The following is a 115,343-nucleotide window of genomic DNA, read 5'->3' as shown; positions in this document are numbered from 1 at the left end:
ACTGCCCGGCTTTCTGTCCAGTCGTTCTTTTCAGGCTAATGAAGAGCAGACGGATATAGAGATCTATGGCCCTAAAGGTATTAAGAACTTTGTTATGTCCAGTCTTCGAGTTTCTGGTTCTCGTTTACCTTATCGAATTGATTTTCATGAATTTGATGAAAATAGTTTGGGCAAGATTTTAGAAACGGACAAGTTTACTGTTTATGCAGATAAGCTGGATCATACGATTTTTTGCGTTGGCTATCGGATAATGCAGAAAGATTTGGAAGGCACGCTGGATGCAGATAAGCTACGAGCAGCGGGGGTTCCCTTTGGCCCTCTCTTTGGCAAAGTCAAGAACGGTCAAGACATCGTCCTAGAAGATGGTACAAAGATTATCGCAGCAGACTATATCTCAGCCCCTCGTCCTGGGAAAACAATTACTATTTTAGGGGACACAAGGAAAACAGATTCTAGTGTACGCTTAGCTGTGGCGGCAGATGTTCTTGTACATGAAGCTACCTATGGTAAGGGAGATGAAAAGATGGCCCGTAAGCATGGGCATTCTACCAATATGCAGGCAGCTGAAGTAGCCAAAGAAGCTGGAGTTAAACGACTTCTTCTCAATCACGTCAGTGCTCGGTTCTTGTCGAAAGATATCAGCGTTATGCGACAAGATGCTAGTACAGTTTTTGAAAATGTTCATGTGGTTAAGGACTTGGAAGAAGTTGAAATTTAAGGATATTAAAGGGACTTTTAATACAAGAAAAAATTACAATATTGACAAAGAGGCGGGAGATTTTCCTGTCTTCTTTATGTTATAATGTAAAAAAAAGGAGAAAGAATGAGAACAATCATCATCACAGGAGCTAGTGGAGGGCTAGCACAGGAAATGGTTAAACTTTTATCTAAGGATAAATTGATTTTGGTAGGACGTAGCAAGGAAAAGCTTGAAAAACTATATGGAGAAAAAGAGAATCTTGACTTAGTGGAACTGGATATTACAGATAGCTCAGCTTTGGAGAGATTTGCTGAGCAGATTGATAGTCAGTACGGCCACGTTGATGTTCTAGTCAATAACGCTGGCTATGGGATTTTTGAGGAATTTGACAAAATCAGCTCCAGTGATATTGAGGCCATGTTTGAGGTCAATACCTTTGCCCTGATGAATCTGTCTCGTATCTTTGGAGCCCGAATGAAGCAGGCAGGTCAAGGACATATCATCAATATCGTCAGCATGGCTGGTCTCATTGCAAGTAGTAAGTCCAGCCTTTACTCTGCGACTAAGTTTGCAGCTATTGGTTTTTCTAATGCCCTTCGCTTGGAACTCCTGCCTTTTGGTGTTTATGTTACGACGGTTAATCCCGGGCCTATCAAAACAGCCTTTTTTGATCTAGCCGATCCTGATGGATCCTATGTTAAAGCAGTTGACAAGTATATCTTGGAGCCTGACTTTGTAGCAGGCAAAATTGTCAGCTCTTTCGGCAAAAAGAAACGGGAAATTAATCTCCCTGAGATTCTCAATCTTGCTCATAAATTTTATACCCTGTTTCCAAGAATAGCTGATAAATTGGCGGTTAAGATGTTTAATTATAAATAAAAGTTAAATTTCAACTTTTTAGAAAAGGAAAATGAAAAAATGGATTTACAAGCTTATAAAAATCATTTAGAAGAGCCTTGGGGTAAAATCTATTATGACATTCTGTTTGATCAGTTGAAGAATGTTGAAGGGCTAAAAGTTCTTGATTTTGGTAGTGGGTTTGGGATTGTGGCCAACCACCTTGCTGAAAAAAATCAGGTCACTGCGCTGGAACCGAATATGGAAATGATTATCCATCGGAAAAGAACGAATTCTTATGAGCAGTTGCAGGGAAGTCTAGAAGTTCTTGAAATTTTTAAAGATGAATCCTTTGACCTTATAATTTGTCATAATGTTTTGGAGTATGTTGAGGATATTGATCCATACCTCATGGCTTTCTCTCGTTTGCTCAAAAAGGGAGGGAAACTGTCGATTGTTAAACATAATTACGTTGGCCGAATTATGCATACAGTAATATTTGAAAATGATATTAAAAAAGCTCGGGAACTCTTGCTTGGAAAAGATTACCTGACGCATAGTATGGGGCAGGCTGTCTATTATGAGATAGCAGATGTCATCAAGCCTTATCCTTTTGAGATTCTAGATTTTCAAGGAATTCGAATTTTTTATGGCTTACAGCCCAATGATGTAAAAACTGATCCAGGATGGCGTGAAAATATGCTAGAGATGGAACTTGCTGTTAATAACCAGTCACCTTATCGCGATATTGCAGCTTTTCAGCATTACTGGCTCGTGAAAAAATAATAGCTTAGATTTTTTGTGTATGAATGAATTTTTTACCTTGTTTGGAGAAAACTAGATGGTGGAAAAAGAAGTTAAAGAGCAAGAGCGATCAGTTAATTATGCCATGCTCAGCCTTTTTCAATATGTAGCGTCTATCTTAGTTATTTTGGTTCACTGTCAACGTCTCTTTCCTAATGAAATTTTGCATTTCACACAAAAGAGTATGTTTGGACGAATGGCTGTGCCTTTTTTTCTCATATCATCTACCTTTATGCTTAAATCTAGTCTAGCTAAAAAGAAGAGTATGAGTACTTACGTAAGTAGGATTTTAAAACAGTATATTTTTTGGAGTATTCTTTATCTTCCATACGCTCTTATTTATTTTTGGTCGCTTCCAGTTGAGAAGTATTATGCCCCATTGGCTTTAATAGCGGGATTTTTATATATTGGACTTTGTTACCAGCTTTGGTATATTCCGGCTTTTTTGCTGGGGCTTTGGATCGTCCATTATTTATATAAAAAAATAGGACCTAAATGGGCGGTAGTTGTATCTTTGTTCCTTTATTTACTTGGCTCTATTGAGACATACTATACTTACTTTGCTAATACTTGGCCAACTCATTTATATGATGTTTATGCACGTATTTTCTTCTCAACCCGTAATGGTCTATTTTACGCGCCAATCTTCATTCTCTTTGGTTATTTGCTTTATGATTATTGGAATAGTGATTTCTTTAAGAAAGATACTGGGAAAAAATTTCTGCTGGCTTCAACTTTACTTGCTCTAGATGGTTGGTTAGTTTTTGTCAATCAGGGAATCGATAAAAATTTCTTTCTAGCCTTACTTCCTTTCTCACTTTTTCTGGTCAATGGTGTTTTAAGGACAAGGATTGGAAGGAAATGGAATCTATACCATCTTAAGGAATTAAGTGTACTCTATTTCTTTTTACATCCGATTTTTATAGAAATTTCCTTTTATCTTTTGAAAGAGACAAATTTTTCTAAATGGCATAAGGGTCAAATTGTATTTGTACTTACTATAGTTTTGACTCATTTGACTTCAGAAATTATTTTAAAATTACGTAAGTCAGTATTTGCAAGACAGAAAAACGGAAATAAGACTGTCTGAATGAGATAAGGAATAAAAATCGTTGGAGGTCTTATCATGTTTGAACGTTTACAGCAGCAGTTAGCTTTTACTAATGAGCTGGAAAAGCTGAAAGCTACTCATCGCAACAACAGGACCTTGGATGCCTATCGTTTTGAGAATTCTGCAGAGCATAGTTGGCAGGGTGCGCTCATGGCACTATTTTTTCGAGAGTATATTCCTGAAGAAGTTAATCTGGAAAAGGTCATGTCTATGTTATTGATTCATGATTTGGGAGAAATATATGCTGGCGATACCTTTGTCTTTGACGACGTGGGCAAGAGTGATTCTTACGATAGAGAGTTGGAGTCCTTGAAAATCAGTTTAGACAAGTTGCCGTCAGATCAGCAGGATTTCTTTTTAGGAATTTGGCAGGAGTTTGAAACCGGCATTAGCATAGAGGCTAAATATGCCCGAGTGCTGGATGCTCTGGTTCCCTTGCTCAACCACTTGGAAGTGGCTCAGCCTCATGACAATCCTTATGGCCTGACCAAATCGCAGGTCATCGCTAAGAAATCCTTTATCCAAGAGACCTCTGAAACTCTTTGGAAATTGGCTCAGGAAGTTATTGACCAAAGCGTTGCCAAGGGGCTTTACCTAGATGAGTGAGTTTGAGAGTCTTGCTCGTAGATAAGAAGTTTGAGACTGGTTGAACCAGTCTTTTCATGTTATAATATTCAGACAAGATTGAACGGAGAAAGTGTTTCACTTATCATGATTAGCTCAAAATACGACTGGCAGTTTGCCACTAATGTTACAGATGAAAATTTTTTAAAAAAGGCTAAGAAAGCTGGATTAGACCCCTCCGCTGCTAGTCTCCTTTACCAAAGAGGTGTGCAGACTGAAGAGGCCTTACAGGAATTTTTGGAGCCTAGTTTAGACCAGCTTCACGACCCTTATGCCCTGCATGATATGGAGCGGGCAGTGGAGCGCATTCGCGCAGCGATTGAGAATTATGAGCAGATTTTGATCTATGGCGATTACGATGCTGATGGGATGACCTCGGCATCTATTGTCAAGGAAGCCTTGGAGCAGCTGGGAGCTGAGTGTCAGGTCTACCTGCCCAATCGCTTTACGGATGGCTATGGGCCTAATAGCAGTGTTTACAAGTATTTTATTGAAAATCAAGGCATTTCGCTCATTATTACAGTAGATAATGGAGTGGCTGGTCTTGAAGCTATCGAGCTGGCCAAGTCTCTGGGCGCGGATGTTATTGTGACAGATCACCACTCTATGCCTGAGGAGTTGCCAAACGCCTATGCGATTGTCCATCCGGAGCATAGCGGAGCGGATTACCCTTTCAAGCATTTAGCTGGTTGTGGGGTGGCTTTTAAGCTGGCAACAGCCTTGCTGGAAGAAGTCCAAGTCGAACTTTTGGACTTAGTAGCCATTGGCACCATTGCCGATATGGTCAGTCTGACAGGGGAGAATCGGATTTTGGTCAAATATGGTCTCTCCGTCCTCAAAAATACCCAGCGAGTAGGACTTCAGGAACTCTTCAAAATCGCTGGCATTCAGCCTGACGAACTGGATGAAGAAACGGTTGGCTTCCAGCTTGCTCCCCGACTCAACGCCTTGGGAAGGCTGGATGATCCAAATCCAGCAGTTGAGCTTTTGACTGGCTTTGATGACGAAGAAGCTCGTGATATTGCTCTCATGATCAACCAGAAAAATGACGAGCGCAAGGAAATCGTCCAGCAGATTTATGAAGAAGCACAAACCATGCTGGAGCCTAAGAAACCAGTACAGGTGCTTGCTAAGGAAGGCTGGAACCCTGGTGTGCTAGGAATTGTCGCTGGGCGCTTGCTGGAAGAGCTGCACCAGCCAGTCATAGTGCTTAATATCGAGGATGGTATCGCTAAGGGCAGCGCCCGCAGTATTGAAGCGGTCAATATTTTTGAGGCCTTGGACAGTCACCGTGATCTTTTTGTAGCCTTTGGCGGGCACGCTGGAGCGGCTGGAATGACTCTTGAAGCAGACAAACTAGCAGAGCTATCTGATATCCTGACAGCCTACATTTTAGACAATGATTTGGATTTGACTGGCAAAACAGCCCTGTATTTAGATGAGGAGCTGCATCTGCCAGAACTGACCCTTGACACACTCAAAAGCTTTGAGAGACTGGCGCCTTTTGGTATGGACAATAAGAAGCCGCTTTTTTACCTCAAGGACTTTAAAGTGGATAATGCTCGGACTATGGGGGCTGGCAATAGCCATCTCAAGCTGAAAATTTCTCAGCAAGATGCTGCTTTTGAAGTAGTAGCTTTTGGTCAAGGAAACCTGGCGACAGAGTTTGCCCAGACCAAGAATCTGGAACTAGCTGTCAGCCTCTCTGTCAATAAATGGAATGGACAGACCAGTCTCCAGCTCATGCTGGTAGATGCCCGTGTAGATGGTGTTCAGCTTTTCAATATCCGCGGAAAAAATGTGACGCTACCTGACAAAGTTCCTGTCTTGCGTTTCACAGAGGAATTGCCAGATTTGACAAATAGCAGAGCAGTTGTCGTTTATGATCTGCCTGATGATTTGCAGGTCTTGAAGGAGATTCTTCAGTCTCAGGATTTTGAAGCGATTTACTTTAAGAATGAGATTGCCAAACCATACTACCTGACAGGTTATGGTTCTCGTGAGCAGTTTGCCAAACTCTACAAAACAATCTATCAGTTCCCCGAGTTTGATGTTCGCTATAAACTCAAGGATCTGGTAGCTTATCTGAAAATTGACCAGATTCTCTTGGTCAAAATGATTCAGATTTTTGAAGAGTTGGGCTTTGTCATCATCACGGAAGGCGTCATGACGGTCAATAAGGAAGCTGAAAAGAAAGAAATTGACAGCAGTCACATTTATCAAGACCTTAAGCGCCTAGTAAAAGAACAAGAACTCATGGCTCTGGGCACTGTGCAGGAGATTTATGATTATTTGATGGAGAAATAAAAGTTAACAAATAATATTTCAAGCACATTTAAATAAAAAAATGGTATAATAGAGAGTAAAAATTTTTTATATAGAAAGAACATTATGAATTTAAAAGACTATATTGCAACAATTGAGAATTATCCAAAAGAAGGTGTTACCTTCCGTGATATCAGCCCATTGATGGCAGACGGGAATGCATACAGCTATGCTGTTCGTGAGATTGTCCAATATGCTACGGATAAGAAGATTGATATGGTTGTTGGACCTGAAGCACGTGGCTTCATCGTGGGCTGTCCAGTTGCTTTTGAGTTAGGAATCGGCTTTGCTCCAGTCCGCAAGCCTGGCAAACTTCCTCGCGAGGTTATCTCAGCTGACTATGAAAAAGAGTATGGTGTAGATACTTTGACCATGCATGCAGATGCTATCAAGCCAGGTCAGCGTGTATTGATTGTTGATGATTTATTGGCAACAGGTGGAACTGTTAAGGCAACTATTGAAATGATTGAACGTCTTGGTGGTATCGTTGCAGGATGTGCCTTCCTTATTGAATTGGATGAATTAAAAGGCCGTGAAGTTATTGGCGAATATGACTATAAAGTATTGATGCATTATTAATACATAGTTTCAAGCTATACCTAGGTAAAGATAAAATATAATTGAAAACTATATCTCCTTTCAGTATAATAAATATATTAGAGATAGGAGATATTTTCATGCCAATTAAGATTGATAAAAAATTACCAGCTGTTGAAATTTTAAGTTCTGAGAATATCTTTGTCATGGATGACGATAGGGCGGACCATCAAGATATCCGCCCTCTGAATATTCTGGTACTCAATCTCATGCCTCAGAAAATGGTGACGGAGACTCAGATACTTCGTCATTTGGCTAATACTCCGTTGCAGTTGACTATTGACTTCCTCTATATGAGCTCGCACCAATCTAAAACTACACGTGCAGAGCACATGGAGACTTTCTATAAGACTTTTGATGAGATTAAAAATCGCTATTTTGATGGCTTGATTATCACTGGGGCACCAGTAGAGCATCTGCCTTTTGAAGCGGTGGATTACTGGGAAGAGTTCCAGCAGGTGATTGAATGGTCCAAGAGCCATGTTTTTTCGACTCTGCATATTTGCTGGGGAGCTCAGGCTGGACTTTACGCCCGCTATGGCGTTGACAAGTACCAGATGTCGCGCAAATTATCAGGTGTCTATAGCCAGTCTGCTGACAGCAACAATCTGCTTTTCCGGGGCTTTGACGATGAGTTTTATGCGCCTCATTCCCGCCATACTGAAGTTCTGAAGGAAGATATTGTCAATCTGACCAATCTGGAGATTCTCTCATATGGAGAAGATACGGGTCTCTCTGTGTTGGCTAGCCGAGACTTGCGAGAGGTGTATAGTTTTGGTCACATGGAATACGACCGTGATACTCTATCCAGAGAGTATTTCCGAGACTTGAAGGCAGGGAAGAATCCACACATTCCAGAGAATTATTTTAAAAACGATGATGTCCATGAGACACCAGCCTTACGTTGGAGTTCAGCCGCGGCTTTATTTTTCAATAATTGGATTAACTATGCAGTGTATCAAGAAACGCCATTTGATTGGGAGAATCCAGAAAATGACGCTTCCTATTTTGCTTATTTATAAGAGGGACTATGACTTATTTATCAGCCTTTCAACAAGGCAATTTAGTATTACCAAGTGCCTTGTACTTTCATTTTCAAGAGATCTTCTCGTCTAGTGAAGATTTCCTTGTTTGGCAATTCTTTTATTTGCAGAATACAACAGCACTGGAAGAGATAGAGCCGAGCCAGATTGCTGAGAGCATTGGCAAAACGGTGTCTGAGGTCAATCGCATTATGTCTCATTTGACCGAACAAGGCTTATTGCAGTATAAAACCATTGAATTAAATGGAGAGATTGAAGCGATTTTTGATGCCTCTCCAGCCTTGGAAAAGTTAGATGAACTGCTGGGAGCTAATGCTAGTCAACAGCCAACAACAAAAGTATCTCAAAATGTTTTAAAAGATTTAGTTGAAACCTTTCAACAGGAATTAGGTCGCCTTTTGACTCCTTTTGAGATTGAGGATTTGACTAAAACTATTCAGGAAGATAAAACAAATCCTGACTTAGTAAAAGCTGCTCTTCGAGAAGCAGTTTTCAATGGGAAGGCTAACTGGAAGTATATCCAAGCAATTTTACGAAATTGGAGACGAGAAGGTATTACGACTTTAGCACAAGTTGAAGCCAAAAGAGAGGAACGTGAAGCATTTAATCCACAGAATGTTACGGTTTCAGATGATTTCCTTAGAGCAATGGATTTGTGGAAGGACTGACTTTATTAGATATACAGCGGCCTGTTAGATATGACAGGCCCTTGGTTTTATAAAAAAGGAGAAAAGTATGACGTATCAATTGCCAAAAGTCTGGTCTGCTGCGGACAGCGACCAAGGAAAATTTTCAGGTATTAATCAACCTTCTGCAGGTGCACGCTTTGAGCAGACGCTTCCTGTTGGTAAAGAACCTTTTCAGCTTTATTCGCTTGGGACTCCTAATGGGGTCAAGGTGACGATTATGCTTGAGGAACTTCTGGCAGCAGGTGTGACAGAGGCTGGCTATGACCTTTATAAGATCAGCATCATGGAGGGCGACCAATTTGGCTCAGATTTTGTGAAAATCAATCCCAACTCTAAGATTCCGGCCTTATTGGATCAGTCAGCTGATAAGCCGATTCCTGTCTTTGAATCGGCGAATATCCTTCTCTATCTAGCAGAGAAGTTCGGAAAGTTGATTCCGTCAGATTTGGCTGCTCGGACTGAGGTGCTCAACTGGCTCTTCTGGCAGACGGGTGCTGCGCCATTCTTGGGAGGCGGATTTGGTCATTTCTTTAACTATGCTCCAGAAAAGCTAGAATATCCTATCAATCGCTTTACCATGGAAGCCAAGCGACAGCTGGATCTATTGGATAAAGAATTGGCCAAGAAAGCTTATATTGCAGGGGATGACTACAGTATTGCTGATATTGCTATCTGGTCTTGGTATGGGCAGTTGGTGCAGGATAAGCTTTATCCAGGCGCTGCTGAGTTCTTGGATGCTACATCCTACAAACATCTATCTGATTGGGCGGAGAAAATTGCAGCTCGTCCAGCAGTTCAGCGTGGTTTAGCTGCTGAGTATCAAGAAATCAAATAATTTGTAAGGGATAGAAAAAGCTCTTCATAAAGCAGTGAGACAAAGTCAGCTTATTAACAAGCTGATTTTTTCATTGCTTTTTTTATACCCTTAAAAATGATATACTAAGTAAAAGAATGTTTAGAAAAGAGTGTGCAATGCAAAAAAAGATGATTTCCCAACGTTTGGAGCGAGTAGCTTCCTTTGTGCCAGATAAGGCTAAGCTTCTGGATGTGGGGAGCGATCATGCCTACCTGCCGATCTACCTGGTTCAGCAGGGACGGATAGAAAAGGCTCTGGCCGGTGAAGTGGTGGAAGGACCTTTTCAGTCTGCCCAGAAAAATGTGGCAGAGCATGGACTGACGGAGCAGATTGAGGTTCGCTTGGCAAATGGCCTAGCTGCTTTTGAAGCGGAAGATCAGATTGATACTATCGTTATCGCTGGTATGGGTGGTCGCTTGATTTCGGAGATTTTGGAAAATGGCAGAGCTAAGCTTGGGTCTATTTCCCGCTTGATTTTGCAGCCCAATAACCGAGAGGATGAGCTTCGTAGTTGGCTGGTATCTAACGGCTTTCACTTGCTGGCTGAGGATATCTTAGAAGAAGCTGGTAAGTTTTACGAAATCCTGGTAGCAGGAGCTGGCCAGCAAACTTTGACAGAGCAAGAAAAGCGTTTTGGTCCTTTTCTGATGAAGGAACAGTCACCTGCTTTTCAGCTAAGATGGCAGAAAGAACTGAAAAAACTCAAAGAAGTACTGGCTCGTATCCCAGAAAAAAATGAGCTAGAACGCTCTGCTATGTCCAAAAAAATCGAAAGTATCAAGGAGGTGCTTCATGTTAGCAAGTGAAATTATTGCCCGTTATGAAGCCTATTGCCCGCAGGAATTGTCCATGGAGGGCGACATATCAGGCCTGCAAATCGGAACTTTGGATAAAGAAGTAGCCAAGGTTCTAGTAGCGCTGGATATTCGTGAGCAGACGGTGGCGGAGGCTATCGAAGCAAGTGCTGGACTGATTATTGTTAAGCATGCTCCTATCTTTCGCCCGCTTAAGGACCTAGTGGCGGATAAGGCACAAAATCAAATCATTTTAGACCTCATCAAGCATGATATTGCTGTCTATGTCAGTCATACCAATATTGATGTTGTGGAGGACGGACTTAATGACTGGTTCTGCCAGCTATTGGATATTGAGGAGACAAGTTTTCTTAGTCAGACGGGGCCAGATTACGGTATTGGCCGCGTAGGGAAGATTGCTCCTCAGACCTTTGGGGAATTTGCGGCTAAGGTCAAGGCAACTTTTGGACTAGATAGTTTGCGTCTGGTTACTTATGATGAAACAGATTTCGAACGCGTGATTGAGCGTGTAGCTATTTGTGGTGGTAGCGGTCAGTCCTTTTATCCAGAGGCTATTGCCAAGGGAGCGCAAGTCTACATTACTGGTGATATTTACTATCATACAGCTCAGGAAATACTGACAGAAGGTCTTTTGGCACTGGATCCTGGACATCATATCGAGGTTCTTTTTACTGAAAAATTAAAAGAAAAGCTTGATACTTGGAAGGTAGAAGAAGGATGGGAGATTGAGATTCTGGCTAGTCAGGCTTCGACCAATCCTTTCCGGCATATTTGAGAGGGAGCGACATGAAAAAAGTAGCAGTGATTGGAGCGGGGATCGTCGGATCAACAGCAGCTTACTATCTGTCCAAATCCCCGGATGTGGAAGTGACTGTCTTTGATGACGGCAAGGGGCAGGCAACCAAGGCAGCCGCAGGCATTATCAGTCCTTGGTTTTCCAAGCGTCGCAACAAGGCTTGGTACAGGATGGCGCGTCTGGGCGCTGATTTTTATCAAGATTTAATTGCGGATTTGAAATCTGCGGGTATCCAGACAGATTTTTACCAACAAACAGGTGTTTATCTGCTGAAAAAGGACGAGAGCAAGCTGCAGGAGCTTTATGATTTGGCTACTAATCGTCGACAAGAGTCGCCCTTAATAGGGGAGTTGAGTTTTCTCAGCCGTCAGGAAGCCCAGGAGAAATTTCCAGACTTGCAAGGCTTTGAGCGGCTTCTCTATGCTTCTGGCGGTGCCCGTGTTGAGGGAGCACTCTTGACGGAGACGCTTCTGAAAGCTAGCAAGGCAGAGTTGGTTGAGAAAAAGGTAAGATTGACAGTAGATGCAGAGCAACTTCTGGTGGATGGCCGTAGATTTGACTGTGTTATCTTGGCTGTGGGGGCATGGCTGGGAGAAATCTTGCAGCCACTGGGCTATAAGACAGATGTTAGGCCGCAAAAGGGACAGCTACGTGATTTTAAGCTGGCTGAAAAGACGGATGACTACCCTGTGGTTATGCCTGAGGGCGAGCTGGATATCATTCCCTTTCTGGCGGGCAAGGTTAGTGTAGGGGCCAGTCATGAAAATGATCAGGGCTTTGATTTGACAGTTGATAAGACGGTATTGAATCAGTTGCAGCAAGAAGCGGAAACTTACTTGCCGAGGTTGGCTACTGCAGAGATTCTAGGCGAGCGCGTGGGAACACGGGCTTATACCAGCGACTTTGCGCCTTTCTTTGGAGCTGTTCCAAACTTGTCGCATGTTTACGCTGCCAGCGGATTGGGCTCTTCTGGTCTGACAACTGGCCCTCTCATCGGACGCCAATTGGCTCAGATGGCTCTAGGAGAAGCGGTGCTGTTGAATCCAGAAGACTATCCTATCGAGCGGTATGTGAAGAAGGTTTGATATGACAGAAACTATTTTGAATTGGGTCAATGTTTGTGTGAAAAAAGATGATGAAATTTTACTGCTTAATCGCCAGCATGATAACTTTAAAGGGTGGATACAACCAGGCGGAAAGGTGGAGTTTCCAGAATCTTTTTTCGAAGCTGCAAGGCGCGAATTAAAAGAAGAAACGGGGCTGACTGCTCTAAACTTGGAATTGAAGGGGATTTCAGGATTCACTAATCCAAGTAAAAAAGAACGGTATGTGTATTATGATTTTCTTTGTACTGCATTTGAAGGGCAAGTTAGGGGAAACGATCATGAAGGGGAGCCCAAATGGTGGAAGATTTCGGAACTTGACCAGATAGATATGCAGAATGACATACGTGAACGTTTGCCCCTCTACTGGCGGAAAGGATCTTTTGAGCGGATTCATTACTGGAATGAGGAAGAACACTGTATCGGGGAAACCAAGACGATTTTGTATGGTTGATTTTAGAGGATAAGGAGAAATTATGGACTGGTTACGATCGCAACCAGTTCTGATGCAGGCGTTTTTGGCTGGTCTTTTCACATGGGGATGTACCATTCTAGGCTCGGCTATCGTGTTTTTCTTTAAATATATTAGTAGGAAGTTACTGGATATTATGATGGGCTTTGCGGCAGGAGTCATGATTGCGGCATCCTTTTGGTCACTTTTAGCACCGTCTATCGAGTATGCGCAAAGCTCTTATGGTAAGCTTTCTTGGTTCCCAGCTGCAATAGGTTTTTTAGCAGGTGGTTTCTTTCTACGTCTGATTGATGCGGTTGTGCCTCACTTGCATCTGAGTAAGGATATTTCAGAGGCAGAAAGTGTTCCTGAACATAGCCAGAAGAAGCTGTCCAAGACTGCTCTGCTCTTTTTAGCTATTACCATTCATAATTTTCCAGAAGGTTTGGCAGTCGGAGTAGCCTTTGGTGCTTTATCTGCCAACCCTAGTCTAGAGGCCTTTGTCGTCGCGAATGGCCTAGCTTTGGGAATTGGCCTGCAAAACGTCCTAGAAGGAGCGGCTTTGTCCATTCCAATTCGGACGGACGGTAAGTCTCGTCTTAAAGCTTTTTACTGGGGGTTCTATGTCCGCTATTGTAGAGCCAATCGGGGTAGTACTAGGTGCAGTAGCTGTCATGGCTATGACGACTATTCTACCCTATGCCCTATCTTTTGCTACGGGTGCTATGATTTTCGTGGTGGTAGAGGAGCTGATACCGGATTCGCAGACCAATGGCAATACTGATGTGGCGACTTTAGGTCTCATGGTGGGCTTTGTTCTTATGATGATTTTAGATGTTGCTTTAGGATAAAGGACTTTAGAGTTTCTGAGTTGTTAGATTCAGAGACTTTTTGCTTGGAAACAGTTAATATCTTAAAAAGTGACATTCGCTTGTAAAAATGGTAGAATAAAAGCAATATATAACAGAGAGGAAACACATATGAAAGGTATTATTCTTGCAGGTGGATCTGGGACTCGCTTATACCCATTGACACGTGCGGCATCTAAACAACTTATGCCAATTTACGATAAGCCAATGATCTATTATCCATTATCGACACTGATGTTGGCTGGAATTAAAGATATCTTGATTATCTCAACTCCAACTGATCTTCCTCGATTTGAGGATCTTCTGGGCGATGGCTCTGAATTTGGTATTAAGCTCTCTTATGCAGAGCAGCCTAGTCCCGATGGATTGGCTCAAGCTTTTATCATTGGTGCTGATTTCATCGGAGATGATCGAGTAGCGCTGATTCTTGGTGATAATATTTACCATGGACCCGGTTTAAGTAAGATGCTTCAGAAAGCAGCTGCTAAAGAAAAAGGGGCAACTGTTTTTGGCTACCATGTTAAGGATCCAGAACGTTTTGGTGTTGTAGAATTTGATGAGAATATGAATGCTATCTCCATCGAAGAAAAACCAGAACAGCCACGCTCTAACTATGCAGTGACAGGACTCTATTTCTATGATAACGATGTTGTAGAAATTGCCAAGAACATCAAACCGAGTCCTCGCGGAGAATTGGAAATTACAGATGTTAACAAGGCTTACTTGGATCGTGGTGATTTGTCTGTAGAGCTTATGGGACGTGGTTTTGCTTGGTTAGATACAGGAACTCACGAAAGTCTCTTAGAGGCAGCTCAATATATCGAAACAGTTCAGCGTATGCAGAACGTTCAGGTGGCAAATCTGGAAGAAATTGCCTATCGTATGGGCTATATCACTAAAGAGCAAGTGCATGAGCTGGCGCAACCATTGAAAAAGAATGAATATGGCCACTATCTTTTGCGCTTGATTGGAGAAGAATAAGAAGATGACGGAACAATTTTTTGATAAGGAATTAGCAGCGCGTGAGGTTCCTGGAATCCCTGGAATGCTGGAGTTTGATATCCCTGTTCGCGGGGACAACCGAGGCTGGTTTAAGGAGAATTTCCAGAAGGAAAAAATGCTGCCACTAGGCTTTCCTGAAAGCTTTTTTGCAGAAGGAAAACTGCAAAATAATGTCAGCTTTTCTCGTAAAAATGTCCTGCGGGGTCTTCATGCTGAACCATGGGATAAGTACATCTCTGTTGCAGATGACGGTAAGGTGCTAGGTTCTTGGGTCGACCTGCGTGAAGGTGAGACTTTTGGAAATACCTATCAGACAGTGATCGATGCCAGTAAGGGTATTTTTGTGCCACGTGGTGTAGCCAACGGCTTCCAAGTCCTTTCTGACACGGTTTCTTATAGCTATCTAGTGAATGACTATTGGGCTTTGGAACTCAAACCGAAGTATGCCTTTGTCAACTATGCAGACCCAGCTCTGGGAATCCAGTGGGAAAATTTAGAAGCAGCAGAAGTCTCAGAAGCAGACAAGAACCATCCATTACTTAAGGATGTAAAACCTTTGAGAAAAGAAGATTTGTAAAAAAGAATTCTTTTCTGATTCATTAATTGATACTAAAATATATGATTTAGCTCAGCTCCTATCCGAGCGAAGCGAGTGGAAGAATTGATTGCCTAAGTGATATAAAGTATATAATAGAATGTCTATCTTGTTACATGAAAGGCAATCATAAAAATATTAAGGAATAGAAATGACTGAATACAAAAAAATTATCGTGACTGGTGGAGCTGGTTTTATCGGTTCTAACTTTGTCCACTATGTTTATAATAACTTTCCAGATGTCCATGTGACAGTGCTGGACAAGCTGACCTACGCTGGTAATCGTGCCAATATTGAAGAGATTTTAGGCGACCGTGTTGAGTTGGTTGTTGGAGATATTGCTGATGCAGCCTTGGTAGATAAGCTGGCTTCTGAAGCTGATGCTATCGTTCACTATGCGGCAGAAAGCCACAATGATAACTCGCTCAATGACCCGAGTCCATTTATCCACACCAACTTCATCGGAACTTACACACTTTTGGAAGCCGCTCGTAAGTACGACATTCGTTTCCACCATGTATCGACTGACGAAGTCTATGGTGACCTGCCTCTGCGTGAAGATTTGCCAGGTCATGGAGAAGGACCAGGTGAGAAATTTACAGCTGAAACTAAGTACAATCCAAGCTCGCCTTACTCATCAACCAAGGCAGCTTCAGACTTGATTGTCAAAGCTTGGGTGCGTTCATTTGGTGTCAAAGCGACTATTTCGAACTGTTCAAACAACTATGGTCCTTACCAGCATATCGAGAAGTTCATTCCGCGCCAAATTACTAATATCTTGAGCGGTATCAAGCCAAAACTCTATGGTGAAGGAAAAAACGTTCGTGACTGGATTCATACCAATGACCATTCATCAGGCGTTTGGACAATTCTGACCAAAGGACAAATTGGTGAAACTTACTTGATCGGTGCTGATGGTGAGAAGAATAACAAGGAAGTACTGGAGCTCATCCTTAAGGAAATGGGGAAGCCAGCTGATGCTTATGACCATGTGACAGATCGTGCTGGTCACGACCTCCGCTATGCCATTGATGCTAGCAAGCTCCGTAATGAGCTAGGATGGAAGCCAGAGTTTACTAACTTTGAAGCAGGTCTCAAAGAGACAATCAAGTGGTACACAGACAACCAAGACTGGTGGAAATCTGAAAAAGAAGCAGTAGAAGCTAATTATGCTAAAACACAAGAGGTCATTAAATAATTTTAAACAATTTAATGATTCTTAAAGGAGCAGTTATATCATGAAACATAAAATTTTAGTAACAGGTGGGGCTGGTTATATTGGTACTCACACAGTGGTCGAACTTATTAAAGCTGGCCATGAGATAGTTGTTGTGGATAATTTTAGTAACAGTAGCAAAAAGAGTCTAGAGGCTGTCGAAAAAATCGTTGGACAGACCATTACTTTTTATGAAGTGGACATTTGTGATAAAGAAGCTTTATTAAAAGTTTTTAAGGACTTTAAACCTACTGGAGTGATTCATTTTGCTGGTTTAAAAGCAGTAGGAGAATCTAGCCAAATTCCTCTAACCTATTACGAAAATAATGTTGCAGGTACCTTAACTCTTTTGAGAGTGATGGAAGAAGTAAATTGTAAAAACATTATTTTCAGTTCTTCAGCAACAGTTTATGGGGATCCGCTTACGGTTCCAATTTTAGAAGATTTCCCTGTTTCAGTTACTAATCCATATGGTCGTACGAAATTAATGCTTGAAGAAATTCTGACGGATATTTACAAATCAGATTCTACTTGGAATATTGTATTACTTCGTTATTTCAACCCAATTGGTGCTCATGAAAGTGGTGATTTGGGAGAAAACCCAAATGGAATTCCTAATAATTTACTTCCATATGTAACTCAAGTTGCTGTTGGAAGACTAGAACAAGTACAGGTGTTTGGCAATGATTATCCAACTGTAGACGGTACAGGTGTTCGAGATTATATTCACGTGGTTGATCTAGCTAAGGGTCATGTTGCTGCTTTGAAAAAATTTGATGGCAAGCAAGGTTTGAATATATATAACTTAGGGACTGGTAAAGGCTATTCGGTTTTAGAAATCATTCATAGTATGGAAAAAGCAGTTGGTAAACCAATTCCTTATAAGATTGTTGAACGCAGACCTGGTGATGTTGCGACTTCGTATGCTAATCCTGCTAAAGCTAAAGCAGAACTTGGTTGGGCAGCTCAATTTGATATCTCAAGGATGTGCCAAGATGCTTGGCGCTGGCAGAGCAAACATCCAAATGGATTTGACGATTAGATATTATTGGAATTTAGAAATTTTAGATAAGCCTAGCACAAATATGTGATAGGCTTTTTATAATAGTTAAACATTTCAGATCTTACTCAGTATAATGAATATGATCTCTTTCACGAACATTATATTTAACTTATCTTGACTATAGCATAAGGATATGTTTTCTTTATTATTCTATGAATTCTCTCCTACTTGCACGGAAATAGTAGAAATAAGAGCTTGGTTATAGTATAATGGGTCTATATGTCTTTTAAGGAGAATGAAAATAAGTGAGATCTTCGGATTTATTAATTATTATACCTGCTTACAATGAGGAAGGTTCAATTGAAAATGTTGTAAATAATATAATTACCAACTATCCTCAGTATGATTATGTAATTATCAATGATGGTTCTAAAGATAAGACATCATCTATTTGCCATCAGAAAAATTTTAATATTGTTGATTTGCCGGTTAACTTGGGTCTTGCTGGTGCTTTTCAAACAGGGCTAAGATATGCTTATGAAAACGGATATAAAAAAGCAGTTCAGTTTGACGCTGACGGTCAGCACTTAGCAGAATACATTCGAGTTTTGGAAGAAAAAGCGGATGAGGGATTTGAATTGGTAATTGGGTCACGTTTTGTGACTGAAAAGAGAGATTCCTCACTTCGTATGTTAGGTAATACCTTGATTAGTGCAGCAATAAAATTAACGACTGGAAAAACGATAAATGATCCAACTTCAGGGATGAGATTATTTACAGAAGGTTTAATAAAAGAGTTTGCCCTAAATGTTAACTACGGTCCAGAGCCTGATACAGTATCATATCTGTTGAACAATGGTGTAAAAGTTGCAGAAGTTCAAGTTCTTATGCAGGAACGACAAGCAGGAGAAAGCTATTTAACTTTGTCTCGTTCTATAAAATATATGGTTCACATGTTTGTTTCAATTTTAATTATTCAAAACTTTAGGAAAAGAGGATAAAAATGACAATTTGGTTTCAATTTGTATTGATCGTAGTGTCTATTTCAACATGCCTATTTATTCTGCAAAATATTAGAAAATCTCAAGTACAGATTAATGACGCAATTTTTTGGGTATTTTTCTCTATAATATTATTGATTTTTAGTCTATTCCCAAGTTTGGCGGAAACAATTGCTGCTGCTTTAGGAATTGCGTCCGCTGTTAATTTTATCTTTCTTTTTATGATTTTTCTTTTGTTAGTGAATCAATTTCAATTAACTGTTCGTTTATCAAAATTAGATACGAAGTTCAAAAATTTAGTGCAGATTCTTGCATTGAAAGGCATTAAGAACGATGATAGAAAATAGGACTACCAAGAAAAAAATTTACTTTTGGAACTTACTAGGTAATCTTGCAGCAGCAGCAGTTTCTGTAGTTTATTTATTAATTGTGACTCGCTTACAGCCTGCTGAAGTTGCAGATCATTATAGTCTAGCTACCTCAGTTGGCAATTTATGGGTAATTATTGGTCTTTTTCAAGTCAGAAATTATCAGTCTACCGATATAAATCAGACTCACAGCTTTACAGCCTATTTCTCGACTCGTTTATTGACAATCTCTTTCATGTTATTGACAATAGTCCCTTATCTTCTAATGATTGATTACGATCTATCTGTTTTATCGTTGGCTATTGTAATTTTGTTAATTCTTTATCGAGTGTCTGATGCATTATCCGATGTTTTCCAAGGGTTATTTCAGCAGGTTGATCGACTTGATATAGCTGGCAAATCAATGTTTTATCGATATGGACTAAGTGTTATAATATTGTTTGCTTCCTTACTTATAACGAAGTCTATCATTTTAGCCTTATCCCTTGTAGCGCTTTTTAATTTCTTTTTTGTTCTTGTTTATGACTATTCTCATTCTTTAAAAATCACAACAATTAATTGGTCTTCCATATTTTCTAAAGATAATTTCCTTGAGTGTAGGAAAATTTTAGAATTATGTTTGCCACTATTTTTTTATGGTTTCCTTTTAACTCAGATTTTTAATGAACCTAGATTAGTTATTGCTTCTGAGATGAAAAAAGGTATTTTAGCTGAAGGCTTGCAACGTGATTACAATATTTTATTTATGCCAGTCTTTTTTATGAATTTGTGCTTTATGGTTATCAGGCCCTTGATTACTGACTTAGCCAAGCTTTGGTCAATCAAGGAATTTAAAATATTTGATCAAATTTTACTAAAAGTTCTTTTGGTATTATTGGGTGGGGGTTTACTTATCACGGCTCTAGCCTATTTATGTGGTATTCCTGTTCTAGAAATGGTATTTGGAGTTGATTTATCAAATTATACCCTAACTTTAACCTTGCTTGTGTTTTCAGGAATCCTATATGCTATTGCTACATTTTTTGAGAATATATTAACAATATTTAGAAAACATTTTTATCTAGCTATTGTATATATTGCTATGTTTGCAATTTCAAAACTTATTACTATCGGACAAGTTCAGAGTCAAGGTTTATTAGGTGCGGCAATTAGTTTTTTTATTGTCATGCTTACTTATGTTACCGGGAATGGGTTAATGTATCTGTTTGCTAGATATAGAAAGAGAATGAAAAATGAATAGAGATATTATTTTTGTCACTCATCATCTTGGAGGCCTTGGTGGTGTACAAAGAGTTGTAGATCAACTGGCTGAAAGTTTTGCAACTGACGGAAATAGAGTGACTGTATTTGGTTGTGGTGTTCAAGCAGGCGAGAGCTATCAGAAAACAACAAAAAACTATGAAGAAGTATTGTTATATTCTCAAGACATCTTCTTTCAAAAACCTTGGATTTTTTTTCAAGAAAAATTTATTAATAAAAAATTAGAAAAGAGTTTGATTCAAGTCTTAGATAGGGCCAAAGATCCTATTGTTATTCTTGCTAATCCAATTGTTTATTTATTGATGGAGAAAGTGATAAAATCCTACTCAAATAAGGCTATATTCATTGGACAAATGCATAGTTCTGCTGATTTTGTTTTTGATTCAAAGGGGCTTTACTATGTATACCCTTATATAATTAAAAATAAATATCCTAAACTCGATAAGATACTTTTTTTATCAACTGCCTATTCAAAACAGATTAGCGAAGCTTATCAGATTCCTATTAAAAAAATGGGAGCAATTGCAAATCCTTTGCCTCGCTATATAAAAGATTCAAATAGTGAGATTAATTTTGATAAATCTATTATTTCCTTTGTTGGACGCTTGGACCCAGTTAAGCAAATTGATCATATTATTTTAGCTTTTTCTAAAATTCAACAAAATTTTCCTAATGTCACTTTAGAAATTTACGGCGAGGGGATTGAGAGACAAAAGTTAGAAGCTTTAATCAAATCACTTTCTCTAGAAGAGTTTGTCAAACTGAAAGGGAGAACGAGTAAAGTTTTAGAAGTTTATCAAAAATCATACTTTACCGTGTTAACTTCAAAATCTGAGGCTTTTGGTATGGCTGTAGTTGAATCTTTTATTGCAGGGGCTCCTGCAATAACCTATAATTGTAGTCAAGGAGTTGAGGAGATTCAATCAGCAACTCCAGAACTATTAGTAAACAATTCTATTGAAGAGTTAGCTGATAAAATGAAATTTTATCTACAAAATCCTCATCAATTAGAAGAACTTGCCCTTAAGGGAAGGGAACATATTATCGATTCTTATTCAGAGGATATAATTTTAAATCAATGGTATCAGCTGTTTGAAGAACTAGACAAGGAAAAATAGAAAGTGATGGAAAAAAGAACATCTAAATTTTCACATTCTTTTCTTAAAGAACTGTATGAAAAGAAATATTATTTAATTACTATTTGGGTAACATTGATTATAACTTATGTATACTTAGATGGACATTTAGCATTTCTTCCAAAGAAAACTTTTCTATTACTGGGGCTTTCTTTAAGTGCTCTATTATTTATAAAGGGGAAAGTGTATAACAAGGTTTTCTCGATTATAATGCTGACAGGATCTTTCTTTTGTTTTTTTACTCCTGTAATGGATTCGCCAGACGAGAATTTTCATTATTCAAGAGCCTTGTACATTAGTGAGGGGCATCTTTATTTACCTAGCAATAAACAGGATTTATTAGTTTCATCAGATATTTCTGATGTCGAAAAATTTTTCAAAAAACCTTTAGTGAATACTGATTTAGGAAGAAAAGAAGTATCTTCAAAAAAAGTTCAGTATAATAATTTAGCTAATACAAATGGTTATTCCTTTGTCAGTTATATACCACAAACTTTTGGGATATTGATAGCCAAGGTATTCCATTTAAGTATTTCCGCATCCATTTTACTTGGTAGGTTTTTTAATCTATTAGCCTTTGCTCTCCTATGTAGATTAGCTGTTAAAAAATCAGGTCCGCGCCAACAAATCTTTGGTATATTAGCAATAGTACCAATCAATATATATATTGCTGCTTCCTTTAATCAGGATGCAGTGGCAAACGGTCTTATATTTTTAGCAATCGGCCTGTTTTATTCCTTCTTAGATAAGGATAAAGTTAGCTATAAAGATTTATTTATTTATTTCTTATTATCTGTATTAATAGCCTTGTCTAAATTACCGTATGTGTTATTAATTGGCTTGCTTTTATTCATTCCTAAAGGAAAGATGTCTCGTAAGAAGTATTTAACGGTAGTATTATTGATAGGAACGGCAGCCTTGTGTAGTTTACTTTGGTTAAAAATAACCAGCGGATTTAACTTAAATATTGTGAATGTGAATCCTCAAATAAATCCAATCGAAAAAATAAAATATACAATTGAAAATCTGCCTGAGTTTGTTCGAATGATGGTAAAAGAAGGGGTAAACTTTATTCCTTTTAAACTCCAGTCTCTCTTTACTTTTGGTTGGCTTGCGTATGATGTAAAAGCTTTTATTTGGCTCTATTTAGTTTTCATAAGTATCGTGATTTTAATTTCTCCGAAAGCACCTAAAATGTATAATATCAGTAAACTGGGTGTTTGGTTAGTTTCATTAGGTATTATCTTTGGAATTCTAATGACTGCGTATTTAATGTGGGGAGAAATAACGGATATGTCTATTAAAGGAATACAAGGAAGGTACTTCTCAGGTGTCATTGTATTACTTGCACTAACTCTAAATATTTCTGCTCAGCTAGTGATTCAAGACAACAATCTTTCTATAAAAGAATGTAAAAAAGAAAAGGTTGAAGATTCTTTATTCTTTGTAGCAACATTATTTATAATGGTGACTCTTCTAACCACAATCGTTCAATATTATATCTAATAAGAGAGTATAAATATAAAAAACTTTTGCTTGAGAGTAAAAGTTTTTTTAATCTCTAAAATTAATAAATATACAATAATATTTTTTTAAATAATAAATTTTTAGTATAATAAAGAGGAAGTAGTTAATATGTCAAAGAAAACGATTAGGCATATTATACATTTTTGTCTTATACTTATAACTTTCTTAAGCTTCTCTAGCATAGCGGCTGATGAGCAAGATCAGTTATATAACAATGGTCAAGTATACTATTCTTCGCACGTTCAAGATATAGGATGGCAAGATCCTGTTACGGGCGGTCAGATAAGTGGAACTGTTGGCCAAGCAAGGCAAATCGAAGCAATAAAAATTTCTTTACCAAATAATGAATCGGGATCTATTCATTATTCCACCCATATTCAGGACATCGGATGGCAGGAAGAAGTTTCGGACGGTCAAATAAGTGGAACTGTTGGTCAGGCTAAACAAGTTGAGGCATTAAAAATGCATCTAACAGGGATAGTTGCTGATAGGTATGATATATATTACCGAGTCCATGTTGAAGAATATGGTTGGCTCGATTGGGCTAAGAATGGGGAAAATGCTGGAACAGAAGATTTGGTAAAGCAAGTTGAAGCTTATGAAGTGAGACTAGTTACTAAAAATTCTCCTGCCCCAGGCAATACTCAAAGACCTTTTATTAAAAAAGTTTTCAAGCCTAATTATAGCTATAATTCTTATAATGCATATCCGGTTGGTCAGTGTACTTGGGGAGCAAAAGCTTTAGCACCTTGGGCAAGTAATTTTTGGGGGAATGGTGGTCAATGGGCTGCAAACGCAAGACGGGATGGTTTTCGTGTTGGGACCATGCCTCAAGTTGGTGCAATTGCCTGTTGGACAGACAGTGGTTATGGACATGTTGCAGTTGTTACTCATGTCCAGTCTCAAACTAGAATTCAAGTTAAAGAATCAAATTATGGTGGTAACCAATTTATTGCTAATTTTCGTGGTTGGTTCAATCCAACGATAGGTTTTGGAAGGATTAGTTATATCTATCCTGACTAATAGACAGGAAAGCTTTACTAATTATAAATGTGATAGCTGATAATTAATATAAATAAGAGTTGAATTCTAAAAAACAAATAGAATTCAATTCTTATTTTTATTATTTCCACACATTTTAATTAAATAGATGCAAATACTTTTTACAATGAGTAAAGTTACCTTGATATTATAATTTGACTTTTTAATAGTGAGACTATACAATAGAACAATAAAGGAGTGACTATGACCATTTCAGTAATTGTTCCTTGTTACAACGAGGAAGAAAGCCTTCCGCTTTTCTATGCGGAAATGGAAAAAATAAAACCAAGACTTCGTGATAACATAGAGTATATTTTCGTCAATGATGGTTCTCAAGACAAAACCTTGGAAGTTTTACACGAACTAAATATGATGGATCCCAATGCTCATTTTATTTCATTTTCTAGGAACTTTGGGAAAGAGGCGGCTTTATATGCTGGTCTTCAGCATGCAAGAGGAGAGCTTGTAACGGTCATGGATGTGGATTTACAGGACCCACCAGAACTTTTAGTTGAAATGAAAACCATGTTGGATGAACAAAAAGATTTGGACTGCGTGGGTACACGTCGAACGAGTCGAGAAGGGGAACCGCCTATTAGGAGTTTCTTTGCCAATCTTTTTTATAAGCTGATTAACAAAATTAGCCAGGTAGAAATGGTGGATGGTGCGCGTGATTTCCGTCTCATGCGTCGACCGATGGTAGATGCTATTTTAGAGGTTTCTGAATACAATCGTTTCTCTAAAGGGATTTTTGCTTGGGTAGGTTTTAAAACAGAGTATTTAGAATATAAAAATGTTGAGCGAGTGGCGGGAAAGACATCTTGGAATTTCTGGCAACTTTTTAACTATTCTTTAGAAGGGATTGTCAACTTTTCAGAAGCGCCCTTACACATTGCTTTCTTGGGAGGCTTGCTTTCCTGGATTCTTGCCTTTCTTTTAGTTGTCTTTATCATTGTAAGGACTCTGGTATTTGGTGATCCTACATCAGGTTGGCCGTCACTCATGACAGTTATCCTCTTTATTGGTGGGTTTCAGTTACTAACCATTGGAATTTTGGGGAAATATATTGGCAAAGTCTTTACAGAAACTAAAAAACGGCCTGTCTACATCATTAAAGAGAAGAGTAGATAAGCAGATTTTTTCTGCTTTTTTTGTTATAATATTTTCATTGAATGTTTACGACAGGAGAAGAATAACACATGATTTTAATCACAGGTTCAAATGGTCAGCTTGGAACAGAACTTCGTCATCTTTTAGATGAGCGTAATGAGGATTATGTTGCAGTTGATGTTGCCGAAATGGATATTACAAATGCTGAAATAGTTGAAAAGGTCTTTGCAGAAGTTAAACCAACCTTAGTTTATCACTGTGCGGCTTATACAGCAGTTGATGCAGCAGAGGATGAAGGAAAAGAGCTTAATTATGCTATCAATGTGACTGGAACAGAAAATGTAGCAAAAGCGGCTGAAGCACACGGAGCGACATTAGTTTATATTTCTACGGACTATGTCTTTGATGGCCAAAAGCCTGTCGGTGAAGAATGGGAAGTAGATGATCAACCAGATCCTAAAACAGAATACGGCCGTACCAAGCGTATGGGAGAAGAGTTGGTAGAGAAGTATTCTAGTCGTTTCTACATTATTCGTACAGCTTGGGTCTTTGGTAATTATGGTAAAAACTTTGTCTTTACTATGCAAAACTTAGCTAAGACTCACCCGACTTTGACAGTTGTTAACGACCAGCATGGGCGTCCTACTTGGACTCGTACCTTAGCTGAATTCATGACTCATCTGGCTGAAAACCAAAAGGAATTCGGTTATTACCATCTGTCTAATGATGCCACAGAAGACACTACTTGGTATGACTTTGCAGTTGAGATTCTCAAGGATACAGACGTAGAAGTGAAACCAGTGGATTCAAGTCAATTCCCTGCTAAAGCAAAACGTCCACTCAACTCAACTATGAGTTTGGCCAAGGCAAAAGCTACTGGTTTTGTTATTCCAAGCTGGCAAGATGCTCTGAAAGAATTCTATAAACAAGAGAAAAAATAAAAAGAAGAGGCTGAAACAAATGTTTTAGTCTTTTTTTATAATGCTTAAAGAAAGCCTGGAATTTATCAAATGATGATCCTCTAATCAATAGAATCTCTTACGGTTCTTCTATTTTTTTGGGTCTAAGCTCACATAAAAGTCGATAAAATGGTATAATAGATTGGATTGCAATAAATTTGAATCGGAGAAGAATATGCAACATGTCTTTATTATTGGAAGCCGAGGCCTTCCTGCAAAATACGGGGGCTTTGAAACCTTTGTAGAAAAATTAGTTGAACATCAAGTATCTTCTCAGTTGCAATATCATGTTGCCTGTTTGTCTGAGCATGAGACAGGACAGCATACCATGTATAAAGGTGTTGATTGTTTTAGTATTAAAGCGCCTAAATTAGGTCCAGCTAGAGTGATTGCTTATGACATGATGGCTATTCGCTATGCTTTAAAAATGATCAAAGAACAAAAAATTGAGTCGCCTGTTTTCTACATCTTAGGAAATACGATTGGTGCCTTTATTGCACCTTTTGCCAAAATGATTCATAAAGCAGGCGGGACATTTTTTATCAATCCAGACGGTCTTGAGTGGAAACGTGCTAAGTGGACTAAGCCTGTTCAAAGCTACCTTAAATACTCTGAGAAGTTGATGACTAAACATGCAGATTTGGTTATATGCGATAATCAAGGTATTGAATCCTACATCCAGAATGCCTATCCATGGTCTAAGACGACTTTTATTGCTTATGGTACAGATCTTAAGCTTTCTAGCTTGACTGATCACGATGAGCAAGTTCGGGATTTCTTTGGAAAATGGCAGAGCAAAGAAGATGACTACTATCTGATTGTTGGTCGCTTTGTTCCAGAGAATAACTATGAAACTATTATTCGTGAATTTATGTCTTCTGATACCAAGCGAGATTTAGTCATCATTTGTAATCATGAGGGTAATTCCTATTTGGATGAATTGCGACAGAAAACTGCCTTTGACCAAGATGAGAGAATTAAGTTTGTTGGGACAGTCTATGACCAGGAACTATTGAAATATATTCGCAACCATGCTTTTGCTTATCTTCATGGTCATGAAGTCGGTGGGACCAATCCAGGCTTACTTGAGGCTCTGGCTCAGACAGATCTCAACTTAGTTTTAGGTGTAGATTTTAATCGACAAGTAGCTAGAGAAACGGCTCTTTATTGGAAAAAGGAAAAGAATAGCTTAGCTGCTTTGATAAATCAAGTGGACAGCCAAAATGACTTTTCTGATTTTGGCCAAACAGCTAAGCAAAACATGAAACATAATTATACTTGGGAAAAGATTGTCGGTGAATATGAGGAGTTATTCTTATCATGAAAGTAAATATCTTGTTGTCCACCTACAATGGTGAGCAATTCCTAAAAGAGCAGGTTGAAAGTATCCAGCAACAGACCTATCAAAATTGGCAGCTTTTTATTCGAGATGATGGGTCATCGGATGGAACTGTTGCGGTTATTCAAGGATTGGTAGCTCAGGATCCTCGTATTCATTTTATCAATGAATATCAGATTGAAAATCTGGGAGTCATAAAAAGTTTTCATACTCTCTTAAAATATGAGAAAGCAGACTTTTATTGCTTTAGTGATCAAGATGATGTTTGGCTACCTGATAAGATTGCGCTTCAAGTGGCAGAAGCTGAGAAATACCCTCAGGATAAGCCATTATTGCTTTATACAGATTTAAAAGTAGTGGATGAAAACCTGGCTGTTCAGCACGAAAGTATGATTCGTACTCAGTCTGATCATGCAAATACAGAACTAGTACAAGAGTTGACAGAAAATACTGTAACAGGCGGAGTAGCCATGATCAATCATGCCTTGGCTGAGTTATGGACGGGGCAAGAAGCCCATGAGCTTCTCATGCATGATTGGTACTTAGGTTTGCTGGCTTCCGCTTTTGGAAAACTTGTCTATATTGATAAGCCAACCGAGCTTTATCGTCAGCATAGTAGTAACGTTTTGGGGGCACGTACTCTTAGAAAAAGGGTGAAAAACTGGGTTCGGCCCCATGTGCTTTTTGCTAAGTATTGGCACCTTATCAAGGCTAGTCAAGAGCAAGCAAAAAATTTATTAGATCTGTCTTTGAGCCCTGAAAATAAAGAATTAATTGAAAACTTTGTGACTATCATGGACGTGCCGTTTAGGGAACGCTTAGCACGTATACGCAAATATGGCTACCGTAAGAATCGTGCTTTTCACACTTGTGTTTTTACAACCTTGATATTGACAAAGTTTGCATATAGAGGTAAAAAATAATGTTTGACGTTTTTAGTCAGAAAAATCGAATTTTATTACGAGAGTTAATTAAAACGGACTTTAAATTACGCTATCAAGGATCAGCAATAGGCTATCTTTGGTCTATTTTGAAGCCCTTGATGACCTTTAGTATTATGTATATCGTCTTCATCCGTTTCCTACGTTTAGGTGGAGATGTTCCTCATTTTCCGGTTGCTTTGTTATTAGCCAACGTTATTTGGGGATTTTTCTCAGAAGCTACTTCTATGGGGATGGTATCGGTTGTTAGTCGGGGCGATCTTTTGCGTAAGCTAAATTTTTCAAAGCATATTATTGTCTTGTCAGCTATTTCAGGCGCAGCCATTAATTTCGCTATCAATTTAGTCGTTGTCTTGATTTTCTCACTCTTTAATGGAGTGACCTTCAGCTGGTCGGCTTTGATGGTGATCCCTCTCTTCCTTGAGTTGTTTTTGATGGCAACTGGTTGTGCTCTGATTTTATCAACTTTCTTTGTCCGCTTCCGTGATTTATCACAAATCTGGGAAGTAGTCCTACAAGCTGGCTTATATGCGACACCAATTATTTATCCTATTACATTTATTGCGGACCGCAACCCATGGGCAGCCAAATTGGTTATGATGAATCCTCTGGCTCAGATTATCCAAGACATGCGTTATTTCTTGATTGATAAGGCCAATACACCTGTCTGGCTTTTGGTTGAAAATAAGTTTTTGGTTCTTGTTCCTTATGTATTGCCAATTCTTATTTTCCTAGCTGGTTTTGCTTACTTTAACAAACATGCTAAGAAATTTGCGGAGATTCTCTAATGACAGATAAACAAATTGCAGTAAAAGTAGACCATGTCAGCAAGTACTTTAAGTTACCAACTGAGGCAACTAACAGTCTTCGTACTGCTATGGTCAATCGCTTTAAAGGAATTAAAGGCTATAAAGAACAGCACGTTCTTAATGATATTTCTTTTGAAGTAGAAAAAGGAGACTTTTTTGGAATCTTGGGTCGAAATGGTTCAGGGAAGTCTACTCTCTTAAAAATTATTTCTGAAATCTACGTTCCTGAAAAAGGTTCTGTCACAATCGATGGAAAGTTAGTTTCTTTCATTGAGCTAGGAGTCGGTTTTAACCCTGAACTGACAGGTCGTGAAAATGTCTACATGAATGGTGCCATGCTGGGCTTCTCAACAGCTGAAATTAACGCTATGTATGATGATATTGTGGATTTTGCTGAGTTGCATGAGTTCATGAATCAAAAACTTAAGAATTACTCTTCGGGAATGCAGGTTCGTCTTGCTTTCTCAGTTGCCATTAAGGCACAAGGTGATATCTTGATTTTGGATGAGGTTCTTGCAGTAGGAGATGAGGCATTTCAGCGTAAATGTAATGATTACTTCCAAGAACGGAAGAAATCAGGAAAAACGACCATTCTTGTTACCCATGATATGGGAGCTGTCAAGAAGTATTGCAATAAGGCTGTTTTGATTGAAAATGGCTTGGTTAAGGCAATCGGTAGTCCAGAAAATGTAGCTAACCAATATAGTTTTGATAATACAGCACCTTTGCAACATGGAGAAGAAGCGACTGGAGATGGACAAGCTTCTTCGGATGAACAAGTTTTGGTTGAAAACTTTCAATTACAGTTGTTAAGTTCGAATAAGTTACGCCCACAAGATCCAATTCAGTTCCAGATTGACTTTGATGTTCGAGAGGATATTCAAACTTATATTGCTCTTTCTTTAACAGATATCGATCGGAACATTTGGATTTATAATGACAATTCGATGAACCAATTAATGACTGGTGCTGGTCACAAAAGAGTTCATTACACTTGTTCACTTCCAACAGTGAATGATTTGAAAATGAAATTGGAGGTAACAGTCCGAGATGCCGAGGGGCAAATGTTGGCCTTCTCAGATGCTACTCAAACTCCACTCATTTTCATCAATCGAGATGATATAGATTTGGATGATAAGTCTGCTATGGATTCAGCAAGTGGCTTAATCCAGCGCAATGGAACATGGTCAATAACGGACTAGACTGAGGGAGATATGGAAACGACGCCTTTTGTTTCGATTATTTGTACTGTTTTTAACAAAGAACCGTGGTTGAAAAAGACTATTGATAGTTTTTTAGCTCAGAAAACGAGTTTTCCCTTTGAAATTATTTTGGTGGATGATGCCTCAAGTGATGGATCTCGCCGAATAATACAAGACTATCAAGCAAATTTTCCTGATTTGATTCGTGCCTTTTATCATGATGAAAATCAAGGAATTGCCAAAACATGGGTTACTATCTGTAAAGAGGCACGAGGGAACTTCATTGCTCGATGTGATGGTGATGACTTCTGGCTGGATTCTCTAAAGCTTCAAAAGCAAGTAGACTTATTGGAGAGTAAGCCTGACTGTAAATGGTCTAATACAGATTTTGATATCTATGATGAAAAGGGAGACTTTGTTTCCAAAGCAGGCTTTGCTAACAAAACAATCCCACTTGCGGATACTTATGAAAAAATGTTGGCCACCCGAGGGTTTACCATGGCATCTACCTGGTTAGTTGATAGGGACCTAATGCTAGAAGTAAATCAAGAGTTGGATTTAACTACATCAGATGACACCTTTAATCTGCAAATGGAGCTCTTCCAACGAACTTCTTTAGCTTTCCTAGGCGAAGCGACGGTTGCGTATACAATTAACCAAGGGTCAGATTCACGACCTTGTGATTTTAGAAAATTAGAACGTCGTTTTCAAAAGTTGTTAGAAACACAACTAGAGTATCTTGATAAATATCCCAACGCAGATTTTAAAGAGATGACTAAGATTCTTCTTGAACGAAATAATACTTACGAAATTCGTCTATCCAAGCCTATGGATTCTCTGTCTCATATTGGGATGGAGTCTGTTACAGTTTATTTTGGGGATGGTGAAAATGCTTATTCAGAAGAGCGCACTTTTGCCAAACTACTTCAAAAAGAAGACAGCTTAACATTTGAAATTCCTAAAGGAACGTCTGTTATTCGTGTAGATCTTTCGGAACGTCCAAGTTACTATTCTGAAGTAGAATTGAGAGGGCCTGATGGGAATGCATCATCACCTATCTATACGAACGGTGTTATTGCTGACGGCTTGTATTTCTTTAACGAACCTGATCCTCAGTTGATCTATGAAGTTGAAGAAGAAGCAATCTATCAATTGAGCTATAAGATGATTTCTGTGGATGATGCCTCTGCTCCCGATTATATTGGAAAAGTATTTGCGGCTGAAATGTTGGATAGTAGTAATAAGGTTAAAGAGCTTGAAGCTGAATTAGAGGCTACGAAAAAAGCTTACAAGACTGTTATCAATTCAAGACGTTGGACAATCCCAACGAAAATCTTGAAATTCTTAAGAATAAGGAAATAAAATGGAACGATTACTTTTATATGTTCACTTTAATAAGTTCAATCAGATTAGTGAACATGTACTTTATCAGCTTGAAAAAATGCGTCCCCTCTTTAGGAAGGTGATTTTCATTTCAAACAGCAAGATAAGTCAAGATCAGGAAGATGAACTGAAGAAAGAACTAGTTGATGAAGTTCTTTTGAGAAAGAACATCGGTTTTGATTTTGCTGCTTGGCGAGATGGAATGAAAAAGGTCGGCTTTGAAGAATTAAAAAGCTATGATTCAGTCACTTTAATGAATGACACATGCTTTGGACCTCTGTGGGATTTAGAGTCTCTTTACCAGGATTTTGAAAGTGATAGAAACGTTGATTTCTGGGGAATGACGAATTATCGTAAAGACAAAGATTTTAACGAGCATATCCAAAGTTATTATCTATCTTTTAAGCAAAATGTAGTCAATTCGGAAGCCTTTCAACCATTCTGGCAAAACATTCAGGATTTTACAGAAGTTCAAGATGTCATAGATCATTATGAAACCCAGGTTACAACTAATTTAGTGAAGGCAGGTTTTCACTATCAGACCGTTTTTAATACAATCCAGGCTGATGCTTCAGGTATGCTCTATCCGGATTTTTCTTACTATAATCCCACCTCTATCCTAAAAAATAGAGTGCCGTTTATCAAAGTAAAAACAATAGCAGCAAATGAAGGATTAACACCTTATATTTTAAACGACATTGAAAATACAACGGACTATCCTGTTGATTTAATTGTCAAACATATGTCTCGTATTGATTTGCCTGACTATCCTTACTTGCTTGGAAGGAAAATTTTAGATTTGTCTCTTCCAATTTCTATACCTGACAAGAAAATAGCTGTCCACCTTCATGTTTTTTATGTAGATTTACTAGCTGAATTCCTTCATGCATTTGAATCTTTCCATTTCTCTTATGACTTATTCATTACAACAGATAGCGAAAAGAAAAAGAACGAGATACTTGACATTTTAGAGGGAAAACAAGCAAAAGCAGAAGTCTTGGTAACAGGAAATGTTGGGCGAGATGTTCTTCCTATGCTTAAATTAAAGAGACATCTATCTCAGTATGACTATATTGGACATTTTCATACAAAAAAATCTAAAGAAGCTGATTATTGGGCGGGAGAAAGTTGGCGTAAAGAGCTAATTAACATGCTTGTTCATCCAGCAGATCAGATAGTTAGTCAATTAGGACAAGATGATCGCTTAGGGCTAGTCATAGCTGACATTCCTAGCTTCTTCCGCTTTAACAGGATTGTAGTCGCCTGGAATGAAGCCCTGATTTCTCCTGAGATGAATAAACTGTGGGAGCGCATGAATTGTCAAAAAGAAGTTGACTTTAAGCAAATGAATACCTTTGTCATGAGCTATGGAACCTTCGTTTGGTTTAAATATGACGCATTGTCTCCTTTATTTGATTTAAACTTGACGGAGGAGGATGTTCCGAGTGAGCCACTTCCACAAAATTCCATTCTTCATGCGATAGAAAGACTTTTGGTTTATATTGCTTGGGACAAGCAGTATGACTTTAAGATTTCTTATAATCAACTCGGTCTAACAGCTTTTATCGATAACAAGCAACTAAATAATCGAGAAGATTTACAGCCTCATACCTTTGTAGATTTTAACCAGATTGGTGGAATCAAGGGGGCTATGAAATACATCTTTATTGGACCTGCAAGAGCTATCAAATACATCTTAAAACGATTGTTAGGGAAGGGCAAGTCATGAAAAAAGCAGTTAAAATAGAACGTTTTTTATTGTTTATCCTGCCTATTTTATTCTTTTTTATCAATTTGTTCTTAATTCAAAGCCAGTTAGTTAGAGAGACTGATCCAACTGCTCCAGTAAGAATTCTAATTAAGCAAGAAAGAATTTTTTACCTCATTGGGTTAGGTGGCATTCCAATTTTACTGTCTTGTTATCGTTTTAAATTTGTATCTCTTATTCGCTTAGCTTATATCTATATTTTGTATTCCTTCTTGTCAAATTTAGTTGAAGATGCTTTAAATATCAATAATGAGAGTTATAAAAGTTGGAATTGGTTTGAGCATGTATTTTCTCAAAGAAATTTCTTTCCAGTTTTATTGTGGTTAGTACCTGCGATAGCTATTTTAACCCTGATCTTTAGAGCCCTAAAGATAGTATCTTTTCGTCTGAACAGGATTCAGTTGTCATCCAATGTTGAATTCCTTGTTCTGTCACAAATTTTACTATCTTTCCTTTTGACAGATAGTAAATTTCCTCAAGCACTTTACCAAACTGAATGGTTTATGGCTTTGAATCATAAATATGGCAGTGAATTGTTTACAGAACACCATTTCTGGCTTGTAACAGTGATAGTAGCAGTATTTTCTCTGCTAGCGACATTTATTTCCTACCATTTCGTAAGAGGTTTAAGTCACTTACTTAAAAATAGAAGTTCCTATTCTTTAGCGGTGGCAACTAGTATGACAGCTGCAGTTGTCTTTAACTATTTGATTCAAATTGGACTTGGCAAGGGGACACCTTTTTTAGAATACTACCAGTTGCCTGGAGCGACTAGTCTTCAGATCGTTATTCTCTTTTTGATCTTCTTGTTCTTATACCTGCTCATTAACCGATATTTTTTGACAACAGTCATCTTGATTGGAGGAATGAGCTTATTTGTAATTGCGAATTCAATCAAGTTTAGCATGCGAGGTGAGCCGGTCTTACCAAGTGATATGATTTGGCTTTCTTCACCAAGTACTTTGCTTAGTTTTGTGGATACCTCTTACATGAATGAAGCATTGAAATGGCTAACTATACTGATTATTGGATTTTTAATTCTTAACTATTTCCTTTTCAAAGGAAAAATGATTCAAAAATTCAGTCGTAGGTTTGTAAGACTAGTTTGTGTTTTCTTGTGTTTGATTGGGATTTTTCAGGTGTTTGCTCAGAAGGAAAATGGTAAGGTCAAAAGAAATATACCTGTCATTACAGTTCTGAATAACTTACAAGATATTACCTGGCTTGGTAATGCAAATAATGCACGCTATCGTTCATTAGCTTACGTCTGGATAAATCAATTGACGACAGAAGTAATGGCTAAACCAGAAGGCTATAAGGCGTCTAAGATAAAAGAAATAGAAGAGAAGTATTCTAAAAAGGCAGAGGAGATCAATCAAGCTCGAACAGACAACTTAAAAGATCATACAGTTATTTATGTATTGAGTGAGAGTTTTGCTGATCCAAGACGCATACAAGGGGTCACTCTGACTGAAAATCCGATTCCGAATATTGAAGAGATCAAAACTAAATCAACTAGTGGACTCATGAGATCTGATGGTTATGGTGGAGGAACAGCTAATATGGAATTCCAGACTTTAACTGGTTTGCCATTTTATAATATTTCTCAAAGTGTTTCGATACTTTACACAGAAGTTTTTCCTAAGATGAATAAGACTCCTGTTATAAGTGACTTATACGAAGGAAAAAATAGGATTGCTCTTCACTTAGCAGGTGCCGCAAACTATTCAAGAAACTATATCTATAATCACTTGAATTATGATCGTTTTATCACCGTAGAAACAAAAGGAATTAGTTATCAAAAAGAAGGAGTTAGTCCTAGCGATGCTTCAACTTATCAAATAGTCTTGGATAATATTAAAGAAGGCGATAATCAATTCTTTTCTGTAATGACGATGCAAAATCATTCTCCTTGGCTTGAAGCGAATCCTGAAACAATGGAAGGAAAAGGAGAGGGGTTTACAGACGAAGAAAATTCAAAGCTAACCTTCTATAGTCGCTTGCTTTTTCAAACTGATGTAGCAACCAAAAACTTTCTTGATCAACTGTCAAAAATCAATAAGAAAATAACAGTTGTCTTTTACGGTGACCATTTACCAGGATTGTATCCAACATCGATTTTTAAGAACCAGGAAGAAAATCAATACCTGACAGATTATTTTGTTTGGAGCAACTACGAAACACCAAAACTGAATTATCCACTAGTTAATTCCAGTGATTTCTCAGCTTTAGTCATGGAGCAAACAAATTCTAAAGTCTCACCATACTATGCATTACAAACCGAAGTATTACATAAGGCGAGTGTAGATAAATCTGATCTGGATGCTGAGGCTCAAGAGATAGCTAACGATATGCGAATGATTGAATACGATATGGTTGCTGGTAAAGGATATTTATCAAAAGACTTTTTCAAAGTCCCTCAATAGTTTATAAAAGTGGTTGAAAGCAATCCTAAAGGTTGTTATTTCACCACTTTTTATTTTGAAAATTTCTTATAAAATAATCATTTTATAGGATGATTTATACTCCCATTTTTTCTCAAAATATGCTAAACTAGTTAGAGGAGGATGAGGATATGATAAAGATTTTTGGACAACTTCGATATCACTGGCAACCAGATCTTTCAATCTTAGTTATTTATTGGTCTTTATCTGTCATTCCAATCTTTATTGGACTGTCTTTGATGTATGAGAGTTCGGATGTTCCTACTTTAGTCTTGTTTTTCCTGTTTTTATTTATGGTTTTACTTGGTGTAGGAGTTCATCGTTATTTTACCATTTATGATAATGGGATTTTACGCATCATAACAGCTAATCCCTTTACGCCATCAAAAATCGACATATCAACCATTCGAAAAGTGGCTGTAACGAAAACATCGATCACACTATATTTTGATGGCAAAGAAAAAGGCCGAACTTTTTGTATGAGAAAGTGGCCTAAAAAGTATTTTGTGAATGATTTAGCTTTAAATAAGCATTTTAAAGGTGAAGTCGAATTAGTTGATAACTTGACACACATTGATTACTTTGAAACCTATTATGCTAATCAGGATAAACACTCTTAATCTTTTTTTAGAGCGAGTGTGGGACAATTTTTGATTGCTTCAAGAACATCATCTGATTCTTCAATATGAGTTTCTAGGAGCTCATCATTGTGGGAAAATTTGACAATACCATTGTCATGGTAATCAAAAAGTTCAGAATAGGTTTGGCAGAGCCCACAAGCAATGCATCGTTCTGGGATGAGTGTTACTTTCATAGTCATATTGTAATAAGATTTTTGAAAAAATTCAAGGAGGAAGTCATGGCAAAAGAACCATGGGAAGAAGATATTTACGATAATGGAGAAAAAGATTTGAAAAGAACAAAAAAATCGAGTGATGTTTTAGCGAATAGAGTACTAACTATTTTAGCGGTTATTTTCTTCATCATGGTCATTGTGATTGTTGCAGGAATGATTTATCTTTCTGTTGGTGGCGGTGGGAAAAAAGCCGCTAAAGAAGGTTTTCTTGATACTAGTGCACCTGCTAGTAGTCAAGTAGCTAGTTCTGCACCTGCTGCAAGCTCTGAAACTAGTTCTGAAAGCACAACAGCTTCATCTGAAGGAACTATTACTGTTCAAGCTGGAGAAGGAGAAGCAGCCATTGCTGCTAGAGCTGGAATTTCTATTGCTGAATTAGAGCGCTTAAACCCTTCTCATATGACAACTGGATCATGGTATGCTAATCCAGGCGATGTTGTTAAAACTCGTTAGGAGGATACTATGAAACAGATTCAAATCGCAATTGATGGTCCAGCTTCCAGTGGGAAGTCCACGGTTGCAAAAATAATTGCTAAAGATTTGGGTTATACTTATCTTGATACAGGGGCTATGTATCGTGCAGCAACTTACCTAGCTTTGCAACATCAGCTGACTGCTGCAGATACAGAAGATATTATTAGACTGTTGGATGACTATTCTGTGAGTTTTGGTCGTTCTGAGTCTGGTCAACAATTAGTTTTTGTTGGGGATGTAGATGTGACTAATCCTATTCGCGAAAATGATGTTACCAATAATGTTTCTTGGGTTTCTGCTATTCCAGAAGTTCGGGAAAAATTAGTATCTCTTCAGCAACAAATTGCAAGTCAAGGTGGTATTGTCATGGATGGTCGTGATATTGGCACGGTCGTGCTACCAGATGCCGAGCTCAAGATTTTCTTAGTAGCTTCAGTTGATGAACGAGCTGAACGTCGCTATAAAGAGAATCTAGAAAGAGGAATTTCGGCAGATCTTGAAGTCTTGAAGAAGGAGATTGCTGACCGAGATTATAAAGATAGTCACCGTAGTGTTTCTCCTTTACGTCCGGCTGAAGACTCCATCACATTTGATACGACAGGAGTAAGTATTTCTGATGTAGTGGCATTTATTGAGGAAAAAGCAAAAAAAATTCTTGACAAGTAATAAGAAACTTGGTATGATAGTAGAGTTGAGAAAAGCAGAAGTGAGAGCTTCTCGCCTTGCGACTAACGTTGTCTGGCTCTACGGATTAAGTTTCAGTAATGAAATACTATCATGTAGTGCGGGCTTGCGTTAGCAAGTCCGCTCTTGTTTTTCTCGAATACTTAACTAAGTTTGGTCTAATTTAGGGATTAAATGCTAGTTGGTTCATCTGACATAAACATTGAATTCTAAAATCTTGACTCAGATTTGGAAGAGTAGAAAAATAAAAAAGAGGTGAAAACTATAGCAAAGCAAGACTTATTCATCAATGATGAAATCCGTGTACGTGAAGTTCGTTTAATTGGTCTTGAAGGTGAGCAATTAGGAATTAAGCCACTTAGTGAAGCGCAAGCACTTGCTGACGATGCTAATGTGGACTTGGTTTTGATTCAACCACAAGCTAAGCCGCCTGTTGCGAAAATTATGGACTATGGGAAGTTCAAATTTGAGTATCAGAAAAAACAAAAGGAACAACGTAAAAAACAAAGCGTTGTAACTGTAAAAGAAGTGCGTCTTAGTCCGACCATTGATAAGGGAGACTTTGATACTAAACTTCGCAATGCACGCAAGTTCCTTGAAAAAGGAAATAAAGTTAAAGTTTCCATTCGCTTCAAAGGGCGGATGATTACCCATAAAGAGATTGGGGCTAAAGTTTTAGCGGAATTTGCTGAAGCAACTCAAGATGTTGCCATTATTGAGCAAAGAGCTAAGATGGATGGACGTCAAATGTTTATGCAGTTAGCACCGCTTCCAGACAAAAAATAATTTTGTCAAAAGTTAAAAAAAGGAGAAATTTATCATGCCAAAACAAAAAACACACCGCGCATCAGCTAAACGTTTCAAACGTACAGGTTCTGGTGGCTTGAAACGTTTCCGTGCTTACACTTCACACCGTTTCCACGGAAAGACTAAGAAACAACGTCGTCATCTTCGTAAAGCATCTATGGTGCATTCAGGAGATTTCAAACGTATCAAAGCAATGCTTACTCGCTTGAAATAAGAGCAAGTTAATCACTGAATTATTCTAGGAAATATTGGAGGAAATAAAACATGGCACGTGTTAAAGGTGGCGTTGTATCGCGCAAACGTCGTAAACGTATTTTAAAATTAGCAAAAGGTTACTATGGAGCAAAACACATCTTGTTCCGTACTGCAAAAGAGCAAGTAATGAACTCTTACTACTATGCATACCGTGACCGTCGTCAGAAAAAACGTGACTTCCGTAAATTGTGGATCACTCGTATCAATGCGGCAGCTCGTTTGAATGGACTTTCATACTCACAATTGATGCATGGTTTGAAATTGGCTGAGATTGAAGTTAACCGTAAAATGTTGGCTGACTTGGCTGTTAACGATGCAGCAGCTTTCACAGCTCTTGCAGATGCAGCTAAAGCAAAACTTGGTAAATAATATCAAATTGGTCCTCAGGGACCTTTTTTCTTTTTAAAATATTAGTATTTAAAAAAACATGACGCTTTATAAAATCGATAAATAGGAACTTAGTCTTGAAAATGTTATAATATACAAAAGGAGGAATTATATTTATGGCTTCAAAAATGTTACACACTTGCTTGCGAGTTGAGAATCTTGAAAAATCAATCGCATTCTATCAAGATGCTTTTGGATTTAAAGAATTACGTCGCAAGGATTTTCCAGATTATGCCTTTACTATTGTCTATCTAGGACTTGATGGTGACGACTATGAATTAGAATTAACTTATAATTATGATCATGGTCCTTATGTTGTAGGGGATGGATTTGCTCACATTGCACTTAGCACACCTGATCTTGAGGCTCTCCATCAAGAACACAGTGCTAAAGGTTATGAGGTTACAGAACCAAAGGGGCTTCCAGGTAATCCACCAAACTATTACTTTGTTAAAGATCCTGATGGCTACAAGGTCGAAGTGATCCGTGAGAAATAAAAGGGATATAGTTTTATATTTCAAAAAATAAAACAACTCCGGCAATATTTTTTGCCGGAGTTATTTTATACATTAAGAACCTTGTCTAGGAAATCTTGCAAACGTGGATGCTGAGGATTATCGAAGATTTGGTCAGGTTTTCCATCTTCAAGGAATTCACCATCTGCTGTAAAGATAACACGATTAGCTACTTGACGTGCAAAGCCCATTTCGTGAGTTACGATAATCATTGTCATACCTTGCTCTGCTAATTCTTTCATAACATTTAGAACGTCACCGACCATTTCTGGGTCAAGAGCAGAAGTAGGCTCATCAAAGAGCATAATATCGGGGTTCATAGCTAAGCCACGAGCGATAGCAACACGTTGCTTTTGACCACCAGAGAGGCTGTTAGGGCTAGCATCGGCCTTGTCAGCTAATCCAACCTTTTCTAGTAATTCCATTCCCAAGGCATCCGCTTCAGCTTGGCTCATACGCTTATGCTGAACAGGAGCGAAGGTGATATTTTCAAGAACAGTCATATGTGGAAATAGGTTGAAGTGTTGGAAAACCATTCCGATATTTTCACGAACTAAGTCTACATTAGTGTTTTTGTCAGTTAGATCAAAACCATCAACAGTGATGGTACCACTAGTAACTTCTTCAAGTAGGTTAAGACTACGAAGAAAAGTTGACTTTCCTGATCCAGAAGGACCGATAATACAAACGACGTCCCCTTCATAAAACTTAGCAGTAATACCTTTAAGGACTTCATTTTCTCCATAGTATTTGTGAAGGTCATTTACATCAATTTTTAATTTTGCCATTATTGGATCCTCTTTTCTAAGCGTTTAGCTAATCTAGTAAGGAAAGTAATAATCAAAAGATATAAAACAGCGAGAATAGCGTACATACGGAAACTTTGATAGTTACGAGCGATGATATTTTTACCAGTTTGGAAGAGTTCTACAAGTCCGATCGCAGATACGATTGTAGTATCTTTAAGTGCAATTACGAATTGGTTGACAAAGTTTGGAAGCATAATTTTAGTTGCTTGTGGTAGGATGATTTTTCTCATAGTCTTAGAATAGGAAATTCCTAAACTCCGGCTTGCTTCCATCTGTCCTGCAGGTACCGCCTGGATACCGCCACGCACAATCTCAGCTATATAGGCACCTGAATTAAGAGAGAGGGCAATGGTACCTGCCACAAAATCGTTAATAGGAGTTTGCTGATTTGTAATTGATTCAATCAAGTTCGGTATACCCCAGAAGATAAAGGCAGCAAGAATCATAAGTGGAACACCACGAATGACGTCGACAAAGATTTCAGAGATCCAACGTAGTGGTTTATAAGGGCTGACACTAAACATTCCAAAGATAATACCAATTACTAAAGCAATAGCAAAGGAAAGAAGTGCTAAAGCGATAGTTACACCAAAACCTTTAAGAAGTTGAGGATAATTATTCTTTAAGAGTCCCAAAATAGTTGATTCATCAACTTCTGATTCAGAAGAATTATCGGCTAGGTATTTTTCAAGAATCTTATCGTAAGTTCCATTCTTTTTCAAGTTAGCTAGTCCATTGTTGAACATTTTGATCAATTCAGGATTGCTACCTTTTTTTACAGCGAAAGCCAATTTACCACTAGGAGTTCCTTTGATAGGTGTTTTAAACTTTTTCCCTTGCTTAATGGCATATCTAATAACAGGTTCATCATCCATGATAGCTGCTACTGAACCAGAATTCAGACTATCATAGAGAGAAGCGCCATCAGAAAATGTCTTAATTTTGTAACCATATTTTTTTTGATTATCTGTTAAGAAAGTTTGAGAGGACGTCCCGTTTTTAACACCGACCGTTTTCCCTTTTAAGTCTTCATAAGAAGAGATGGTGCTGGATTTAGCTACGGCTAAGATTGAGTTTGCTGAATAGTAGGAATCTGAGAAATCGAAAGTCTTTTTTCGTGCATCAGTTACAGTCATTCCCGCAATCATACCATCGGCATGACCGGTTTGTACATCGTTTAGTGCTACATCAAAACCAGGATTTTTAATGGTAATATTGAAGCCCTGATCTTTAGCAATGGCTTTGATCAAGTCCATATCAATACCTGTATATTGATTGTTATTGTCTTGAAAAACGAAAGGTGCGAAAGAGGAATCACTGGAAATAACATATTTTGATTTCACAGGTGTTGCTTTATCTTCCGCATGAACAACACTACTAGCAAAAGTAAGTAGCGCAGAGAATGTTAGTAAAAGTGCTATAATTTTTTGTTTCATACTAGTCTCCTTTTTAGAATATTGTATGATTATATCAGAAATTCGCAAGGATAGCAAATTTTTAATGAGTTGATGTCAGGTTATATAACATAAGATGGTTAGAATTATAGATTTAGAAACATGCCTAATTTATTGATTGTCCTATTCTAGTTATCATTTTCAAGCAATTAACAGTTTTGTTTTTTTAATAAGATTTGTTAGATGATTTTTAAAAATAACTTGCTTGATTTAAGATGAACGTTTTTATGTTTTTAAATGTGATGTGTGACAAGAGACAGATGATGATAATAGAAGCGTAGTAATTCTACCTACACCCAAATCCAGAGAAAATAGGGCAAATATGGTAAAATGATAGAAGCACAATTTAAGGAATAAAAGATGATTAACAGAATTACAGATAATAAATTTGAATTGGTTTCCAAGTACGAGCCTTCAGGAGATCAGCCCCAGGCTATCGAGCAGCTGGTGGATAATATTGAGGGTGGCGAGAAAGCTCAGATTCTCATGGGAGCGACTGGTACTGGTAAGACCTATACCATGAGTCAGGTTATTGCTCAGGTCAACAAGCCGACTCTGGTTATCGCCCATAATAAAACCCTGGCTGGCCAGCTGTATGGTGAGTTCAAGGAGTTCTTCCCCAATAACGCGGTGGAATATTTCGTTTCCTACTATGATTACTACCAGCCTGAGGCCTATGTGCCTTCCAGCGATACTTATATAGAAAAGGATAGCTCGGTCAATGACGAGATTGATAAGCTCCGTCACTCAGCGACATCTGCCCTCTTGGAGCGCAATGATGTGATTGTCGTAGCTTCTGTCTCTTGTATCTATGGTCTGGGTTCGCCCAAGGAATACTCCGACAGCGTGGTAAGTCTGCGTCCTGGACTAGAGATTTCTCGTGACAAGCTGCTTAATGATTTGGTAGATATCCAGTTTGAGCGCAATGATATTGATTTTCAGCGGGGGAAATTCCGTGTTCGAGGTGATGTGGTTGAGATTTTTCCAGCTTCTCGTGATGAGCATGCCTTTCGGGTGGAGTTTTTCGGAGACGAGATTGATCGGATTCGTGAGGTTGAAGCCTTGACCGGTCGAGTTTTGGGTGAGGTGGACCATTTGGCTATCTTCCCAGCCACTCACTTCGTGACCAATGAAGACCACATGGAAGTAGCTATTGCTAAGATTCAGGCCGAGCTGGAGGAGCAACTCGCAATCTTTGAGAAAGAAGGCAAGCTTCTGGAAGCTCAGCGCTTGAAGCAGCGCACAGAGTACGATATCGAAATGCTGCGTGAGATGGGCTATACGAATGGAGTTGAGAACTATTCTCGCCACATGGATGGTCGAAGCGAAGGAGAGCCTCCTTATACCCTTTTGGACTTTTTCCCTGATGACTTCTTGATTATGATTGACGAGAGTCACATGACCATGGGACAGATTCGCGGTATGTACAATGGCGACCGCTCTCGTAAGGAGATGCTGGTTAATTATGGTTTCCGCTTGCCGTCTGCCTTGGACAACCGTCCGCTGCGCCGAGAAGAATTTGAAAGCCATGTTCACCAGATTGTCTATGTATCGGCTACGCCGGGCGACTATGAAAATGAACAGACGGATACTGTTATCGAGCAGATTATCCGGCCGACAGGGCTTCTGGATCCAGAGGTAGAAGTCCGTCCAACAATGGGGCAAATTGATGATCTCTTAGGTGAAATCAATGCCCGTGTTGAAAAGAACGAACGTACCTTTATCACAACCTTGACCAAGAAGATGGCGGAAGATTTGACGGACTACTTCAAGGAAATGGGTGTCAAGGTCAAGTACATGCACTCAGACATCAAGACCTTGGAACGGACTGAGATTATTCGTGATTTGCGTTTGGGTGTCTTTGACGTTCTGGTTGGGATTAACCTGCTGCGCGAGGGAATCGACGTTCCCGAGGTTAGTCTGGTGGCAATCCTTGATGCAGATAAGGAAGGTTTCCTCCGCAACGAGCGTGGTCTGATCCAGACCATCGGCCGGGCAGCCCGCAACAGCGAGGGGCATGTTATCATGTATGCGGACACTATGACCCAGTCCATGCAACGTGCTATTGATGAAACTGCCCGCCGTCGGGCAATCCAGATGGCATATAATGAAGAGCACGGTATTGTACCGCAGACCATCAAGAAAGAAATCCGTGACCTGATAAGCGTGACCAAGGCAGCCCTGCCAGACAAGGAAGAAACTGTCGAAATCGAAAGCTTCAACAAGCAAGAGCGCAAGGACATGATTAAGAAACTGGAAGGACAGATGCAAGAAGCTGCCGGACTCCTCGACTTCGAACTAGCCGCACAAATTCGCGATATGATTCTGGAAATAAAGGCGATGGATTAAAAAATATAGTTAGTGCCAAAGTTGCAAACTAAGCTCTTAATTACTTCTCTAGTCAATGAGTCACTATGTAAAAAATAAGTTAGAGAAGTTTAAGTGGGGGAATTGAAGTGAAAAAGGATCTAATTAAACTAATACTTATTTTCTTTATTTCAATTTTTGTGATAGGCATGATACCGATAGTTCAATTGCTTTGGGCATTTTTGCCGACAAAACTTGTTACGAAAGAGGAAAAGCAGCATATTGAATATGTTGTGAACACAGCTTTTGAAGATAATTTAGGATTGAAGGTTAAGAACATAGAGATTCCAACTTGGGTCAGTCATTTTTCTTATCAATATTATGTAAAAGTTCAATTGACAGAAGGTGTAGACAAAATTTTAACTGATAAGTTAGAAGATAGGACTTATTCCTATTATGCTAATAGTGATGATGAACCATCTTCGATACTAACAAATCTTATCTTTTCTTATGTCTTAGATACAAATTCCCATCCTATGTTGAACACCTTATATTTTGATAAAGAGTCTGTTCTAAAGCCAGTGAAATTTAAGGAGCTGAAAACAGATTTAGATTACGATGTAGCTGATGACCAAAAAGGGTTTTATCGTGATTTGGTTCAAATTAAAAAGGAACTAAAGTATAATCCCAAGACAGAGAAGTATGAAGCATCAGCAGAGAACATAAAGAAATTGAGAAAGGATATGATCCGATTATCAGAAAAGTATGGGGCTCAATTGAATTTGTATCTCAATCTGGAAGGTCGAATTCCTGATGGTGCGACTCTAACTGATTATGTTGATTTTACTACCTTACCCAAAAATGTTTATGTAGTTGTTTGGGGAGAAAATGGGAAATTAGATAGTAATGGTTTTCAGGCGGAATAATCTAGATAGTTTTATTCAAGGAGAAAAACAAATGGTCATCACTATCAAAGCAATGGAAACAGCTGAGGAGATAGAAAGGAAATCCCGAGTTCATTGGCGGACATGGCGTGAAGCTTATGATGAGATTTTGCCTGCGGAATTTCAAGAGCAGATGACTTTGGATAAGTGCCGATTTTATAGTCAAAAGTATCCTGAAAATACCTTGATTGCTTTGGATGATGCTAAAGTGGTCGGCTTTGTTAGCTACGGTGATTTTCGAGATCCAGCTACGATAGCGGGTGAAATTTTCGCCTTGTATGTCTTAAAAGATTATTATGGTAAGGGTGTAGGACAGCAGTTAATGCAGGCTGCTTTTGCTGCCTTGTATGGTTATCAAGAGATTATATTATGGGTTTTAGAAGATAATAAACGTGCCATCGCCTTTTATGAAAAAATGGGTTTTGTTTTTGACGGTGAGGAAAAAGTCATTGACTTAGGAAAAGCCGTGAAAGAAAAACGGATGATTTACTCGAAAAACTCTAACAGTTAGTTTGGACATAATAGATATATTTTAAGGAGCACACATGCGTTATGCACTTTTACTCCGCGGCATCAATGTCGGTGGGAAAAACAAGGTCGTTATGGCTGATTTGAAGAAAGATTTGGCTGGGTTGGGTTTTGAAAACCCGGTTTCCTACATCAATAGTGGCAATCTTTTCTTTGATAGTGAGGAGCAGGAGGAGAGGATTCAGGAGATCTTGTCGGCTTATTTCAGTCAGTCTTACGATTTTCCTTTGCCTTTTGTCCTTGTCAGCTCTGCTATGCTTCAAAAAGAATCAGCTAATCTGCCTGTTTGGTGGCAGGATGAAACAGCCTTTCGGAGAGATGTTCTCTTTTATCTACCGGAGACAGATAGGGAAACTGTTCAAGAACTGGCAGGTAACTGGGCAAATGACAAGGAGCAGCTGCATTTTGGTCAGATAGCTTTCTTTTATAGCAATGCTGACCAAGCAGACTATCTCAAGTCCAACTATCATAAGAAACTGCTCAAGTCTAGTTTCTACAAGCAACTGACTATCCGAAATGGCAAGACTTTCCAGAAGATTGTGGAGTTGGTGAATGCGAAGTAAAACCAAAAAGAAAAATAAAAACAAAAATAAAAACAAAAATAAAAACAAAAGAAAAGTAAAAGTTCAGGGGAACAAGTTTATTCTTTGGTTGGAAAAGCATTGGATAATAGAAGCTCTTTTAGGTTATATATTCTTTATAATGGTTGGTCTTGGCGTGGGATATTTAACATTTGGTAATGAGAGCATTCCTGCTCCGCTTCGTGAGTTTAGTTATATTAGCCCCTTGTATCTAAATTTGTTTCTTTTGATTACTTTCCCATCCTATTCTTGGTTTGGAAGCCTGAGAGGAGAGGAGCCTAACTCGCTGAAAGACGTTTCAGAATTTTTTCTCTATCTAAATGGCCCGATTTTTCTTTTTCATTGTTTTGTAGGGATTAGATTGAAACACGGAAAAGGTTTTTTGCCACCTTTGATCACTTTGGATTCTCGCTATGTCTGGTTTCCGATTGCTACCTATCTAATCTTTTTCTTCATTTCAGCGTTAACGATCTTGATTTTAAAATATAATGAAGAAAAGAGGAAAAAACATGACCAAAGGGAATTTAATTAAATTGTTTTCATTTAAAACACTCTATCTGGCCTTGCTAACCTTCGTCATTCTTCATTTGATTTTGTTAGCTTTTGGCCTATCCTTTACTCCGGTTTTGTGGAATAGTTGGTTTTTTATTCTTTGTTTGACCCTTTTTATTCATCCTTGGATCGTCTTTTTTAGAACAAGGGATTTTCAATGGTACCACCTTATCTTTCAATTGTTCAGTGCATTAGTGGCACTTTATCTTTGGTTTGCAGCATTCTTTGTTTTGTCAATCATTCAAAATCCTGCTATTCCCATCAATATAGACTATCATATACAAGATAAAGAAATCATCATTGTTAGAGGTTTTTTGGTTCATAGTACTTATGAACATCATGAATTGATCAATCCCTTTATCATGAAGTCAGAAGTAAAATACAACGAAGATATGTTTTAATAACTTAGAAAGTGAGTAAATCCATGTCACGTGCCCAAGAAACGATTTTAACTAATATTTGCCTTATAGAAGATCTCGAAAACGGACGTGTGGTTATGCAATACCGCTCTCCTGAACGTAATCACTGGTCTGGCTATGCCTTTCCAGGCGGTCATATCGAGAAGGGCGAGTCTCTCCATGATGCAGTTGTGCGTGAGATTTTAGAGGAAACAGGTTTGACCATTCATCATCCCAAATTGGTCGGGGTAAAGAACTGGCATACGGATGAGGGAATTCGCTATATCGTCTTCTGCTACAAAGCGACTGAATTTTCCGGACAAATTCACTCGACAGAGGAGGGTGAGATTTCTTGGGTAGACAAGGATGCTCTGCCAAAGCTAGACTTAGCCTATGATATGCTGGAACTTCTGCGTATGATGGAGGATGAGGAACTATCGGAATATTACTATCACGAGCGGATAGAAGATGGTTGGCGTAAAAGTATGTACTAAAAAAACTGACTAGGTTAGATCCTAATCAGTCTTTTTTTGTTTACTCCAACAAAAACCCCAAATCCCTCAAAGCAGTCTCAACATAATCCAGATCCTGTTGAGAGTCAGCTTGGATCAGGTGATAGTGAACCCCATCTGTCAGCTCAGATAAGGGACGGAATTGAGATTCTTCGACCTGCTTAAGAAAATGTTGGACATCACGGCGACAGGTCAGCTTCAGGTAAGTCTGTATTTCACCATAAACTGGATGCTCAATCAGAATATTCTGGACTCGACCACCATTATCAACAATGGCTAATAGTTCAGCTTCCATATCTTCTACTCCATGTTTAATCTTGAATAGCCGATGAAAAGTAGGAATGTCGTCAGCTCCTTTATATAGATATCCACGATTAGTGGATAGGATAGGAGCACCATCAGCTCTAAGCAAGGCAATATCTTGAACAATAATCTGCCTGGTAACATGGAAATGCTCAGCCAAAGCTTGACCATTGATAGCAACACTAGATTGTTTTAAAAGTTCTAATAATTTTTCTTTTCTTTGCTTTGTCATAGCTTCATTTTAAGACAAATAAGAATAAGTTGCAAGGCTTATCTAATTTTTTTCAAAGCTTGGAAAATAAAATCGGAAATCAGAAAGTCTACGATACTGTGAATAATAGTACCAAAGCCAACCAAGATAAACAATAAATAGAAAAGATTACCACTTGGATAAGCAGTGGAGCTGTAAAAAATAACGCAGACCACCACTTCCCCTAATGCGTGGATAATGGCCATTACAATATTGAAAATCCACTTCTTAATTGGATTATTTAAGGTTTCGGGAGCTTTCTTCAAGTAGATAGCCCCAAGGGTACCGAATACAATATGAGAGAAAGCACGTAGGACAATTACAAATGGATAACCAGCTATCAAAAAACCATAAGTAGATCCTAAAATGACAATCACAGTCATTAGAGGCGAGATAAACATAGCCAGAAAGATGGCGACGTGGCTCCCCAACGTATAAGAAGCAGGGGGGATGACAATTTTTAAGGGCATAACCATAGGAATGGCAATTGCTAAGGCTGTGAGCAAAGCGGTTATGGTTAAAAATTGATTTTTAGATTTAATTTTCATTATAATCTCCTTTATGTGTATATACAGTAGTATAGTACACTGTTTTATCAAACAAGTCAAGGGGAATTTGAAGCAAGCCTTAGAGAATTAGCCCGAGTTTTTCATTTATAACAAGGAATGGTATAATATAATGGAGAATTTTCATGAAAGAGGATAATCCATGAACGAAATCAACTGTCCCAACTGTGGGGAAGTCTTTACAGTAAATGAAAGTCAGTATGCAGAACTCTTATCACAAGTGAGAACTGCTGAGTTTGATAAGGAACTGCATGATCGGATGAAGCAGGAACTGGCCTTGGCTGAGCAGAAGGCCATGAATGAGCAACAGTCTAAACTAGCTCAAAAAGACCAAGAAATCGCTCAATTGCAGAGTCAAATCCAAAACTTTGATACAGAAAAAGAACTCGCTAGGAAAGAAATAGAGCAGACAAGTCATCAAGCCTTATTGGCCAAGGACAAGGAAGTACAGGCCTTGGAAAACCAATTGGCTACCTTGCGTTTAGAGCATGAAAACCAACTGCAAAAGACCCTTTCTGACTTAGAAAGGGAGCGTGATCAGGTCAAAAACCAGCTCCTCTTGCAAGAAAAGGAAAATGAGTTATCTCTGGCTTCTGTCAAACAGAATTACGAAGCACAGCTCAAGGCAGCTAGTGAACAAGTCGAATTTTATAAGAATTTCAAGGCTCAACAATCCACAAAAGCTATCGGTGAAAGTCTGGAACAGTATGCTGAGAGTGAGTTCAATAAGGTTCGCAGTTTTGCCTTCCCAAATGCTTACTTTGAGAAGGATAATAAGGTCTCTGCTCGTGGTTCTAAGGGGGACTTTATCTTCCGTGAATGTGATGAAAATGGTGTCGAAATCATTTCAATTATGTTTGAGATGAAAAATGAAGCAGACGGGACAGAGAAGAAGCATAAGAATGCCGATTTTTACAAGGAATTGGACAAGGACCGTCGCGAGAAAAACTGCGAATATGCTGTTTTGGTGACCATGTTAGAAGCAGATAACGACTACTTTAACACAGGCATTGTTGACGTCAGCCATGAGTATGAAAAGATGTATGTGGTTCGCCCTCAATTCTTTATTCAGTTGATTGGTCTCCTGCGAAATGCTGCGCTTAATTCTCTAAAATACAAACAAGAACTAGCCTTGGTTCGGGAGCAAAATATCGATATTACGCATTTTGAGGAAGATTTAGATGCCTTTAAGAATGCCTTTGCCAAGAACTACAACTCTGCTTCGACCAACTTTGGCAAAGCTATCGATGAAATCGACAAGGCCATCAAACGGATGGAGGAAGTCAAAAAGTTCCTAACCACATCTGAAAACCAACTTCGCCTTGCCAACAACAAATTAGAAGATGTTTCAGTTAAAAAATTGACCCGAAAAAACCCAACCATGAAAGCGAAGTTTGAAGCATTGAAGGGAGAGTGAGATTACCTTAAAAACAGGAGTTTATATGAAAAAATCTTTGAAATTCTCGGATATTTATATTGCTTATTTACCATTAGTTGTATTTTTTCTTAATCTCCTATATGGTCTTTTAAATATTGAAGGCGTAGGCGATACTGACTCAAGATATAATTTAATCTTTGCTATTTTTGGATTTATTCCAACTATATTCGGTTATGGAATTAGCTTTATAGCCAATCTTATCGTAGGTATATCTTATGTGCGAGGATCAAATAATAAATCAAAACGTATTGGTGCTTTTCTATTGATCGGGAATGTTTTTTTAGCAATTTTTCTAATGTTTTTGCTAAGATTTAAGATGATCGTTTCCTTTGACTTTATAAAAGATCTTGACCTTTGGAGTTTCATTTTTTCATTATTTTTATTTCCGTATTTAGATTGGATTTATCAGAAGGAAGACTATAATCCAAAATTAAGGCGTAAGTTACTTATTATATTTTTGATTGGGATTTTTTCTCCACTTATAGGAAGTAGAATTCAAATCCACTTTAGAAATAATGCTAAAGTTCAACAATTAAAAGAGTTTTATTCTTCTAGGAAAATGAATTATGATGTCGCTCTTAAAAGCGTAGAAATAAAAAGCAACGTTTCAGATATTAGTATTTTTGATGTATCGGATAACGGAATAACTATTCAAGTAGGTGCTAAGTATATTCGTCAAAAATTAACAGAGGTCAGTTTCATTAATGAGAATTATGGTTTTAAAGAATTCTTGAGGCTTTCTGTATCGAGCCAAGAAGCTCAGACGGTTCTGAATGATTTTAAATCAGCTGTAGAAAGTGCAATACAAAAGAAAGGCTATGATTTAGTCGTTATTGATGATAAAGAACAGCCATTAGCTAGCCCTGGTTTTAAAATATCAAGTTCATATAGAATAACTCCATTAATAAAAGAAAAGGCTCTTCAAAATCAAAATTCATTCAGTAAAGAAAAACAAGCTTTTAGAGGATATGCGACTCTTTCTGTTAAAGACTTTATGAAGGAGGGAGCTCTTTCGTTGCATTTAACACTTAGCAAAAGCAACCTATTGGAACTAGATGATATTGATTTTTCAAGCCTTCCGGATGGATATTACAACATAAACGCTGACTACTTTTCGGTTGTTAATGGAAAGTATAAACGGATTGAAAAGGATGATAATTTTGAATATATTTTACCAATTGAGTCGGGGGAACCATTTTACTCTAAGGATTTATATGATATTAAAAAAGTTGATTTAAACAATGAAGAATAGAAGTGAAAGGGAAATTAGAAAGCAATACATGAACGGAATTATCAACTTAAAAAAAGAAGCGGGGATGACCTCGCACGATGCGGTTTTTAAGCTGCGCAAAATTTTAAAAACCAAGAAAATCGGTCATGGAGGAACCTTGGATCCAGATGTGGTAGGTGTTTTGCCTATTGCAGTTGGCAAGGCGACGCGTTTGGTCGAGTTTATGCAGGATGAGGGCAAGGTCTATGAGGGTGAGATAACCCTTGGCTATTCAACAACGACCGAGGATGCTAGTGGTGAGGTGGTTGCAGAAACACCTGTTTTGTCGCCCTTGGATGAAACCATTGTCGATGAAGCGATTGCTAGACTGACTGGGCCTATTACTCAGATCCCTCCTATGTATTCGGCTGTCAAGGTCAATGGTCGCAAGCTCTATGAGTATGCGCGTGCTGGTCAGGAAGTGAAACGTCCAGAACGCCAGGTAACTATTTATCAATTTGAGCGGACAAGTCCGATTTCTTATGAGGGTGAACTTGCACGTTTTACCTTTCGTGTAAAATGCAGTAAGGGTACATATATCCGTACCCTTTCTGTTGATTTAGGAGAGAAGCTTGGTTATGCGGCTCATATGTCACATTTGACACGGACTAGTGCTGCAGGTATGCGACTTGAGGATGCTTTGACCTTGGAACAAATAGCAGAGCGAGTAGCAGAAGAAGATTATTCTTTCCTCCAGCCGCTAGAACTGGGTATCGGGGATTTACTGAAAGTCGAGCTATCAGACGAGCAGGTTGAAGATGTGAGAAATGGCCGTTTTATCAGCTTAGTGTCAGATGAAGCTGAGCTAGCTGGTTTTTATGAAGAAAAGCTGGTAGCTATTTTAGAAAAAAGAAAGGACCAGTTCAAGCCTCGCAAGGTCTTTCTCTGATAATTTATGATAGAATATAAGAATGAAAACAATCCATATTTCAAATGAAAAAGATATCCAACAAACTCAGGATACTGTCTTAGTTTTAGGTTATTTTGATGGTTTACATAGGGGGCACCAAGCCCTTTTTGCTGAGGCACGTCAGATTGCAGCAGAAAAAAAACTGAAGGTTGCTGTGCTTACTTTTCCTGAATCGCCTAAGCTAGCCTTTGTTCGCTATCAACCTGATTTGTTACTTCATCTCAATAGTCCTGAAGAAAGAGAGCAACTACTTGAAGCGCAAGGAGTTGACTACCTTTATTTGATTGACTTTACCAGCTGTTTTGCAGGAAATAAAGCAAAAGATTTTTTTGAAAAGTACGTTAAGAGACTGAAAGCTAGAGCAGTTGTAGCTGGTTTTGACTATCATTTTGGATCAGACAAAAAAGAAGCTAAGGAGCTTAGTCAGTTTTTTGATGGCCAAATTGTTATCGTTTCATCGGTAAATGAAGATGATGAGAAAATCTCTTCTACTAGGATACGTCAAGCCATTAAAGAAGGTCGTGTTGCTGACGCTACAAAATTGCTGGGCTACCCATTATCAACTAGGGGAATTGTAGTCCATGGAAATGCTCGTGGTCGAACTATTGGTTATCCAACAGCTAATTTAGCACCACTTGATCGAGTCTTTTTGCCGGGAGACGGTGTTTATGTCGTCGAAGTTGAACATAATGGTAGACGTTACAAAGGGATGGCTAGCGTTGGAAAGAATGTCACTTTTGAAGGTGATGAACTTCGTTTTGAAGCAAACATTTTTGATTTTTCAAAAGATATTTATGGTGATACGATTAAAATATACTGGCTTGATAAAATTCGGGATATGGTGAAGTTTGATGGAATTGAAAGTTTACTCAATCAGTTAAAATCAGATGAAGTCATTGCACGTGCTTGGAAAGCATAAAAGAAGTATCTGGATATAAAAAGGTCTAGTCAAGCGCTTATATTTTTAGTATAATAGAGGAAGTTATTAAGAAATAAGAAGAGAAGCGCATGATTACATTATTTTTATCACCGAGTTGTACGTCTTGCCGTAAGGCGCGTGCTTGGCTGTTAAACCATGAAGTTCCTTTCGTGGAACATAATATCATGACCAGTCCTCTATCAGCTCAGGAGTTACAACACATCCTATCACTGACAGAAAATGGAACGGACGATATTATCTCAACTCGATCAAAAATTTTTCAAAAGTTAAACTTGGATGTTGAGAGTTTATCTATATCAGAATTAATAAAATTGATTGAGGAAAACCCTTCTTTGTTGCGTCGTCCAATTATTTTGGATGCCAAACGGATGCAGATTGGTTTTAACGAAGATGAAATTCGAGCATTTTTACCTCGCAGTTATCGTCAACAGGAACTTAGAGAAGCTACTTTACGAGCTGAAATTGAATAATATATGAATAAGAACTATAGTTACCCACTAGATCTATCGTGGAGCACTGAAGAGCTTGCTTCAGTGCTTTCTTTTTTGAATGATGTTGAAAAGGCCTATGAGTCAAAAGTCTCTGCTCAGCAGTTACTGGGCTCTTATACTGTCTTTAAGGAAGTTGTTCCCAGCAAGGCTGAAGAGAAAAGAATCGGTCGTGAGTTTGAAGCAGTTAGTGGCTATTCTCTTTATCGTGCGGTTCAAGCAGCTAAAAATACAGAGAAAGGAATGATTTCTCTTGGAAAATAAATTTGCTTTTGCTAAAGATTTGGTATACAAAGCTGGTGCCTATATATTGGAACATATGGAAGAAGGCTTGGAAGTCGAAGAAAAAACTTGTGCAACTGACTTAGTAACTCAGATGGATAAAAATGTTCAGGCTTTATTGGTATCTGAAATCTTGAAACATTACCCTAATGATGCTATTTTCGCTGAAGAAGGTCAACTCAAGGAAGATATAGAAGTTGGCTCAGTCTGGGTGATTGATCCGATTGATGGCACGGCTAATTTCGTGGCACAGGGTTATGACTTTGCAGTGATGGTTGCATACTATGAGAACGGTATTGGACAATTTGGAATTATCTATGACGTTATGAGAGATGAAATGTATCACGGTGGTGGGCAGTTTGATGTCAAATGTAATGACAAAGTCCTGAAACCATTTCGCAATCACCCTTTGAAACGTTTTTTGATCGCTTCAAATGCTGGAATGCTAGAAAGAAATGACTGGGGAGTTGCAGATCTTACAAAGGACTGTCTTGGAGCGCGTGCCTATGGAAGTGCGGCTATTAGCTTCAGCCGTATTCTACAGGGGCGTTTGCTAACCTATATCACCTATCTATATCCTTGGGACTATGCTGCAGCGTCAATTTTAGGGGAAAAGCTGGGCTATCAAGTAATGACTCTTGATGGAGCTAAACCCGATTATAAGACGAGACAAGGAATTATGATGCTTCCTAAAGAAAAAAAATCTGAACTACAAGAATATATCTATCGCAGAGGAGAGAATTAAATGCGGTTTCCGACAGGTTTTGAAGAAAAATACCAGCGACTTTTAGGAAAAGAAGCCGCTTCTTTTTTCTCAACTTTTGATCAAGAGCCTATTTCAGCTTTTCGGACCAATCCTTTGAAAGAAGGGCAAGTTACATTTTCTAATCCTATTTCTGGAACCAAGTGGGGGTATTATGGTAAGGTATCAGGAAAATCACCTGAACACGTAACAGGCCTGATTTATTCACAAGAGCCTGCGGCTCAAATGGTTGCTCAAGTTGCTCATCCTCATGAGGGCATGAGGGTTTTAGATCTAGCTGCGGCACCAGGTGGAAAATCTACTCATTTGCTATCCTATCTAAATAATACAGGCCTATTGGTTTCAAATGAAATCAACAATAAACGCTCTAAGATTTTAGTAGAAAATATCGAACGATTCGGTGCGAAAAATGTCCTTGTCACTAATGAATCAGCGGAGCGCTTGGCAAAAGTATTTTCTTCCTATTTTGACTTAATTGTTTTAGATGCACCATGTTCTGGGGAGGGAATGTTTCGTAAGCAACCCGATGCCATGGATTATTGGTCACTTGACTATCCAGCTCAATGCGCTGCTCTACAAAGAGAAATCTTAGAAGATGCAGTTAAGATGTTGGCGAATGGCGGAGAGCTAGTCTATTCCACTTGTACTTGGGCTCCAGAAGAAAATGAAGAAATTGTGGCTTGGCTACTAGACGAATTTCCTTTGGAATTGGTTGACCTTCCAAAGATTAATGGGATGACTCCTGGAATAGACTATCCAGAAACAGCTCGTATGTATCCCCATCGTTTCAAAGGGGAAGGGCAATTTGTTGCTAAGTTTCGGTTTGTTGGCGAACACAAATTACCAAAGTTGAAGCCTGCTCGATCGAATTTAACCGCCGACCAGAGAAGTCTTTGGCAGATTTTCCAAAAAGAGCATTTGAAAGTAGAGCTAAAAGGTGATTTACAAACTTTTGGTGATCAACTTTATCTATTACCACTTGGTCTTCCTGATTTATCCAAAGTAAAAATAGCTCGTAACGGCCTTCATTTAGGTACCTTTAAGAAGAAGCGCTTTGAGCCAAGCTTTGCTTTAGGATTAGCCTTGCAACCTAGTGAAGTTAGGAATAAACTAGAATTAAGTCAACAAGACTTTGAAGTCTATGTAGGAGGAGAAACTCTTCAAATTAAGGAATCTCTTCCTAATGGTTGGTATCAATTGATTATTCATGGAAATGGATTAGGTTTTGCAAAATTAGCTAATCAAACATTAAAAAACTATTTTCCTAAAGGTCTTCGCTTTAGGTAAAAATCTTTTCAAAAATCTATATATATGATATAGTTGGAAATGAGGAGCAAATGCGAAATTGCAGGCTTTTCTGTCCAAACTAAAAGGAGATATAATTTGAGAACGAGTAAGAAAATAGCTTTAGGGCTGATAACCATTTTTAGTAGTTTTACTTTATCAGCCTGTGCTTCTTGGATTGATCGTGGAGAATCCATGACTGCTGTGGGTTCAACTGCATTACAGCCCTTGGTTGAGGCTGCAGCTGATGAATTTAGCTCCAACAATCTTGGAAAGACAGTAAATGTACAGGGCGGTGGTTCTGGTACTGGCTTGTCCCAGGTTCAATCTGGAGCAGTTGAAATCGGAAATTCAGACGTTTTCGCTGAAGAAAAAGAGGGAATTGATGCTTCGGCTCTTGTTGATCATAAGGTTGCTGTCGCTGGACTAGCAGTAATTGTCAACAAAGAAGTCAACGTTGATAACCTTACAACAGAGCAACTGAAAAAAATCTTTTCAGGTGAATACACTAATTGGAAACAGGTAGGTGGTAAGGACTTAGAAATCTCCATTATCAACAGAGCAGCCAGCTCAGGCTCACGCGCAACCTTTGATAGTGTGATTATGGATGGTACTTCAGCTGTCCAAAGTCAAGAGCAAGATTCAAATGGGATGGTTAAGTCTATTGTTTCCCAAACACCAGGGGCAATTTCTTATCTAGCTTTTGCTTATTTGGATAATTCAGTAAAAACGATTAGTTTGAATGGAAATAAACCGACTACAAAAAATGTAGCTACGAACGCTTGGCCACTATGGTCCTACGAGCATATGTATACACTTGGTAAGCCCAAAGGCCTAGCAAAAGAATTCCTGGATTATATGCTGTCTGATGAAGTCCAAGAAGGCGTTGTTAAGGGAATGGGCTATATTTCCATCAATGATATGAAAGTTAGTAAGGATGCTGACGGAAATGTCACAAAGATAGAAGGAGATAAGAAATGAAACGTGAAGAACTAGCTAAGAAATTGCTATCATCTTCTAAGAATTCTCGTTTGGAGAAGTTTGGTAAGTATCTGACTTTTGCTTGTTTATCTTTGATTGTCATTATCGTTGCCATGATCTTGATCTTCGTTGCTCAAAAAGGTCTTTCTACTTTCTTTGTCAACGGAGTAAATGTCTTTGAGTTCCTCTTTGGCTCAACATGGAATCCTTCCGGCAAGGAATTTGGTGCCTTACCAATGATTTTGGGATCTTTCATCGTGACCATCCTGTCCGCTGTGATTGCAACGCCTTTTGCAATTGGAGCGGCAGTCTTCATGACAGAGGTATCTCCAAAAGGAGCTCGTATCCTGCAACCTGCGATTGAACTGTTAGTTGGTATTCCATCTGTTGTATATGGTTTTATTGGTTTGCAAGTAGTTGTGCCCTTTGTTCGTTCTATTTTTGGTGGAACTGGTTTTGGTATCTTGTCAGGTATCTTCGTTTTATTCGTTATGATTCTGCCGACCGTTACCTTTATGACAACAGACAGCTTACGTGCTGTACCTCGTCACTATCGTGAAGCTAGTTTGGCCATGGGCGCTACTCGCTGGCAGACCATTTGGCGAGTAACCTTGAAAGCAGCACGTCCAGGTATTTTTACAGCTGTAGTCTTTGGGATGGCGCGCGCATTTGGTGAAGCACTTGCCATTCAAATGGTTGTTGGTAACTCTGCTGTAGTCCCAACTTCTTTAACAACACCAGCAGCAACTCTGACATCTGTCTTGACTATGGGAATCGGAAATACCGTAATGGGTACAGTTGATAATAATGTCCTTTGGTCATTGGCTTTGGTTCTCTTGCTTATGAGCTTGGCCTTCAACAGTGTGATTAAATTGATTACGAAAGAAAGGGGTAAGAAAAACTATGCACGCTAAGAAATTAGATAAATTAGCAACGAGCATTCTCTATACCATAGCAGGCATCATTGTGACCATTCTTGCCTCCTTGATTCTTTATATCTTGGTAAGAGGATTGCCACATATCTCATGGTCATTCTTGACCGGCAAATCATCTTCTTATCAAGCTGGTGGTGGTATTGGGATTCAGTTATACAATTCCTTCTTTCTTTTGGTGATTACTCTGATTATCTCTGTTCCTCTTTCTATGGGGGCTGGTGTCTATCTTTCTGAGTACGCTAAAAAAGGTCCTGTGACCAATTTTATCAGAACCTGTATTGAGATTCTGTCTTCTTTGCCATCAGTCGTTGTCGGACTTTTTGGTTATTTAATCTTCGTTGTACAGTTTGAATATGGATTTTCAATCATTTCTGGTGCCCTGGCTTTGACCGTTTTCAATTTACCACAGATGACGCGTAACGTTGAAGATAGCTTGCGCCATGTTCACCATACACAGAGGGAAGCAGGACTAGCTTTAGGGATTTCTCGTTGGGAGACAGTGATTCACGTAGTTATTCCAGAAGCTCTCCCAGGGATTGTGACAGGGATTGTCCTGGCTTCAGGACGTATCTTTGGTGAAGCTGCAGCCTTGATCTATACCGCTGGTCAATCCGCTCCAGCTTTGGATTGGTCCAACTGGAACATCTTTAGTATCACTAGTCCAATCTCTATTTTCCGTCAGGCAGAGACTCTTGCGGTTCATATTTGGAAAGTCAATAGTGAGGGGACCATTCCGGATGCAACAGCTGTATCTGCTGGGTCAGCAGCCGTTCTTTTGATTTTCATATTGATTTTCAACTTTGGTGCTCGCAAGCTCGGTAGCTATTTACATAAGAAACTAACCTCTGCATAAAGGAGAAGAAATGACAGAATATAATTGGAATGAAAAACATATCATTACTTTTCCTCAAGAAAAAGTGGCCTTAGAGACCAAGGATTTACACGTTTACTATGGTAAAAAAGAATCCATAAAGGGCATTGATATGCAGTTTGAAAAAAATAAGATTACCGCTTTAATCGGTCCATCAGGTTCCGGGAAATCAACCTATCTACGAAGCCTTAATCGAATGAATGATACCATCGATATCGCAAGCGTAACAGGAGAAATTCTCTATGAGGGGATTGATGTCAACCGTCCTGAAATTAATGTTTATGAAATGCGGAAACACATTGGCATGGTCTTTCAAAGACCCAATCCTTTTGCTAAGTCCATTTATCGGAACATTACCTTTGCTCACGAGCGGGCAGGGGTTAAGGACAAGAAAGTCTTAGACGAAATTGTAGAAACTTCACTCAAGCAGGCTGCCCTTTGGGATCAGGTCAAGGATGACTTACATAAGTCAGCTCTGACTCTCTCAGGTGGACAGCAGCAACGATTATGTATTGCTCGAGCTATCTCTGTCAAGCCTGATATCTTACTGATGGATGAGCCTGCTTCAGCCTTGGATCCTATCGCGACTATGCAGCTGGAAGAAACTATGTTTGAACTCAAAAATAACTATACCATCATCATTGTGACCCACAATATGCAGCAGGCGGCACGTGCAAGTGACTATACTGGATTTTTCTATTTGGGAGATCTGATTGAATACGACAAGACGACCAATATCTTCCAGAATGCTAAATTGCAATCAACAAATGATTATGTGTCTGGTCATTTCGGATAAGGGAATTCCATGTTGACCATAACAGTGTATAAAAATTAAGGATAGAAAAAATGACAGAACCTATTTTACAAGTCAAGGACTTGTCGGTTTATTACAATAAAAAGAAGGCACTAAATAGTGTCACTTTAGATTTTTTGCCCAATGAAATTACGGCTTTGATTGGACCATCTGGTTCTGGGAAATCAACCCTCTTAAAAGCTATTAATCGTATGGGTGATCTTAATCCAGAGGTGACGACTACAGGAACGGTTCTCTATAATGAACACAACATTTATGGGCCTAGGACTGATACTGTAGAGCTACGAAAAGAAATCGGTATGGTCTTTCAGCAACCAAATCCTTTCCCAATGACTATCTATGAGAATGTGGTCTATGGATTGAGAATTAATGGGGTTAAAGATAAGCATATCTTGGATGAAGCTGTTGAGAGCTCTTTAAAAGGCGCTTCTATCTGGGATGAAGTGAAGGACCGTCTCCATGATTCGGCTATCGGACTCTCTGGTGGGCAGCAGCAGCGTGTCTGCGTAGCACGGGTACTTGCTACAAGCCCTAAAATCATTCTTCTAGATGAGCCAACTTCGGCCTTAGATCCCATTTCAGCAGGGAAAATTGAAGAAACCCTTTACGGTTTGAAAGATCAGTATACCATGCTCTTGGTTACAAGATCTATGCAACAGGCTTCACGGATTTCAGACAAAACAGCCTTTTTCCTAGGTGGAGATTTGATAGAGTTTAATTCGACCAAGCAAATATTCCTAGAACCTGCTCATAAAGAGACAGAAGATTATATTACTGGTAAATTTGGATAAGAAGAAAGGATAAAGACAGGTATGCTTCGAGTACAATTTGAAGAAGATTTAGAGAAATTGCATAATCAATTTTATGCGATGGGAAATGAAGTGCTTTCGCAAATCAATCGGACGGTTCGTGCTTTTGTAACACATGATCGAGATATGGCTAAGGAAGTTATCGAGGAAGACGCTGAAGTCAATGAATACGAAGTGAAATTGGAAAAGAAATCTTTAGAGATCATCGCTTTGCAACAACCAGTTTCACAGGACTTACGGACAGTTATCACCGTACTAAAAGCAAGCTCAGACTTGGAAAGAATGGGTGATCATGCTGTATCTATTGCTAAGGCAACCATTCGCATGAAAGGTGAAATTCGCATTCAGTCTGTCGAGGAAGAAATCAAGAAAATGGGACGTGATGTGAAAAACTTTGTTGAATCAGCCTTGGATCTTTATCTGAATGGAAGTGTAGATCAAGCTTATGAAGTGGCGGCAATGGACGAAAAAATTAATCATTATTTTGAAAGTATTCAGGAATTAGCGACAGAAGAAATTCGCAAGAATCCTGAATCCATCGTAACTGGTCGTGATTATTTCCAAGTAATCAATTATTTGGAACGTATTGGCGACTACGCAAAGAACATTTGCGAATGGGTTGTCTACTTCGAAACAGGTAAAATTGTTGAAATGTAATGTTATAAAAGATGCGATTTATGTCGCGTCTTTTTTTATATATGAAGCTATATAAGAGGTCTGTTTTTCATTGGATCTTAAGCTTGACTATGATACACTAGTAGAATATACGAAAGGCAATATTTTCATAGCAAAGAATTTAGGAGACGAAAATGAAGAAAAAAATTTTAGTTATTATCAGTATCTTGTTTATTTCTCTTTTAGCTGGCTTTGTTTATATGACTCAATTTTACAGCACAACAGGTTTAGACCGAAAGGAAGAAAAAATCATTAAACATGGTTTTCGTTTATTAGAAGAACAGATTGGGATCTACATCAAAGAAAACTACTCAGGAATTTCTAAAATAGAATTCTCTCCGATTTTCATCCAAGGTGGTAAGGACAATCCTCCATTCACAGCGGACGTTCTGCCAGTAATTTATGATGAAGAAGGAAATAGAGCTGTTTTAGGAGGACAAATAGGGAAAACTGGTTATCCTTCTTATGGAATACTCTCAGGATTACTTTTAAATTTTGACCATAATGATAATGAAATTATTGAATTAGAAGATTCCGGAAAGGGTTTAGGAGTTGAAATAGATGTAAGTAATGCTAAAACTTTACCGGAAGAAGCGAAATTAACACCTCCAATTAAAGGAACAGACGATAACATTGATGCTTTGGTAAAAGATGGTCAGTTGAAAAATGTCATCAAAAGTGATGGTGGAAGTCCTAAAGCAAAAATAAATTATAACCTTGAAATTGAAAGAGGAGAATATTGGAAATATAAATAGGCTTTGAAAAGAAAAACGATACTGTTATTCTTAATATCACTACCCAGAGGAAAAAAGTTATGAAGAAAAAAATTTTTACGACACTTGCTCTTATTTTAGTCTTGATATCAGGAGGTATCTTTGTATACAACAAACTAACAAAACCTAACTTTGGTCCTAAAACAACCAAGCTCTATCAACACGGATTTCAACTTCTTGAAGAACAAATTGGAACCTACATCAAAGAACACTATAAAGGTATTGAGAGGATTGAATTTTCTCCTATATATGTTACTGGGGATGACGGGTCTTCCATGTTGAATGCCTATGTACGTCCGACTTTATATGATAAATACGGGAATAAAGCAACTCTAGGTACACAAATAAAAAATTATGCTCCAAATAGTTTTGGTATTGTTACTGACTTAATCGTTGATTTTGACTGGGATGGTAACGAGGTAATTGAATTATTTGATTCAGATGACGAGAGAATTGATGTTTCGAATGCAAAGAAATTACCTAAAGAAGCTAAACTAAGAGATGCAGAAAGTATAGATATAAATATTGAGCTATTATTAAAAGAAGGTCAATTAAAAGAGGTCGTAAAGGATGAAAAAGGCAGTCCAGAAGCTGAAATATTATATAATGTAGAGTTACGGAAAGGTGACGCAGAACTCGAAAAAGAAAAAAGAAAAACCTAATGTTTTGAGTTTCTCGTGAATTACAAAGACAGGTCATCCTTGTCTTTTTCTTTGCTTTAAAATATGGTAAAATGGTTTCAAAAAGTATTTAATGAACAGGATTTCCTGTATCTTAGATGAGGAGAAAAACATGCAAGCAGTTGCACACTTTATTGACACTTTTGTTCCTGAACACTACGATCTATTTCTAGATCTCAATCGTACAGATAAGACCTTTTCAGGCAAGGTGACTATTATTGGGGAAGCTAAGTCAAGTAAGATTTCCCTGCACCAAAAGGACCTAGTAATTGAAACTGTCGAAGTAGCTGGTAAAACACGTCCTTTTACAGTTGACAATGCGAACGAAGCTCTTTACATCGAGTTAGATGCCACAGGTCAAGTTGAAGTAACGGTGACTTATACTGGTAAGATCACGGATAATATGACTGGTATTTACCCATCTTACTACACAGTGGATGGTGTAAAAAAAGAAATCATTTCTACTCAATTTGAGAGTCACTTTGCTCGTGAAGCTTTTCCGAGCGTGGATGAGCCAGAAGCTAAGGCAACCTTTGACTTGGCTTTGAAGTTTGACCAGTCAGAAGGCGAGTTGGCTCTATCCAATATGCCAGAAATTGACATTGAAAATCGTAAAGCAACTGGTATTTGGAAGTTTGAAAGAACTCCACGTATGTCATCTTATCTACTAGCTTTCGCTGCAGGTGATATGCAAGGAGTAACTTCTAAGACTAAAAATGGAACTTTAGTCGGTGTCTATGCAACAAAGGCACATCCAGCTAGTAATTTAGAGTTTGCTTTGGACATTGCTGTTCGTTCCATTGAGTTTTATGAGGATTATTATGGCGTTAAATATCCTATCCCACAGTCTCTTCATGTAGCTTTGCCTGACTTCTCATCTGGTGCTATGGAAAACTGGGGTCTGGTTACTTATCGCGAGATTTACCTCTTGGTTGATGAAAACTCTACGGTCTCCAGTCGCCAAGATGTAGCTCTTGTTGTTGCTCATGAGTTGGCCCACCAATGGTTCGGAAACCTTGTCACTATGAAGTGGTGGGATGACCTTTGGCTTAATGAAAGCTTTGCTAATATGATGGAATATGTCTGCGTCAATGCTATTGAGCCGACTTGGAATATCTTTGAGAATTTCCAAACAACCGGAGTTCCACTTGCTTTAAAACGAGATGCAACAGACGGGGTTCAGTCTGTCCATGTAGAGGTGAATCATCCAGACGAAATTAACACCTTATTTGACCCAGCAATCGTATACGCCAAAGGAAGCCGTCTCATGCATATGCTTCGCCGCTGGTTGGGTGATGAGGCCTTTGCCAAAGGTTTGAACGCCTACTTTGCTAAACACCAGTATGGAAATACAATCGGACGGGATCTTTGGAATGCACTTGGAGATGCTTCTGGTCGTGATGTGGCAGCCTTTATGGACTCTTGGTTGGAGCAACCTGGCTATCCTGTTTTAACAGCCCGTGTAGAAAATGACACTTTGAGGTTGACTCAGAAGCAATTCTTTATCGGTGAACATGAAGATAAGAAGCGGACTTGGGTTCTGCCATTAAATAGTAATTGGAATGGTTTGCCTGATACACTGGAAACTGAAACACTTGAAATTCCAAACTATTCTGCTTTGGCAGCTCAGAACCAAGGAGCTTTGCGCTTCAATACAGAAAACACAGCCCACTATATCACAGATTATCAAGGTGTCTTGTTAGACCAGATTCTAGATACGATTACTGAGTTAGACAGCACCAGCAAGCTCCAAGTGGTGCAGGAACGCCGTCTCTTAGCAGAAGCTGGCCACATTTCATTTGCTGAATTAGTTCCAGTAATCGAGAAATTGACAGAAGAGAGCTCTTACTTGGTTGTTTCTGGGGTTAAAGCTGTTCTGAGTGGTTTGAAAATCTTTGTTGAAGAAGGTAGCGAGAGTGAAAAAGCTTATAATGACTTGGTTATCAAACTTAGCCGATTCAACTTTGATCGCCTAGGCTTTGAAGCTAAAGATGGAGAAAGAGATGAGGATGAATTAGTCCGTCAAATCGTTATTGGAAACTTGATTGCTGCCAATGATGAAAAAGCGACTCAAGAAGCTGACCGCATCTTTGAAGCTCATCAAGATGATCTGGAAAAACTTCCTGCAGCTATCCGTTTGCACATCCTGATTAACCAAATCAAACATCATGAGAGCAAGGAACTGACGGAGCAATATTTGAAGAATTATGTATCGACAGTTGATGGAAGTTTCAAGAGACAATTGGCTTCAGCTTTGGCTTACACTAATGATAGGGAAACGCTTGATCAAATTTTAGAATCTTTAAAGAATAAAGATATTGTTAAGCCTCAAGATTTAGCTATGAGCTGGTATTTCCCTTTACTCAACCACGATTTTACTCAAGCTACTGTTTGGACTTGGGCTCGTGAGAATTGGGACTGGATCAAGGCGGCCTTGGGAGGTGATATGAGCTTTGATAAGTTTGTCATCTATCCAGCTAATGCCTTTAAGACAGCAGACAGGCTCGCTGAATACAAAGCGTTCTTCGAACCTCAATTATCAGATATGGCTATCAGTCGTAATATCAGCATGGGTATCAAAGAAATTGCAGCTCGTGTTGACTTAATTACACGAGAAAAAGAAGCAGTAGAAAAGGCTTTGAAAGCAAGTAAGCAATAGATAAAAAACAGCGGATCTTGTAATCTGCTGTTTTTTTGGAAGTCAGTATAAAGTGTCCATCCTGAAAATCATGTTATAATAGCAATGTCAAAGAAATTTTACCTGGAATTGTATAGGATGTTAAAGAATTTCGTCTAGCCAATTCGTGAAGAAAAGAATAATATAAAGAGGAAATGCAGATGTTAGGAAAACAATTAAAATTACATAGAGAACAAAAGGGCTATAGTCAGAATCAAATCGCAGAATATCTGGGCACGACTCGTCAAACTATCTCAAATTGGGAAAATGATAAAACAATTATAGATAGTCATAGTTTGATTCGCTTAGCTGATTTTTATCAGATCTCTTTAGATGAGTTATGTGGACGAAAAAAGATTCCTGTTTACAAGAATTCAAAGATCAAGTCTATGATTTTAGCTAATGCTTGTACACTTTGGACCTGCTTCACTTCCGCTCATCTCTAAATCAATTGTTTTCCGACTAGCTTTTCAATTCTATTGATTCTAGGAGGACAATGATGTCTTACGTTTATTTAACTCTTGCTATTGTATCTGAAATAGCTGCCACAAGTCTGTTAAAACTGTCGCAAGGTTTTTCAAAAATGCTTTTTGGGATTCTTGCTTTAGTTTTCTATGGCTTGTGTTTTTTCTTTTTATCCTTGTCTTTGAAAGGCATACAACTAAATCTAGTGTATGCTATTTGGTCGGGTGTTGGTTTGGTTGGGACAACAGTGCTATCTATTTTGCTTTTTCATGAAAAAGTAACGTTCGCAAGCCTCTTGGGAATTGCTTTGGTTATTGTGGGGCTTGTTATATTAAACTTATCGCAAAAGATTCACTAATGAGGTAGTATGTTATGGGTGACAATTATTTTAAAAATAAAAAGGTCGTTATTATTGGTGCTAGTGGTAATTTGGGACAAGCCTATACACAAGCTTTTTTTCAAGCTGGTGCTCATTTATTTCTTTTAGGTCGCAATATGAATAAATTAGCTGCTTTTTCTGAGGATATTGCTTCCAACATTCCGATTTGCTCGATAGATATAACAAATGAAACTTCTATTAAAGTTGCAGTGTCTGAAGTTCAAAAGTGGTCGGATAATATAGATATTGTTATTAATGCAACAGGATTTGATGTACGAAAATCTTTATTATCTCACTCTGAGGAGGAAATCAATCAGACTATGACGATTAACCTAATAGGGGCTATTCTTGTCAGCAAACATTTTTTACCTTTGTTAAAAAATCAAAAAGGAGCAACCATTGTGCATTCAGGAGGTTTTGCAGATGGTAGGCTGGCCTTTCCCTATTATAGTGTAGATGTGGCGAGCCGCGCCGGACTTTTTTCTTTTATCGAATCAATGAATCGAGAATTAAAACAGGAGAAGAAAAAGATGCATCTAACTTATTTTTGCCCCAATGCAGCAGATACGCCATCAGAAAAGCCTTATCATCCAGTTTGGAGAGAGATGGGGATCTCTATATCAAGTACAAATCAAGTAATCCAAGCTTTACTTAAAGGTATAAAATCTCGTAAAAGAGTGATTTTGATGGGACAAGGTACAAAGATTTTTACAACATTGAACCTGCTATCCCCAGCAATAGCGGATTATCTTTTACTGAGACGATACGGTCGTATTTTAAAAAAATATTTTGGATAAATTTTCTATTATTTTTCTAAGAATTTTCTCATCTTTTAGTATTCTTTAAGAAAAAATTTAGGCCTCTTTAAGAAAAAATAATTAAGATGTATGTATCCTAAAGAAAGGATGTGGTGAATTCATGAAGTAAAACTTCTTTACTTTATCACAGAAACTTAAAACAGAAAGAAGGAAAAACTTAGAATGAATAAAGAGAAAATGATTGTTGTAGAAAAAAGCACCAAGTGGTGGCTATCGGTAGTAGCGACAGGTTCTTTAGTAGTCGGCTTGATTGGTGGCTATACATTCGGTTCTTTGACGCAAAAAGCAACAAATCAGCAGTCGACCGTTCAAACATCGAAAACGCAGCAAAATAATCAAGACGGCAATAATATGCAAGGCCCTGGTGGACAACCACCTCAAATGAATGGTCAAGAAGGACAAGGCGGACCTGGTGGTAACGGAGGACCTGGAGGGCCAGGAGGACAGGCACCGCAAGGAAATAATAATCAAGAAGGCGGTAGCAATTCTAAGAAGAAGCCAGCCAATGCAGATGGAAGTACAAAGGATAAGGAAAGCAATTCTAATCAAAATAATGAAGAAAACGCTACAAAATCTTAATCCATTTGTTAAAGTCATGATATAATAATTAAAGAATTATACTAAGATCCAAAAAAATGGGACAAAAATTCTTTATTTTACATAATCTTAGATGAAGCAGATCAGTATCTTATAGCAGGAGGAGAACAAGATGATTAAGATTTTACTAGTAGAAGACGACTTAGGGTTGTCGAATTCTGTATTCGATTTCTTAGATGACTTTGCGGATGTCATGCAGGTTTTTGATGGTGAAGAAGGCCTCTATGAAGCCGAAAGCGGTGTTTATGATTTAATTCTACTTGATCTGATGCTCCCTGAGAAAGATGGCTTTCAAGTTTTAAAAGACTTGCGTGAAAAAGGAGTCTCAACTCCTGTTCTCATCATGACTGCTAAAGAAAGTTTGGATGATAAAGGGCATGGTTTTGAATTGGGTGCAGATGACTATCTAACCAAGCCGTTTTATTTAGAAGAATTAAAGATGCGGATCCAAGCCTTACTCAAGCGTTCAGGAAAATTTAATGAAAATACCTTATCATATGGTGATGTAACAGTAAACCTCTCTACCAATACCACGTTGGTGAATGGAAAAGAAGTAGAATTACTGGGGAAAGAATTTGATTTATTAGTTTATTTCCTACAGAACCAAAACGTAATTCTACCTAAAACTCAGATTTTTGATCGACTCTGGGGCTTTGACAGTGATACTACCATTTCTGTCGTTGAAGTCTATGTCTCAAAAATTCGGAAAAAATTGAAAGGAACGACTTTTGCGAACAATATGCAAACCCTTCGCAGTGTCGGTTACATTTTGAAGAATGCTGAATAAACTTAGACGAACTTTTTATGCGGATGATTTTTCATATTTCATTCGCTATTTTGGTGTATTCACACTGATTTTCTCGGCCATGACTCTTTTAATCATTCAGATTATGCGCTCAGGGCTCTATACAACCGTTGACGATAATTTAAAAAGTTTAAGTCAGAATCCCAGATCTGTTCTCCACCTTGCTTTGGCTCGTGCAGCCAATATGCAACCGACGATTGATGAAGGTCAGTCATCTGATGATGTATCTGGACCACAAGACGCACCAGACCCTGGACCAATGGATAATCTGAAGGTGAATTCGAACACTGAAGCAGTCTTGTTTGATGAAGACTTGAAACCATTGACTACTGCAGATCATTTTCTTAGTTTAAAAAAGATTTCAATCAAGAAAAAGGATGTAGGTAAAATTATTCAGACTACTTTGAAAAACAACTATGGACAAGAAGAACTGTATCGTATGTTGGTTTTTGAAATTAATCCAAGCGAATTCTTATCTGGGAATCTTTTGAACAAAGTAAAATATGCAGCAGTTTTGATTAATGTCAATCAATTGGAGCAAACCAGTCAGAATCATGAACAAATCATTGTCATTGTTATGATTAGTTTCTGGTTAATTTCAATTATTGCCAGTATTTATTTGGCTCGGGTCAGTGTGAAGCCTCTAATAGACAGTATGCAGAAGCAAAAATCTTTTGTTGAAAACGCCAGCCATGAGTTGCGTACTCCTTTAGCTGTTTTGCAGAACCGTTTGGAAACTCTTTTCCGAAAACCGGAAGCTACGATTATGGAATCTAGTGAAAATATTGCCTCCAGTCTGGAAGAAGTTCGGAATATGCGGATGCTCACAACTAATCTATTGAATCTTGCAAGAAGAGATGATGGCATTAAAGCTGAAATTGCTGATGTTGAACCAGAATTTTTCACTACAACATTTGCCAACTACGAAATCATTGCGGATGAAAATGAGAAAGTATTTATCTACGAAAATCATATCGACCACAACATCAAGACAGATAGAACGCTTCTAAAACAGCTGATGACTATTCTCTTTGATAATGCTGTGAAATATACAGAAGAAGATGGGGTTATTAAGTTTATAGTATGGTCAAAAGACCGTTCTCTTTACTTACGAGTGTCTGATAACGGACCTGGAATCAATAATGAAGACAAAAAGAAAATTTTTGATCGTTTTTATAGGGTTGATAAAGCCAGAACAAGACAAAAGGGTGGTTTTGGTCTAGGTCTATCCCTTGCAAAACAAATTGCCGATGCTCTAAAGGGTACAATTACTGTTAAAGATAATAGACCGAAAGGTACCATTTTTGAGATCAAAATTTCCATCAAATCAGAAAGTAAGAAAAAATCAACTAAGCTAATAGGAAATAAATGATATGAAAATATTGATTTACGGTGCTGGTACTATTGGAATGACATATGGCTGGCTACTTAGTCAAGGACATGAAGTTGAGTTTTTTGTAAAAGAGAGAGATTTATCCCACTATCAAAAAGGAATTTCTCTCTTAATCAAAGATTTGAGGAGACACGATAAAACCTACCAGCTTCATCATTTTGCTCCAAAATTGGTTACTAGTATAGTAAATCATTATGATTTGATTTTGCTGACGGTAAACAGTAGCCAAATTAAACAAGCTGCTAAAGAACTTTCAACATTTCAAGGAAAGACTCGTATCCTGATTATGCAGAATAATTGGGATACCACTGAAAAGATATTTCCTTATCTTGATAGAGAATCTTATTCGCTCGCTTTTCCTTCATCAGTTGGAGGTGGTAGAAAACATGGAAAAGTTAAAGCAATAATTTTTCAGGCTCCTACTCTAATTGATGAAGATGAGTATCATGATTTGAATTGTGGAATATTTGAAAAATGTCACTTAAGTATTAAAAGTATGCCAGATTTAGCGAATTGGTTGAAAATCCACTGCCTTCAAGAAGCAGTTATGGCGGGTGCGATAGCAGAATCTGGGAGTTTTGGCGCTGTTTTGGAAGATTCGCAAGTAATCAAAAAGATGATTCTTGCATGGCGAGAAGGAATTCTCTTGTGCGAAAAATATGGTATTTCTAAGAAAGCTTATAAACCAACCAAGTATTTGTTTTTGCCACTTTGTTTATTAATTCCAGTGGTGAAACTATTTTTGAAGCAGCCACTCACTCAAGAAATGATAAGAGGGCATCTTGCCTCTGGTTATCAAGAGTGGGCAGATCAATATAGAGAAATATTAGAAACGGGAAAAATGAATCATTTTCCCATGCATATTTGGCAATCTTATCAGCCTTTTATAGAGAATTATAAACAATAAAAATCAGCTCAAAGAGCTGATTTTTAATTTTTAATAGACCAAACGCTAACAGATTGTTCTTCAACAGGGAACTCTCCCCAGCCTTCTTCATCGATAGTGACAATTGTTTGGAAATTACCAAGGTAGTCCGAACACTCGTGCCCTGACCAATCTTGTCCAAAATACATCCGTTTTGAAGTAGCAGTAGCATTTGAAATTAAAACAGCAATTGGCTGACCACCATCTTGACCAGCCCTTGTCCATCCGATACAATTTGGGTCATCAAAATAGTCGGTCTCTTCACCATAAGCTAGGTTTAGACGAAGGTCTAATAGTTTGTCGATTTCTTCTTGGAAATCTTGCTGAGCAAATTCACCACTTATGCCATAGTAGTCTCCGTAGAAAATACATGGGAGGCCAGACTCTCGAAGTAGAATAAGAGCATATGCTGCCGGTTTAAACCATTCTTCAACAGTAGATTCAAGAGCTTGACCACGCTGAGTATCATGATTTTCTACAAATGTCACAGCTGATTCTGGGTGATTTTTTACTAAAGTATGATCAAAAATAGTACGCAAGTCATATTCTTCACCCTTTTGACTTGCTTCAAAAAGATTAGTATGCAATTTAACATCGACAAGATCGAAGCGATAGTCAATATTTTCTAAGTAGTCATTATTAGCAGCTTCATCATTATTCCAAAACTCTCCGAAAACATAGAAATCATCACCATATTCTTGCAAAATATCTCGAATAAAGTTGGCCATAAAGAAGGAATCTATATGCTTAACTGCATCCAAGCGGAAACCCTGTATACCTGTAGTTTCGATAAACCATCTAGCCCAATCGTATAGGTTTTTAATAACATCTGGGTGTTTGAAGTCCAGATCGGCGTACATTAGATAGTCATAGTTTCCGTTTTCGCTGTCTACCAGCTCGTCATTCGCCCAACCTTTATTGTCACCTTGAATTAAATAAATTCCAGACCGACGACTTTTTGCATCAAAGTCAGTTCCAGTAAAATGGTACCAATGCCATTCAAAGTCATTATATTGCTTGTTTCTTCCTGGAAAAGTAAAGTGAGTCCATCCTTTAATCATAAAGGGCTCAGAAATAGCAGTAGTACGGTCATTTGGATCTACTTCAATAACCGTAAATGTTTCAGTTCCGTCGGCTGCAGCCTTATGATTTAAAACGACATCAGCAATTGGATCGATTCCATTGTCTTTTAGTGTTTGGATCGCTTGAAGATATTCTTCTTTTAATCCATACTTAGTCCGAACAGTTCCTTTTTGATCAAACTCTCCTAAATCAAATAAGTCGTAAATACCATAGCCGACATCATTCGAGCCAGTTGCTTTAAAAGCCGGAGGCATCCATATTTTTTTAATACCTTTGGCCGCCAAATTTGGTGCATCCATTGCTAATCGATTCCAATGCTGGCCATCATCTGGAAGATACCATTCAAAATACTGCATTAAAGTTTGGTTTTTCATATTAAGTTCCTTATTTAATCAATTCTTCTGACTCATAGAATGTATTCATGTCAGATTTACCGCTATTTTATCAAAAATAGAAGGAGGACGCAAAAGTTTGCGTCACTGTTTTTTGAACCTTATCTCAAATACTGTACAATTATGATCGTTTAGAATTGGCAAAATCGCTTCCTAATGAATTAAGGCGCAAAAAAAGCTCCGAAGAGCTCATTTTGTATGCAGTTAGTTGATTAACCAAGTTTTGCTGCAAGACGTGCTTTATCACGGCTAGCTTTATTCTTGTGGATCAAACCTTTAGTTTCTGCTTTATCGATAGCTGAGCTAGCAGCGCGGTAAAGTTCTTCAGTTGGGTTTGCTTCAAAAGCTTTAATTGCAGTACGCATAGCTGATTTTTGAGCTGAGTTTTTTTCGTTGTGTTTAACGTTCAATTCAGCGCGTTTGATAGCTGATTTAATGTTTGCCAAGTTTTTCACCTCCAATGTATACTAACTATCTAATTATATATGAAAAGTTCGCATTTGACAAGCCTTAATTATTCTTTTAAAAAAATATCACTTGATTTCAATCGATTATAGTTATTTCTTTAAGTAAATCTCATCTATTTCATGGTTATGAGCTTTATGAAGGATTAATTCAGCGCGATTGCGAGTTGGCTCAATATAATCTTTTAAGTTAACTAAATTAATAGATTTCCATATGTTGCGAGCCATTTTCATAACATCTTCAACTGGTTCTTGGGTGAAGCGATGGTAGTAGTTCTTTGAATCCTGTCTAGCCAAGTCCAATAATTTACCAAAACGATCAAGATACCATTTCTCGATATTCTCAACCTCAGCGTCTACATAAATAGAAAAATCAAAGAAATCTGTTATATAGAGACGTTCATTTTGAGGATTTTGAAAAACATTAATCCCTTCAACAATGACGAAATCAGCAACTTGGATTGTCTGTGTCTGATTTGGAACAATATCATAGATTTCATGAGAGTAGACAGGAACCTGATAAGTTTGTCCGTTTTTTAGGTGATCTAAGAAATTTAGAAGAAGTTCCATGTTATAACTTTCAGGGAAGCCTTTTCTATTTAAAAGGTCATGTTTCTGTAAGATTGAGTTCGGATATAAAAAACCGTCTGTTGTTACGAGTTCAACTTTTGCATTCTCAAAAGTTCTAGAAAGTAAAATTTGGAGAAGGCGGCTTGTTGTCGACTTTCCAACAGCTACGCTTCCAGAAACACCAATGATAAAAGGTTGTTTTTTTAAGTTTTTTTGCAGAAAAATTCCCTTTGAAAAAGCAAGATCTTCTTTGGCTCTCTTATAAATTTGAATCAGATTAGTTAATGGTAAATAGATATCCATAACATCTTGCAAACTAATTTCATCATTAAAACTTTTTATTGAATTTAATTCTTCTTCAGTTAATGGCGGTGTTGTTTTTCTATGTAATTGTTGCCATCTTTCTCGGCTAATTCTATCGAAATGAAGGAATTCGTTTGTCATATTTTTTCTCCTATCAACTTGATTAGTATACCATATTGTTAAAAAAATTGTAGAAAATATTGTAAACGGTTTACATTTTAGGTAAAATTGTGATAAAATTAATTTATGTCAAAGATGTATTTTGCAGAAAATCCGGATGCTAAGCACGATATCCATAAATTACAACTGAATTTATTAGGTCAACCAATGACCTTCCTTACGGATGCTGGCGTCTTTAGCAAGAAGATGATCGATTATGGTAGTCAGGTCCTCCTGTCTACCATAGATTTTTCTATAGGGGATACTATTTTGGATCTGGGCTGTGGTTATGGTCCATTAGGTTTAACATTAGTAAAGTCGCAAGCTGTGAAAGCTACCTTAGTGGATATTAATCTGCGTGCTTTGGATTTAGCCCGAAAAAACGCCGAACTTAATGGGGTTTCAGCGGAAATCTTTCAATCTAATATCTATGATCAAGTAACTGGAGTTTTTGACCATATAATTAGTAATCCTCCTATTAGAGCTGGGAAGCAAGTAGTTCATCAAGTTATTGCAGGTAGCCTTGAGCATTTGACGCTAGGTGGTGACCTAACTATCGTCATACAGAAGAAGCAGGGGGCGCCAAGCGCTAAAGCCAAAATGGAAGAAGTTTTTGGAAATTGTGAAGTTGTCAAAAAAGATAAAGGCTACTATATTTTAAGGAGTGAGAAACTAGAATGAGAGCTGTCGACATTATTCAAAAAAAACGTGATGGTTTTGAATTAACAAAAGAAGAAATTCAATGGTTGATTGATGGTTATGTTGCTGGTACAGTGCCCGATTATCAAATGTCTGCTTTTGCAATGGCTATTTACTTTAAGGGAATGACAACCAGAGAAATTTCAGACTTGACTATGACAATGGTAGGAACAGGTCAACAAATTGACTTATCAGAAATCTCTGGTATTAAAGTGGATAAGCATTCTACTGGTGGTGTTGGTGATAAGGTCACTTTGATTCTTGTTCCTTTGGTTGCTAGCTTTGGTGTACCAGTTGCAAAGATGAGTGGTCGAGGTCTAGGTCATACGGGTGGAACGATTGACAAACTAGAATCTGTAAAAGGATTCCAAGTTGAGCGCAGTCAAGAAGAATTTATCAAACAAGTTCAAGATATCGGGCTTTCTGTAATTGGTCAGTCAGATCAACTCGTGAAAGCTGATAAGTTGCTTTATGCTCTTCGTGATGTGACTGCAACAGTTGACACAATTCCTCTAATTGCGAGCTCTGTTATGAGTAAGAAGATTGCTGCTGGAGCTGATAGTATTTTGCTTGATGTGACAGTTGGTGAAGGCGCCTTTATGAAGAATATCGAAGATGCGCGTCGCCTTGCTCAGACCATGGTTGAGTTAGGTAAAGCTGTAGGCAGACGAACAGTAGCTGTTATTACAGATATGAGCCAACCAGTGGGAACAAGCATTGGTAATCGTTTGGAGATTCTTGAGGCTTTAGAGATCCTTCAAGGAAAAGGCAGAGAAGATGTAACCCATTTTATCTGTGAGTTGGCTCAGATTATGCTTAGCTTAGCAAATGTAGAGAAAACTGTAGAGGAAGTTCGCGAGCACATAATGAATGGCTCTGCTCTCAGAAAGTTTGAAGCTATGATTCAAGCACAGGGCGGTGACTTGGAAGACTTTTATAGGCCATCTTCAGCTCAGTATATAGTAGACGTCACTGCAGATAAGTCTGGTTTCATTTCTGAACTACCAGCTATGGAATTCGGTTTATTTGCTATGCGTTTAGGTGCTGGTCGAGCAGTTAAATCTGACAACTTAGATTATGAAACTGGAATTGTTTTTGAGAAAAAAGTTGGCGAAGCTGTTCAATCAGGTGAAGTAGTTGCTAAAATCTATGCTAACCAAAAAATCTCTGAGGAAATGATTACAGAATTCAAAAAAAATGTTAGAATAGATGTCGAACGGAAAAAAGTAAGCGAAATCATTGAGGTCATTTCTTGAGTTTAAAGGAGAAAAAAATGAAATTGAACAAATACATTGACCATACTCTTTTAAAGCCGGAAGCAACAAAAGAGCAAATTGAAAAAATAATTGAAGAAGCCAAAGAATATGATTTTGCAAGCGTCTGCGTTAATCCAACTTGGGTAAAGCTTGCAGCTGAAGAATTAAGAGGATCTGATGTAAAAGTTTGTACAGTTATAGGTTTCCCTTTGGGGGCAACCACTCCTGAAGTAAAGGCATTTGAAACAAAAAATGCGATTGAAAATGGGGCTGATGAAATCGATATGGTAATCAATATTGGCGCTCTCAAGTCTGGTAACTTGGATTTGCTTGAAAAAGATATTCAAGCAGTAGTAGAAGCAAGTGGTGAGAAACTTGTGAAGGTCATTATTGAAACTTGCCTTTTGACTGATCAAGAAAAAGTTCTGGCCTGTCAAATTTCCCAAAAAGCTGGAGCCGACTTTGTAAAAACATCGACTGGCTTTTCAACTGGTGGTGCTACTGTAGAAGATGTAGCTTTGATGAGACAAACAGTTGGTCCTGATATGGGAGTTAAAGCATCTGGAGGCGCTCGTTCTTATGATGATGCTCAAGCTTTCATTAAAGCTGGAGCTACTCGGATTGGTGCTTCATCAGGTGTTGCTATCATGAAAGGGGAAACAGCTAGTGGCAACTACTGATTTAATCGATTTGGCCGTAGAGACAAGCAAAAATGCGTATGTTCCCTATTCTCACTTTCCAATTGGTGCTGTACTAGTTGCTAAAGATGGCCGTGTCTTCACTGGAGTTAATGTTGAGAATGCTAGTTTTGGTTTGACAAACTGTGGTGAACGAACAGCAATATTTAAAGCAGTTTCTGAAGGAGCACTTGAGTTTGAAGAGCTGATTGTCTATGGGCAGACAGAAAAGCCAATTTCTCCATGTGGAGCATGCCGTCAAGTGATGGCAGAATTTTTTAATAAAGATCTAAAAGTGACATTAGTCGCTAAAGATAAATCGACGGTCGTGATGACGGTCGGGGAATTACTTCCATATTCTTTTACCGACTTAAAATAGTTGGTAGTCTGGGTCATCTGACCACACAATTTTGCAACATTGTTGCATATCTTATTTAGGAGGTTCAGAAATGAACAAGAAAAAATGGCTAGGCCTTGGTCTAGTAGCTGTCGCAGCAGTAGGACTTGCTGCATGTGGTAACCGTGCGTCTCGCTCAAATAGCAATTCAGATGCTAAAACAGATCTGAAAGCTGCTATCGTAACCGATACTGGTGGTGTTGATGACAAGTCATTCAACCAATCAGCATGGGAAGGTTTGCAAGAATGGGGTAAAGAAAACGGTCTTTCAAAAGATCATGGTTTCACTTACTTCCAATCAACAAACGAATCAGAGTATGCTAACAACCTTGAGCAAGCTGCATCAAGTGGTTATAAAGCAATTTTTGGTATTGGATTTGCTCTTCGTAACGCTGTAGAAGCTGCTGCCAAAGACCACTCAGACATCAACTATGTCATCATTGATGATGAAATCAAAGGTCAAGACAATGTCGCTTCTGCTTTGTTTGCAGATAACGAAGCAGCTTATCTTGCAGGTGTAGCTGCAGCGAAAACAACTAAAACAAAAGTTGTTGGATTTGTAGGTGGTATTAAAGGTGCCGTATTGACTCGTTTTGAAAAAGGTTTCGAAGCTGGTGTTAAATCAGTAGACCCATCTATCAAGATTGATGTTCAATATGCAGAATCATTTGGTGATGCTGCTAAAGGTAAAACAATCGCCGCTGCACAATATACAGCAGGTGCTGATATCATTTATCAAGTAGCTGGTGGTACAGGTGCTGGTGTCTTCAACGAAGCGAAGTCAATCAATGAAACAAGAAACGAAAGCGAAAAAGTTTGGGTTATTGGTGTGGACCGTGACCAAGAAGCCGAAGGAAAATTTAAATCTAAAGATGGTAAAGAATCTAACTTCGTTCTTGCTTCTACCTTGAAAAAAGTTGGTGGAACAGTTAAAGACATCGCAACCAAAGCATCTAAAAACCAATTCCCTGGTGGTAAAACAACAGTTTATGGTTTGAAAGATGGTGGTGTTGATTTGACAACTAAAGCTTTGTCAGATGATGCTAAAAAAGCAGTAGAAGATGCTAAAGCTAAAATTCTTGACGGAAGCATCAAAGTTCCTGCAGAATAAAATTCAAACATTGACTCTCAGGAAGCGATCTTAGAGAGGTCGCTTCTTTGAGATTGAGGCAAAAGGTTTTGTCTCAATAGAGCTTACTAACTCTTAGTAGGTTCTATTGAAATAAAAATTTTGAAAGGATGGGATCACAATGACACATGAAAATGTCATCGAAATGCGGGAGATTACCAAAATTTTTGGACAATTTGTTGCAAATGACAAAATTAACCTTCATCTTCGTCGTGGTGAAATTCATGCTCTTTTAGGAGAAAACGGAGCAGGTAAATCTACTTTGATGAATATGTTGGCAGGATTGCTTGAGCCTACTAGTGGTGAAATTGCAGTAAATGGGCAAGTTGTTAAACTAGACTCACCGTCGAAAGCAGCCTCTTTAGGTATTGGAATGGTGCACCAACACTTTATGCTGGTCGAAGCATTTACTGTTGCCGAGAATATTATTTTAGGAAGTGAAATTACTAAGAATGGTGTTCTAGACATCAAAAAAGCAATCCAAGAGATAAAAGAATTATCTGAAAAATATGGACTTGCCGTAGATCCTTCTGCAAAAATCGAAGACATTTCAGTCGGCGCTCAACAACGTGTTGAAATCTTAAAAACTCTTTATCGTGGTGCTGACATCCTTATTTTTGACGAACCAACAGCTGTATTAACGCCAGCTGAAATCGACGAATTGATGATCATTATGAAGAACCTTGTCAAAGAGGGGAAATCGATTATTTTGATTACGCACAAGTTGGATGAAATTCGTGCAGTTTCTGATCGTGTTACAGTTATTCGTCGTGGTAAAAGTATTGAAACGGTTGAGATTGCTGGTGCTACAAACCAAGATCTTGCTGAAATGATGGTAGGACGTTCTGTTTCATTTACAACAGAAAAAAATCCTCCACAACCAAAAGAAGTAATTCTTTCAATCAAAGATTTAGTTGTTAATGAAAACCGTGGTATTCCGGCTGTCAAGAATTTATCACTTGATGTTCGTGCAGGTGAAATTGTTGGTATTGCCGGTATTGACGGAAATGGACAAAGTGAATTAATTCAAGCGATTACTGGTTTGCGTAAAGTTAAGTCAGGAACTATTAATATAAAAGGTAAGGATGTAGTTGGCTTGCCTCCTCGTAAGATTACGGAAATGAAGGTCAGTCACGTTCCTGAAGACCGTCATCGTGATGGTTTGGTTCTAGATATGACTATTTCTGAAAATATTGCTTTACAAACTTACTATAAAGAACCACTGAGCAAGAATGGTATTTTGAATTATACTAATATTCATAATTATGCTCGTAAACTGATGGAAGAGTTCGATGTTCGTGCAGCAAATGATTATGTTCCTGCATCAGCTCTATCTGGAGGTAATCAGCAAAAGGCAATTATTGCTCGTGAAGTAGACCGTGATCCAGATCTTCTAATTGTTAGTCAGCCTACACGTGGATTAGACGTTGGTGCGATTGAGTATATCCATAAACGTTTAATTGGTGAGCGTGATAAAGGGAAAGCAGTTCTTGTTGTCAGCTTTGAATTGGATGAGATTCTCAATTTATCTGATAGAATCGCTGTTATTCATGACGGTAAAATTCAAGGTATCGTAACGCCAGCTGAAACCAACAAACAAGAACTTGGTATTTTGATGGCCGGAGGAGAACTAAAGAAGGGAGATTCTAATGTCTAAGAAAACACAGCAGATTGCCGTTCCTTTGATTTCTGTCGTTCTTGGGATTTTACTCGGTGCGATTATCATGTGGATTTTTGGCTACGATGCTATTTGGGGGTATGAAGAACTTTTCAAAACAGCCTTTGGTACTCTAAGAAGTTTGGGGGAAATCTCTCGTGCAATGGGACCACTGATCTTGATCGCCCTTGGTTTTGCAGTGGCTAGTAGAGCCGGCTTCTTCAACGTTGGTTTGCCTGGTCAAGCTTTGGCTGGCTGGATTACTGCCGGTTGGTTTGCCCTATCATTTCCAAATTTACCGCGCCCACTTATGCTCATCATGACTGTATTCCTTGGTATTGTAGCGGGTGGTATTATTGGTGCGATTCCTGGTATTTTACGTGCTTACCTTGGAACATCAGAGGTCATCGTAACGATCATGATGAACTATATCGTTCTATATGTTGGTAATGCCTTTATCCATAGTTTCCCGAAATCTGTCATGCAGAGTGTGGATTCTAGTATCACTGTTGGCCCTAACGCCACCTATCAGACAGAGTGGTTGCGTGCTTTGACCAATAATTCGCGGATGAACATCGGAATCTTCTTTGCAATTATTGCAGTTGTTTTTGTATGGTTCCTTCTTAAGAAAACGACACTTGGTTTTGAAATTCGTTCAGTTGGTATCAATCCACATGCAAGTGAGTATGCTGGTATGTCAGCAAAACGTACAATTATCCTTTCAATGATCATTTCTGGTGCCCTTGCTGGTGTCGGAGGAGTAGTAGAAGGACTTGGTACATTCCAAAACGTATATGTTCAAGGTAGCTCATTAAGTGTTGGTTTCAATGGTATGGCAGTTAGTCTTCTTGCAAGTAATTCTCCTGTGGGAATTCCTTTTGCAGCCTTCCTGTTTGCAGTACTTCAAGTTGGAGCTCCAGGTATGAATGTTGCAACGATTCCTTCAGAATTGGTCAGCATTGTAACAGCAGCTATCATCTTCTTTGTAAGTGTTCATTACATTATTGAACGTTTTATCAAACCACGCAAACAAGAAAAGGGAGGTAAATAAGATGAATTTTGTCTCAATGCTAAATTTGTTAGTGTCGTCAATGCTTATTTATGCAGCTCCTTTGGTCTTCACTAGTATTGGTGGTGCCTTCTCTGAACATTCAGGTGTTGTTAACGTGGGACTTGAAGGTATCATGGTGATGGGTGCTTTCTCAGGTGTTGTTTTCAACCTTACGTTTGAAAGTACTTTCGGAAGTTTAACACCTTGGTTGGCCCTTTTGGTCGGTGGAATAGTCGGACTTGTTTTCTCACTTATTCACGCAGTCGCTACTATCAACTTTCGTGCAGACCATGTTGTCAGTGGTACAGTTTTGAACTTGATGGCACCTGCCTTGGCAATTTTCTTAGTAAAAGCTCTTTACGGAAAAGGTCAAACTGATAACATTCGAGTTTCTTTTGGTAAATTTAATTTCCCAATCCTGTCTGATATCCCTGTTATTGGAGATATTTTCTTCAAACACACCAGTCTGATGGGTTACTTGGCTGTAGGTTTTGCCTTTGTCGCTTGGTTCATCATGTTTAAGACGAAATTTGGTCTTCGTCTTCGCTCTGTTGGTGAACATCCACAAGCTGCAGATACACTGGGAATTAATGTTTATCTGATGCGCTATTGGGGAGTAATAATTTCTGGATTCCTCGGTGGTGTCGGTGGAGCGATCTACGCACAATCAATCTCAGTTAACTTTGCTGCAACAACAATCATTGGACCAGGTTTCATTGCTCTAGCAGCTATGATCTTTGGTAAATGGGATCCAATTGGAGCAATGCTTTCAAGTCTTTTCTTTGGATTATCTCAAAGTTTAGCAGTTATCGGAAGTCAATTACCATTTCTATCTCATGTTCCAGCGGTTTACTTGCAGATTGCGCCTTACGTTTTGACAATTCTTGTCCTAGCACTCTTCTTCGGAAAAGCTGTTGCACCTAAGGCGGATGGTATTAACTATATCAAATCTAAATAAAGTGAAACAGGAATTTTTCCTGTTTCTTTTTTGTTTTATGGAGAGGAAAATTGTATTATGTGGTATAATGTCCATAACAATTTAGGAGTGTAAGATGAATATACAAGTAAGAGTTCAATTGTCTGACAAAGAAAAGAATGATGCGTTTTCGATAGTAAAAGAATGTAACCAAGTAGATCAGACATATAGAATTCCATATTTAGACAGCAATTATAATGACAATCCCAACATGCCTGCTTTTATCTTAGCGTTTGTAGACGAGGCTTTGGTTGGCTTTCTATCAATATATGCTGATGAACCACATGAAGCAGAAGTGTCTATTTATGTTGCTCCTGCTTATCGCTGTCAAGGCATAGCTAAGGTACTAGTAAATGAATTTAAGAAGACTGCTAAGCGTTATCAGCTTATTAATATCCATTATATTTCAGAAACGAATTTTTTAGATCGATATCCAGATTTTTGGAATAAATATTCTGCTAACATAGATGAGAATGAGATTTGGCTGGAACAAGATTCTCGTCAATTCTATTTGGATGATGTTTCAGATATAGAAGTTGCTTTAGCAGACCTAAGTTTAATTAGTGATATCGCAAATTTTCAATCGCAAGAGTTTGGTACTACATTGACTTGTGCAGAAAAGTATGCCAGAGAGGCTGTACTTGATGAAACTTGTCGCTTATATGTCTTACGTAAGGATGGACGAGTTCGTGCATCTTGTTCGGTAGATGTCAGCTTAGGAACCAATTACTTATTTGGTTTGGCAGTGGAAAAAGGGTATCAAGGCCAAGGATTAGGGTCCTATCTAGTCAAATATATTCTAAACGATTTACACAAAATCAATGGCCGACTTTGTCAAATAGTTGTTGAAGTTGTAAACACTGGTGCCTTGAGATTATATCAAAGGTTGGGTTTTGAGAAAAAGTCGGAAATAGTTTACCTGGAAAGAAAAGATAATTTATAAAAAGGTCATGGTTAGTTTAACTTTGGCCATTTTGGAGAAGAAATTATGAAGATAAAGAGAAGAGAACCCTTGTTGGTCCAATCTGGTCTAGTATTAGGTTTGTTAGCCATTGGAAACTTGATTGGAAGTTTGAGTCAGATTTTACGGTATTTCTTTGCTGGGCTAGCAGTTTTCTTTTTAATTCATTTGATATTTGGTATGGTCTCATATAAAAAACTGGTTAGAAAACAGTTAAGAGATCCTCTCATTGCATCTGTCTTTCCGACTTTCTTCATGCAAGGGATGTTGCTTTCAAGCTATCTGGCAAGCTGGACATTTTGGGGATCTTGGACCATGTTCTTGGCTCGAATTCTGTGGTGGATTAGTTTTATCGGCTTAGTCTTTTTGATGATTTATTATTTCTTTTCGTTTCTTATTCCTTTCAAGTGGGAAAATGTTTATCCTTCTTGGACTGTTCTCTTTGTAGGAATTGGCGTAGCTCCTTTGACAATCTTTGTTTCTGATCAATTCTTTCTTGGGCAGATAATCTTTTGGTATTGTCTTCTTGCTACCATTCTAGTTTTGCCAATTGTTTTTTATAAGACTTTTAAGATTGGACTAACAGAAGCGATTCTGCCGAATATGACGACGTTTTGCGCTCCGGTTTCATTGATAACAGCGGCTTATGTAGCTAGTTTCCCAAATCCAAACAATCTTTTGCTCTTATTCCTTATCGTTTTTGGGCAGATACTTTATTTCTTTATTCTATATCAACTTCCAAGTCTTTTGAGAAGACCTTTTTCTGCAGGATTTTCCGCCTTTACTTTTCCTTTAGTGATTTCAGCAACAGCCCTAAAAACTTTCTTATTGCATTATAATATAGGAATTACTGGACAAATTATTTATGTATGTGAAGTGCTAATCGCTTTAGTTGTTGTTCTAAGAGTAACTTTCCTGTATTTAAAAGACATATTTGCATTATCAGAATAGTGTAAAAGAGGATCTCTAGTTTAGAGACCCTCCATTTCTTTATGAAAGAACGAATTTATGGTATAATATCAATACTTTACATGAGGAAGATAAAATGAATATTCAACAATTACGATACGTGGTTGCTATTGCAAATAGTGGAACTTTTCGAGAAGCGGCAGAAAAAATGTATGTCAGCCAACCGAGTCTTTCCATTTCCGTGAGAGATTTAGAAAAAGAGCTTGGTTTTAAGATTTTTCGGAGAACTAGTAGTGGGACCTTTTTAACTCGTCGAGGAATGGAGTTCTATGAGCGGGCTCAGGAATTGGTAAAGGGCTTTGATATTTTCCAAAATCAGTATGCTAATCCTGAGGAAGAAAAGGACGAATTTTCTATTGCTAGTCAGCACTATGATTTCTTACCCCCTCTTATCACAGAGTTTTCAAAGTTATATCCAGCATATAAGAATTTTCGGATATTTGAATCGACTACCGTCCAGATTCTAGATGAAATAGCCCAAGGTCATAGCGAGATAGGAATCATCTATCTTAACAATCAGAACACTAAGGGAATTATGCAAAAAATAGACAAGCTTGGTTTAGAAGTTATTGAGCTCATTCCTTTCCAGACGCATATTTATCTAAGGGAGGATCATCCGCTGACCAATAAAAAAGAATTGATTATGGATGATTTGACTGACCTACCTACCGTTCGATTTACTCAAGAAAAAGATGAGTATCTCTATTATTCTGAAAACTTGGTGGATACCAGCGCTAGTTCCCAGATGTTTAATGTGACCGACCGGGCCACATTGAATGGTATTTTAGAAAGAACAGATGCCTATGCGACTGGATCAGGTTTCTTGGATAGTAATAGTGTGAATGGCATTACAGTGATTCCAGTCAAGGATGCTCTAGATAATAAAATGGTTTATGTCAAACGTTCTGAGGTTGAACTATCTCAAGTTGGAGAGGCATTTGTAGCTGTTATGAAAGAATATTTTGAGAAGAAGAGAAAAGTATGAGAAGAAAAATAACCATTCCCCTTACGATTGTCTTGCTGATTGTTTTAGATCAGTTGGTTAAGTGGACTATTGTCTCTAATATTAAATTAGGTGAGGTTAAGGGATTCATTCCTTCAATCATGAGCCTAACATATCTTCAAAACACAGGAGCTGCTTTTTCTATTTTAGAGAATCAGCAGTGGCTCTTTACAATTATCACACTCCTTGTGATTGGAGGAGCCATCTGGTATTTGATAAAAAATATAAAAGGTTCATTTTGGCTTATCAGTGGGTTGACCTTGATTATTGCAGGTGGTTTAGGTAATTTTATTGATCGCTTGCGCCAAGGATTTGTTGTCGATATGTTCCAAGTTGATTTTATCAATTTTGCAGTCTTTAATGTTGCGGATACCTATCTAACTTTTGGAGTTTTAATCATGCTCCTAGTCATCATAAAGGAAGAAACTAATGGAAGTGAAAGTTGAGCAGGCTGGGGCGCGTTTAGATAAAGCCGTCGCTGATTTAACTGATTTGTCAAGAAGCCTAGCTAATGAACAAATTAAGACAGGTAAGATTTTAGTAAATGGCTTGGTAAAAAAAGCTAAGTACACTGTTAAAGAGGGCGATGTCATCTCTTACAAACTACCAGAGGTTGAGGAAGTTGAGTATGTAGCAGAGGATATTCCGTTAGAAATCGTCTATCAAGATGAGGACGTGGCAGTTGTCAATAAACCGCAGGGTATGGTGGTCCATCCTTCTGCAGGTCATACTAGTGGCACTCTAGTCAATGCTCTTATGTATCACATCAAAGACCTGTCTGGCATCAATGGAGTTCTCCGGCCGGGGATTGTCCATCGGATTGACAAGGACACTTCAGGGCTTCTCATGATTGCTAAGAATGACCATGCCCATGTGGCTCTGGCTGATGAGCTCAAGGATAAGAAATCCCTACGCAAGTATTGGGCTATTGTTCATGGAAATCTACCTAATGACCGCGGAGTGATTGAGGCTCCGATTGGCCGTAGTGAAAAAGACCGCAAGAAGCAGGCTGTGACGGCCAAAGGCAAGTCAGCTCTGACGCGTTTCCAAGTCTTGGAGCGTTTTGGTGACTATAGCTTGGTTGAGCTTCAGTTGGAAACAGGACGAACTCATCAAATCCGCGTTCACATGGCCTACATCGGACACCCTGTAGCTGGAGATGAGGTCTATGGACCTCGTAAGACTTTAAAAGGACATGGCCAGTTTCTGCACGCGCGAACATTAGGCTTTACCCATCCTCGAACTGGTGAAATGCTAGAATTTACAGCTGAAGCGCCAGCTATTTTCCAAGAAACCTTGAAAAAGCTACGTCAAGAATAATCAGGTTCATTCATTATTAAAATACAAAACAGTCCCTAGGAGCTTTTGAAGCTGCCTTGCGGCTGTTTTTTTATATTAAAGAGGAGAATTAATCATGTGCCAAGTTAAATTTTCCTATCACCCGAATATCTATCAATTGGAGTTTAGCCCAATCAAGCCTAATCAAGATAGTTTAGTTATGACATACCGGAACTGTGCTTTATCCCCAAATTTCATAACCAAAAAAATTAAAGTAATGCTACAAGTTCCTAATATACCTGCTACAAGATACATCATAGGATTTATCAATAATCTATAAAACTGCAAAAGTTTGACACAGTTTTCACATAGTTGTATAATCGTAGCATAGCTCTGACAGAAGTTTCATAATGAAATTTTTTGCCATAACTAACTTGTAAACCCTTTGCTGTTCAGCTATGAACGTGTCGCGGTATCATGGATACCAAGGAGGAATCATATGTCAAAAGTTGCTATTGTTACAGGTGCAGGTCAAGGGATCGGTTTTGCAATTGCAAAGCGCTTGGTTCAAGATGGATTTAAGGTCGGACTATTGGACTATAATGCGGAAACTGTTGAAAAGGCAGTTGCGGAGTTGTCAGCTACTAAGACCTTTGCTGTAGTTGCAGATGTGTCTAAACAAGCCGAAGTAGCCACTGCCTTCCAAAAAGTTGTTGATCATTTTGGGGATTTAAATGTTGTTGTCAATAATGCTGGTGTAGCACCAACAACCCCTCTTGATACTATTACAGAGGAACAATTTACACGTACTTTTGCCATTAATGTAGGTGGCGTCATTTGGGGATCTCAAGCAGCTCAAGCACAATTTAAGGCACTTGGCCATGGTGGTAAGATTATCAACGCTACATCTCAGGCTGGTGTAGTAGGCAATCCTAATTTGACAGTCTATGGTGGTACGAAATTTGCGGTGCGTGGAATCACTCAAACATTAGCGCGTGATTTAGCGGACTCTGGAATTACAGTCAATGCTTATGCGCCAGGTATCGTGAAGACACCGATGATGTTTGATATCGCTCATGAAGTTGGTAAAAATGCTGGCAAAGATGATGAGTGGGGTATGCAAACATTCGCTAAAGATATCACGCTGAAACGTCTTTCTGAACCAGAAGATGTTGCAGCCGCAGTTAGCTTCCTAGCCGGGCCTGATTCAGACTACATTACTGGTCAAACCATTATCGTTGATGGTGGTATGCAATTCCACTAAGATTCGTTCAAAACTGTGACCGATTGGTCGCAGTTTTTTACGTTTTTAATAGAAAAGATTTTAGTTAGTTGGAGCTATTTTATCAAAGTATAGTTTTAAACTAGACAAATAGTTGTTTAATGCTCGCTGTATAACTTTCGAGTTAAATAACATCCTTCAACCCTTTGATCGCTTCAATTGCGGTCGTTTTTATTTTCTGTAAATCGTGGTATAATAAGACAATCTAGCAGTTAAGGAAAAGGAAATGAAAGCAAAGCGAATCGTATTTAAGGTGGGGACTTCGTCATTAACCAACGCAGATGGCAGTCTGTCACGCGCCAAGGTAAAGGAAATTACTCGACAGTTGGCTCTCTTGCATGAGGCGGGGCATGAGTTAATCTTGGTCTCATCAGGAGCTATTGCGGCAGGATTTTCTTCTCTTGGCTTTAAAAAGCGACCGACCAAGGTAGCAGATAAACAAGCTTCAGCTGCGGTTGGACAGGGTTTACTTCTCGAGGAATATACAACCAATCTTCTTTTGAAGCAAATCATTTCAGCTCAGATTCTTTTAACCCAGGATGATTTTGCAGATAAGCGACGTTACAAGAATGCCCATCAAGCCTTATCTGTCTTACTGAATCGCGGCGCTATCCCTATCATCAATGAAAATGACTCGGTGGCCATCGAGGAGCTCAAGGTCGGTGATAATGATACACTGAGTGCTCAGGTAGCGGCTATGGTTCAGGCGGACCTCTTGGTGCTCTTGACTGATGTAGACGGACTCTACACAGCCAATCCCTCTACCAATCCAGATGCCCGTCGACTTGAAAAGATTGAGAAGATTAGCTCTGAGCTGATTGATATAGCAGGCGGTGCAGGAACAAGCAATGGTACTGGTGGCATGCTGACAAAGATTAAGGCTGCAACACTGGCGACCATGTCTGGTGTTCCGGTCTATATCTGCTCCTCGCTCAAGACGGATGCTCTACTGGAAGCTGCGGAGGAAACCAAGGATGGCAGTCTCTTTTTAGCCCAGGAAAAAGGTCTAAAGACGCAGAAGCAATGGCTGGCTTTCTATGCTAAAAGTCAAGGGGAAATCTATGTAGACCAAGGAGCAGCCGACGCTCTCAGAAACAATGGTAAAAGTTTGTTGGTATCTGGTCTTGTCTCAGTATCGGGGAGCTTTGCCTATCAGGATACTGTGACGGTTTATGAAGAAAGCAGCGGAGCTATTCTTGGTAAAGGGCGCGTGCGTTTTGGCAAGTCTGCTCTTAAAGATATGCTCAAGTCCAATAAACCTAAAGGTGTTGTCATTCATCGGGATGACTGGATTTCATTGACGCCGGAGTTGAATGATTTATTTGCAGAATTTTAGAAGACGAGGAAAGGAGAAGCGATGACCTCAACGCAAGCAATTTTTGAAAAGGTTCAGAAAGTCAAGAAGACGATCAATACGGCCACAACTACTGAGAAAAACCATGCTTTAGAAGAAATGGCAAAGCAGCTCTGGTTTTCTCGTGCGGATATTTTGACAGCTAATGAACTGGATATGACCGCGGCTAAAGGTAAGATTTCAGATGTGATGTTGGATCGCCTCTATCTAGATGAGGAGCGGATTGCTGCTATGGCAGAGGGCATTCGCCAGTTGATTGACTTGGAGGATCCTGTAAGGCAAGTCTTGGAAAGGACCGAGCTTGATAACGGCCTTGTCATCAGTAAAATGCGAGTGGCTATGGGCGTGATTGGTATTATCTACGAAAGTCGGCCCAACGTCACCTCTGACGCTGCGGCTCTGGCCCTAAAGAGTGGTAGCGCAGTCGTTCTCAGAAGTGGCAAGGATGCCTATCAGACAGCGCTAGCAATTGTCACAGCTTTGAAAGAAGGCTTGGCTCAGACGGAGATTTCGCCGGATTGTATCCAGTTGGTTTCTGATACCAGCCGGGCTTCCGCCCAGGCTATGATGAAGGCCAAGGGTTATCTGGATTTGCTCATCCCTCGTGGTGGCGCGGGACTGATTCAGGCGGTTGTAGAAAATGCTACTGTGCCAGTTATTGAGACAGGTACTGGAATTGTTCATATATATGTAGATAAGGACGCTGATCAGGACAAGGCTTTGGCGATTATTGAGAATGCCAAGACCAGTCGCCCCTCAGTCTGCAATGCCATGGAAGTGCTACTGGTACATGAAGAGATTGCAGCTGCATTTTTACCACGTTTGCAGAAGATTTTGGTGACAGATCGTGATGCTGTACAAGAAAAGTCTGTTGAATTACGTTTGGATGAGAAAGCGGCACAGTATATCTCGAGCTCGCAAGCTAGACCGGAAGATTTTGATACCGAATTTTTGGATTATGTCTTAGCGGTCAAGCTGGTTTCTTCGCTGGAAGAAGCGGTGGAGCATATTGAGGCTCACAGCACTCATCACTCGGATGCCATTGTGACGGAGAAGTCTGCAGCGGCAGCTTACTTCACAGAGCAGGTGGATAGCGCAGCAGTTTATGTAAATGCTTCAACCCGCTTTACAGACGGTGGTCAATTTGGCCTTGGCTGCGAAATGGGGATTTCTACTCAAAAACTGCATGCCAGAGGCCCCATGGGACTCAAAGAGTTGACTAGCTATAAGTACGTCATCCAAGGAACTGGTCAAGTGAGGAAATAATGATGAAAATTGGATTTATCGGTCTGGGAAATATGGGTGGCAGTTTAGCTCGCCTAGTTGCCCGAGATGAAAGATATAGAAGCGAATTACTACTGGCTAATCGAAGTCGAGACAAAGCTGAAAAAATTGCTGCGGAAGTTGGTGGCCAGCCGGTCAGTAATGCAGAAGTTTTTGCTCAGGCAGAGGTGATTTTTCTGGGTATCAAACCAGCTCAATTCGCTGACTTGTTGGCTGAATATCAGGAAATTCTTGAAAAACGGGAGTCTCTTCTGCTGGTTTCAATGGCTGCTGGTCTGAGTTTGAAAATATTAGAAAAATTGACACCTAGCCACCATCGTTGGATTCGGATCATGCCTAATACACCGGTAGCTGTAGGTGAGGGTGTTATTACCTATAGCTTATCTCAGCAGGCGAATCAAGCGGATGAAGACTTGTTGCGTGAGCTTCTGTCTTCAGCTGGCCTTTTAGTTAAACTAGAGGAAAAACAGTTGGATGCAGCGACAGCTCTTGCTGGCTGTGGACCAGCTTTCGTCTATCTCTTTATAGAGGCCTTAGCAGACGCTGGGGTGCGGGCAGGAATCAGTCGCGACATATCGCTTGAACTAGCCAATCAAACTCTCTTAGGCGCTACCAAGCTAAGTCAGGTCAGTGGGCGACATCCGGCTCAGCTCAAAGACCAGGTCTGCAGTCCGGGCGGATCGACCATTGCAGGGGTAGCTAGTCTGGAAGAAAATGCCTTTCGAGGAACAGTCATGGATGCCGTTCAAGTTGCCTACAAGAGGACCCAGGAATTAAGGGAAAAATCCTAACTAGTTTGTCAAAAGTCGCAGAATAGAGTATAATAAATCAGTATATTTTAAAAGGGAGAAAATAATGAACACTTTACCAAATTGTCCAAAATGTAACTCAGAATATGTCTATGAAGATGGTGCACTTTTAATTTGCCCAGAATGTGCTTATGAATGGAACCCAGCTGACGTTCAAGAGGTAGAAGAAGGAGTGGTAGCTATTGATGCCAATGGCAATAAGTTGGCTGATGGTGACACTGTTACCCTAATCAAGGACTTGAAAGTCAAAGGTGCACCTAAAGATCTCAAACAAGGTACACGTGTAAAAAATATCCGCATTGTAGAAGGTGACCACAATATTGACTGTAAGATTGACGGCTTCGGTGCGATGAAGCTCAAGTCAGAGTTTGTAAAGAAAATCTGAGGTAAGTATGAATCGTAGATTGATTTTTGCATATCGTATCATACTCTTTTTTCTAAGCTTCCTCGGAGTATATCTCGAAATATCTAAATATGGTTGGGGTATGCTCATGTATTATACAGTCCTGTCAAATCTTTTAGTTTTGCTTTTTACCGGCTACCTTATCTATCTCATGACAAGGGCAGATGATAAATGGCAGTCAGCGGGAGTACTTAGAATCAAGGGTGGTGTGACCATGTCTATCATGATTACTTGCGTAGTTTACCACCTTTTACTGGCCCCAATTGCGACAGACTTTTATCGTTTAGAGAATTTCCTTTGTCATTATATAGTTCCCCTTGCTTTTCTTTTGGATACTTTAGTTTTTGACAAAGCACGTCAATACCGTTGGTTTGATCCAATTTCTTGGACTAGTTTACCTTTGCTTTATATGGCATTCGCTCTCTTTAATGGTTTTTTCTTAAAGATTGATATTCCCAATGCTAAAGATAATCCATTTCCTTACTTTTTCCTAAATGTCTTTAAACACCAATGGCCTTATGTCATTAAAAGATGCTTAATTATCTTTGTAGCCTATTTGGTCTTTGGATTTATCTTTTACGGTGTGAAATCGTTCTCTTTTTCAAAGAAGAAGACTTCTTAAAAAGAGACAAATGATAAATTAAACATAATTTTGTGATTATCAATGCATAAAAATACATTTTTTTCTTGAATTAGTTTTTAATTTGTGATAGAGTATTAACAATTAAATAATCCTTTAATTCTATCCAGAGAGATAGACAAGGAGCTAGTAAAAAGATGGGTGGAGTGTAAGCAAGTGCGTCTTGTTTTAGCTTGCCTGATTAGATTTTTCTGAGGTCTCCTTGTATGAGGAGGCTTTTTCTGTTGTTTGAGGAGGAATAAATGAAAACAAAAGAAGTTGTTGATAACATCACCATGAATCGTGCGATTACGCGGATTACCTATGAAATCATTGAGCGCAGCAAGCACCTAAACCGAGTTGTTTTGGCTGGCATTAAGACCCGTGGGGTTCACTTGGTTTATCGCATTCAGAAGCGACTGGCTCAGTGTCTTTGTTAGAATGGCTATTATTGAAGCAGTTCTGAAAGGACGACGATAATCTCGGACAGTGAGCCGGGAGTGGGTGAAGCTATGCGAAGCAATCCTACTCCCTATTATTATATTTCTTATGTGGATGGTCATAGGTGATCTGCATCTTAGACAGGAGGAAACAATGGCAAAGAGACTTTTAATATTAGAAAATGGCATGATTTTCGAAGGGGAAGCTTTTGGGGCGGATCTTTTCGTAACAGGCGAAATCGTCTTTAACACTGGCATGACAGGCTATCAGGAATCAATTACGGATCAGTCTTATAACGGCCAGATTTTGACCTTTACTTATCCCTTGGTTGGAAATTATGGTGTCAATCGGGACGACTATGAATCTATTCTGCCGACCTGTAAGGGAGTTGTGGTCTATGAGTATGCACGACGTGCTAGCAATTGGCGTCAGCAATTGTCTTTGGATGAGTTCCTCAAAATCAAGAAGATACCAGGAATATCAGGGATTGATACAAGGGCACTAACTAAGATTATACGCCAACATGGAACTATGCGGGCAACCATTGCCAATGCGAATGATAGTATTGAGCGTTTACAAGACCAGCTTCAGTCTATAGTTCTGCCAACTGATAACATTAAGCAGGTTTCTACCAAGCAGTCTTATCCTGCTCCGGGAACTGGTCGAAACGTGGTATTGGTGGACTTTGGTCTCAAGCATTCTATCCTGCGGGAGTTAGCCAAACGCAATTGCAGCGTGACAGTGGTACCTTATAATACCAGCGCTGAGGAAATTCTCCAGCTTAATCCTGATGGGGTTATGTTGTCAAATGGACCGGGAAATCCAGAAGATGTACCGGAGGCTTTGGACATGATTCGCGGTGTTCAAGGCAAGATTCCAATTTTCGGAATTTGTATGGGGCATCAGCTCTTCTCCATGGCTAACGGTGCAAAGACGCATAAGATGAAGTTCGGCCACCGTGGCTTCAACCACGCAGTTCGTGAAATTGCGACAGGCCGAGTTGACTTTACCAGTCAAAATCACGGCTATGCAGTCAGTCGTGAGGGGTTGCCGGAATGCCTGATTGTGACTCATGAAGAAATCAATGATAAGTCTGTCGAAGGTGTGCGCCATCGGGATTATCCTGCCTTTTCTGTGCAGTTCCACCCAGATGCTGCGCCGGGACCGCATGATGCAGACTATCTCTTTGATGAGTTTATGGAAATGATGGATGCCCATCAGGCTTACTAGGAAGCAAGATTGAGAGGTGCACTATGCCAAAACGTAAAGATATTCAGAAAATTATGGTCATCGGTTCTGGTCCGATTGTTATTGGTCAGGCCGCGGAGTTTGACTATGCTGGGACTCAGGCTTGCCTGTCCTTGAAAGAAGAGGGCTACAGTGTCGTCTTGGTTAATTCTAATCCAGCGACCATTATGACGGACAAAGAAATTGCAGACCGAGTTTATATCGAGCCGATCACGCTGGAGTTTGTTGCGAGAATTTTGCGTAAGGAGCGGCCGGATGCTCTTCTGCCTACTTTGGGCGGACAGACCGGACTCAATATGGCTATGGAATTATCCAAGTCAGGGCTTTTAGAAGAGCTGGGAGTGGAGCTCTTGGGGACTAAGCTGTCAGCCATTGACCAAGCGGAAGACCGGGATCTCTTCAAGCAGCTGATGGAAGAGCTAGGTCAGCCCATCCCTGAGTCAGAGATTGTCAATACAGTTGATGAAGCGCTGGACTTTGCGGCTGAAATCGGCTATCCAGTCATTGTCCGTCCGGCATTTACACTGGGAGGAACTGGCGGTGGTATCTGTAGTAATGAAGAAGAGCTGCAGGAAATCGCAGAAAACGGCCTCAAACTCTCTCCAGTGACTCAGTGCCTGATTGAGCGCTCCATAGCAGGCTTTAAGGAAATCGAATACGAAGTCATGCGGGATGGCGCCGACAATGCGCTGGTCGTATGTAATATGGAAAACTTTGACCCCGTCGGCATTCACACAGGCGATTCTATCGTCTTTGCGCCAAGTCAGACTATCTCAGACTATGAATACCAGATGTTGCGGGACGCCAGCCTCAAGATTATTCGAGCGCTGAAGATTGAGGGCGGCTGTAATGTGCAGCTGGCTCTGGACCCGCATAGTTTCAAATACTATGTTATCGAGGTCAATCCACGGGTTTCCCGCTCATCAGCCCTTGCCTCTAAGGCGACCGGCTATCCGATTGCCAAGCTGGCGGCTAAAATCGCAGTCGGGCTCACATTGGATGAAATCATCAATCCGGTGACAGGCTCTACCTATGCTATGTTTGAGCCGGCTCTGGACTATGTAGTCGCTAAGATTCCGCGCTTTCCATTTGATAAATTTGAGCAGGGTGAGCGCCGTCTGGGAACCCAGATGAAGGCGACCGGGGAAGTCATGGCTATCGGCCGCAATATTGAGGAGAGTCTGCTCAAGGCTTGCCGTTCTCTGGAAGTTGGTGTGGACCACAACGAGCTGCCTGCTCTCAGTCAAGTAAGCGATGATGAGTTGATGAGGAAGATAGTCAAGGCGCAAGATGACCGACTTTTCTATATTTCAGAGGCTATTCGTCGTGGTTACAGTCCGGATGAAATTGCGGAGCTGACCAAGATTGATGTCTTTTTCCTGGATAAGCTGCTCCATATTTACGAAATTGAGCAGGAGCTGGCCAGTCATATCGGAGATAGCTATGTGCTTAAGAAGGCTAAGCAAAATGGCTTTGCGGATACTAAGATTGCATCCTTGTGGGGGATGACAGCTGAGCAGGTGCGTCGCATCCGGCAGGAGCAGAAGATTTTGCCGGTTTACAAGATGGTGGATACCTGTGCTGCTGAGTTCGGGTCTGCGACGCCTTATTTCTACTCTACCTATGGCTTTGAAAATGAATCTGTCAAATCCAGCAAGGAATCAGTTCTGGTGCTGGGCTCTGGTCCTATCCGAATCGGGCAGGGAGTCGAGTTTGACTATGCGACCGTTCATTCTGTAAAGGCTATTCAGGCGGCTGGTTACGAAGCGATTATCATGAACAGCAATCCAGAGACTGTTTCGACTGACTTTTCTGTTTCTGACAAGCTCTATTTTGAGCCGCTGACCTTTGAAGATGTCATGAATGTCATTGAGCTGGAACAGCCTAAAGGGGTTATCGTTCAGTTTGGCGGTCAGACAGCCATTAATCTTGCAGAGCCTCTGTCCAAGGCTGGTGTTAAGATTTTAGGTACCCAAGTGGCGGACTTGGATCGAGCTGAGGATCGGGATCTCTTTGAGCAAGCTCTGAAGGAGTTGGATATTCCGCAGCCACCAGGTCAGACAGCCACTAATGAAGAGGAGGCAGTAGAGGCTGCTCGTAAGATTGGCTTCCCTGTTCTAGTGAGACCTTCCTATGTCTTGGGTGGCCGTGCCATGGAAATCGTAGAAAACGAAGCTGATTTGCGTTCTTATATGCGGACAGCGGTTAAGGCCAGTCCAGATCATCCGGTTTTGGTTGATTCTTACATTGTCGGGGATGAGTGCGAAGTAGATGCCATTTCTGATGGCCGGCTGGTCTTGATTCCAGGGATTATGGAGCATATCGAGCGGGCGGGGGTTCACTCAGGGGATTCCATGGCAGCCTATCCGCCGCAAACCTTATCGCAGAAAGTCAAGGATACTATTGCAGACTATACCAAGCGTTTGGCTCTAGGACTGAACTGTATCGGTATGATGAACATTCAGTTCGTCATCAAAGATGAGCAGGTCTATGTCATTGAGGTCAATCCACGGGCCAGCCGGACCGTTCCTTTCTTGTCCAAGGTGACCGATATTCCTATGGCGCAAGTGGCGACTCGTTTGATTCTTGGGGAAACTTTGACAGAGCTGGGCTATGAAGACGGTCTTCATCCAGAAAGTTCCATGGTTCATATCAAGGCGCCGGTCTTCTCCTTTACCAAGCTAGCAAAGGTTGACAGTCTCTTGGGACCTGAAATGAAGTCTACTGGTGAAGTCATGGGCAGCGACCGCACGCTCGAAAAAGCACTCTACAAGGCTTTTGAAGCTTCCTATCTCCATCTGCCAAGCTTTGGTAATGTCGTCTTTACTATTGCAGACGATAGCAAGGAAGAAGCCCTGCAGCTGGCACTGCGTTTTGCCAGTATTGGCTATGGTATCTGGGCAACCAAGGGAACAGCCTCTTATTTTGAAAATCACGGCCTGCACGTCCGTCTGGTAGAAAAAATCGGCAGTGATGATAACAAGGACATCCCAGCCTATATCCGCAAGGGCAAGATTCAGGCTATTATCAACACGGTCGGAACCAAGCGGACTGCAGATAAGCATGGTCAAATTATCCGCAGCTCAGCTATTGAGCACGGAGTACCCCTCTTCACAGCCTTGGACACAGCTGATGCCATGCTGAAGGTGCTGGAAAGTCGTAGTTTCACTACAGAAGCGATATAGAGCTAGATTTTTGTGTTTCAGATTGTCGTTTGACTGTCTGAAAGTCGGAAAAGTAATCTTATACAGCAAACATTGAAAAATCATCTGTCCAAGCTTATTCTGTCCTTGAATAGCCATAATAAATAACCATTCAAATATATAAAATTAAAATCAAAGAAGAAGTGGGAAAGTATCCTGCTTCTTTTTTTGCTTTATTTTGGTTTCTAGTCACTCTCAGCCTTCCTTGAAGAATTTAAACTTAGGTGAAAATGAGCTAAAAAATTGGAAGGAATTAGTCAATTTACTTCTTTAGATAATTTGGATAAGAACAAGAATAAAATCATAACTTTAGCGCTCAGGAACCAAATAAGACTGTGACTTTTATCAACGTCAGCGACAATTATATCCCCAAAGCAGAGCTTGAATCAAATGAAAATAAAACTCCAAAAGCATTGGCGCAGCATTTCCCTGATGTCCAGGGTGGCAACATTGACAATAACAAGGAAGCTAAAGAAAAAAAGCTGATGGACTTAAAAAAGAAGCACCTTCTAAAGCCACTCCAAGATATGAAGCGGAAAATGAAAAGTCTTTGCCAATCATTGATAAGAAGGAGTCTCTTAGAGCTAATAAAAAAGAGACAAACATAAAAAACAAGAAAAAGAAGGAGTTCTTGGATAAACAATCTATTTTTTGCTTAAAATTTGAATTTAATTCTTGAAATTGTTTGGAAATTGTGATAAAGTATTAACAATTAAATAATCCTTTAATTCTATCCAGAGAGGTAGACAAGGAGCAAGTAGAAATTGGGTTGATCATGTACAGGTGCGTCTTGTTTGCACACCCAGCAAATTATTCTGTAGTCTCCTTGAAAAAGGAGACTTTTTTGTTGGTTTAGGAGGTATTCATGAAAACAAAAGAAGTTGTTGATGATATTACAATGAACCGTGCGATCACACGGATTACTTATGAAATCATCGAACGCAACAAAGAATTGAACCAAGTAGTCTTGGCGGGAATTAAAACTCGTGGAGTTCACTTGGCTCATCGTATCCAAAAACGATTAGCACAATTGGAACAAATTGATATTCCAGTAGCTGAAATTGATACAAAACCTTTTAGAGATGATAAAAAGAGTCAGGAAGAAGATACGACTTTGATTCCTGTAGATATTACTGACCGTCAAGTGATTCTGATTGACGATGTTCTCTACACAGGTCGTACCATTCGGGCGGCCATTGACAATCTCGTAAGCCACGGTAGACCTTCGCGCGTTAGCCTAGCAGTCTTGGTTGACCGAGGCCATCGGGAATTACCAATTAGAACTGACTATATTGGAAAAAATATTCCAACTAGTAGAACAGAAGAAATCATTGTAGAAATGACCGAAACTGATGGTCAAGATCGTATCTTAATAAAAGGGGAATAATAATCTATATGAATCAAGAAGTAAAGTATGATGTTCATGATATGCCAAAACCAGGCTTGCTTTTAGGCTTATCCTTCCAGCATCTGTTTGCTATGTTTGGCGCGACTGTTCTAGTCCCAATCTTAGTAGGGATTGATCCAGCAGTTGCCCTGTTCTCAAGTGGCCTAGGAACCCTAGCACACCTAACAGTTACCAAGTATAAGATACCAGCCTATATGGGATCCAGCTTTGCTTATATAGCAGCCATGCAATTATTGATGAAAACTGATGGTATCGGAGCGGTAGCACAAGGTGCTATCACAGGTGGTTTGGTCTACTTTATCGTAGCCATGATTGTTAAGTTTGCTGGAAACGCCTGGATTGATAAAATACTACCTCCTGTAGTTGTAGGACCAATTATCATGGTCATCGGTCTGAGTTTAGCTGGCACAGCTGTTAGCGACGTTATGAATAAGACAGGAGCTAATGGTGAAAAGGTTTATGATTTGACTTATTTCACTATTGGAATGGTGACCTTGTTAGCAGTCATTCTCTTTAACATATATGGTAAAAAAATTATCGGTATCATTCCTGTCTTACTAGGTTTGATAGTTGGATACTTCTTTAGTTTAATTCTTGGTGCAATAACTGGACAGGAGATTGTCTCATTTGCAAAGGTTGGTGAAGCATCTTGGTTCCACCTTCCACCAATGAGCCTTCCTTTCTTAGATTATGATGTAAAATTTTACCCTAGTGCAATTTTAACCATGGCACCTATCGCCTTTGTAACCATGACAGAGCACTTTGGCCACGTCATGGTATTAAATAGCTTGACAGGAAAAGATTTCTTCAAAGATCCAGGCTTAGATAAAACTTTGACTGGTGATGGGCTAGCTCAGATTATTGCAGGGCTTTTCGGAGCGCCGCCAGTGACTAGCTATGGAGAGAATATCGGAGTCATGGCGCTCAATAAAATATACAGCGTCTATGTGATAGCTGGTGCTGCAGTTCTTGCCATCGTCATGAGTTTTGTCGGAAAAGTTTCCGCTTTGCTCCAATCAATCCCGAGTCCAGTTCTAGGTGGAATATCCATTGCTCTCTTCGGTGTAATTGCCTCAAGTGGACTTAAAATTCTCATAGAAGCCCAGACTAACTTTGATAACAAAAAGAATCTACTGATTGCCAGTGTCATATTGGTTTCTGGTATCGGTGGTCTGACCTTGCAACTTTCGGGTCTGCAAATCTCAGGTGTAGCCTTGTCAACTATTCTGGGAATTGTCCTCTATCTTGTCCTGCCTGAACCTAAGAATTAGGTCAGACATCTGATTTATTAAACTGTTCAACATTAATTTATTTCAATTTATCTCTAAGGCAAAATTGAAATAGAGCTCTAATCATTATCACAAAGGAGATCTTATCATGTCATCTAATCAAATCGCTCTTAAAAACCTTGTCTCAATGGAAACTTTGTCAAACGAAGAAGTTATGGCCTTGATCAAACGAGGAATTGAATTTAAAAATGGAGCAAAAGCCAACTATGACGAACAACATATCGTGGCCAATCTTTTCTTCGAACCTTCAACAAGAACCCACAAGGCCTTTGAGGTAGCAGAATTGAAATTGGGTTGCGACCTATTGGATTTCGATGTGAAAACCAGCTCAGTTAACAAGGGTGAAACCTTGTATGATACTATTTTGACCATGTCTGCACTCGGAGTTGACATTTGTGTCATTCGCCACCCAGAAGTAGACTACTACAAAGAGCTAGTGGAAAGCCCAACCATTACTACATCCATCGTCAACGGTGGGGATGGTTCAGGTCAGCACCCAAGTCAAAGTCTCCTAGACTTGATGACAATTTACCAAGAATTTGGACACTTCGAAGGATTGAAAGTTGCAATTGCTGGTGACTTAGATCACTCACGTGTAGCTAAATCTAACATGCAGATTCTTAAACGATTGGGAGCAGAGCTTTATTTTGCAGGACCAGAAGAATGGAGAAGTGAAGAATTCTCTCACTATGGTGAATTTGTAACGATCGATGAAGTTATTGACAAAGTAGATGTCATGATGTTCTTGCGTGTTCAACACGAGCGTCATGATTATGAGTCTATCTTTTCTAAAGAAAACTACCACAGACTGCATGGGCTGACTCAAGAGCGTTACGACCGTATGAAAGACACAGCTATTCTGATGCATCCAGCTCCAGTTAACCGAGATGTAGAAATCGCTGACCATTTAGTTGAAGCACCAAAATCACGTATTGTTGAACAGATGACGAATGGAGTCTTTGTCAGAATGGCAATTATAGAAGCTGTTCTCAAAGGTCGCCAAAAATGATAAGAAATATCCCAAAAATCAGGCATCTAGTCTGATTTTTTGATTATTTTATAAAAAAACTTACATTTGCAAATAGTCATCAAATTGTAATCAAAAAGCTATGAAAACGAAACGAATTTTATCTTTGTTTTTCACATAGACATGATAGAATGAGTCAAGCGAAGTGGTATGAATAAATATCAATATAAAAATTAGGAGGATTTGGAGAGAGAAATGGAAAAGAAATTAGGAAAATCAGTTGTTGCAACAGGGATTGCAGCAACCACTTTGATTTCTGGAGTTGTGGGAAATCATGTAAATGCTGATGAGTTAACAAAACCATCTCAACGATCAGAGCAAAATGATCTTGAAGTGACAGAAATTCAAAAAGATCTGGCAAAAGCACAAGTAGATGCTCAAAAAGATGTTGTTGAAAAAGCTAAAGATGAACTTGAGAAAGCTCAAGAAGCAAATCAAAACACTCAAGCTCAGCTCAATCAAGCGAAAGAAGTCAACAAAGAAGCTAGTCCAGAGGCTGTCGCAGAAGCTAAAGCAGAAGTAAGTAAAGCTGAAGCAGAAGTGAATGCAAATCAAGCTTCATTAAACAACTCGCAAAGTCAAGAACTTCCTTCAGAACAAGCAGTTCAACAACAGGAAAATGTCGTTGTCGGACAACGAACTTTGGTAGACGTTGCCGAAAGAGAATATAACGAAGCGAAAGCACCTATCGTTAGGGAAGAACAAGAACTAGCTCAGGCAAAAGCAGAAGAAGAACAAGCGAATCAAGAACTTACAGCTAAGCAAGCTAATCTTGTAGCCGTTCAGCAAAATATTGCTAATTCACCAAGTAATACAGCTAATCTTGAAAAAGCTATCCAGACAAACCAAAATGAAATCAACCAGATTCAGACTGCAATTAATCAAAAAGAAGCTGAATTGGCAAATACCCCACAAACTGAAACAACAACACAAGCTGCTAATACCTATCAAGAGCTCCTTCAAAACTTGCAAAGCCAAGGAGCAACTCAAGAAATTAGAGATGCTGCAGCTAACGCACTCGCTTTATACAAACGGTCCCAAGCTGAAGATGGGTTAACAGTTGGCAGCGACTCTACCAGCTCAGCGACTCTTGAAAATAATTTAAAAGCTGTAGAAGTTATTCGAGCAATAAATAACTATCGAGCACAGGCAGGATTACCTCCATTATATGTTGATCCATATGCAAATGTTGCCAGCCAAATTCAATCAGCCTTTTTCGAACAAAACGGTCGCCACATGTTTAAGTATATAAAAAATGAAAATGTGGCTATCAGCTTTACACCTAAGGCATCAGTTGATTTTTGGTACAGTGAAAAAGCATTGTATCAAGAGATCGCTGCACGCTATAACTTACCAACAGACGAATCTCAGCTGGATGCCAATGATATTTATATGAAAATTGGTGCTGCTGAATTCGCAAGAGTTGGTCATTACTTGCAAATGTTGGATAATAAGGCAACTGCAATTTCTGCATCTTATAACACTGTTCCTAATCAGTACAGTTCAACAAATGGAACTGCAACAGTTGGTTTCCATCAAGTAGGAAACTTGAACCAACGCTTGCAAAACGGAACCTTGATGAGCCTAGCTGATTACGAAAACTTACTAGCTAGTGCACGCCAATCACGGACGAATACAAATGAAAAATATGCTGCTTTAAAAAATGAAATTGCTGCCTTAAAAGTTGAAAAAACAAATCGCGAAGTAAGAGCTGGTATTTTAAATAGTCAACTAAATGATCTCCAGTCACAAACAAGTGACCAAGCGCAACTTTTAGCAAACGCTCAATATCAGCTTCTGAATGCTCAAGATCGTGTAGCGGCTGCTGCAAGAAACACTGCTGACAAACAGCAAGCACTTGAGAATGCAACTAGAAGATACGAAGCAGAGTTAGAACCTAAGCGATTGGCTTTAGATTTAGCAAGAGAGAAATTAGCTGCAGAAAGCTCAAAACTTGAATCTTTAAGAGCAGCTTTACAATCAACTAAAGCGAATACAATCGAAGCAAGAAAGCAATTAATTGATTCTCAAGTTCGATTGAAACAAGTTCAAGAAAGAGCTAAACAATTAGCTCAAGCTCCTCAACAGCTTTCTAAGGCTCGTAAGGCAGTTGCATCAGCCAAAGCCGATCTTGCCGCTAAAGAAACAAAATACAAAGCCGAAGAGAGTCTTTTGGAACTCTATCAAGAAGTTCATGCTAGGTTAGAAGCAAAACACAATCAATTAAGAGCTAAGAATGCCACAAAAGAAACTGCCAAAGATCAGCCTGTTGATGCTAAAAATGTCTATCAGGGTGAAGCAATACACCAAACACAAGATAAGTCTTCTAAAGCAAAACAAAACGTATCTGCTACAGGAGTAAAAACAGAGCAAATAGGAATTATAGCTGCGGTAGCTGGATTATTTGGACTTGCTGGTGTTGCTCTTAAACGATTCAGAAGAAAATCCTAAAAATTAACAAAGAGGTTTGAGATCTAATTTCATCCTCTTTTTTTATATTCTTCTGTGATAGAAAATGAAAGAAAATGTTTGACTTTGGAAAATATTGGTGTATAATAATAAATGTAAGCTGTTTCAGGAGGGAGAAGTATGCTAAAGTCTGAACGAAAACAAGTGATTTTAGAACAGTTAAAAGATCATCGAACAGTTTCCTTAGATCGTTTAGTTCATATTCTAAAAACTTCAGAATCCACCGTTCGGCGCGATTTAGATGAATTAGAAAGCGAACAGAAACTACGACGGATTCATGGCGGTGCAGAAAACATTCATTTTTTACAAGAAGAAGAAAGCAATCAAGAAAAATCTATCAAAAACATTCAATTTAAGCAAAAGATTGCAGAAAAAGCTGCCAGCCTTATTCAGGATCATGATGTAGTCTTTATTGATGCTGGTACTACAAATGAGTTATTAATACAAGCAATTCATAACCACAAAGTCACGATCGTAACCAATTCTATTCATCATGCATCAAAACTTGTTGAGCGAAATATCCCTACAGTTATTGTCGGTGGAACAGTGAAAAGATCTACAGATGCCAGTATAGGAGGTATAGCTCTTAATCAAATTGGTCAACTGAATTTTGATAAAGCTTTTATTGGAATGAATGGAATTGATGATAGTTTCTATACAACACCAGATATGGAAGAAGGAGCTGTTAAGCGAGCCATTATGGAAAACGCAAAACAAACTTATGTCTTATCAGACTCGTCAAAACTGGACCAAGTATCCTTTATCAAAGTGGCTCCTCTTGCTAAAGCAAAAATAATTACTAATAAAATTTCGTCCATCTTGCTGGAAAAAATTAAAGAAAAAACGGAGGTGATTGAAGTATGATTTATACTGTAACATTAAACCCGTCCATTGACTATATTGTCCGTTTGGATAAGGTCCTGATAGGAAGTGTCAATCGAATGGATAGTGATGACAAGTTTGCTGGTGGAAAAGGTATCAATGTCAGTCGTGTTCTAAAAAGATTAGGTATTGATAACAAAGCAACTGGTTTTATCGGTGGCTTTACTGGCAAATTTATCACAGATACACTTGAAGAAGAAGGTATTTCCAGTCACTTCGTAGAAGTTGAGGATGATACACGCATCAATGTCAAGATAAAGGCAGATGCCGAAACAGAAATTAACGGACCTGGTCCTGACATTTCTAGTCTGAAATTGGAGGAATTAAAGAGTATTCTTGCTTCCCTAACTTCTGATGATACAGTAGTCTTTGCTGGAAGTAGTCCTAAAAATTTAGGAAATACTATCTACAAAGACCTGATCGGATTAACCAGGAAAACAGGAGCGCAAGTAGTCTGTGACTTCGAAGGACAAACATTGCTTGATTCCTTGGAGTTTGAGCCACTTTTGGTCAAACCTAATAATCATGAACTAGGTGATATTTTTGGAGTGAAACTCGAAAGTTTAGATGAAATCGAAAAATATGCTCGTCAAATCTTAGACAAAGGAGCACAACATGTGATCATTTCTATGGCTGGTGACGGTGCCTTGTTGGTGACTCAAGAAGGTGCATACTTTGCAAAACCTATCAAGCGGAATGTCAAAAATTCTGTCGGAGCTGGCGATTCTATGGTAGCTGGATTTACAGGCGAATTTGTCAAATCAAAAGATGCAGTGAAAGCATTTAAATGGGGGGTTGCTTGCGGAACGGCAACTACCTTCTCAGATGACTTGGCAACAGCTGAATTTATTAAAGAAACATATGAAAAAGTTGAGGTAGAAAAAAGATGAAAATTCAAGACCTATTGAGAAAAGATGTCATGTTGCTGGATTTGCAGGCAACTGAAAAAACAGCAGTCATCGAAGAGATGATTAAAAGCTTGGTTGATCACGGCTATGTAACAGACTTTGAAGCTTTTAAAGAAGGAATTTTGGCGCGTGAAGCCTTGACTTCTACAGGTCTTGGTGACGGAATTGCTATGCCTCATAGCAAGAATTCTGCTGTAAAAGAAGCAACAGTTCTCTTTGCTAAGTCAAACAAGGGTGTTGACTACGAAAGCTTGGATGGACAACCAACTGATCTATTCTTCATGATTGCTGCTCCAGAAGGTGCTAATGATACTCACTTGGCAGCCTTGGCAGAATTGTCTCAATACCTGATGAAAGATGGCTTTGCGGATAAATTGCGCCAAGTGACTTCGCCTGATCAAGTGATTGAGCTCTTTGACCAAGCTTCAGAAAAAGCAGAAGAAGTTGCTGTCGTTGAACCTGCAAATAAAGGTGGAGACTTCCTTGTAGCTGTAACTGCTTGTACAACAGGAATTGCTCATACCTACATGGCACAAGAGGCCTTGCAAAAAGTTGCTGCTGAAATGGGTGTCGGCATCAAGGTTGAAACCAATGGTGCCAGCGGTGTTGGAAATAAGTTGACAGCTGAGGATATTAAAAATGCTAAGGCTGTTATTATTGCTGCTGACAAGGCAGTAGATATGGATCGCTTTGACGGCAAACCGTTGATAAAACGTCCTGTAGCTGATGGAATTCGCAAAACAGAAGAACTGATCAATTTGGCTCTTTCAGGAAAAGCTGAAGTATACAAGGCTACTAATGGTGGAGCAGTAGAAGAAAACAATGAAAAACTTAGTCTGGGAGCAGCATTCTATAAGCACCTGATGAGTGGTGTTTCCCAAATGTTGCCATTCGTTATCGGTGGCGGGATTATGATAGCGATCTCATTCTTGCTTGACCAAGGGGTCCCTAAAGACCAGTTGGGTCACTTGGGGAATTATAATGGTTTGTCAGCTCTCTTCAATCAAATTGGTGGAGCAGCCTTTGGCTTCATGGTTCCCGTATTAGCTGCTTATATCGCTTATTCCATTGCCGAAAAGCCTGGATTGGTCGCTGGTTTTGTAGCAGGTGCAATTGCTAAAGCAGGTATTGCTTATGGAAATATTCCTGTATACAAAGATCTTGCAGATAAAACTCCAGAACAAGTTCAAGAAATCTTACAAGCTCTAGCTAAATCTCAAGTATCATCAGGCTTCCTTGGTGCCCTGGTAGGTGGTTTCTTAGCCGGTGGTATCGTGCTCTTACTTAGAAAATACATCAAGGTTCCTCGTTCGCTTGAAGGTGTGAAGTCAATCCTTCTTCTTCCTTTGTTAGGTGTTGCTCTTACAGGATTTGCTATGTTGGCAATTAATATTCCAATGTCAGCGATTAATACATCTCTTAATACCTTCCTTACAAGTTTGCAAGGTACTTCAGCAGTCTTACTCGGTCTCTTGGTTGGTGGTATGATGGCTGTTGATATGGGTGGTCCTGTAAATAAGGCTGCATATACTGTAGGTACTCTTTCTTTAGCTGATTCATTGACAAGTGGTGGTTCAACTGTTATGGCTGCGGTTATGGCAGCTGGTATGGTTCCTCCTTTAGCAGTATTTGTAGCAACTATTCTTTACAAGAACAAATTTTCACAAGAAGAGCGTGACTCTGGTATTACAAACATTGTCATGGGACTTTCTTTCATCACAGAAGGTGCGATTCCATTTGGTGCTGCCGACCCAGCTCGCGCTATCCCAAGCTTTATCGTAGGTTCAGCCCTTACAGGTGCCCTTGTAGGCCTTTCTGGAATCAAACTCATGGCTCCTCACGGAGGAATCTTCGTAATTGGATTGACAAACAACCCAATCCTTTACCTAGTATATGTTTTGATTGGTGCAGTAGTCAGTGGTATTATCTTCGGATTCTTACGCAAACCTTTATCAAAATAAGTTTAATCAAGGACTTCTTCGGAGGTCCTTTTTCATAGATAATTTTATTCATTATGAAGAAAAAGAGAATGAGTAAGAGAAAAGCAAACTATAGTCAGTGATTGAAAATTATGCTATAATTTACATAACGCAAATTTTTAGGAGAACAACAATGGAACTACAACGCGAAAAAGAATTCGTCAGCCAATATCACTTTGATGCACGTAATTTTGAATGGGAAAAAGAAAACGGAACACCCGAAACAAAAGTCGATGTCAATTTTCAACTATTGAATCATGATCAAGAAAATCAAGTAACTTCTTTGGTTGTTATTTTGAATTACATGATCGTTTTTGAAGCCTTTGTGATTAGTGGAGTGATTTCTCAAGTTAACCATATTCAAGGTCGAATTATTGGCGAACCAAGTGAATTTGATCAAGAAGAAGTAGAGCAATTAGCTAAGCCTTGCTTATCAATGCTTAACCGCTTGACTTATGAAGTGACAGAAATCGCCCTGGATTTACCAGGTATTAATTTGGAGTTCTAAATGAAACTAGCTGTTATTACAGATTCCTCAGCCTACTTAAAATCGGAAGTCTTAGAAAAGGAAAATCTATTTATTCTGGATATTCCAGTTTTCATTGATGGGAAAACATACGTTGAAGGGAAAAATCTGACTGCAGAAGAATTCTATCAAAAAATGGCACTCTCTGCTGAATTACCCAAAACAAGCCAGCCTAGTATAGCTGAATTGGAAGATCTGCTTTCTACTTTAGCGGGAAACGGATATACTCACGTTCTGGGACTCTTCCTTTCTAGCGGTATTTCTGGCTTTTATCAAAACATTCAGTTCTTAAAAGATGAATTTCCTCAGTTGGAAATTGCTTTTCCAGACTCTAAGATTACCAGCGCCCCATTAGGAATTATGGTTCAATCTGCGCTCAACTGGGCAGAAGCAGGACTAGATTTCAATGAAATCCTCAGAAGAATTAATGCTCAGATTGACGGAACTAGCGCCTTTATCATGGTTGATGATCTGAATCATCTTGTTAAAGGTGGTCGCCTTTCAAACGGAGCTGCTATTCTAGGAAATCTACTAAGTATTAAGCCAATTCTATATTTTAATCATCATGGAGTGATTGAAGTTTTTGAAAAGATTCGGACGGAGAAGAAGGCAACTAAACGACTTATTGAACTAGTCGAGGAACGGACTTCGTCAGGAAAATATGAAATTATCGTTATTCATGCTAACTCAGTTGACAAAGCAGAGACCTTACGTCAATCTCTACTAGAAAGTAACATTAGTGCAGAGGTTTCTCTAGCAACTTTTGGTAGTGTTATTGGTACACACCTTGGAGAAGGAAGTATCGCATTAGGCTATATTCCTCTCTTTGACTAATAGTCATAACTAGCAAAAAAGGAGATGCATATGGGAATTAAAGTAATCATTGCAGGCTTCAAAGGTAAAATGGGCCAAGCAGCCTACAAAATGGTGACAGAAGATCCTGAACTAGAATTAGTTGGGTTACTGGATCCTTTTACGGACGAAAAAGAAGTGGCAGGAGTTCCTGTTTTCAACGCAAAGGAAGAATTGACTGGGCTGAAAGCCCATGTCTGGGTTGATTTTACGACCCCTAAAGTAGCTTATGAAAATACACGCTTCGCTCTAGAACAGGGATTTTGTCCAGTGGTTGGAACGACAGGTTTTACTCCTGAGCAGTTGGAAGAGTTAATCACACTGTCTAAGGAAAAGAAGTTAGGTGGATTGATTGCTCCAAACTTTGCCTTGGGGGCTGTTTTGCTGATGCAGTTCGCAGCTCAAGCAGCTAAGTATTTCCCAAATGTAGAAATTATCGAGCTGCATCATGACCAGAAAAAAGATGCACCGAGTGGGACAGCTATTAAGACGGCTGAGCTCATTAGTCAGGTTAGACCAAGCGAACGGCAGGGTGCTGCTGATGAGGAAGAGTCTATAGCCGGCGCCCGCGGAGCTGATTTCGATGGCATGCGTATTCATTCAGTTCGCTTGCCTGGTCTGGTTGCTCACCAAGAAGTAATCTTTGGCAGCCAGGGAGAGGGATTGACCCTGCGACATGATTCCTATGACCGAGCTTCCTTTATGACAGGGGTTAATCTGACCATTAAAGAAGTTGTCAAACGTTCAGAATTAGTCTATGGATTGGAACATTTACTATGAGATTAGAAACTCTGCCTTCTGAATTTCAGGAGGCTTTGCCAGTATTAGAGAAGATAAAAGCGGCTGGCTTTGAAGCTTATTTCGTTGGGGGCTCTGTTCGAGATGCCCTTTTGCAGAGACCTATTCACGATGTGGATATCGCTAGCTCTAGCTATCCTGAGGAAACCAAGCGTATCTTTGACCGTACGGTTGATGTGGGGATTGAGCATGGAACCGTCTTGGTTTTGGAAAATAACCGTGAATACGAAGTGACAACTTTCCGGACTGAGGATGTCTATGTGGACTACCGCAGACCTAGCAAGGTTTCTTTTGTGCGCTCTTTGGAAGAAGATCTCAAGCGGCGCGATTTCACCATTAATGCTCTAGCTTTGGATGAAAACGGCCAGGTTATTGATCTTTTCCAAGGCTTGGATGACTTGGAAAATCGGATTTTGCGGGCTGTTGGGACGGCTGCTGAGCGTTTTAATGAAGATGCTCTGCGCATCATGCGGGGCTTTCGCTTTCAGGCTACCTTGAATTTTGACTTAGAGCAAGATACTTTATCAGCTATGACGGACTGTGCTCCCCTGCTGGAAAAGATTTCAGTTGAACGCATTTTTATCGAGTTTGACAAACTCTTACTGGCTCCGTATTGGCGCAAAGGATTAGAGTCACTCTTGAAAAGCAATGCAATAGAATTTTTGCCAGATTTGAAGGGAAGTAGAGCTAAGTTGGAACGACTTTTTGAGTTGGCTTCAGATTTTCGTTTTTCAGCGTCCGAGCAGGCTTGGGCAGCACTTTTACTGGCTTTGGATGTGCAAAATGTCAAAGGTTTTCTAAAAGACTGGAAGACCTCTCGTGAATTTGCCAATAAAGTAGAAGATTTGGTTGAGATTGCGGCCATTCGCTCAGAACGGGACTTGACCAAGCGTGACTGCTATGATTACGATATAGACTTATTGCTACAAGCAGAAGAACTTCGTCAGGCGCAAGGTTTGGCAGTGGACTTCTCTGCGATTAATAATCTTGTTGCCAGTCTAACTATTCATAATAAGCAGGAAATGGTGGTCAATGGTGGCATGCTGATGCAGGATTTTGGCTTCAAGCCAGGACCAAAACTTGGTCAAATTCTAAAAGAGTTGGAATGCGCTATTGTAGACGGCCACTTACCTAATGACTTAGAGACTATTTATACCTATATCAAGGAGAAGAAATGAGCGATTTTATCGTTGACAAGCTAACCAAATCAGTAGGAGATAAGACTGTTTTTCGGGATATTTCCTTTATCATTCATGACCTAGACCGAATTGGTCTGATTGGTGTCAATGGAACAGGAAAGACAACGCTACTAGATGTCTTGTCGGGCAAATCGGGTTTTGACGGCGATGTCAGCCCTTTTTCTGCTAAGACGGGCTATAAGATTGCTTATCTGACTCAGGAGCCTGATTTTGATGAGGAGCAGACGGTGCTTGATACTGTTTTGTCCAGTAATTTACGGGAAATGCAGTTGATTCGAGAGTACGAGCTACTCTTGACGGCTTATGATGAAAGTCAGCAGTCTAGGCTAGAAGCGGTTATGGCAGAGATGGACTCGCTCCATGCTTGGGAAATCGAAAGTCAGGTCAAGACAGTGCTGTCCAAGCTTGGTCTGACTAATCTGTCACTTAAGGTTGGCCAGTTATCAGGAGGCCTTCGTCGCCGAGTGCAGCTGGCCCAGGTTCTCTTAGGCGATGCTGATTTGCTCTTACTGGACGAGCCGACCAACCACCTAGATATTGATACCATTGAATGGCTGACACACTTCTTGAAAAATTCAAAGAAAACCGTCCTTTTCATCACCCATGATCGCTATTTCTTGGATAATATTTCGACACGAATTTTTGAGTTAGATGGCGGTCGCTTGATTGAATACCAGGGAAATTATCAAGACTATGTCCGTCTCAAGGCAGAGCAGGATGAACGGGATGCGGCCTTACTCCATAAGAAACAGCAGTTATATAAGCAGGAGCTTTCTTGGATGCGGCGGCAGCCTCAGGCTCGAGCAACCAAGCAACAGGCTCGTATCAATCGTTTCCATGACCTCAAGAACGATTTGTCCGGTCAGACGACTAACAGCAATCTAGAAATGAACTTTGAAACCAGCCGTATTGGTAAGAAAGTCATTGAGTTTCAAAACGTTGACTTTGCATATGACCAGAAACCTATCCTCTCTCAATTTAGTCTTTTGATCCAGAACAAGGACCGCATTGGGATTGTCGGAGATAACGGTGTCGGCAAGTCAACCTTGCTCAATCTGATTGCTGGTAAACTTGAGCCTCAGGCTGGTCAGCTTATTATCGGAGAGACAGTCCGAGTAGCCTATTTCTCTCAGCAGATTGAGGGATTAGATGAGTCTAAGCGAGTCATTAATTACCTGCAAGAAGTGGCCGAGGAGGTCAAGATAGGCAGTGGAACGACTTCCATTGCAGAACTCTTGGAGCAGTTTCTCTTTCCTCGATCTACTCATGGAACTTTAATCGAAAAGCTTTCTGGCGGAGAGAAAAAGCGCCTTTATCTGCTCAAGCTTCTTTTGGAAAAGCCAAATGTCTTGCTTCTTGACGAGCCGACCAATGATTTGGATATTGCAACTCTGACGGTACTGGAAAACTTTCTGCAAGGCTTTGCCGGGCCTGTTATTACAGTCAGCCATGACCGTTATTTCCTAGACAAGGTAGCTAGCAAGATTTTGGCCTTTGAGGATGGGGGTATCAGAGAGTTTTTCGGCAATTACACGGATTACCTGGATGAAAAAGCCTTTCTGGCAGAAAGCTCTGCTATTTCCCAAAAGACCGAAAAGGAAAAATCGACCAAAGTGAGTGAGGAGAAAAAGCGCATGACCTACTTTGAAAAGCAGGAGTGGGAGACTATCGAGGCCGATATCGAGGCGCTGGAGGGGCGAATTGCTGAGATTGAAGCGGCCATGCAGGAGAATGGCTCTGACTTTACTCGTCTGTCTCAACTCCAGCAAGAACTGGATGAGCAGAACGAAAAACTGCTGGAAAAATACGAGCGCTATGAATACCTGAGTGGGTTAGAGTAGAAAACAAACAAAAGAAACAATTTAAAAGCGTAGGAAAGAAAACTTCCTACGCTTTTTAGTCTAATTTTATTCCCACTCAACGGTTGCAGGTGGTTTGCTTGTGATATCATAGACGATGCGGTTGACGTGGTCTACCTCGTTTACAATACGTACAGAAATTTTCTGTAAGACTTCCCAAGGAATTTTAGCGAAATCAGCTGTCATGCCATCGATAGAAGTGATAGCACGAATAGCAATTGTGTAGTCGTATGTACGTCCGTCTCCCATAACACCAACAGAACGAACACCTGTATTAACAGTAAAATACTGCCAAATATCGCGGTCAAGACCAGCTTTAGCGATTTCTTCACGAAGAATAGCATCAGACTCACGAACAGTTTCTAATTTTTCTTCAGTGATTTCTCCCATGACACGAATAGCAAGTCCCGGTCCCGGGAACGGCTGGCGCCAGACGATTTCATCAGGCATACCAAGTTCAGTACCCAAAGCACGAACTTCATCCTTATAGAGTGTATTCAGCGGTTCAATCAGTTCAAACTGCATATCTTCAGGCAGACCACCCACGTTGTGGTGAGACTTAATAGTCTGAGCGGTATCAGTACCAGACTCAATCACATCGGTATAAAGAGTTCCTTGAGCCAAGAATTTTACATCTTTCAGTTTGCTGGCTTCATCGTCAAAAACATAGACAAATTCATTCCCAATGATTTTGCGTTTTTGTTCTGGATCAGAAACACCTGCGAGTTTATCAAGGAAACGTTTAGCTGCGTCTGCTTTGACGATATTTAGTCCGAATTTTCCGCCCAACATTTCCATAACTTGATCAGCTTCACCCTTACGCAAAAGGCCGTGATCAACAAAGATACAGATCAATTGGTCGCCAATAGCTTTTTGCAAAAGAACACCGACCACAGAAGAATCAACCCCACCTGATAGGCCGAGAAGAACACGTTTGTCGCCAACAGTCTTACGGATTTGTTTAATCTGCATATCAATGAAATTATCCATTGACCAGTCGCCTTTGGCTCCACAGATATTTAGAGCAAAGTTGCGAAGGATATCATAGCCAAACTCAGAATGGCGAACTTCAGGGTGGAATTGAATCCCATAAATTTTCTTAGCAGGATGTTCAATAGCTGCAAAAGGACAGTCAGCAGAAGTACCAGTGCGTACAAAGTCAGCTGGAATTTCAGTTACCGCATCCCCATGGCTCATCAGAACCAACTGTTCTTCAGGTGTACTCTCAAAAAGAGGAGAAGCAGTGCGAGTCAATTTAGACTGACCGTATTCGCGGTTTCCAGCATCACCAGCCGGTACAACCTTACCTCCTAATTTATGAGTCAAAAGTTGCATCCCATAGCAAATCCCTAAAATTGGAATACCTAACTCAAAAATTTCAGGATCAATATCAAAGGAACCGTCTTCATAAACAGAGTTTGGTCCACCAGAAAGAATAATTCCGACAGGATTGATTTCTTTTACCTCTGCAGCGGAAATTTTATTACTCTTTAATTCAGAAAAAACCCCAATTTCACGAATCCGACGAGAGATGAGCTGGTTGTATTGGCTGCCGTAGTCCAATACGATAATTTTTTCGACATCTTGCAATTCAGATTTAGTCATCTTTTTCCTTCCCTAAAAGAAATTTATTTTTCCTTATTTTATCATAAAAGAGAGGCTTTTTCCAATGCCATGAAGTAAATGTTGACTTTTATTTCGATTGATAATACAATATTTTTAAAAGGAAATCCAAAAAGGAGATCACTATGCTCCCTGCTTATTTACAAATTCATGATCAAATCAAAAAGGAAATTGATGAAGAAGTCTGGCAAATCGGACAGAGATTACCCAGTGAGCGAGACTTAGCTGAGACTTTTCAAGTTAGTCGTATGACTCTTCGCCAAGCTATCACACTCCTTGTAGAAGAAGGAGTACTGGAACGACGGGTTGGGAGCGGAACATTTGTTGCCAGCACGCGCGTCCAGGAGAAAATGAGAGGCACTACCAGCTTTACTGAGATTATGAAGTCTCAGGGTAAAACACCTTCCAGTCAGTTGATTTCCTATCGACGAACTCTACCAAGCAAACAAGAAGTCGAAAAGCTAGGAATAAACAAGACTGAAAATATTATTCGAATGGAGCGGGTTCGCTATGCTGATAAGCTACCAGTGGTATACGAAGTAGCTTCAATACCAGAAAAGTTTATTAAAAATTTTAACAAAGAAGAGATCACCAGTCATTTCTTTCAAACTCTTCAAGAACATGGTTATAAGATTGGCAAATCTCAACAAACGATATACGCCCGCTTGGCTAAGGAAAAAATCGCCCATTATCTTGGAATCCCGAGAGGTCATGCCATTTTAGCCTTGACTCAAGTATCTTATTTTGAAGATGGGACAGCCTTTGAGTATGTAAAAAGTCAATATGTCGGAGATCGTTTTGAATTTTATTTAGAAAATAACTAATTTACATAATTATAATTACGTCACACCCTTAAAAATACAAGGGTGTTTTTAAAACCCGAAAAAGATGAATTTGAATTACCTTAAAACATTTGCGAAAGAAAAGTCATTTCCACTGTGAGTAACTAGAGTTTATCAGCCTTTTTTGGTATAATATTTCTTATGGAAATCGAAAAAACCAATCGTATGAATGCTCTGTTTGAATTTTATGCTGCTCTATTGACAGATAAACAAATGAATTATATTGAGCTATATTATGCGGATGATTATAGTCTTGCTGAAATAGCTGAAGAATTTGGTGTCAGCCGTCAGGCAGTCTATGATAATATCAAACGAACAGAGAAAATTTTAGAAGACTATGAAATGAAGTTACATATGTATTCTGACTACATTGTTAGGAGCCAAATCCTGGAGGAAATCGCTGAAAAGTATCCTAAAGATGGTTTCTTGCAAGAGCAAATTGCAACTCTATCCAGCATTGATAACAGAGACTAATCATGGCAAGACAAGTTATCTATAAGGGAATGTCTTGCTGGTTATTGGAGTCGGAAGAACCTTTCCCTGCCAGAGTGCAAATCATCTCCCCCGACGATCTTTCTAAAGCGATGAAATTAGGATTCAGTTGCTGGGGATATCCAAATGAGATTATGAAAGAACTCTCTACAAAAGAATACCAATGTTTAAGTCGTCATGGACGATTTCCACTAAATTGATTGAAATAGAAACTAGGAGAATTACAAAATGGCATTTGAAAGTTTAACAGAACGTCTGCAAAACGTCTTTAAAAATCTTCGCAGAAAAGGAAAGATCTCAGAGAGCGATGTTCAGGAAGCTACAAAAGAGATTCGTCTGGCTCTTTTAGAAGCTGACGTTGCCTTGCCAGTTGTCAAAGACTTTATCAAGAAAGTCCGTGAGCGCGCGGTCGGCCATGAGGTCATTGACACCCTCAATCCAGCTCAACAGATTATCAAGATTGTTGACGAAGAGCTGACAACTATCCTGGGCTCTGATACTGCTGAAATTATCAAATCACCAAAGATTCCGACTATTATCATGATGGTTGGTCTGCAAGGGGCTGGTAAGACTACCTTTGCTGGAAAGCTTGCTAATAAGCTCAAGAAAGAAGAAAATGCTCGCCCGCTCATGATTGCGGCAGAT

Annotated in this window: 117 protein-coding genes, 4 pseudogenes and 1 other annotated feature (2 of these 122 cut by a window edge); of the genes and pseudogenes, 112 read left to right on the top strand and 9 right to left on the bottom strand. The window is 39.2% G+C overall.

What is annotated here, in order from left to right; all coding sequences use genetic code 11:
• The 36 genes and pseudogenes from rnz to HMPREF3108_RS05375 form a co-directional block, all read left to right on the top strand.
• On the top strand, positions 1-718 hold the 3' portion of the coding sequence (rnz, locus tag HMPREF3108_RS05545) for a ribonuclease Z (protein ID WP_061585142.1). It extends 212 nt beyond the left edge of the window; the window shows 718 of its 930 coding nt (coding positions 213-930); the start codon falls outside the window, past its left edge; it ends in the stop codon at positions 716-718.
• A gap of 105 nt (positions 719-823) precedes the next feature.
• Positions 824-1,579 carry an SDR family NAD(P)-dependent oxidoreductase gene (locus tag HMPREF3108_RS05540; RefSeq protein ID WP_048779409.1) on the top strand — a complete coding sequence of 252 codons (756 nt, stop codon included), beginning with the start codon at positions 824-826 and terminating at the stop codon, positions 1,577-1,579.
• Positions 1,580-1,618: 39 nt separating this feature from the next.
• Positions 1,619-2,323 (top strand): class I SAM-dependent methyltransferase, encoded by a 705-nt coding sequence (locus tag HMPREF3108_RS05535; RefSeq protein ID WP_061603901.1) that lies wholly within the window; start codon positions 1,619-1,621, stop codon positions 2,321-2,323.
• A 55-nt stretch (positions 2,324-2,378) separates the two neighbouring features.
• Positions 2,379-3,431, top strand: coding sequence for an acyltransferase family protein (locus HMPREF3108_RS05530; protein ID WP_061603902.1), 1,053 nt, complete (start codon positions 2,379-2,381; stop codon positions 3,429-3,431).
• A gap of 36 nt (positions 3,432-3,467) precedes the next feature.
• Positions 3,468-4,058, top strand: a complete 591-nt coding sequence (locus HMPREF3108_RS05525) for an HD domain-containing protein (RefSeq protein ID WP_061603903.1) — start codon at positions 3,468-3,470, stop codon at positions 4,056-4,058.
• Positions 4,059-4,163: 105 nt separating this feature from the next.
• Positions 4,164-6,383: a single-stranded-DNA-specific exonuclease RecJ gene (gene recJ / locus HMPREF3108_RS05520; protein ID WP_070493686.1), complete on the top strand. Its 2,220-nt coding sequence runs from the start codon at positions 4,164-4,166 to the stop codon at positions 6,381-6,383.
• An 84-nt stretch (positions 6,384-6,467) separates the two neighbouring features.
• A complete protein-coding gene (locus tag HMPREF3108_RS05515; RefSeq protein ID WP_012000418.1) occupies positions 6,468-6,980 on the top strand; it encodes an adenine phosphoribosyltransferase in 513 nt (170 codons plus the stop codon).
• Between the two features lie 98 nt (positions 6,981-7,078).
• On the top strand, positions 7,079-8,020 hold the full coding sequence (metA, locus tag HMPREF3108_RS05510; protein WP_008808804.1) for a homoserine O-acetyltransferase MetA: 942 nt from the start codon (positions 7,079-7,081) through the stop codon (positions 8,018-8,020).
• Positions 8,021-8,028: 8 nt separating this feature from the next.
• The gene (locus HMPREF3108_RS05505; RefSeq protein ID WP_048779422.1) at positions 8,029-8,709 is read left to right on the top strand and encodes a DnaD domain-containing protein; all 681 of its coding nucleotides are present in this window, start codon (positions 8,029-8,031) and stop codon (positions 8,707-8,709) included.
• A 67-nt stretch (positions 8,710-8,776) separates the two neighbouring features.
• Positions 8,777-9,565 (top strand): glutathione-dependent disulfide-bond oxidoreductase, encoded by a 789-nt coding sequence (gene yghU, locus HMPREF3108_RS05500; RefSeq protein ID WP_048779424.1) that lies wholly within the window; start codon positions 8,777-8,779, stop codon positions 9,563-9,565.
• A gap of 137 nt (positions 9,566-9,702) precedes the next feature.
• Complete coding sequence (locus HMPREF3108_RS05495; protein WP_048779425.1) at positions 9,703-10,392, top strand: tRNA (adenine(22)-N(1))-methyltransferase; 690 nt, start codon at positions 9,703-9,705, stop codon at positions 10,390-10,392.
• On the top strand, positions 10,379-11,176 hold the full coding sequence (locus HMPREF3108_RS05490) for a Nif3-like dinuclear metal center hexameric protein (RefSeq protein ID WP_048779428.1): 798 nt from the start codon (positions 10,379-10,381) through the stop codon (positions 11,174-11,176). Before HMPREF3108_RS05495 ends, HMPREF3108_RS05490 begins: the two co-directional genes overlap by 14 nt.
• An 11-nt stretch (positions 11,177-11,187) precedes the next feature.
• Positions 11,188-12,282 carry an NAD(P)/FAD-dependent oxidoreductase gene (locus HMPREF3108_RS05485; protein WP_048779430.1) on the top strand — a complete coding sequence of 365 codons (1,095 nt, stop codon included), beginning with the start codon at positions 11,188-11,190 and terminating at the stop codon, positions 12,280-12,282.
• 1 nt (position 12,283) lies between these two features.
• A complete protein-coding gene (locus HMPREF3108_RS05480; protein WP_048779432.1) occupies positions 12,284-12,754 on the top strand; it encodes an 8-oxo-dGTP diphosphatase in 471 nt (156 codons plus the stop codon).
• Between the two features lie 22 nt (positions 12,755-12,776).
• Positions 12,777-13,602 (top strand): annotated as a pseudogene (locus HMPREF3108_RS05475) (ZIP family metal transporter).
• Between the two features lie 129 nt (positions 13,603-13,731).
• Positions 13,732-14,601 carry a glucose-1-phosphate thymidylyltransferase RfbA gene (gene rfbA / locus HMPREF3108_RS05470; protein WP_045502668.1) on the top strand — a complete coding sequence of 290 codons (870 nt, stop codon included), beginning with the start codon at positions 13,732-13,734 and terminating at the stop codon, positions 14,599-14,601.
• 4 nt (positions 14,602-14,605) lie between these two features.
• On the top strand, positions 14,606-15,199 hold the full coding sequence (locus HMPREF3108_RS05465; RefSeq protein WP_015605114.1) for a dTDP-4-dehydrorhamnose 3,5-epimerase family protein: 594 nt from the start codon (positions 14,606-14,608) through the stop codon (positions 15,197-15,199).
• Between the two features lie 169 nt (positions 15,200-15,368).
• The gene (rfbB, locus tag HMPREF3108_RS05460; protein WP_070493682.1) at positions 15,369-16,415 is read left to right on the top strand and encodes a dTDP-glucose 4,6-dehydratase; all 1,047 of its coding nucleotides are present in this window, start codon (positions 15,369-15,371) and stop codon (positions 16,413-16,415) included.
• A 40-nt stretch (positions 16,416-16,455) separates the two neighbouring features.
• Positions 16,456-17,475, top strand: a complete 1,020-nt coding sequence (gene galE / locus HMPREF3108_RS05455; RefSeq protein ID WP_070493679.1) for a UDP-glucose 4-epimerase GalE — start codon at positions 16,456-16,458, stop codon at positions 17,473-17,475.
• A gap of 266 nt (positions 17,476-17,741) precedes the next feature.
• Positions 17,742-18,437, top strand: a complete 696-nt coding sequence (locus tag HMPREF3108_RS05450; RefSeq protein ID WP_061585130.1) for a glycosyltransferase family 2 protein — start codon at positions 17,742-17,744, stop codon at positions 18,435-18,437.
• 2 nt (positions 18,438-18,439) lie between these two features.
• Entirely contained in the window at positions 18,440-18,784 is a 345-nt protein-coding gene (locus HMPREF3108_RS05445) for a DUF2304 domain-containing protein (RefSeq protein ID WP_070493676.1), read from the top strand.
• Entirely contained in the window at positions 18,771-20,045 is a 1,275-nt protein-coding gene (locus tag HMPREF3108_RS05440; protein WP_070493673.1) for a lipopolysaccharide biosynthesis protein, read from the top strand. The genes HMPREF3108_RS05445 and HMPREF3108_RS05440 overlap by 14 nt, the downstream gene beginning before the upstream one ends.
• Positions 20,038-21,183: a glycosyltransferase gene (locus HMPREF3108_RS05435; RefSeq protein ID WP_070493671.1), complete on the top strand. Its 1,146-nt coding sequence runs from the start codon at positions 20,038-20,040 to the stop codon at positions 21,181-21,183. The genes HMPREF3108_RS05440 and HMPREF3108_RS05435 overlap by 8 nt, the downstream gene beginning before the upstream one ends.
• Positions 21,184-21,189: 6 nt before the next feature.
• Positions 21,190-22,707, top strand: coding sequence for a DUF2142 domain-containing protein (locus HMPREF3108_RS05430; protein WP_070493666.1), 1,518 nt, complete (start codon positions 21,190-21,192; stop codon positions 22,705-22,707).
• 129 nt (positions 22,708-22,836) lie between these two features.
• Positions 22,837-23,193: pseudogene (locus tag HMPREF3108_RS11060) on the top strand (hypothetical protein); the annotation flags it as partial.
• Positions 23,191-23,751 carry a CHAP domain-containing protein gene (locus HMPREF3108_RS11055; RefSeq protein WP_371106294.1) on the top strand — a complete coding sequence of 187 codons (561 nt, stop codon included), beginning with the start codon at positions 23,191-23,193 and terminating at the stop codon, positions 23,749-23,751. The pseudogene HMPREF3108_RS11060 and the gene HMPREF3108_RS11055, both read left to right, overlap by 3 nt.
• Before the next feature lie 222 nt (positions 23,752-23,973).
• Positions 23,974-24,900: a glycosyltransferase family 2 protein gene (locus HMPREF3108_RS05420; RefSeq protein WP_070493662.1), complete on the top strand. Its 927-nt coding sequence runs from the start codon at positions 23,974-23,976 to the stop codon at positions 24,898-24,900.
• Between the two features lie 68 nt (positions 24,901-24,968).
• On the top strand, positions 24,969-25,820 hold the full coding sequence (rfbD, locus tag HMPREF3108_RS05415) for a dTDP-4-dehydrorhamnose reductase (protein ID WP_070493660.1): 852 nt from the start codon (positions 24,969-24,971) through the stop codon (positions 25,818-25,820).
• 193 nt (positions 25,821-26,013) lie between these two features.
• Complete coding sequence (gene cps2T, locus HMPREF3108_RS05410; RefSeq protein ID WP_070493657.1) at positions 26,014-27,162, top strand: beta 1-4 rhamnosyltransferase Cps2T; 1,149 nt, start codon at positions 26,014-26,016, stop codon at positions 27,160-27,162.
• The gene (locus tag HMPREF3108_RS05405) at positions 27,159-28,100 is read left to right on the top strand and encodes a glycosyltransferase family 2 protein (protein WP_070493644.1); all 942 of its coding nucleotides are present in this window, start codon (positions 27,159-27,161) and stop codon (positions 28,098-28,100) included. The genes cps2T and HMPREF3108_RS05405 overlap by 4 nt, the downstream gene beginning before the upstream one ends.
• Complete coding sequence (locus HMPREF3108_RS05400; protein ID WP_045502712.1) at positions 28,100-28,906, top strand: ABC transporter permease; 807 nt, start codon at positions 28,100-28,102, stop codon at positions 28,904-28,906. Before HMPREF3108_RS05405 ends, HMPREF3108_RS05400 begins: the two co-directional genes overlap by 1 nt.
• Positions 28,906-30,129: an ABC transporter ATP-binding protein gene (locus HMPREF3108_RS05395; protein WP_045502715.1), complete on the top strand. Its 1,224-nt coding sequence runs from the start codon at positions 28,906-28,908 to the stop codon at positions 30,127-30,129. The genes HMPREF3108_RS05400 and HMPREF3108_RS05395 overlap by 1 nt, the downstream gene beginning before the upstream one ends.
• Positions 30,130-30,141: 12 nt before the next feature.
• Positions 30,142-31,491 carry a glycosyltransferase gene (locus HMPREF3108_RS05390; protein ID WP_045502718.1) on the top strand — a complete coding sequence of 450 codons (1,350 nt, stop codon included), beginning with the start codon at positions 30,142-30,144 and terminating at the stop codon, positions 31,489-31,491.
• A 1-nt stretch (position 31,492) separates the two neighbouring features.
• Complete coding sequence (locus HMPREF3108_RS05385) at positions 31,493-33,241, top strand: rhamnan synthesis F family protein (protein WP_070493643.1); 1,749 nt, start codon at positions 31,493-31,495, stop codon at positions 33,239-33,241.
• The gene (locus tag HMPREF3108_RS05380) at positions 33,238-35,706 is read left to right on the top strand and encodes an LTA synthase family protein (protein WP_012000444.1); all 2,469 of its coding nucleotides are present in this window, start codon (positions 33,238-33,240) and stop codon (positions 35,704-35,706) included. Before HMPREF3108_RS05385 ends, HMPREF3108_RS05380 begins: the two co-directional genes overlap by 4 nt.
• A 149-nt stretch (positions 35,707-35,855) precedes the next feature.
• A complete protein-coding gene (locus tag HMPREF3108_RS05375; protein ID WP_008808776.1) occupies positions 35,856-36,344 on the top strand; it encodes an EbsA family protein in 489 nt (162 codons plus the stop codon).
• Here HMPREF3108_RS05375 and HMPREF3108_RS05370 read toward each other — a convergent pair.
• Positions 36,341-36,538, bottom strand: coding sequence for a ferredoxin (locus tag HMPREF3108_RS05370; RefSeq protein ID WP_305366743.1), 198 nt, complete (start codon positions 36,536-36,538; stop codon positions 36,341-36,343). The two genes, HMPREF3108_RS05375 and HMPREF3108_RS05370, sit on opposite strands and share 4 nt — an antisense overlap.
• 45 nt (positions 36,539-36,583) lie before the next feature.
• Between HMPREF3108_RS05370 and HMPREF3108_RS05365 the strand changes: the two genes are divergently transcribed.
• From HMPREF3108_RS05365 to HMPREF3108_RS05340, 6 genes are all read left to right on the top strand, one after another.
• Positions 36,584-37,033, top strand: a complete 450-nt coding sequence (locus HMPREF3108_RS05365) for an SAG1386/EF1546 family surface-associated protein (protein WP_012000446.1) — start codon at positions 36,584-36,586, stop codon at positions 37,031-37,033.
• Positions 37,034-37,042: 9 nt separating this feature from the next.
• Positions 37,043-37,720 carry a (d)CMP kinase gene (gene cmk / locus HMPREF3108_RS05360; protein ID WP_061410816.1) on the top strand — a complete coding sequence of 226 codons (678 nt, stop codon included), beginning with the start codon at positions 37,043-37,045 and terminating at the stop codon, positions 37,718-37,720.
• 26 nt (positions 37,721-37,746) lie between these two features.
• Positions 37,747-37,876, top strand: a sequence feature (ribosomal protein L20 leader region).
• A 117-nt stretch (positions 37,877-37,993) separates the two neighbouring features.
• Complete coding sequence (gene infC / locus HMPREF3108_RS05355) at positions 37,994-38,524, top strand: translation initiation factor IF-3 (protein WP_008808772.1); 531 nt, start codon at positions 37,994-37,996, stop codon at positions 38,522-38,524.
• A gap of 34 nt (positions 38,525-38,558) precedes the next feature.
• Positions 38,559-38,759 carry a 50S ribosomal protein L35 gene (gene rpmI / locus HMPREF3108_RS05350; RefSeq protein WP_001125942.1) on the top strand — a complete coding sequence of 67 codons (201 nt, stop codon included), beginning with the start codon at positions 38,559-38,561 and terminating at the stop codon, positions 38,757-38,759.
• Positions 38,760-38,809: 50 nt separating this feature from the next.
• A complete protein-coding gene (gene rplT / locus HMPREF3108_RS05345; RefSeq protein ID WP_000124830.1) occupies positions 38,810-39,169 on the top strand; it encodes a 50S ribosomal protein L20 in 360 nt (119 codons plus the stop codon).
• Positions 39,170-39,303: 134 nt separating this feature from the next.
• On the top strand, positions 39,304-39,684 hold the full coding sequence (locus tag HMPREF3108_RS05340; protein ID WP_000157141.1) for a lactoylglutathione lyase: 381 nt from the start codon (positions 39,304-39,306) through the stop codon (positions 39,682-39,684).
• 65 nt (positions 39,685-39,749) lie between these two features.
• Here the strand turns inward: HMPREF3108_RS05340 and HMPREF3108_RS05335 are convergent, their stop codons facing one another.
• A complete protein-coding gene (locus tag HMPREF3108_RS05335; protein WP_046165663.1) occupies positions 39,750-40,490 on the bottom strand; it encodes an amino acid ABC transporter ATP-binding protein in 741 nt (246 codons plus the stop codon).
• Positions 40,490-41,875, bottom strand: a pseudogene (locus HMPREF3108_RS05330) (amino acid ABC transporter substrate-binding protein/permease); the annotation flags it as partial. The gene HMPREF3108_RS05335 and the pseudogene HMPREF3108_RS05330, both read right to left, overlap by 1 nt.
• Before the next feature lie 450 nt (positions 41,876-42,325).
• Between HMPREF3108_RS05330 and uvrB the strand changes: the two are divergent.
• The 7 genes from uvrB (at position 42,326) to HMPREF3108_RS05295 (ending at position 47,769) form a co-directional block, all read left to right on the top strand.
• Entirely contained in the window at positions 42,326-44,314 is a 1,989-nt protein-coding gene (gene uvrB, locus HMPREF3108_RS05325; RefSeq protein ID WP_070493640.1) for an excinuclease ABC subunit UvrB, read from the top strand.
• Between the two features lie 107 nt (positions 44,315-44,421).
• Positions 44,422-45,198, top strand: a complete 777-nt coding sequence (locus HMPREF3108_RS05320; protein WP_070493639.1) for a hypothetical protein — start codon at positions 44,422-44,424, stop codon at positions 45,196-45,198.
• 31 nt (positions 45,199-45,229) lie between these two features.
• Positions 45,230-45,727, top strand: a complete 498-nt coding sequence (locus HMPREF3108_RS05315) for a GNAT family N-acetyltransferase (RefSeq protein ID WP_070493638.1) — start codon at positions 45,230-45,232, stop codon at positions 45,725-45,727.
• 34 nt (positions 45,728-45,761) lie between these two features.
• Positions 45,762-46,307, top strand: coding sequence for a DUF1697 domain-containing protein (locus HMPREF3108_RS05310; RefSeq protein ID WP_070493636.1), 546 nt, complete (start codon positions 45,762-45,764; stop codon positions 46,305-46,307).
• Entirely contained in the window at positions 46,297-46,857 is a 561-nt protein-coding gene (locus HMPREF3108_RS05305; RefSeq protein ID WP_070493634.1) for a hypothetical protein, read from the top strand. Before HMPREF3108_RS05310 ends, HMPREF3108_RS05305 begins: the two co-directional genes overlap by 11 nt.
• A complete protein-coding gene (locus HMPREF3108_RS05300; protein WP_070493630.1) occupies positions 46,835-47,278 on the top strand; it encodes a hypothetical protein in 444 nt (147 codons plus the stop codon). The genes HMPREF3108_RS05305 and HMPREF3108_RS05300 overlap by 23 nt, the downstream gene beginning before the upstream one ends.
• A 23-nt stretch (positions 47,279-47,301) precedes the next feature.
• Complete coding sequence (locus HMPREF3108_RS05295; RefSeq protein WP_070493626.1) at positions 47,302-47,769, top strand: 8-oxo-dGTP diphosphatase; 468 nt, start codon at positions 47,302-47,304, stop codon at positions 47,767-47,769.
• A 40-nt stretch (positions 47,770-47,809) separates the two neighbouring features.
• Here the strand turns inward: HMPREF3108_RS05295 and HMPREF3108_RS05290 are convergent, their stop codons facing one another.
• Together HMPREF3108_RS05290 and HMPREF3108_RS05285 are read right to left on the bottom strand one after the other, a co-directional pair.
• The gene (locus HMPREF3108_RS05290; protein WP_070493623.1) at positions 47,810-48,322 is read right to left on the bottom strand and encodes a transcription repressor NadR; all 513 of its coding nucleotides are present in this window, start codon (positions 48,320-48,322) and stop codon (positions 47,810-47,812) included.
• Positions 48,323-48,360: 38 nt separating this feature from the next.
• Positions 48,361-48,888: a hypothetical protein gene (locus HMPREF3108_RS05285; protein WP_012000459.1), complete on the bottom strand. Its 528-nt coding sequence runs from the start codon at positions 48,886-48,888 to the stop codon at positions 48,361-48,363.
• Between the two features lie 160 nt (positions 48,889-49,048).
• On the opposite strand from HMPREF3108_RS05285, the gene HMPREF3108_RS05280 reads away from it, so the two are divergent.
• The 24 genes from HMPREF3108_RS05280 (at position 49,049) to HMPREF3108_RS05165 (ending at position 70,860) form a co-directional block, all read left to right on the top strand.
• Complete coding sequence (locus HMPREF3108_RS05280) at positions 49,049-50,323, top strand: DUF2130 domain-containing protein (RefSeq protein ID WP_070493620.1); 1,275 nt, start codon at positions 49,049-49,051, stop codon at positions 50,321-50,323.
• Between the two features lie 25 nt (positions 50,324-50,348).
• Entirely contained in the window at positions 50,349-51,596 is a 1,248-nt protein-coding gene (locus HMPREF3108_RS05275) for a glutamyl-tRNA amidotransferase (RefSeq protein WP_070493615.1), read from the top strand.
• Positions 51,597-51,624: 28 nt separating this feature from the next.
• Entirely contained in the window at positions 51,625-52,503 is an 879-nt protein-coding gene (gene truB, locus HMPREF3108_RS05270; RefSeq protein ID WP_070493612.1) for a tRNA pseudouridine(55) synthase TruB, read from the top strand.
• 22 nt (positions 52,504-52,525) lie between these two features.
• Positions 52,526-53,443: a bifunctional riboflavin kinase/FAD synthetase gene (locus HMPREF3108_RS05265; protein WP_070493609.1), complete on the top strand. Its 918-nt coding sequence runs from the start codon at positions 52,526-52,528 to the stop codon at positions 53,441-53,443.
• 89 nt (positions 53,444-53,532) lie between these two features.
• A complete protein-coding gene (locus tag HMPREF3108_RS05260) occupies positions 53,533-53,934 on the top strand; it encodes a Spx/MgsR family RNA polymerase-binding regulatory protein (RefSeq protein WP_012000464.1) in 402 nt (133 codons plus the stop codon).
• 3 nt (positions 53,935-53,937) lie between these two features.
• A complete protein-coding gene (locus HMPREF3108_RS05255; RefSeq protein WP_061601958.1) occupies positions 53,938-54,216 on the top strand; it encodes a UPF0223 family protein in 279 nt (92 codons plus the stop codon).
• Entirely contained in the window at positions 54,206-54,979 is a 774-nt protein-coding gene (locus HMPREF3108_RS05250) for an inositol monophosphatase family protein (RefSeq protein ID WP_061601959.1), read from the top strand. Before HMPREF3108_RS05255 ends, HMPREF3108_RS05250 begins: the two co-directional genes overlap by 11 nt.
• Positions 54,980-56,284 (top strand): RsmF rRNA methyltransferase first C-terminal domain-containing protein, encoded by a 1,305-nt coding sequence (locus HMPREF3108_RS05245; RefSeq protein WP_070493606.1) that lies wholly within the window; start codon positions 54,980-54,982, stop codon positions 56,282-56,284.
• Positions 56,285-56,380: 96 nt separating this feature from the next.
• Complete coding sequence (locus HMPREF3108_RS05240) at positions 56,381-57,262, top strand: phosphate ABC transporter substrate-binding protein PstS family protein (RefSeq protein WP_061595723.1); 882 nt, start codon at positions 56,381-56,383, stop codon at positions 57,260-57,262.
• Positions 57,259-58,176 (top strand): phosphate ABC transporter permease subunit PstC, encoded by a 918-nt coding sequence (gene pstC, locus HMPREF3108_RS05235; RefSeq protein ID WP_061595724.1) that lies wholly within the window; start codon positions 57,259-57,261, stop codon positions 58,174-58,176. Before HMPREF3108_RS05240 ends, pstC begins: the two co-directional genes overlap by 4 nt.
• Positions 58,166-59,050 carry a phosphate ABC transporter permease PstA gene (gene pstA / locus HMPREF3108_RS05230; RefSeq protein WP_008808748.1) on the top strand — a complete coding sequence of 295 codons (885 nt, stop codon included), beginning with the start codon at positions 58,166-58,168 and terminating at the stop codon, positions 59,048-59,050. Before pstC ends, pstA begins: the two co-directional genes overlap by 11 nt.
• Positions 59,051-59,060: 10 nt before the next feature.
• A complete protein-coding gene (gene pstB / locus HMPREF3108_RS05225; RefSeq protein WP_008808747.1) occupies positions 59,061-59,864 on the top strand; it encodes a phosphate ABC transporter ATP-binding protein PstB in 804 nt (267 codons plus the stop codon).
• A 50-nt stretch (positions 59,865-59,914) separates the two neighbouring features.
• Positions 59,915-60,673: a phosphate ABC transporter ATP-binding protein PstB gene (gene pstB / locus HMPREF3108_RS05220; protein WP_048779510.1), complete on the top strand. Its 759-nt coding sequence runs from the start codon at positions 59,915-59,917 to the stop codon at positions 60,671-60,673.
• Between the two features lie 21 nt (positions 60,674-60,694).
• Complete coding sequence (gene phoU, locus HMPREF3108_RS05215) at positions 60,695-61,348, top strand: phosphate signaling complex protein PhoU (protein ID WP_048779513.1); 654 nt, start codon at positions 60,695-60,697, stop codon at positions 61,346-61,348.
• A 152-nt stretch (positions 61,349-61,500) separates the two neighbouring features.
• On the top strand, positions 61,501-62,121 hold the full coding sequence (locus tag HMPREF3108_RS05210; RefSeq protein ID WP_048779515.1) for a hypothetical protein: 621 nt from the start codon (positions 61,501-61,503) through the stop codon (positions 62,119-62,121).
• 59 nt (positions 62,122-62,180) lie between these two features.
• Positions 62,181-62,801: a hypothetical protein gene (locus tag HMPREF3108_RS05205; protein WP_048779517.1), complete on the top strand. Its 621-nt coding sequence runs from the start codon at positions 62,181-62,183 to the stop codon at positions 62,799-62,801.
• Between the two features lie 130 nt (positions 62,802-62,931).
• The gene (locus HMPREF3108_RS05200; protein WP_070493603.1) at positions 62,932-65,478 is read left to right on the top strand and encodes a M1 family metallopeptidase; all 2,547 of its coding nucleotides are present in this window, start codon (positions 62,932-62,934) and stop codon (positions 65,476-65,478) included.
• 179 nt (positions 65,479-65,657) lie between these two features.
• On the top strand, positions 65,658-65,942 hold the full coding sequence (locus HMPREF3108_RS05195; protein ID WP_045634874.1) for a helix-turn-helix domain-containing protein: 285 nt from the start codon (positions 65,658-65,660) through the stop codon (positions 65,940-65,942).
• A 50-nt stretch (positions 65,943-65,992) separates the two neighbouring features.
• Positions 65,993-66,319 carry a DMT family transporter gene (locus HMPREF3108_RS05190; protein WP_083277171.1) on the top strand — a complete coding sequence of 109 codons (327 nt, stop codon included), beginning with the start codon at positions 65,993-65,995 and terminating at the stop codon, positions 66,317-66,319.
• Between the two features lie 14 nt (positions 66,320-66,333).
• Entirely contained in the window at positions 66,334-67,137 is an 804-nt protein-coding gene (locus HMPREF3108_RS05185; RefSeq protein ID WP_045634872.1) for an SDR family NAD(P)-dependent oxidoreductase, read from the top strand.
• Between the two features lie 183 nt (positions 67,138-67,320).
• Complete coding sequence (locus HMPREF3108_RS05180) at positions 67,321-67,737, top strand: hypothetical protein (RefSeq protein ID WP_070493597.1); 417 nt, start codon at positions 67,321-67,323, stop codon at positions 67,735-67,737.
• A 130-nt stretch (positions 67,738-67,867) separates the two neighbouring features.
• A complete protein-coding gene (locus tag HMPREF3108_RS05175) occupies positions 67,868-68,542 on the top strand; it encodes a response regulator transcription factor (protein ID WP_008808730.1) in 675 nt (224 codons plus the stop codon).
• Positions 68,532-69,932: a sensor histidine kinase gene (locus tag HMPREF3108_RS05170; protein ID WP_048779528.1), complete on the top strand. Its 1,401-nt coding sequence runs from the start codon at positions 68,532-68,534 to the stop codon at positions 69,930-69,932. Before HMPREF3108_RS05175 ends, HMPREF3108_RS05170 begins: the two co-directional genes overlap by 11 nt.
• 1 nt (position 69,933) lies before the next feature.
• A complete protein-coding gene (locus HMPREF3108_RS05165; protein ID WP_070493593.1) occupies positions 69,934-70,860 on the top strand; it encodes a ketopantoate reductase family protein in 927 nt (308 codons plus the stop codon).
• A 23-nt stretch (positions 70,861-70,883) separates the two neighbouring features.
• Here the strand turns inward: HMPREF3108_RS05165 and HMPREF3108_RS05160 are convergent, their stop codons facing one another.
• The 3 genes from HMPREF3108_RS05160 to coaA all read right to left on the bottom strand — a co-directional run bounded on the left by HMPREF3108_RS05160 (position 70,884) and on the right by coaA (position 73,831).
• Positions 70,884-72,335 (bottom strand): alpha-amylase, encoded by a 1,452-nt coding sequence (locus tag HMPREF3108_RS05160; protein ID WP_048779533.1) that lies wholly within the window; start codon positions 72,333-72,335, stop codon positions 70,884-70,886.
• A 230-nt stretch (positions 72,336-72,565) separates the two neighbouring features.
• A complete protein-coding gene (gene rpsT / locus HMPREF3108_RS05155) occupies positions 72,566-72,814 on the bottom strand; it encodes a 30S ribosomal protein S20 (protein ID WP_008808726.1) in 249 nt (82 codons plus the stop codon).
• Positions 72,815-72,910: 96 nt separating this feature from the next.
• Positions 72,911-73,831, bottom strand: a complete 921-nt coding sequence (gene coaA, locus HMPREF3108_RS05150) for a type I pantothenate kinase (RefSeq protein ID WP_008808725.1) — start codon at positions 73,829-73,831, stop codon at positions 72,911-72,913.
• A 105-nt stretch (positions 73,832-73,936) separates the two neighbouring features.
• On the opposite strand from coaA, the gene HMPREF3108_RS05145 reads away from it, so the two are divergent.
• From HMPREF3108_RS05145 to HMPREF3108_RS04970, 35 genes and pseudogenes are all read left to right on the top strand, one after another.
• Complete coding sequence (locus tag HMPREF3108_RS05145; protein WP_008808724.1) at positions 73,937-74,530, top strand: class I SAM-dependent methyltransferase; 594 nt, start codon at positions 73,937-73,939, stop codon at positions 74,528-74,530.
• Positions 74,527-75,804 carry a pyrimidine-nucleoside phosphorylase gene (locus tag HMPREF3108_RS05140; RefSeq protein ID WP_070493590.1) on the top strand — a complete coding sequence of 426 codons (1,278 nt, stop codon included), beginning with the start codon at positions 74,527-74,529 and terminating at the stop codon, positions 75,802-75,804. Before HMPREF3108_RS05145 ends, HMPREF3108_RS05140 begins: the two co-directional genes overlap by 4 nt.
• A gap of 17 nt (positions 75,805-75,821) precedes the next feature.
• Positions 75,822-76,484 (top strand): deoxyribose-phosphate aldolase, encoded by a 663-nt coding sequence (deoC, locus tag HMPREF3108_RS05135; RefSeq protein ID WP_008808722.1) that lies wholly within the window; start codon positions 75,822-75,824, stop codon positions 76,482-76,484.
• Positions 76,471-76,860 (top strand): cytidine deaminase, encoded by a 390-nt coding sequence (locus tag HMPREF3108_RS05130; protein WP_008808721.1) that lies wholly within the window; start codon positions 76,471-76,473, stop codon positions 76,858-76,860. Before deoC ends, HMPREF3108_RS05130 begins: the two co-directional genes overlap by 14 nt.
• Before the next feature lie 70 nt (positions 76,861-76,930).
• Entirely contained in the window at positions 76,931-77,989 is a 1,059-nt protein-coding gene (locus tag HMPREF3108_RS05125) for a BMP family lipoprotein (protein ID WP_020992636.1), read from the top strand.
• A gap of 139 nt (positions 77,990-78,128) precedes the next feature.
• Complete coding sequence (locus HMPREF3108_RS05120; RefSeq protein WP_048779548.1) at positions 78,129-79,664, top strand: ABC transporter ATP-binding protein; 1,536 nt, start codon at positions 78,129-78,131, stop codon at positions 79,662-79,664.
• Entirely contained in the window at positions 79,657-80,715 is a 1,059-nt protein-coding gene (locus tag HMPREF3108_RS05115; RefSeq protein WP_045634862.1) for an ABC transporter permease, read from the top strand. Before HMPREF3108_RS05120 ends, HMPREF3108_RS05115 begins: the two co-directional genes overlap by 8 nt.
• Position 80,716: 1 nt before the next feature.
• The gene (locus HMPREF3108_RS05110) at positions 80,717-81,673 is read left to right on the top strand and encodes an ABC transporter permease (protein WP_045502853.1); all 957 of its coding nucleotides are present in this window, start codon (positions 80,717-80,719) and stop codon (positions 81,671-81,673) included.
• Positions 81,674-81,767: 94 nt separating this feature from the next.
• Positions 81,768-82,634, top strand: coding sequence for a GNAT family N-acetyltransferase (locus HMPREF3108_RS05105; protein WP_045634861.1), 867 nt, complete (start codon positions 81,768-81,770; stop codon positions 82,632-82,634).
• 45 nt (positions 82,635-82,679) lie between these two features.
• Entirely contained in the window at positions 82,680-83,603 is a 924-nt protein-coding gene (locus tag HMPREF3108_RS05100; protein WP_045634860.1) for a TDT family transporter, read from the top strand.
• Positions 83,604-83,697: 94 nt separating this feature from the next.
• On the top strand, positions 83,698-84,606 hold the full coding sequence (locus HMPREF3108_RS05095; protein ID WP_048779550.1) for a LysR family transcriptional regulator: 909 nt from the start codon (positions 83,698-83,700) through the stop codon (positions 84,604-84,606).
• Positions 84,603-85,070 carry a signal peptidase II gene (lspA, locus tag HMPREF3108_RS05090; protein ID WP_045634858.1) on the top strand — a complete coding sequence of 156 codons (468 nt, stop codon included), beginning with the start codon at positions 84,603-84,605 and terminating at the stop codon, positions 85,068-85,070. Before HMPREF3108_RS05095 ends, lspA begins: the two co-directional genes overlap by 4 nt.
• On the top strand, positions 85,054-85,944 hold the full coding sequence (locus tag HMPREF3108_RS05085) for an RluA family pseudouridine synthase (RefSeq protein WP_045634857.1): 891 nt from the start codon (positions 85,054-85,056) through the stop codon (positions 85,942-85,944). Before lspA ends, HMPREF3108_RS05085 begins: the two co-directional genes overlap by 17 nt.
• 457 nt (positions 85,945-86,401) lie before the next feature.
• Positions 86,402-87,166, top strand: a complete 765-nt coding sequence (locus tag HMPREF3108_RS05075) for a (S)-acetoin forming diacetyl reductase (protein WP_012000507.1) — start codon at positions 86,402-86,404, stop codon at positions 87,164-87,166.
• A 244-nt stretch (positions 87,167-87,410) separates the two neighbouring features.
• Complete coding sequence (proB, locus tag HMPREF3108_RS05070; RefSeq protein WP_048779552.1) at positions 87,411-88,520, top strand: glutamate 5-kinase; 1,110 nt, start codon at positions 87,411-87,413, stop codon at positions 88,518-88,520.
• A gap of 21 nt (positions 88,521-88,541) precedes the next feature.
• Complete coding sequence (locus tag HMPREF3108_RS05065; RefSeq protein ID WP_048779554.1) at positions 88,542-89,804, top strand: glutamate-5-semialdehyde dehydrogenase; 1,263 nt, start codon at positions 88,542-88,544, stop codon at positions 89,802-89,804.
• 2 nt (positions 89,805-89,806) lie between these two features.
• Positions 89,807-90,613: a pyrroline-5-carboxylate reductase gene (gene proC, locus HMPREF3108_RS05060; RefSeq protein ID WP_070493586.1), complete on the top strand. Its 807-nt coding sequence runs from the start codon at positions 89,807-89,809 to the stop codon at positions 90,611-90,613.
• Between the two features lie 64 nt (positions 90,614-90,677).
• Positions 90,678-91,016 carry a zinc ribbon domain-containing protein YjdM gene (locus HMPREF3108_RS05055; RefSeq protein WP_045502884.1) on the top strand — a complete coding sequence of 113 codons (339 nt, stop codon included), beginning with the start codon at positions 90,678-90,680 and terminating at the stop codon, positions 91,014-91,016.
• A 7-nt stretch (positions 91,017-91,023) separates the two neighbouring features.
• The gene (locus HMPREF3108_RS05050; protein WP_048775867.1) at positions 91,024-91,656 is read left to right on the top strand and encodes a Pr6Pr family membrane protein; all 633 of its coding nucleotides are present in this window, start codon (positions 91,024-91,026) and stop codon (positions 91,654-91,656) included.
• Positions 91,657-91,916: 260 nt separating this feature from the next.
• Positions 91,917-92,081, top strand: a pseudogene (locus HMPREF3108_RS10810) (bifunctional pyr operon transcriptional regulator/uracil phosphoribosyltransferase); the annotation flags it as partial.
• Positions 92,082-92,247: 166 nt separating this feature from the next.
• Positions 92,248-93,324 carry a carbamoyl phosphate synthase small subunit gene (locus HMPREF3108_RS05040; protein WP_061593104.1) on the top strand — a complete coding sequence of 359 codons (1,077 nt, stop codon included), beginning with the start codon at positions 92,248-92,250 and terminating at the stop codon, positions 93,322-93,324.
• Between the two features lie 23 nt (positions 93,325-93,347).
• A complete protein-coding gene (gene carB, locus HMPREF3108_RS05035) occupies positions 93,348-96,527 on the top strand; it encodes a carbamoyl-phosphate synthase large subunit (protein WP_070493580.1) in 3,180 nt (1,059 codons plus the stop codon).
• A 353-nt stretch (positions 96,528-96,880) separates the two neighbouring features.
• Positions 96,881-97,153 carry a hypothetical protein gene (locus HMPREF3108_RS10910; RefSeq protein WP_048774556.1) on the top strand — a complete coding sequence of 91 codons (273 nt, stop codon included), beginning with the start codon at positions 96,881-96,883 and terminating at the stop codon, positions 97,151-97,153.
• A 257-nt stretch (positions 97,154-97,410) separates the two neighbouring features.
• Complete coding sequence (gene pyrR / locus HMPREF3108_RS05025; protein ID WP_046165616.1) at positions 97,411-97,932, top strand: bifunctional pyr operon transcriptional regulator/uracil phosphoribosyltransferase PyrR; 522 nt, start codon at positions 97,411-97,413, stop codon at positions 97,930-97,932.
• Positions 97,933-97,940: 8 nt separating this feature from the next.
• Positions 97,941-99,224 (top strand): uracil-xanthine permease family protein, encoded by a 1,284-nt coding sequence (locus HMPREF3108_RS05020; protein WP_008808700.1) that lies wholly within the window; start codon positions 97,941-97,943, stop codon positions 99,222-99,224.
• Positions 99,225-99,330: 106 nt separating this feature from the next.
• Positions 99,331-100,251: an aspartate carbamoyltransferase catalytic subunit gene (locus tag HMPREF3108_RS05015; RefSeq protein WP_008808699.1), complete on the top strand. Its 921-nt coding sequence runs from the start codon at positions 99,331-99,333 to the stop codon at positions 100,249-100,251.
• A 213-nt stretch (positions 100,252-100,464) separates the two neighbouring features.
• A complete protein-coding gene (locus tag HMPREF3108_RS05010) occupies positions 100,465-102,720 on the top strand; it encodes a CAP domain-containing protein (protein WP_070493577.1) in 2,256 nt (751 codons plus the stop codon).
• 138 nt (positions 102,721-102,858) lie between these two features.
• The gene (locus HMPREF3108_RS05005; protein WP_070493574.1) at positions 102,859-103,602 is read left to right on the top strand and encodes a DeoR/GlpR family DNA-binding transcription regulator; all 744 of its coding nucleotides are present in this window, start codon (positions 102,859-102,861) and stop codon (positions 103,600-103,602) included.
• Complete coding sequence (gene pfkB / locus HMPREF3108_RS05000) at positions 103,599-104,510, top strand: 1-phosphofructokinase (RefSeq protein WP_070493570.1); 912 nt, start codon at positions 103,599-103,601, stop codon at positions 104,508-104,510. The genes HMPREF3108_RS05005 and pfkB overlap by 4 nt, the downstream gene beginning before the upstream one ends.
• Complete coding sequence (locus HMPREF3108_RS04995) at positions 104,507-106,489, top strand: PTS fructose transporter subunit IIABC (RefSeq protein ID WP_070493567.1); 1,983 nt, start codon at positions 104,507-104,509, stop codon at positions 106,487-106,489. The genes pfkB and HMPREF3108_RS04995 overlap by 4 nt, the downstream gene beginning before the upstream one ends.
• A gap of 151 nt (positions 106,490-106,640) precedes the next feature.
• Positions 106,641-107,015, top strand: a complete 375-nt coding sequence (locus HMPREF3108_RS04990) for a DUF1149 family protein (RefSeq protein WP_008808694.1) — start codon at positions 106,641-106,643, stop codon at positions 107,013-107,015.
• Positions 107,016-107,867, top strand: coding sequence for a DegV family protein (locus HMPREF3108_RS04985; RefSeq protein ID WP_070493564.1), 852 nt, complete (start codon positions 107,016-107,018; stop codon positions 107,865-107,867).
• A 30-nt stretch (positions 107,868-107,897) separates the two neighbouring features.
• Positions 107,898-108,665 (top strand): 4-hydroxy-tetrahydrodipicolinate reductase, encoded by a 768-nt coding sequence (gene dapB, locus HMPREF3108_RS04980; RefSeq protein WP_070493561.1) that lies wholly within the window; start codon positions 107,898-107,900, stop codon positions 108,663-108,665.
• Entirely contained in the window at positions 108,662-109,861 is a 1,200-nt protein-coding gene (locus tag HMPREF3108_RS04975) for a CCA tRNA nucleotidyltransferase (protein ID WP_070493558.1), read from the top strand. Before dapB ends, HMPREF3108_RS04975 begins: the two co-directional genes overlap by 4 nt.
• Positions 109,858-111,723, top strand: a complete 1,866-nt coding sequence (locus HMPREF3108_RS04970) for an ABC-F family ATP-binding cassette domain-containing protein (RefSeq protein ID WP_070493555.1) — start codon at positions 109,858-109,860, stop codon at positions 111,721-111,723. The genes HMPREF3108_RS04975 and HMPREF3108_RS04970 overlap by 4 nt, the downstream gene beginning before the upstream one ends.
• A 66-nt stretch (positions 111,724-111,789) precedes the next feature.
• On the opposite strand, the gene guaA is transcribed toward HMPREF3108_RS04970, so the two are convergent.
• Positions 111,790-113,346 carry a glutamine-hydrolyzing GMP synthase gene (gene guaA / locus HMPREF3108_RS04965; RefSeq protein ID WP_070493552.1) on the bottom strand — a complete coding sequence of 519 codons (1,557 nt, stop codon included), beginning with the start codon at positions 113,344-113,346 and terminating at the stop codon, positions 111,790-111,792.
• 143 nt (positions 113,347-113,489) lie between these two features.
• On the opposite strand from guaA, the gene HMPREF3108_RS04960 reads away from it, so the two are divergent.
• The 4 genes from HMPREF3108_RS04960 to ffh form a co-directional block, all read left to right on the top strand.
• Positions 113,490-114,188: a GntR family transcriptional regulator gene (locus HMPREF3108_RS04960; RefSeq protein WP_045634837.1), complete on the top strand. Its 699-nt coding sequence runs from the start codon at positions 113,490-113,492 to the stop codon at positions 114,186-114,188.
• 159 nt (positions 114,189-114,347) lie between these two features.
• The gene (locus HMPREF3108_RS04955; RefSeq protein ID WP_061583395.1) at positions 114,348-114,680 is read left to right on the top strand and encodes a putative DNA-binding protein; all 333 of its coding nucleotides are present in this window, start codon (positions 114,348-114,350) and stop codon (positions 114,678-114,680) included.
• Between the two features lie 2 nt (positions 114,681-114,682).
• Positions 114,683-114,898, top strand: a complete 216-nt coding sequence (locus tag HMPREF3108_RS04950) for a hypothetical protein (RefSeq protein ID WP_061583394.1) — start codon at positions 114,683-114,685, stop codon at positions 114,896-114,898.
• 28 nt (positions 114,899-114,926) lie between these two features.
• A protein-coding gene (gene ffh / locus HMPREF3108_RS04945; RefSeq protein WP_070493549.1) for a signal recognition particle protein crosses the window boundary here: on the top strand, positions 114,927-115,343 show its start. It continues 1,158 nt past the right edge of the window; only the first 417 of its 1,575 coding nucleotides appear in the window; the start codon lies at positions 114,927-114,929; its stop codon lies off the right edge, out of view.

Origin of the sequence: Streptococcus sp. HMSC10A01, assembly GCF_001807785.1 — a bacterium.
GTDB classification, from domain to species: domain Bacteria; phylum Bacillota; class Bacilli; order Lactobacillales; family Streptococcaceae; genus Streptococcus; species Streptococcus gordonii.
This window is presented reverse-complemented; position numbering and strand designations above follow the sequence as displayed.

Bases quoted from the DNA above. Each gene is read 5' to 3' on its own strand.
- pfkB (WP_070493570.1), top strand. From the start codon at position 103,599: ATGATTTATACTGTAACATTAAACCCGTCCATTGACTATATTGTCCGT.
- HMPREF3108_RS05190 (WP_083277171.1), top strand. From the start codon at position 65,993: ATGATGTCTTACGTTTATTTAACTCTTGCTATTGTATCTGAAATAGCT.
- HMPREF3108_RS05405 (WP_070493644.1), top strand. From the start codon at position 27,159: ATGAAAGTAAATATCTTGTTGTCCACCTACAATGGTGAGCAATTCCTA.
- rfbA (WP_045502668.1), top strand. From the start codon at position 13,732: ATGAAAGGTATTATTCTTGCAGGTGGATCTGGGACTCGCTTATACCCA.
- rfbB (WP_070493682.1), top strand. From the start codon at position 15,369: ATGACTGAATACAAAAAAATTATCGTGACTGGTGGAGCTGGTTTTATC.
- HMPREF3108_RS11055 (WP_371106294.1), top strand. From the start codon at position 23,191: ATGCATCTAACAGGGATAGTTGCTGATAGGTATGATATATATTACCGA.
- HMPREF3108_RS05375 (WP_008808776.1), top strand. From the start codon at position 35,856: ATGATAAAGATTTTTGGACAACTTCGATATCACTGGCAACCAGATCTT.
- HMPREF3108_RS05445 (WP_070493676.1), top strand. From the start codon at position 18,440: ATGACAATTTGGTTTCAATTTGTATTGATCGTAGTGTCTATTTCAACA.
- HMPREF3108_RS05210 (WP_048779515.1), top strand. From the start codon at position 61,501: ATGAAGAAAAAAATTTTAGTTATTATCAGTATCTTGTTTATTTCTCTT.
- HMPREF3108_RS05265 (WP_070493609.1), top strand. From the start codon at position 52,526: ATGAAAACAATCCATATTTCAAATGAAAAAGATATCCAACAAACTCAG.
- HMPREF3108_RS05245 (WP_070493606.1), top strand. From the start codon at position 54,980: ATGCGGTTTCCGACAGGTTTTGAAGAAAAATACCAGCGACTTTTAGGA.
- HMPREF3108_RS05370 (WP_305366743.1), bottom strand. From the start codon at position 36,538: ATGAAAGTAACACTCATCCCAGAACGATGCATTGCTTGTGGGCTCTGC.
- cmk (WP_061410816.1), top strand. From the start codon at position 37,043: ATGAAACAGATTCAAATCGCAATTGATGGTCCAGCTTCCAGTGGGAAG.
- coaA (WP_008808725.1), bottom strand. From the start codon at position 73,831: ATGACAAACGAATTCCTTCATTTCGATAGAATTAGCCGAGAAAGATGG.
- HMPREF3108_RS05480 (WP_048779432.1), top strand. From the start codon at position 12,284: ATGACAGAAACTATTTTGAATTGGGTCAATGTTTGTGTGAAAAAAGAT.
- HMPREF3108_RS05315 (WP_070493638.1), top strand. From the start codon at position 45,230: ATGGTCATCACTATCAAAGCAATGGAAACAGCTGAGGAGATAGAAAGG.
- HMPREF3108_RS05120 (WP_048779548.1), top strand. From the start codon at position 78,129: ATGACACATGAAAATGTCATCGAAATGCGGGAGATTACCAAAATTTTT.
- HMPREF3108_RS05170 (WP_048779528.1), top strand. From the start codon at position 68,532: ATGCTGAATAAACTTAGACGAACTTTTTATGCGGATGATTTTTCATAT.
- HMPREF3108_RS05020 (WP_008808700.1), top strand. From the start codon at position 97,941: ATGAATCAAGAAGTAAAGTATGATGTTCATGATATGCCAAAACCAGGC.
- HMPREF3108_RS05290 (WP_070493623.1), bottom strand. From the start codon at position 48,322: ATGACAAAGCAAAGAAAAGAAAAATTATTAGAACTTTTAAAACAATCT.
- HMPREF3108_RS05275 (WP_070493615.1), top strand. From the start codon at position 50,349: ATGAAAAAATCTTTGAAATTCTCGGATATTTATATTGCTTATTTACCA.
- HMPREF3108_RS05400 (WP_045502712.1), top strand. From the start codon at position 28,100: ATGTTTGACGTTTTTAGTCAGAAAAATCGAATTTTATTACGAGAGTTA.
- truB (WP_070493612.1), top strand. From the start codon at position 51,625: ATGAACGGAATTATCAACTTAAAAAAAGAAGCGGGGATGACCTCGCAC.
- pstC (WP_061595724.1), top strand. From the start codon at position 57,259: ATGAAACGTGAAGAACTAGCTAAGAAATTGCTATCATCTTCTAAGAAT.
- HMPREF3108_RS05010 (WP_070493577.1), top strand. From the start codon at position 100,465: ATGGAAAAGAAATTAGGAAAATCAGTTGTTGCAACAGGGATTGCAGCA.
- HMPREF3108_RS05535 (WP_061603901.1), top strand. From the start codon at position 1,619: ATGGATTTACAAGCTTATAAAAATCATTTAGAAGAGCCTTGGGGTAAA.
- HMPREF3108_RS05380 (WP_012000444.1), top strand. From the start codon at position 33,238: ATGAAAAAAGCAGTTAAAATAGAACGTTTTTTATTGTTTATCCTGCCT.
- HMPREF3108_RS05110 (WP_045502853.1), top strand. From the start codon at position 80,717: ATGAATTTTGTCTCAATGCTAAATTTGTTAGTGTCGTCAATGCTTATT.
- HMPREF3108_RS05145 (WP_008808724.1), top strand. From the start codon at position 73,937: ATGTCAAAGATGTATTTTGCAGAAAATCCGGATGCTAAGCACGATATC.
- HMPREF3108_RS04995 (WP_070493567.1), top strand. From the start codon at position 104,507: ATGAAAATTCAAGACCTATTGAGAAAAGATGTCATGTTGCTGGATTTG.
- proB (WP_048779552.1), top strand. From the start codon at position 87,411: ATGAAAGCAAAGCGAATCGTATTTAAGGTGGGGACTTCGTCATTAACC.
- HMPREF3108_RS05530 (WP_061603902.1), top strand. From the start codon at position 2,379: ATGGTGGAAAAAGAAGTTAAAGAGCAAGAGCGATCAGTTAATTATGCC.
- HMPREF3108_RS05165 (WP_070493593.1), top strand. From the start codon at position 69,934: ATGAAAATATTGATTTACGGTGCTGGTACTATTGGAATGACATATGGC.
- HMPREF3108_RS05015 (WP_008808699.1), top strand. From the start codon at position 99,331: ATGTCATCTAATCAAATCGCTCTTAAAAACCTTGTCTCAATGGAAACT.
- rplT (WP_000124830.1), top strand. From the start codon at position 38,810: ATGGCACGTGTTAAAGGTGGCGTTGTATCGCGCAAACGTCGTAAACGT.
- uvrB (WP_070493640.1), top strand. From the start codon at position 42,326: ATGATTAACAGAATTACAGATAATAAATTTGAATTGGTTTCCAAGTAC.
- HMPREF3108_RS05255 (WP_061601958.1), top strand. From the start codon at position 53,938: ATGAATAAGAACTATAGTTACCCACTAGATCTATCGTGGAGCACTGAA.
- pstB (WP_048779510.1), top strand. From the start codon at position 59,915: ATGACAGAACCTATTTTACAAGTCAAGGACTTGTCGGTTTATTACAAT.
- HMPREF3108_RS05260 (WP_012000464.1), top strand. From the start codon at position 53,533: ATGATTACATTATTTTTATCACCGAGTTGTACGTCTTGCCGTAAGGCG.
- HMPREF3108_RS04960 (WP_045634837.1), top strand. From the start codon at position 113,490: ATGCTCCCTGCTTATTTACAAATTCATGATCAAATCAAAAAGGAAATT.
- HMPREF3108_RS05040 (WP_061593104.1), top strand. From the start codon at position 92,248: ATGGCAAAGAGACTTTTAATATTAGAAAATGGCATGATTTTCGAAGGG.
- HMPREF3108_RS05200 (WP_070493603.1), top strand. From the start codon at position 62,932: ATGCAAGCAGTTGCACACTTTATTGACACTTTTGTTCCTGAACACTAC.
- recJ (WP_070493686.1), top strand. From the start codon at position 4,164: ATGATTAGCTCAAAATACGACTGGCAGTTTGCCACTAATGTTACAGAT.
- HMPREF3108_RS05465 (WP_015605114.1), top strand. From the start codon at position 14,606: ATGACGGAACAATTTTTTGATAAGGAATTAGCAGCGCGTGAGGTTCCT.
- HMPREF3108_RS04955 (WP_061583395.1), top strand. From the start codon at position 114,348: ATGGAAATCGAAAAAACCAATCGTATGAATGCTCTGTTTGAATTTTAT.
- pyrR (WP_046165616.1), top strand. From the start codon at position 97,411: ATGAAAACAAAAGAAGTTGTTGATGATATTACAATGAACCGTGCGATC.
- HMPREF3108_RS04950 (WP_061583394.1), top strand. From the start codon at position 114,683: ATGGCAAGACAAGTTATCTATAAGGGAATGTCTTGCTGGTTATTGGAG.
- HMPREF3108_RS05495 (WP_048779425.1), top strand. From the start codon at position 9,703: ATGCAAAAAAAGATGATTTCCCAACGTTTGGAGCGAGTAGCTTCCTTT.
- HMPREF3108_RS05335 (WP_046165663.1), bottom strand. From the start codon at position 40,490: ATGGCAAAATTAAAAATTGATGTAAATGACCTTCACAAATACTATGGA.
- HMPREF3108_RS05295 (WP_070493626.1), top strand. From the start codon at position 47,302: ATGTCACGTGCCCAAGAAACGATTTTAACTAATATTTGCCTTATAGAA.
- HMPREF3108_RS05055 (WP_045502884.1), top strand. From the start codon at position 90,678: ATGAACACTTTACCAAATTGTCCAAAATGTAACTCAGAATATGTCTAT.
- HMPREF3108_RS05420 (WP_070493662.1), top strand. From the start codon at position 23,974: ATGACCATTTCAGTAATTGTTCCTTGTTACAACGAGGAAGAAAGCCTT.
- HMPREF3108_RS05340 (WP_000157141.1), top strand. From the start codon at position 39,304: ATGGCTTCAAAAATGTTACACACTTGCTTGCGAGTTGAGAATCTTGAA.
- deoC (WP_008808722.1), top strand. From the start codon at position 75,822: ATGAAATTGAACAAATACATTGACCATACTCTTTTAAAGCCGGAAGCA.
- lspA (WP_045634858.1), top strand. From the start codon at position 84,603: ATGAGAAGAAAAATAACCATTCCCCTTACGATTGTCTTGCTGATTGTT.
- guaA (WP_070493552.1), bottom strand. From the start codon at position 113,346: ATGACTAAATCTGAATTGCAAGATGTCGAAAAAATTATCGTATTGGAC.
- HMPREF3108_RS05395 (WP_045502715.1), top strand. From the start codon at position 28,906: ATGACAGATAAACAAATTGCAGTAAAAGTAGACCATGTCAGCAAGTAC.
- HMPREF3108_RS04975 (WP_070493558.1), top strand. From the start codon at position 108,662: ATGAGATTAGAAACTCTGCCTTCTGAATTTCAGGAGGCTTTGCCAGTA.
- HMPREF3108_RS05175 (WP_008808730.1), top strand. From the start codon at position 67,868: ATGATTAAGATTTTACTAGTAGAAGACGACTTAGGGTTGTCGAATTCT.
- cps2T (WP_070493657.1), top strand. From the start codon at position 26,014: ATGCAACATGTCTTTATTATTGGAAGCCGAGGCCTTCCTGCAAAATAC.
- HMPREF3108_RS05105 (WP_045634861.1), top strand. From the start codon at position 81,768: ATGAATATACAAGTAAGAGTTCAATTGTCTGACAAAGAAAAGAATGAT.
- HMPREF3108_RS05115 (WP_045634862.1), top strand. From the start codon at position 79,657: ATGTCTAAGAAAACACAGCAGATTGCCGTTCCTTTGATTTCTGTCGTT.
- HMPREF3108_RS05140 (WP_070493590.1), top strand. From the start codon at position 74,527: ATGAGAGCTGTCGACATTATTCAAAAAAAACGTGATGGTTTTGAATTA.
- HMPREF3108_RS05185 (WP_045634872.1), top strand. From the start codon at position 66,334: ATGGGTGACAATTATTTTAAAAATAAAAAGGTCGTTATTATTGGTGCT.
- HMPREF3108_RS05125 (WP_020992636.1), top strand. From the start codon at position 76,931: ATGAACAAGAAAAAATGGCTAGGCCTTGGTCTAGTAGCTGTCGCAGCA.
- rpmI (WP_001125942.1), top strand. From the start codon at position 38,559: ATGCCAAAACAAAAAACACACCGCGCATCAGCTAAACGTTTCAAACGT.
- HMPREF3108_RS05440 (WP_070493673.1), top strand. From the start codon at position 18,771: ATGATAGAAAATAGGACTACCAAGAAAAAAATTTACTTTTGGAACTTA.
- HMPREF3108_RS05515 (WP_012000418.1), top strand. From the start codon at position 6,468: ATGAATTTAAAAGACTATATTGCAACAATTGAGAATTATCCAAAAGAA.
- HMPREF3108_RS05310 (WP_070493636.1), top strand. From the start codon at position 45,762: ATGCGTTATGCACTTTTACTCCGCGGCATCAATGTCGGTGGGAAAAAC.
- HMPREF3108_RS05205 (WP_048779517.1), top strand. From the start codon at position 62,181: ATGAAGAAAAAAATTTTTACGACACTTGCTCTTATTTTAGTCTTGATA.
- HMPREF3108_RS05390 (WP_045502718.1), top strand. From the start codon at position 30,142: ATGGAAACGACGCCTTTTGTTTCGATTATTTGTACTGTTTTTAACAAA.
- HMPREF3108_RS05050 (WP_048775867.1), top strand. From the start codon at position 91,024: ATGAATCGTAGATTGATTTTTGCATATCGTATCATACTCTTTTTTCTA.
- dapB (WP_070493561.1), top strand. From the start codon at position 107,898: ATGGGAATTAAAGTAATCATTGCAGGCTTCAAAGGTAAAATGGGCCAA.
- HMPREF3108_RS05490 (WP_048779428.1), top strand. From the start codon at position 10,379: ATGTTAGCAAGTGAAATTATTGCCCGTTATGAAGCCTATTGCCCGCAG.
- HMPREF3108_RS05540 (WP_048779409.1), top strand. From the start codon at position 824: ATGAGAACAATCATCATCACAGGAGCTAGTGGAGGGCTAGCACAGGAA.
- HMPREF3108_RS05160 (WP_048779533.1), bottom strand. From the start codon at position 72,335: ATGAAAAACCAAACTTTAATGCAGTATTTTGAATGGTATCTTCCAGAT.
- HMPREF3108_RS05065 (WP_048779554.1), top strand. From the start codon at position 88,542: ATGACCTCAACGCAAGCAATTTTTGAAAAGGTTCAGAAAGTCAAGAAG.
- HMPREF3108_RS05385 (WP_070493643.1), top strand. From the start codon at position 31,493: ATGGAACGATTACTTTTATATGTTCACTTTAATAAGTTCAATCAGATT.
- pstB (WP_008808747.1), top strand. From the start codon at position 59,061: ATGACAGAATATAATTGGAATGAAAAACATATCATTACTTTTCCTCAA.
- HMPREF3108_RS04985 (WP_070493564.1), top strand. From the start codon at position 107,016: ATGAAACTAGCTGTTATTACAGATTCCTCAGCCTACTTAAAATCGGAA.
- galE (WP_070493679.1), top strand. From the start codon at position 16,456: ATGAAACATAAAATTTTAGTAACAGGTGGGGCTGGTTATATTGGTACT.
- HMPREF3108_RS05525 (WP_061603903.1), top strand. From the start codon at position 3,468: ATGTTTGAACGTTTACAGCAGCAGTTAGCTTTTACTAATGAGCTGGAA.
- HMPREF3108_RS05485 (WP_048779430.1), top strand. From the start codon at position 11,188: ATGAAAAAAGTAGCAGTGATTGGAGCGGGGATCGTCGGATCAACAGCA.
- proC (WP_070493586.1), top strand. From the start codon at position 89,807: ATGAAAATTGGATTTATCGGTCTGGGAAATATGGGTGGCAGTTTAGCT.
- HMPREF3108_RS05100 (WP_045634860.1), top strand. From the start codon at position 82,680: ATGAAGATAAAGAGAAGAGAACCCTTGTTGGTCCAATCTGGTCTAGTA.
- metA (WP_008808804.1), top strand. From the start codon at position 7,079: ATGCCAATTAAGATTGATAAAAAATTACCAGCTGTTGAAATTTTAAGT.
- HMPREF3108_RS05280 (WP_070493620.1), top strand. From the start codon at position 49,049: ATGAACGAAATCAACTGTCCCAACTGTGGGGAAGTCTTTACAGTAAAT.
- HMPREF3108_RS05085 (WP_045634857.1), top strand. From the start codon at position 85,054: ATGGAAGTGAAAGTTGAGCAGGCTGGGGCGCGTTTAGATAAAGCCGTC.
- HMPREF3108_RS05005 (WP_070493574.1), top strand. From the start codon at position 102,859: ATGCTAAAGTCTGAACGAAAACAAGTGATTTTAGAACAGTTAAAAGAT.
- HMPREF3108_RS05095 (WP_048779550.1), top strand. From the start codon at position 83,698: ATGAATATTCAACAATTACGATACGTGGTTGCTATTGCAAATAGTGGA.
- carB (WP_070493580.1), top strand. From the start codon at position 93,348: ATGCCAAAACGTAAAGATATTCAGAAAATTATGGTCATCGGTTCTGGT.
- HMPREF3108_RS04990 (WP_008808694.1), top strand. From the start codon at position 106,641: ATGGAACTACAACGCGAAAAAGAATTCGTCAGCCAATATCACTTTGAT.
- HMPREF3108_RS05075 (WP_012000507.1), top strand. From the start codon at position 86,402: ATGTCAAAAGTTGCTATTGTTACAGGTGCAGGTCAAGGGATCGGTTTT.
- HMPREF3108_RS05180 (WP_070493597.1), top strand. From the start codon at position 67,321: ATGAATAAAGAGAAAATGATTGTTGTAGAAAAAAGCACCAAGTGGTGG.
- HMPREF3108_RS04970 (WP_070493555.1), top strand. From the start codon at position 109,858: ATGAGCGATTTTATCGTTGACAAGCTAACCAAATCAGTAGGAGATAAG.
- HMPREF3108_RS05285 (WP_012000459.1), bottom strand. From the start codon at position 48,888: ATGAAAATTAAATCTAAAAATCAATTTTTAACCATAACCGCTTTGCTC.
- HMPREF3108_RS05305 (WP_070493634.1), top strand. From the start codon at position 46,297: ATGCGAAGTAAAACCAAAAAGAAAAATAAAAACAAAAATAAAAACAAA.
- phoU (WP_048779513.1), top strand. From the start codon at position 60,695: ATGCTTCGAGTACAATTTGAAGAAGATTTAGAGAAATTGCATAATCAA.
- yghU (WP_048779424.1), top strand. From the start codon at position 8,777: ATGACGTATCAATTGCCAAAAGTCTGGTCTGCTGCGGACAGCGACCAA.
- pstA (WP_008808748.1), top strand. From the start codon at position 58,166: ATGCACGCTAAGAAATTAGATAAATTAGCAACGAGCATTCTCTATACC.
- HMPREF3108_RS05430 (WP_070493666.1), top strand. From the start codon at position 21,190: ATGGAAAAAAGAACATCTAAATTTTCACATTCTTTTCTTAAAGAACTG.
- HMPREF3108_RS05365 (WP_012000446.1), top strand. From the start codon at position 36,584: ATGGCAAAAGAACCATGGGAAGAAGATATTTACGATAATGGAGAAAAA.
- HMPREF3108_RS05195 (WP_045634874.1), top strand. From the start codon at position 65,658: ATGTTAGGAAAACAATTAAAATTACATAGAGAACAAAAGGGCTATAGT.
- HMPREF3108_RS05505 (WP_048779422.1), top strand. From the start codon at position 8,029: ATGACTTATTTATCAGCCTTTCAACAAGGCAATTTAGTATTACCAAGT.
- HMPREF3108_RS05300 (WP_070493630.1), top strand. From the start codon at position 46,835: ATGACCAAAGGGAATTTAATTAAATTGTTTTCATTTAAAACACTCTAT.
- rfbD (WP_070493660.1), top strand. From the start codon at position 24,969: ATGATTTTAATCACAGGTTCAAATGGTCAGCTTGGAACAGAACTTCGT.
- HMPREF3108_RS05435 (WP_070493671.1), top strand. From the start codon at position 20,038: ATGAATAGAGATATTATTTTTGTCACTCATCATCTTGGAGGCCTTGGT.